Here is a 115343-nt window from a genome sequence, read left to right on the forward strand (position 1 = left end):
TTATATTTGTCTTTCTTATTGTTTGGGTGCACCTTGAAGATAATTATTTTTGAGGACAAACAATGAAAAAACCCCGCCTTTTTTAGACGGGGTTTTTGTTTTTTAGGCTTTTTAGACAGCCTCTTTTCTTATTAATAATGATTTGAATTGCGTTGTGGTTCTTTAGGCTCTGGCCATTGCTGTTGTTCTCCTTTGTCATTGGTAGGTAGAACAATTTTTTCTCTCGAAACCAATTCAGCTTCTTCACTTGCTTTATACGCCATAATTGCTAAAAGAATGGCATTATTTTGTATGTCGTCAAAAACAATTTTATCGGCTGTATCGCGATTGGTATGCCAGGTATAATTCCCATATCCCCAACTCAAAGAACTCATCATAAACCCTGGGATATCTTTACTGACAAAAGATACATGATCTGAACCTCCTCCAGATGGAGAACCTGGGTAATGTGTTTTTAAATCTTTTTTATACGTATCAGGAACTGCAGACAACCATCGTCCAAGAAAGTCATAAGCATGTAAAAATCCTTGACCTGTTATGTTGGCAATTCGCCCCGTTCCGTTATCTTGATTAAACACCACTTGTATTTTTTCTAGCAATTCGGGATGATCAGCAACAAAAGCACGAGATCCATTAAGTCCTTGTTCTTCGCTTCCCCAGTTTCCAATTAAAATCGTTCGTTTGGGATGTGGTAGTACTTGTTTTAATATACGCGCTGCTTCCATCATGGTGATGATTCCCGTTCCATTGTCTGTGGCTCCTGTTCCCCCGTCCCAACTATCCAAATGAGCGGATAAAATAACATATTCATCTGCTTTTTCTGTTCCTTTTAATTCAGCAATGGTGTTATAGGTTTGTGCAATTCCCAAATTTTTCGACTGTACATTGACGTTGATTCTTGGCGCTTTGCCTTTTTCTGCCAAACGATACAACAAACCGTAATCTTCTAAGGCCAAATCGATAGTTGGTACTTGTGTCGTTTGTGCACCAAAAATTCGGTTTGCCCCCATAATTCCCGTCCAAAAAGACATGACCACCCCTGCAGCTCCTGCTTTTTCCAATACTTTAGGCAATTCTTTGGCCGTATATCCTGTATTGGCTATGCGTTGATTCCACGCTTGTTCTATCGCTTCTCTTTCTTTTTTCATTTTCTCGTACGACTCCGCCGTGGCGTACTCTTTCCATTGGTAGTCTGGTCGTCCACTTGGAGGCAGTTGAGAAATCATCACGTATTTACCTTTTACAGTGGGTAGCCAAGCTTCGAAATCGGCTTTGGATTGAGCATCTACTAAGACAATGACTTCTCCTTCAACGCCATTTTTTTTCGTTGCAGGACTCCAAGCTAATTGTGTTCCTTCTAGCGATTTAATTCGAGGAGCGGTCATCGTAATTTGAGACGTTCCTCTTTCCCAAGCTTTCCAGGTTCCATAAGCTTCATTTCTCGCGTCCAATCCCATCTTTTCATAGGTATCTTTGACCCAATTATGTGCTTGCATCATTTGGGGTGTTCCCACCAAACGAGGACCGATTTCGTCTAGCAACTCAAAGGCATAGGTTTTCAATTGAGAATTAGCAGTTCCTTCTTTAACTATCGCTTCTACAATAGGGTCTTGGGTTTGGGCTTGAACCACTGTTAAGCTACTCGATATAAGGGCAATCCCCAATAGACTGTGTTTTACTGTTCGGTTGAACAAAGGGGTAAACTTCATGTTTTTTTAGGTTTCATTTGTTTGTGACAAAATACTCGAATCTCTACATTTAAACAACTCTTTTTCACTTCTCTTTAGAGCAAATAATCTGTAATTACACCCTCAGCGGCTTACTCATAATACACATAAGAATATAAGATTCTCGCAAAAAGTGTACTATTTTCATCATATTCTAATCGCTGTACTACATTTTCCTGGGCATCGACATTGGTAGTAATGAACCGATGGAGTAGGGTATCTCCATATGGTTGCTCAATGTGCTGTTCCATTTTATTTACTTGGCCTATGCTATCGTATTGAAAGATAGACTTCGACTCAAACAAGACTTCATTAACTTCCATATCTCTCAAGATGAAATACATTTCTTCTAGCTTAGCTTTGTTGGAAAAAACGTATTGCATGACTCCTTTTTTTTCTGGTGCATCGTGATACGTATAATGCAGCTGGCAATGTTGTTCATCCTGCCACTGCTGAACAAAATCCGCCGCCTTACTACCATTCGCTTGTAAACTCATTCCCTGGCGCTTTTGTTCTTGGTATTCGAAATTTTGAAGCTCACCAATTTTATTGTACCTGCTGACCTCTTCCTCTCCTCTTTCTTTTATACCAACAAAAATTTCTTTTCGCGTAAGAAAACCTCGTTCATCAAAGTAAAACACTTCTTTTTTATATGTATCGCCCTCTATCACCTGAATGATGCTGGTCATTTGCTTCACTTTGCCTTTCAAGTTTTCTATTTGCCAATCCGTTAAGTGTTGGGCATAGCTAGCACTGCTATACAGAAACAAAAAGAAGCAGCTAAATACAAGTAATTTCATAGGACATTGGGATTAAAAAAGCGACCAAAGACGTAAAAGTACAGCTTTTGTAAAAATAAAAAACAGAAAAAGTCAACGGATTGATTATTCGATTCGGATGATATTCAGAGATAAAGTAAGGAGTTGATTTTTATTCGCTAAAACAACAAGGCTCCTTCACAAGCAAATACCCTTCTTAGTAGCAGGTTGATAATACAAGCTAGCGATTATTGTGCTCTAAGGAGAAACTGTATCTTTGCGCGGAATTTTTATATACTATATTTACAATGAAAAACCTGAAAGGAATTTTGTTCGCTTTGATTTCCTCGGGTACGTTTGGATTGGTTCCGTTGTTTTCGCTACCACTCTTAGTACCGAGCTTGCGACCAGAAGGAGTGGCGGCTATCGGCATACCGACCATTCTATTTTATCGATTTTTGTTTTCCTCAGCAACGATGGGTGCTGTTTGTATCTACAAGAAAACAAGTTTAAAAATTTCGATTCAGGATTTAGCAGTCGTCTTTTTCTTGGCTTTACTATATGCCGCAACAGCCAAGTTCATTGTCGACTCCTATGAATACATCGCCAGTGGATTAGCAACCACCGTACACTTTTTATATCCGCTTTTTGTCAGTATTGTCATGATTTTATTCTTTAAGGAAAAGAAATCAACCGTATTGTTGATTGCCTCAATGCTCTCCCTTATCGGTGTGGGTATGATGTGTTGGCATGGCGAAGCCTCTCCGGCACTATTCAAAGGATTGATTTTAGCTTCCTTGACCATATTCACCTATGGTTTATATATCGTTGGCCTAAATAAATCGAGGATTTCCAATATGAACTTTGATTCGTTGACCTTTTACGTTTTACTTATGGGGTGCTTCATCTTTTTGTTTTATGCTCTTTTAACCACAGGCATTGATGCCATTACTTTACGCGCGGACTGGATAAATTTAATTTTGTTGGGATTCTTTGCCACGTTTATCTCTGATTTGTGTTTAGTTTTAGCTGTAAAACACGCAGGTTCTACAGTAACCTCTATTCTGGGTTCTATGGAACCAGTGGTTGCAGTGCTCGTAGGAACGTTGTTCTTCGGCGAATTTTTTGATTGGATGTCTGCCTTAGGACTATTTTTTGTCCTGCTCTCCGTCACCTTGGTGATTGCATTTAGTAAACAACAGTCCACCTAAAAACATACAAAAAACACGCTACACAGCGTGTTTTTTTTCGTTCTTATTAGCCCCTTATTCTGTTCCTATATCGTCAAACTTCATAAAAAAAACTATAAATCAATAAGTTACAATTTACAAATAAGAAATAGTTATTACCATAAAGATTCAAATTTCGGGAAATTTTGGCTTACATTTTGAAGTTTACCTAAGCGTCTTGCAAGATAAGTCTTTCGTAACCTAAGACGTTCAAAACGTAAGGTTTTTATTAATCTTCAAAAAAAAGAATCCATGAAAAAAATTACCCAAATAATAGTCCCTGTACTATTGATTTTCATTCTTGTTTCTTGTGAGAAACAGAGCGAATTAACAGCAGATCATAGGATACAAAATACGGTTTCTTATGAACAAATCACCCAAGAATACCTTAGCAGTATTCAAAGGGTAGAACAACCTCATACCTACACTACTACTGGTTTTTGGGGTAACCTTTGGAATAAAGTAAAGAAAATTGCTCGAAAAGATGCCAGTGGAGGGCTTAGCGGAGGACTTTCTACAGGTAATATAAATGGAGCTTTATGGGGAGCTGTAGCCGCTTCTGTTATGGAAATCTTTCAACCTTCTAATTATGCTACAGGAGATAATTTCACAACTGGTATTTCGGATCTTACCAGACTAAAGGAAGTAGCCTTTTCTGAAAACACCTTCGATTTAGCTGGATATAATCACTACGTAGTGATTAATAACGTATTAAATAATGGGGTGAATTTTAAGCTAATTACCGATCCAGATAAACAATATAGTATGCTTAAGGATGCTATACTTAAAGAATTATCTGCCCTTTATCCCACACAAACCTTTGATTCTTCACTGGATATTCGAAAACTCAACCAAACACTAGAACTTCTGGAAGGAGAAAGTTATACTGAAGGTGATGCATATTACCGTCGCGTGTTTCCGCTTACGGATAATAAATCAGATTTAAAATTCATTGAAATTTCACAATTATATGAACGAGCGTACGAAGTAACGAAAGAAGAAGATTTAGCGTCATTCATCACCTATTCCACAACTATGGAAACACAACTTATTGACGATGCAGATTTAGCATCTACCATGAGGGAAGCGTTGTTACTCAAAATGGCTACACTACGATACGGTCTAAAATACTACTCTCTTTTACCCTAAATGATAATCCCAAGAGCGAAAATCACATGATCTTCGCTCTTGTATTAAAATTTAACCTGCATGAAAAAACACCTACTACTCTATTTTTTCCTTCTTGGACTACCTTATGTTTATGCTCAAATCCTAGTAAAAGATTGCAAAACCCAACAACCAATCTTCAATGCCATTATTTACAATGCGGTCAATAATCAGGTCATCGGTACCACGGATTCCGACGGAAAAATTGATCTCCCACCTTCCATTCAAGATATCGTTTTAGCACATCCTGCATATGGTATAATTCCTACAATAAATCAAGCTGTCATTTGCATCGATGAACTTCTAAACCCTATTATTATTGAAGTAAAAAAAGATGCTAAAGAAGAGCTTATAGCTATTCTAAAAAACTCCTATCAACAATATAGTATAGATCCTTTTAAAGAACAATACTACTATTACAAAGGAACAATCTATGAAAATGATACTTTAGGAAACCGTTTGTCACAAGAAGAAGGATATGTTAAAAACTTTACGTTTTACAATACTTCTTTCATTCTCTCTAGCCAATTAATGAAGTATACTAAAATAGCTGATCCCATAGCAACAAGTCCTGTAACTAATGAGCGTTTACACTACTTTTTTTTTAGTAATAAAAAACAATTTTATTCATTATTAAAAATTCTAAAAAAACTCAAAGTAAAAAAAATAAATCAAGACTATTATGTCTATAACGATACTTGGGACAATTATTGGCTTTTTGAAATTGATACAACCAAAAATCGAATTCGTAAATTTGTTAGTACCGCAATAGAAGCTAAATTCTTTGATTTTGGAGATGCTCTTTTATTTCAACCGAAAAGAAAATTAACCCATCGTTTAATTGAAGTTAACTATGATATTGAAGGAAAAAAAGTAAAACAACAACTGCAATTATTTGATCTATATACTTTAACTCAAGGAGAAACAAAACTAGCTAAATTATTACGAATAAATACCGTTAAACAGCAAGATATCGTAATTGAAAGAACCTATTCTTTAGAACAATACATTTATTATCTAGTAACTAAAAAAATAGAAATGGAAGATTTAGTTGAAAAACTAGAAAAACAGAAAACGCTAAATTAATTACAGCTAGTTCATTAGGTTAGAACAATAAAAAAGTCTTTAGCACAACACTAAAGACTTTTTTTATCTCAACAAGAAAAATTATATTATTTTTTTACATCTACATTGTGTTGCCCGTGAGCCCCATGTCTGTGTTCGATTACTTGTAAGTTTTCATCTACAAAATAAGCACTTCCAAATCCATTTACATATGATCCTTTGATTGGCTTTAAATTGAACATGATAAAGTCTTCTAAGTTTCCTAAAACCTCGATTACTTTTCCGTGTCTCGCTCTTAAGTCAACCATCGCTTGCTCGTATACTGGATTTTCTTTACCAATTAGTTCTGCTTCGGTTTCAATCGTTAAACGGTGTCTTGCGTACAATTGTTTGGATGTACTTTCATCTTCTACAAACATAAAAGATACTTTTTTGCGATCTCTTAAGTTTTTCGTATGCTTAGCCATAAAGGATACCAAGATTTGGAACTCATTTCCTACTCTTGAATAAGGTGCTGTACTAACCAAAGGAGAACCATCTTCGTTTAATGAAGCAATCATTACTGATTTGCATTCATTAATAAGCTCTTCTACTTTAGGTGCTTTTGGTTTTACTTTATGTTGGTCGAAGTTTGGATTAAGTGTATCTGTACTCATTGTAATTGTATTTATATTCTTGCGCTAAGATACTAAATTATTTAAACTAAATAAAAATAATACGCTAATCTATTTCTTCTAATTCGAACAAATCTTCTACACGAACCTTCAATGTTCTCGTGAGTTTCAGCGCTAAAATTGTAGAGGGTACATATCTTTAAATTAAAAAAGCGTTAAGGGATATTTTTGAGGTATTCTTACTCCTTTCTATTCATAAAATAATACGAATCCTTAAAATACACATTCGTTTGGATATAAGCATAGCCTCCTTTTTTATCGATGATCCAATTGAAACGATGAATGAGGTCTGCCCCCATATAACTGGTGGTTTGATTTTTTATCTCTCCAGTAAAGACCTGAACAGGAGCGGTCTCAAAGCGAATACCGCCTACTGTGATCGCTGGTATTTCGCAGACTAAACTCGTCAACTTTTGACCCGCTGAATTCAACATTGTTTTTTCTTCTAAACGCGGTAGTGTTTTTGCTAAATGGTATTCATCAGCTAGCTCATTATTAAACAAAATAGCCCCTGAAAATCCAGATTGTAACAGGACTTTTGTCTGTATTTCTTTTTCTCCCACCGTACTGACCACCTCAACAAATAATTGCCCATTTTTTTGTTCTAAAGGCAAGGCAATAAAACCTGTTGTATCTGGGAGTGTATCATATAGCTCAAATTGAGACGCATCATAATTGATTTTGAAAATTTGATTGCCAAACAACTGGGTACCAATTTTACCTTCTGCTCCATTTCCTGTGTATTCATTATCCCAAATCCAAATAGGCTCTACTACCGTTTTCCCTACTTGAATGCGGTTTCCCTTACTCAATCCATCTGGGAAATCGGTCGTATCAAATACCACAGATTTCACTGAATGGGTTCGATTAGGCGCTAAAGAAGCTTCTCGCATTGCTATTTGAAACATTAAATCAACGGTATCTTTTTGATTGATGATTCCCTCCACCAAGATATTGTAATGCCCATTCATTTTAAATGGAATTATTTCCTGTGCTTGCCCTATGGTATAAAATAACAAACCAAACAAGGCCACTAAGCATCCTGAACCTCTCATCGTTACAAGGTCAATTGATAAATATAATCATCCATCACATAGCCATTTCCAATATCGAACGTTTTAGACTCAATGCATTGAAATTGGTTGCGTTCATAAAATTCAATCGCTTTGGCATTGTATTTATTCACCGTTAAATATACCGCATCTGCTTTGCTATCTTGGGCAAAGTTGGCAACATGTTGTAGCATAATCTTGCCTAATCCTTTTTGTTGCTGATCGGTATCCAAATAAATCTTAGACAAGAACACGCGATTGTCTTCCATTAGCTTATAATCTAAATAACCTAAAACTTGATTTTCAACCACAAATAACTCCCAAATATATCCGTCTTGGATTTCATTGGTGATGCGCTCATTACTATACATCATGGGTAACATATACTCAATTTGTGCAGGGTCTAATAAAGGTCCATAGGTTTTTTGCCAAATTTTCTCCGCTAAGGGACGAATATGGTGTATGTTTTCTGGGGTAACGGCTTGAAATTCCATTGCTATATTTTCCATGTTTCTTTGTGCTTTGTGCTTTGTGCTTTGTTTTTTGTGAGTTGTTTTTTGTGTTTTGTGAGATTTACTTTTATGTAAGACAATTTACCATCAACCGTCAACTGTCAACTCATCTCCCATCTCTAAATAAAAAAAGCAGTAAACTCAACATTTACTGCTTTTATATCGTCAAATATACAAAACTAGGCTTTATAATTCGCTAAGAAATCAACTAAAGTACGGATTCCACTTCCTGTTCCTCCATTTCCTTTGTAATCTCTTGGTGCATCCATCCAAGCTGGTCCTGCAATATCAATATGAACATAAGGTGCCTTAGCAAAATGCTCTAGGAATTTACCTGCTGTAATAGTTCCGGCAAAACGTCCACCTATATTTTTCATGTCAGCTACGCTTGATTTCAATAAATCTTTATAATCATCCCAGAACGGCAATTGTGCTAAACGCTCGTGTACTTTATATCCAGAAGCGACAATCGCTTGCATTGTTTTTTCGTCATTCCCCATAATACAAGAAGCGATATCGCCAGCAACTACTAGCGCTGCTCCCGTTAAAGTTGCTGCATCAATAATTACTTCTGGTTCGTATTGCGCTGCATATGCAATAGCATCCCCTAAGATCATACGACCTTCAGCATCCGTATTCAATACCTCAACAGTTGTACCATCATACATGGTAATCACATCACCTGGAGCATAAGCATCTCCACCAGGGCGGTTATCTGTTGCAGGGATTAAACCTATTACGTGTACATTCAGTTGATTCAAAGCAGCAGCGTAAATAGTTCCAGCCATACAAGCTGCTCCTCCCATATCGCTCTTCATGGAGTCCATCGATCCTGCGGTTGGTTTTAAGCTCAACCCTCCTGTATCATACACCACACCTTTACCAACTAAAACAATTGGTTTTTTGTTGATTGGATTGGCTGGTTTATATTCCATAATTGTAAAAGTCGGTTGCTCTACAGATCCTTTATTTACTGCTAATAAACCACCCATTCTCAAGGCTTCAATCTCATTTTTACCTAAAACTTGTACTGAAAATTTCGCTTCATTTCCCAACGCTTCAATTTCCTTTGCCAATTGGGATGCTGTCAAAAAGCTTACGGGCTCATTTACCATAGTACGCGCCCAATAAACCGCTTGGATGGTGTGATTTAAATCGCTGATTTGTTTCGCTTCAAAGTTTCCTTTAACCCCAATTGTAGTTAAAGCAAATTTCATTGTTTCCGCTTCTTTGAAATACTTCAAAAACTGGTAGTTTGAAAGCGCAATTCCTTCTGTCAAAGCCAAAGTAGCTTCTCCATTTCCTACAATAACTAGGTTATTTGCTTTTTTATCTAATTGTTTGCGGATGTTGAATCCAGCCAAACGCATCTTTTCTAAATTCGTGTTCTCCTTTACAAAAAAGAAATATTGATTTCCGATTTTTGCAAAATCTTCTTCTTTTTCTCCAGCTTCAAATGCTTGTGCAAAATCATTTAAAAGCGCTGGAACTTCAACAGTATTGTCATTTCCTAAAACGAAAACGATATTTCCGTTGGATTGAACTTCGTTTACAAGTTGTATCATTTTTGTTGTTTTTTATGCTTACAAATATACGATTTTTTTAGACACAGCTAAAAATTGTCTAGTAAAAGATTGTGAAAAAACAGGTTACACACCTTTCTACTTAGCCTTCTAAGAGTACCAAAATCCACCAATAAATAGGGACACTTTCTACCCAAAACAAGCTAAAATACCAACTTCGCTTAGGCGAAGCTAACCCAATAAAGAGCAAAGTTATTCCGACAATAATTGCATTATTCCACGCTTGAATAGGTTGAAAACCAACTTTAAAGAACTCAATAACAAAAAAGGGAATCAACAAAAGTGCTAACACTAGTTTTGTTTTGCGGGTTCCTAACAATTGGGGAATGGTCTTCAAATACTTCTCATCATATTGTAAGTCGACGATTTCAAATATGCCAATTAGAATTAACACTAAGATAAAACGCTGCAAAAATTTGATCCATATATCCAATGATAGTTCGATTCCCGCGTTAAAAACGGGAATAATCAACGTCACGGTAGCCCAGCACAAGCAGACAATATACACCTTCAGACCCGACCAATTGCGCAAATTGGGAATTCGCTTGGAGATAGGAACGGCATATAGCACCGCTAAAATCAATAGAGCCAAGGTAACGAGTTGCGCTTTTGTGGTTAAAAAGAAAAAACTAAGCATCCCGACAAGCAAGGCAATTCCACTAAGTACAAGAATAGCCTTCATCTTGGTAGATAGCTGTTGTCGATGCGCCACTACATAATCAGCATATTTGATAAAGTTATAGGAAAACAAAGTTCCAGAAAAGGCGAGCAAAGACACGGTCCAATCAACGGGCAAACGACAGAAATAGAAGGTCATTTGCACCAAGGCAAAAACGGCAAACGAAACGTGAATACTCGCTTTCAGATAAAAATCAACTACATTACCTAAGACTTTTCTCATGTTTATTTTTTAGACCTAAATCCACTCAAAATTTAGATTAACAAAATTACTAGGAATATACTTAATTTATCTCAGATTAATGGTTATTTTTGTATGCTTATACACAACTTATTATTTTGCCCAAATGAAAACAAATGCATTTGCTTTAAGACACATTGGTCCTCGTGCTGAGGACATGGCACAAATGTTTAAAACTGTGAAAGTTGACAACATTGAACAATTAATCGATGAGACTTTTCCAACTTCAATTCGCTTAAAACAAGATTTAAATCTTGCTCCTGCAATGACCGAATATGAGTATTTATCTTATATTCAAAACTTAGGCAACAAAAACAAAATTTTTCGTTCTTATATTGGATTAGGATATAACGAATCCGTTAGCCCTGCACCTATTATTCGCAACGTATTTGAAAACGCTGGTTGGTACACCGCGTATACACCTTACCAAGCGGAGATTGCACAAGGTCGTTTAGAGGCTTTATTAAATTTCCAAACAACAGTTATTGAACTAGCTGGAATGGAAATTGCCAATGCTTCTCTTTTAGATGAAGGTACTGCTGCAGCTGAAGCGATGATGTTATTATACGATGTTCGTACAAGAGATCAAAAGAAAAACAACGCCTTAAAATTCTTCGTTTCTGAAGAAATTTTACCTCAAACCCTTTCTGTATTACAAACGCGTTCGGTTCCTTTCGAAATCGAATTAGTGGTAGGTGATCACCAAACGTTTGATTTCTCAGAAGATTTCTTTGGAGCAATCTTACAATACCCAGGAAAATACGGTCAAGTATATGATTATGCTGATTTCATTAATACAGCTAAGACAAAAGATATTAAGGTTGCAGTTGCAGCAGATATCTTGTCATTAGTAACTTTAACTTCTCCAGGAGAAATGGGAGCTGACGTAGTAGTTGGAACAACACAACGCTTCGGTATTCCGCTAGGATTTGGAGGACCTCACGCTGGTTTCTTCGCTACAAAAGAGGAGTACAAACGCAGTATGCCAGGCCGTATCATTGGAGTTTCTAAAGATGCAGACGGAAACAGAGCCTTGCGTATGGCCTTACAAACCCGTGAACAACACATCAAACGCGAAAAAGCAACCTCAAATATTTGTACAGCTCAAGTATTATTAGCTGTGATGGCGAGTTTCTACGCGGTTTATCACGGTCCAAACGGACTTCGTTTCATCGCAAACCAAGTACACGCTAAAGCCAATACTGTAGCTGAAAACTTAGAAAAATTAGGTATTGAACAAACCAATACAGCTTACTTCGACACCATCGTTGTAAAAGCTGACGCAGCGAAAGTGAGACCAATTGCGGAAGCAAATCAAGTAAACTTCTACTATATTGATGCTAATACAATTTCTATCTCTTTAAATGAGACAGTAAATGTAAACGACATCAATACAATTATCGCTATTTTCGCTCAAGCAACAGGTAAAGAAGCCTTTACTATTACCGCTTTAAACGAAGAAGCAGTCAATTACCCTGCAAAATTAAAACGTACCTCTAAATTCTTAGAGCATGACGTATTCAATAGCTACCACTCTGAAACAGAGTTAATGCGTTACATCAAGCGTTTAGAACGCAAAGATTTAGCGTTAAATCAATCGATGATTTCTTTAGGATCTTGTACTATGAAATTGAATGCGGCGGCAGAAATGCTACCGTTGAGCAACGGGCAATGGAACAATATTCACCCTTTTGCTCCACTTGATCAAGCACAAGGGTATATTGAAATGTTGAAAGATTTAGAAAATAAATTAAGCGTTATCACAGGATTTGCTGGAACTACACTTCAACCAAACTCTGGTGCACAAGGTGAATATACTGGATTAATGGCTATTCGCGCATACCACCACTCAAGAGGTGATTTCCAACGAACAATCGCTTTGATTCCAGCATCTGCTCACGGGACGAACCCTGCATCAGCGGCTATGGCGGGAATGAAAGTTGTAGTTACGAAAACGACACCAGAAGGAAATATCGATGTGGCTGACTTAAGAGAAAAGGCAGAATTACACAAAGACAACCTATCTTGTTTAATGGTAACTTACCCTTCAACACATGGTGTATACGAATCCGCTATCATGGAAATTACACAAATTATCCACGATAATGGCGGACAAGTATATATGGATGGTGCGAATATGAATGCCCAAGTTGGTTTCACGAATCCTGCTTCTATCGGCGCTGACGTATGTCACTTAAACTTACACAAAACGTTTGCTATTCCTCACGGAGGTGGTGGACCTGGTGTTGGACCAATCTGTGTAGCTGAGCATTTAGTAGAGTTTTTACCTTCTAATCCACTAGTACAAGTAGGCGGTAAAAATGCAATTACCTCTATTTCATCTGCTCCTTATGGTTCTGCTTTAGTGTGTTTAATCTCTTATGGCTACATTTCAATGTTAGGTACAGAGGGATTGAAAAAAGTAACACAAACAGCAATCCTTAATGCAAACTACATGAAAGCCAGATTAGAAGAGCATTATGCAATTCTATATACAGGTGAAAAAGGACGCGCAGCACACGAAATGATTGTTGATGTTCGCGAATTCAAAGAGAAAGGAATTGAAGTAACAGATATCGCTAAACGTTTAATCGATTACGGTTTCCACGCACCAACCGTTTCTTTCCCTGTAGCAGGTACCTTGATGATTGAACCAACAGAAAGTGAAAGCTTAGCTGAAATCAATCGTTTCTGTGATGCGATGATTGCTATTCGTCAAGAAATTGAAAATGCAACAATTGAGAACCCAGTAAATGAGCTAAAAAATGCACCGCATACATTAGCTTTATTAACTGCAGACACTTGGGATTTACCTTATTCAAGACAAAAAGCAGCTTATCCATTAGCCTACGTAGCAGAGAATAAATTCTGGCCTACAGTACGTCGTATTGACGATGCATACGGAGATAGAAACTTAGTTTGTTCTTGTGCTCCAATCGAAGCATACCTTGAAAATTAACATCTTGTATTTTTACTATAAAAACGTCATCGGAATCGATGGCGTTTTTTTATTCCATAATAGCTCATTATTGCAAGCTGCCAGCTGCAATTATTCATTCTATTGATCTCTAAACCGATATTTACGAACGATAAAGTACAAGCCACTTAGCACTAATACGGCATAACATACCCAATCCGCATGACTATAGCTGAAAACATCAAACAAATTTAATATAAGCCCTAAGGTGGTTACAAGCACTAATCCTCTAACTAATTTATCCATTTTTACAAAATTTGAAATTAATTCCCCCTTTAACAGAAATAACTTCTATAACAGAAATCTAAATTGATACCTATCTTTTTCTTATTTTAAAAAATTTAGTTCATCCTCTGCTGAACTACTAACAAAAAACATTCCACTTTTGAAAACCCCGATTAGAAACACATGCTCAAATCATATACTTTTTTAAAATTTATAGCCAATAAAACAAACCAAAGCGTTATAAAAATTACAAAAAAACCATTAAACCCATTATATACCCTAAAAAACACACTAAAAATCTATTTTTTAATTCTATTTACTGAAAAATAGGAACAAAAAATGAATGAAGCTACTAAAAGAAAAAGAAATTTAATTGAAATTCTATGCTGCTCAAGGAAGTGCTAAAAAAATAATACATTGAGTTTAACTCGTCAATTTTTATTTGATTTTTGTAATTTTATTGCCCTATAATTCACTGTGATATGAGTAAAGATTTAGAAACCATAGCCGATTATTACAAAGAGAGATCCTCCTCCTCTCTTTCTCAAAATTATGCGTTTAACATTCATGAATATAAAACGGGGACTTCGCATTTTAATATTAATATGCGCAAGTATTGCAGTTTCACCACGCCCTACAATCGTCGTGACTTTTACAAAGTAGGACTTATTATCGGTCGAGGAGAATTGCATTACGGCAGCCATTCGATTACCATTGACCGACCCGCTTTATTCTTACCTTGTCCAACAACTCCCTACTCCTGGACGTGTATTGAGAAGAAACAAGAAGGGTATTTTTGTTTGTTTAATTATGAATTCTTTACCGAAAATCGAAATTTAGATTCTTTTAAAAAAACGTCTTTATTCAAAGAATGGGGCAAACCTTTGATTTTTCTAAGCCCTGCTCAATTAGAGATTGCGCATACTTATTTTCAGCAAATGTACACCATGGCACAATCGAATTACCCGCTTAAGTACGAGGTAATCCGAAATTTACTCGCCTTATTACTACACCAAGCGCTCGAACTAAAAGTGGAAGATATTGCCATAGAGGAACAAAGTGCATCTATGCGTTTATTTCGCCTGTTTGATCAGCTCGTTAACAAGCAGTTTCCTTTAGATTCTCCTGCGTATCCTTTGGCGTTACGCCGTCCTGTGGACTACGCCAACAAGCTCAACGTTCATGTCAATCACTTGAACTCCTCCATCAAATCGGCAACAGGAAAAACAACTACTCAACACTTGACCGAACGCCTTTTACTGGAAGCCAAAAACTTACTGATCAACACCGATTGGGATATTGCACAAGTTGGGTATACTTTAGGCTTTGATCAACCCTCTCATTTTACTCATTTCTTTAAAAAACACGTCAAACAGACTCCTTTACAATTTAGAAACCAATTTTAAAATTCTTTGATTTATACAAATATACCTTTGTCTTTTTTAAGGTAGCTCGGCAGTTGTTCTTTTACTTTTGTATCCGTAAAACAACGATTCATCTTATGCTTAGAGAAGCTACAAACCGCAGAAAAAAGCTAGCTACCATACTCGCTTTTAGTTCTATTCCTTTATCCGGCTTTGTAACGGATATCTATTTACCTTCTTTTCCTTCCATGGCCAATGATTTAGCCATTACCGAAAAAGAAGTACAACTGACCTTAACTTGTTATTTATTAAGCTATGGTATTTCTCAACTTTTTGTAGGTAGCATCCTCGATAGTATTGGTCGATATAAACCGCGTTTAGTTGCTTTGCTCTTTATCATACTTTCCAGTGTACTCATTGCTTTAACAAACGATATTCTCTTCATTTGTTTACTTCGCATCTTACAAGGAATTGCCATTTCTATTCTAGTCATCGCTACGCGAGCTATTTTTATGGATATTTACGAAGAACAACAACGGATTCACTACCTCAGCTATTTTACTGTCGTGTGGTCGTGTGGTCCTATTTTAGCCCCCTTTCTGGGAGGATACCTTGATGCGTTATTTTCTTGGCAGGCCAATTTTTATTTTCTAGCCCTATACGCTGGTATTCTCTTGATTTTAGACCTATTCATCAGTGGAGAAAGTATTCCAGAAAAGAAGAAATTCAATGTAAATGAAACCTTACAAGTCTATAAAATGATGTTGAATAATACTCACTTCATTACAGGCATCTTAATTTTAGGGATGAGTTACTCGATTGTTATGGTATTCAATATTACAGGTCCGTTTTTAATCGAAAACACCTTCAAGCAAAACTCCATTGTTATTGGCTATTGCACGTTAATCCTAGGTTTTTCGTGGATGTTAGGTGGAATCATTGGGAAGAAGAGAATGCACGTTCCCTTTCAAGCGCGTATTATGCATCCAATTTATACCCAATTAACGCTTATTCTCCTCTTACTTGGCGTTAGTTATTATATCGAAAACTTGTATCTCTTGATGTTTGGGTTATTTTTCATTCACATTTGTTCAGGAACCTTATTCAACAATTTTTTCACGGCAACCATGCTTACTTTTCCTAATAATTCAGGAACAGCAGGTGGATTGATGGGGGGATTAACCTATGTAATCACCTCATTTACAAGTTTTTTAATTTCCTCTTCTGGTGCTATCGACACCCAATTTCAATTAAGTGCTCGATATCTAGTACTTATTATTTGTCTTTTGGGAATTATCTTTTACGTAGTTCACTTGAATAAAAAAACACAATAGGAAAATAAAAAAGAATCCAATTCAGGAGGAAATACGTACCTTTGCCGCCGCTTAGCCGCATTTTGCGGCTTTGCTTTTCTATCATACAACTAATTCGCATTGCCTATTATGGGACTAAATACTAAGTTTCTAGGTTTTTCAGCGGCTATTTTTGCAGCTGCCCTTTGGGGAGTATCAGGAGCATTTGCTCAGTTCTTATTCAACGAAAAAAACTTCAATGCCGAATGGCTAGTTACCGTTCGACTGCTTATCTCTGGAAGTATTATGCTCGCTCTGGGTATTCTAAAAGGCGATAAAGACGTATGGCACATCTGGAAAAATAAAAAATACGCCGCTCAATTGGTTGTATTTAGTTTCTTGGGGATGCTCTTAGTACAATATTCCTATTTCATCACCATTTTTCACTCCAACGCAGCAACAGCTACTGTGCTTCAGTATATTGGCCCTGTATTTATTGCTATTTATTTAGCCTTACGCCTAAGAAAATGGCCAAAACCTATTGAAATATTAGCCATTGGCTTAGCAATGTTGGGAACGTTTTTACTTGTTACCCACGGGGATATTAATAGTTTAACCATCACACCGACGGCCTTAGTCTGGGGAATTATCTCCGCCATTGCACTAGCCGCCTATACTATTTTACCCATTCACCTCCTAAAAGAATACAGCCCAATTGTCATCATTGGATGGAGCATGTTAATTGCTGGAACAGGAATGGCTTTGGTATACCCTCCAACGCATTTCCCAGGTATTTGGGATATGGAAACTTTTTGGGCCGTTGCCTTTATCATCCTATTTGGCACCTTAATTTCTTTCTATATTTTCTTAGATGCCATTAACAATATCGGGCCGCAACGCGCCAGCCTCTTAGCTTGCGCAGAGCCACTATCCGCTACGTTAATCGCCGTTTTCTATTTCGGTGTTCACTTTGAGTTTCTCGATTGGTTGGGCAGTAGCTGCATTATTTTGACCATCCTCCTATTAACCAAAATCAAGAAAAAGGAAATTCCAGAAAACTAAGACCAATAACGTTTTACTAGTGCCAAAAAACGCTGTTGGATTAAAATAACCCAATTGGTTGTAAAGAGTAAAAAACCACTGCAAAGCAAAATAAATCCAACGCGAACAACTAAAGTTAAAAAAAAGCTGTGGTTCAATAAGGGAATATAAAACCCTAAACCCAAGGCTAAAAGCATGCATAAAAACAACTTGCCAAACGCAAAATCAAAAGGCCATAATTTCATCTTGAGGTAAATGTAAATTACCTTTCCGAGGTTAAACAAGGTTAAACTAATTAAAGACGCTAGTCCAACTCCCATAATACCATAGGTTGTTTGGGTTAAAAACCAAAGATTCATCCCGACATTCAACACCATTAAAAACAGAATCGAAACAAGGTTAAAACGGTAGTACTTGGAATAGGAAATAATTTCTGAATTGAATCCCGTAGACATATTGATTACGCCATTTATTCCCAACAAATAAATAATAGGAATAGAAGGCGCTAGTTTTTCATAAGTTGGCAACAAGCGAAATAGAGGATCAATTCCAACAGCTACACAAGAGAACAACAGCATACCGATAAAGAACATGACACGGGCAACTTCTTTGTACTTCTCATTGAGTTTTTTCAACTGCACGTTTTTAATCAAATCCGAGATTACTGGTGCATAAAGCGCAAAAACACCGGTAGCTGGAATGGCTAAGGTAGAAGCTAAAGTAACCCCAATATTATATGTTCCATTGGCTTCATACGAAATGAAGTACGGAATCATTAAGGAATCCACGCGAAATGCAAAAAAAGATCCAAAACTTCCTGCAAAGGCAAACAGACTGTAGGCATAGTAATCCTTTTTCTTGACCTGATCAAAGAGATCTTGGTAATTTCGACTCAGCTTATACGGATATAGTTTATAAATATACGCCCCAATAACCACGGTAATTAAACCATAACTAACAATATACAAGACTAACCCTTGATCAATGGTTGTGGTGGTGTAAAGCGCTAATAAAAAGATACCAGGCAATGCCAATTTAGGAATGATTTTTTCAAAAAAAGTGGGAAAGGATATTTTTTGCAAATTAGTTGCTTGTCTGCGAAATAGCTCAATATACGCCATGGCAATTGCCAATGGAAAAGCAAATACCACGTATTTAAAAGAAGTATCAGCGTAAAATAAGCGAATAATCACCAGAGCGATTCCCACCCAACAAGCTAATTTACCGAGGGAAATTAAGCTATAACTGAATAATTTTTGCTGTAATTTTTCCGCTAATTGAGGATAAAAATTAATCAAAGCATGCGTGCTTCCCAATACAATAATGGGATACATAATTTGCGCACAAGCATCTACAAAGCGAATAATCCCCAGCATTTCTTTATCTTGAGGATAAATCAAGACCGTAGAAACAACGCCAATCACTACGCCTAAATAGTTAATTAGCGTAAATAAAAATGCTTGTTTGGTTGAAATACCATTCCCCATTGTATGTCTTTCCTTGATTCGTTTCTACAAATATACTGGCTATTCGATGCTTAACTACATTTTTTTATATTTTTGTGTGATTGGATACTGAAAGTGGTTGCTTTCAAAAAACATCCCCCTTGTAAATTACCTATTTCATGAAGTATATTGTTATTATTCCTGCTTACAATGAAGCCGCTTACCTCGCGAAAACCTTGGAGAGTTTAGCGCTTCAAACCTTACTTCCTGAATGGGTTTTAGTAGTGAATGATAGTTCTACGGATCAAACAGCCTCTATTGCAGCAGCATTTACTACACAATACCCTTGGTTGCACCTGACGACTAAAACATCAGCGGCTATCCATTTACCAGGGAGTAAAGTTGTTCAAGCTTTTAACCACGGATTAGCCTTATTGCCAGAAACAATTGCATATGATGTAATCGTCAAGTTAGATGCCGATTTAATACTTCCACCCCACTATTTCGAAACTGTAATCCAAGAATTCACCGCCAATCCTACACTGGGTATGGTTGGAGGAGTTGCACTTATAGAAAAAAATGATACTTGGGTAATGGAAAATTTAACCGATACGGATCATATTCGAGGGGCTTTTAAGGCATATCGCAAAGCGTGTTTTCAGCAAATCGGAGGGCTTCAACCCGCTATGGGATGGGATACCGTAGATGAATTACTCTGTCGCTACTACCACTGGAGTATCTTGGTGCGTCCAGATTTACAAATCAAACACCTTAAACCCACCGGTGCACAATATGATAAAAAAGCGCGTTATAAACAAGGTGAAGCCTTTTATCGCCTCCACTATGGCTTGTTGATTACTATCATTGCTAGCGTGAAATTAGCCTCTAAAAAAGGTAAACCGCTTTTGTTTCTCGATTATATTAAAGGCTATTTCAAAGCCAAAGCGAATCGAGAAGCCTATTTGGTTACCGAAGAGCAAGGTAAATTCATTCGCCACTACCGTTGGAGCAAAATAAAGTCGAAGTTGTTTTGATACTTTTTTGAACTTATAAACCTAAAAACTCATTTGTAATTGGTAATTTAGCCGATATTTATTTTTTATGATTAAAACTGGATTAACAAATATTGGTCAGTACTTCATTATGCTGAAAGAAATTTTTAGCAAAATGACGAAGTGGAAAGTAATGAAAGAGCTTATATTCAAAGAAATAGATGATTTAATCATTGGTTCTCTCGGAATTGTTTGCTTCTTATCTTTTTTCGTTGGAGGTGTTGTTGCTATTCAAACGGCCTTAAACTTAACCAATCCCTTAATTCCAAAATATTTGATTGGATTTGCAACGAGACAATCAGTAATCTTAGAGTTTGCCCCTACCTTCATTTCAATCATTATGGCGGGAAAAATGGGTTCTTTTATCACTTCTAGTATTGGAACCATGCGGGTAACAGAGCAAATTGACGCTCTTGAAGTAATGGGAATCAGCTCATTGAACTACCTCGTTTTTCCTAAAATGGTGGCGGTATTGTTGTACCCTTTCGTCATTGGCATCAGTATGTTTTTGGGCATTCTAGGTGGATGGTTTGGTGGTGTAATGGGTAATTTTGTCACCTCAGAGCAATTCATCATTGGATTACAGGATACATTTATTCCGTTTCACATTACCTATGCCTTCATCAAAACAACCCTTTTTGGTTTCTTATTGGCAACCATTCCTTCCTACTTTGGATACTATATGAAAGGTGGAGCTTTAGAAGTGGGAAAAGCCAGTACAACGGCCTTTGTTTGGACTAGTGTGGCCATTATCCTTACCAACTATATATTAACCTCACTCCTTTTAAGTAATTAGCAAGATGATTGAAGTAACAAACATAGAAAAATCTTTTAATGACACGAAGGTTTTAAAGGGAATCACCACAACGTTTGAAACAGGGAAAACCAATTTGATTATTGGTCAAAGTGGATCAGGAAAAACCGTATTCTTGAAAACCTTATTGGGTATTCACGCCCACGATCAAGGACAAATCATCTTTGATGGACGAGACTATGCAGAAATGAATAAACACCAACGCCGTGATTTGCGTACCGAAATGGGTATGGTATTTCAAGGTAGTGCGCTTTTTGACTCCATGACCGTAGAAGAAAACATCGCTTTCCCTATGCGCATGTTTACCAATAAAAGTGACAAAGAAATTATGCATCGCGTCAATGAAGTAATTAATCGCGTAAAACTAATCAATGCCAATAAAAAGAAACCGTCTGAAATATCAGGAGGAATGCAGAAAAGGGTAGCCATTGCTCGCGCTATCGTAAATAACCCTAAGTATTTATTCTGTGATGAGCCTAACTCAGGATTAGACCCTAAAACGGCCATTGTCATTGACAACTTGATTCAGGAAATCACCCACGAATACGATATTACCACCGTTATTAATACACATGATATGAACTCCGTTTTGGAAATTGGAGAACACATTGTCTTCCTAAAGAATGGGGTCTTAGCCTGGTCAGGAAACAATAAAGAAATTATCCAAACAGACAACGAAGATGTTGTGGATTTCGTCTATTCTTCTGAACTGTTTAAAATGGTTCGAGAAGCCATGCGACACCTGGGATCTAGTAAATAGGTAATGCGTGATGCGTGATGGAAAATGAGTGATGAGTGAAAAAAATTTCAATACTAAAAAAGAACTTCTTTTATAAGAGGTTCTTTTTTTTTGCGCGGTTTGTTTTTTGCTTTTTTGTTGTTTGTTCTTTGGCCTATCTCACCAAACCCTCACCAAAATCCTCACCAAATCCTCACCAAATCCTCACCAAATCCTCACCAAATCCTCACCAAATCCTCACCAAATCCTCACCAAATCCTCACCAAATCCTCACCAAATCCTCACCCAAATCCTCACCCAAATCCTCACCCAAATCCTCCCCATCACCCATTACGTACCTCACCTCCTTTCTTATTTTAGATTAAGTGCTCGTTCACTCCTTTCAAACTAACTTTGAGTATAAACTAAAAGGATATGAAAACAAAGAATATTGAACAAATCGCAGCACCGAGACCGGCCCATTTTGTAGGAGATGGTTTCCGAGTACACAATTTTATTCCAGGGATTCCAGGAATGAGTATGCAACGCATGGATCCTTTCATTATGTTTGACTACAACTCCAAGTACCATTTTGGACCGAGTGAAATTCCAAGAGGTGTAGGTGTTCACCCCCACAAAGGATTTGAGACCGTGACCATTGCCTATAAAGGTCGTGTAGAGCACGGGGACAGTAGCGGAGGTGGTGGAATCATCGGTGAAGGGGACGTACAATGGATGACAGCTGCTTCAGGAGTTTTACACAAAGAGTTTCACGAAACAGCCTGGAGTAAAACAGGCGGAGAATTTCAAATGGTACAATTATGGGTCAACCTCCCTGCAGAAGCAAAAAAAGGGAAGCCTAACTATCAAGCCATTGAAAATACGGCCATGCCTCATTACAACTTACCTGACGAGCAAGGGTATATTGAAGTGATTGCAGGAGAATACCAAGGGGTTAAAGGACCAGCTACTACCTTTACTCCAATTCATATGTCTAACCTAAAAGCCAAAGCTGGTGCGCAAGTGACCTATGAATTCCCGACAACCTACACTACCCTACTCTTAGTACTAGAAGGACAAATCAAAGTCAACGGACGAGAGGTATTTCTTGATCATGTAGCTGTTATGGGACACGATGGTGAACAATTTACGGTAGAGGTAACAGAAGACGCGGTGGTATTAGTACTCGCGGGACTCCCAATCAAAGAGCCTATTGCACATTACGGTCCCTTTGTCATGAATACACAAGAAGAACTACTCCAAGCCTTTGACGATTTTAACACGGGTAAATTCGGTACTTGGAATTAATACATACGAAAAAAGGTGTTGCTAAACGACACCTTTTTTTATCTTTTATTTTCTCATTTTGTGAATTCTATTACATTTGCAACTAAAAACCATGCGTAAAAGAATCGCAATCATTGGCTTATCAACAAGTCTATTACTGGGCTTGAGTATTGGATGTACATCTAAAAATACAACAACCGAAAAGCAACCTACAGCTAATAACACAACTACTGAACAAGCAGAGCCCACACAAAAAACACCTCAATCTGCGGATAAAGAGGAGTTAAAACTCAATGGTACAAATCCGGACTTATATGCTCTCTCTGAAGAACAGATGTTGATGATGTTGAATGAGCCTGATCAACAACGCCTGCAAAAAGCCATTCAAATTGTATCCAACAACATCGCGGAAACGGTTGATTTATATACCGAAGAAGATGAAATTAATTTTGACGAATGGCATGCCGTGTACTGTAAAAAAGTGGATGGTTTAACTTTTACGGGCATGATGCAACTAGCCGAACAACTATTAACGGAAACCAAGCAAAATACGCAAACCACATTAAGAGAAGAAATCACAGCATTAAAGGCAAATCCAGAAGAGGGTCAAGAAGAAGCTTTGTTATTTTTACAAGAAGAACTTAAAAAAGCAAAGAATTTGCCTACTACTATTGACACTTATGTGTATAATGAAGAATGTTTTTTGTAAAATATAAAATCATTTAACTGTTTTTTTATAATTTTAAGTCCATTATAAAAAAACACCTTTCAAAATTAATGATTTTTTCTTTTTTTATTTGTTAATAAATTAGTTTTTACCTATATTTGAATTATAAATTTAACCTAAAGGAGGAAATCCTTCGTTAATTTTAGCTGTGCCCTGTGTTTTTAACAAGAGCATACAAGACAAGTAAAAAAATCCCAGGTGGATAAAAGATAAGTTGAAAAAAGAAAAAGTGATGTTGTTAAGTGTAAAAAAAGAGTTCCAAAATTTTGGAACTCTTTTTCGTTTATTATGCTAATAATCCTGCTCTTCTTAATAACGCTTCTGGAGTTGGTTCTTGCCCTCTAAACTTTTTATACAACGTCATCGGATGATCCGTTCCACCTTGAGAAAGTACATGATTTTTAAAGGCTGTCGCTACCTCTTTATTGAAGATGCCCTTTTCTTTGAAATAAGCAAAGGCATCTGCATCGAGTACTTCCGCCCACTTATAGCTGTAATATCCTGAAGAGTAACCTCCTTGAAAAATATGTGAAAATGAAGTACTCATTGCATTTTCTGCCACATCAGGGTATTGTTGTGTCGCTTTAAACTGTTCTAATTCGAATGCTTTTAAGTTCGTAATACCCGTTGGATCCTGTCCGTGCCATCCCATATCCAATAGGCCAAAGCTCAATTGACGTACCGTTGCCATCCCCTCTAAGAAGGAAGCGCTTTCTTTGATTTTTTCAACATATTCCATTGGTATAACTTCTCCCGTTTGATAGTGTTTCGCAAATAAGGCTAAAGTTTCCTTTTCATAACACCAGTTTTCCAAAATCTGACTTGGCAATTCAACGAAATCCCAATATACATTTGTACCTGATAAAGAAGGATAAGTCGTATTGGCTAACATTCCATGCAAAGCATGACCAAATTCGTGAAACAAAGTTGTGACTTCATTAAACGTCAACAACGATGGTTTAGTTGCAGTGGGTTTAGTAAAATTGCATACAATAGAAATATGCGGTCTTACATTCACCCCATCTAATTTGTACTGATTCTTGAACGACGTCATCCAAGCCCCATTTCGCTTTCCTTTACGTGGAAAGAAATCCGTATAAAATACAGCAACAAAATCTCCCGTTGTTGTAGAAACCTCAAATGTACGCACGTCTTCATGATATGTTTCAATATCGAAAACTTCTGTAAAAATTAAATCATAAAGTTTATGTGCTACTTGGAACGCCCCATCCAATACCTTTTCTAGTTGAAAATACGGTTTTAAGATTTCATCATCTAAATTAAAACGCTGCTGTTTTAATTTTTCCGCATAGTAACTTCCATCCCATTTTTCTAAATGATCTAAGCCATCCAATCGCTTAGCAAAAGCCGTTAATTCCTCAAACTCCTTATCTGCTGCGGGTTTCGCTTTCTGTAACAAGTCTTCCAAAAACGCATTCACTTTTGCTGGAGATTGGGCCATACGCTCTTCCAACACAAAGTCAGCATGCGTAGCATACCCCAAAATAGTAGCTCGTTCATGTCTTAATTTCGCTATCGTTAAAACATTGGCCTCGTTGTTAAATTCGTTGGCCTTAAAAGCCTTTGTACCTGCAGCAATCGCCAATTCGCGACGCAAAGCTCTATTCTCAGCATAGGTCATAAACGGAATATAGCTTGGGTAATCTAGGGTGAAAATCCAACCTTCTTTATTTTCTTGTTGGGCTAATGCCTGTGCTTCCTCCTTAGCCCCTTCTGGTAATCCTTTGACATCTTCTTCTCGGGTGATATGCAATTGGTAGTTATGCGTCTCAGCCAGCACATTTTCGCCAAATTTCAAGGAAGTCGTTGCTAATTCCGCATCAATAGCACGGACGCGATTCTTTTGCTCTTCCGACAACAAAGCCCCATTGCGCACAAAGTTTTTATAGCTTTTGGTTAACAACGTCTTTTGTTCTGTCGTCAAGGTTAACTGTTCCAATTGCTCATACACCAATTTTACGCGAAGAAACAAAGCCTCATTTAACAAGATGTCATTTCCCAATTCAGCAAGCAAAGGCGCTACTTCTTGAGCAATCTTTTGCATTTCATCATTGGTTTCTGCCGAATTTAAATTGAAGAAGATACTCGATAACGTATCCAGTTCCATCCCAGAGAAAGCCAAGGCTTCGATAGTATTTTCAAAAGTAGGCGATGCTGGATTAGCCGTTATCGCCTCAATGTCCGCTTTGGCTTTTGCAATTGCTTGATCAAAAGCGGATTTATAATCGGAGATTTTTATTTGTGAAAATGGTGCAGTACCATGTTTTGTAGTAAAAGTAGTATCGAATACAGACATAGAATTCAAATTTAATTTAAGGTATAAAAATACAAATTTATTCAGCGAATGAAAAGAAAGACAACCAACCTTAACAGCGTATTACCATAAAAAAAGGGGCGCTGAATCAGCGCCCCTTTTATATACTGCAAGCTAAAAATTAGGCTTGTTCTTCTTGTGTTGGTTGAATTGGCAAGTCCGCTTTCGTTAAGAATGACGTTACTTCCGCATCCATTTCCGCCATTGTTTTCTTAAACAATTCAAAGGCTTCAAATTTGTAAATCAACAAAGGATCTTTTTGTTCGTGAACGGCTAATTGAACCGATTGTTTCAATTCATCCATTTTTCTAAGGTGTTTTTTCCACGCCTCATCTAAAATAGACAATACCACATTCTTTTCGAAATCGTCAATTAAACTCATCCCTTCTGTGTTGTAGGCTGTTTCTAAATTAGTCACCACATTCATGGTTTTCATTCCATCTGTAAATGGCACCACAATACGCTCAAAGTTATTCTCTTGATTTTCGTATACGTTTTTAATTACTTTGAATGCTTCAGCAGCAGAACGTTGTCCTTTTTCACGGTAAGCCGTAAATGCTTTTTCATACAAGCGATTAGCCAACGTCACTATATCGTCTTTGTTGAATTGATCTTCTGTCACTACATCATTGATTCCGAAGTTGCGGATCATATCTAAATCTAGATTCTTGAAATCATTCGCCATTTTGTTTGTTTCACTAATGCGCTCACATAAGTCGTACATCATATTGGCGATATCCACTTTTAGACGGTCTCCAAACAACGCGTGTTTTCTACGTTTGTAAATAACCTCACGTTGTGCATTCATCACGTCATCATATTCTAATAGACGCTTACGAATACCAAAGTTATTTTCTTCTACTTTTTTCTGTGCTCTTTCGATTGATTTGGTCATCATCGAATGTTGAATAACTTCTCCTTCTTCTAAGCCCATTCGATCCATAATCTTCGCTACACGCTCTGATCCGAACAAACGCATTAAGTTATCCTCTAAAGAGACATAGAATTGAGAGCTTCCTGGATCTCCTTGACGTCCTGCACGACCTCTTAACTGACGGTCCACACGTCTGGAATCATGACGCTCCGTACCGATAATTGCTAACCCTCCTTTGTCTTTTACCTCTTGTGAAAGTTTAATATCCGTACCACGACCTGCCATGTTCGTTGCAATCGTTACGATACCTGGTTTTCCAGCCTCTTCAACAATTTGAGCCTCTTGTTTGTGTAATTTCGCGTTCAATACGTTGTGTTGAATCCCACGCATTTTTAACGATCTACTCAATAATTCAGAAATCTCAACTGAAGTTGTACCAATTAACACTGGACGGCCTGCCTGTGATAATTCTACAACATCATCAATCACCGCTTTGTATTTTTCACGTACTGAACGGTAGATTTTGTCTTCTTTATCTTTACGAGCAATTCCTCTATTTGTTGGAATTTCAACTACGTCTAACTTATAGATTTGCAAGAACTCCCCTGCTTCAGTAATCGCTGTACCCGTCATACCTCCTAGTTTCTTGTACATACGGAAGTAATTCTGTAAGGTAATCGTCGCAAAAGTTTGCGTCGCTGCTTCAATTTTTACGTTTTCTTTTGCTTCAATCGCCTGGTGTAATCCGTCTGAATAACGACGGCCATCCATGATACGACCTGTTTGCTCATCCACGATTAAAATCTTGTTGTCAATCACCACATATTCTGTATCTTTTTCAAATACTGTATACGCTTTCAACAACTGGTTTAACGTGTGGATACGCTCGCTTTTCACTCCAAAATCTTGGAATAAACGCTCTTTAGCAACTGCTTCGTCTTCTCTTGATAAGTTTTGACTTTCGATGCGTGCTACTTCTGTACCAATGTCTGGTAAAACGAAGAAATGCTCATCCGTATCTTGAGATAGGAATTTAATTCCATTATCTGTCAATTGCACTTGATTGTTTTTCTCTTCAATCACGAAGTACAAGGCTTCATCCACTTTATGCATTTCTCTGTTGTTGTCCTGCATATAGTGATTTTCTGTTTTTTGAAGCAATTGTTTCACCCCTTCTTCACTTAAGAATTTGATTAGGGCTTTATTCTTTGGTAAGCTTCGGTAGGCTCTTAACAATAAGAAACCACCTTCTTTTGTATTTCCTTCGCGGATTAATTTTCTAGCCTCTGCCAAGAAGTTGTTGGCTAATTTGCGTTGAATTTCAACTAAGTTTGCCACTTTTGGTTTTAACTCGTTGAATTCGTGACGATCACCTTGCGGAACAGGTCCTGAAATAATTAACGGTGTTCTCGCGTCATCCACTAATACGGAATCGACCTCATCGACAATCGCATAGTTGTGTACACGTTGCACCAATTCTTCTGGTGTATGCGCCATATTATCTCTCAAGTAATCGAAACCAAATTCGTTATTTGTTCCGTAGGTAATATCAGCTGCATAAGCGGCTCTTCTACCTGCTGAGTTTGGTTGGTGATTATCAATACAATCTACAGACATCCCGTGGAACTCAAATAAAGGCGCTTTCCATTGGCTATCCCTTTTAGCAAGGTAGTCATTCACGGTTACTAAATGTACTCCGTTTCCAGTTAAGGCATTTAAGTATAAAGGCAAGGTTGCAACTAAGGTTTTCCCTTCCCCTGTTTGCATCTCTGCAATTTTTCCTTGGTGTAATACAATACCACCGATTAACTGAACGTCATAGTGAATCATATCCCACGTTACTTCTTTTCCAGCAGCAGACCATTTATTGGCCCAACTCGCTTTTCCGTCAGCAATGGTTACATAGGGTTTGCTTTGCGAGAACTCTATATCTTTTTCTGAAGCCGTTACCTCAACGGTATCATTTTCCTTGAAGCGTTTTGCAGTTTCTTTCACCACCGCAAAAGCTTCTGGTAAGATGTCCATCAATACTTTTTCTGTATTGTCGTACGCTTCTTTCTCTAAGCTATCAATGCTCGCATAGATAGCCTCTCTTTTATCGATGTCTTGAGTCTTCTCGATCTCTTCCTTATACGAAGCAATTTTCGCATCTTGATCGGCTCTCGATTGTTGAATTTTCTCTTTGAAATAGATTGTCTTCGCTCTTAATTCATCATTTGATAAAGCAGATAAAGACGATTCATACGTTTTAATTTTTTCAATTAGAGGTTTTATCTCTTTGATATCTCGTTCTGATTTATCACCGACAAAAACCTTTAATATACTATTTATAAGACTCATAGGTTTATATATTTTTACTCTTTTTTACTTGCTAAAATAAACAAAAAAAAGCCTTGAAGCAGGCTTTTTTCTATATTAATATTCATCCTCGTTCCAAAGATAATCTTCGTCCGTAGGATAGTCTGGCCAAATTTCTTCCATAGATTCATAGATTTCTCCCTCATCCTCGATGGATTGTAAGTTTTCTACTACTTCAAGGGGTGCACCTGTTCTAATAGCATAATCTATCAACTCATCTTTAGTAGCAGGCCATGGAGCATCACTTAAATAAGATGCTAATTCTAATGTCCAATACATCTCTTAACCTTTTTTAAATTTTATTGCAAAAATAAATTTTATTATGAAATAAGCAAGCTTTTTTTATAGTATTTCACTAAGTTTAAAGAACGACTTATTTTTATCACATATAAAAGCAGTTCATTTTCTCTTATTTTTCCCTTGCTGGGATCCATTTGATCTCTTCTGCTTGGAAATCAAGAGTCAACTTTCGTGCCAACACAAATAGATAGTCAGAAAGTCGGTTTAAATACATCAAAACTTCTGCCTCTAGGGGGTCAATTTCGTGTAATTGTACTGACAGACGCTCTGCTCTACGGCAAACACAGCGTGCAATATGACAGAATGACACTGTTGTATGCCCTCCTGGAAGAATAAAATGGGTCATCAAGGGTAGGTTCGCATCCAATCGATCGATTTCTCGTTCTAAGGTAGCCACGGTTTCTGCTGTAATCCTGGCAATAGTTAAGCGTTCCTTCCCGTTTTTTAAGCGTTCTTTCTCTGGATCTGTGGCCAGTATGGCACCAACCGTAAAAAGGTCGTGTTGAATCGCGAGCAAAGTTGCTCGATCTTGTTCCTCTACAACCTGATCTCGAATCAAACCAATATGCGCATTGAGTTCATCAACTGTTCCGTAGGACTCTACGCGAATATGGTATTTAGGCACACGTGTACCGCCAAATAAAGCAGTAGTTCCCTGATCGCCTGTTTTGGTATAAATTTTCATATCTAGTTAGCCGTTAAAGCGAAGTGTTTTTTCACTTTCAAGTCGAAAGTACGCTATTTACCTCAAAAAAACGAGCCTATCTTATTTAATTCGCTCGTCGCTTTCGATAATTCCATCGCGTAGTCGAATAATGCGATGTGCATGTTCGGCAATATCCTCTTCGTGTGTTACGAGAATAACCGTATTGCCCTTGCTGTGGATTTCATCAAACAAGGCCATAATTTCAATAGAAGTTTTAGTATCTAAATTTCCTGTAGGTTCATCCGCTAAGATAATGGAAGGGTTATTCACGAGTGCACGTGCCACTGCCACGCGTTGGCGTTGTCCGCCTGACAATTGATTAGGGTGGTGATCCATGCGATCACCCAATCCTACCATATGCAAGACATCCGAAGCCCGTTGGTTGCGCTCCTCTTTGGATCGCCCCGCGTAAATCATCGGTAAGGCTACATTATCCAAAGCGGTGGTACGCGGCATTAAGTTAAACGTTTGAAAAACAAAACCAATATCCTTATTTCGAATTTCCGCCAATTGATCGTCATCCAATCGACTGACATCCTTGTTATTTAAGCTATAGTAACCCGAAGTGGGGGTATCCAAACAACCTAAAATATTCATTAAGGTGGATTTTCCCGATCCTGAAGGTCCCATTAAAGCCACGTAATCTCCCTTTTCAATTTGAAGATTGACACCTTTTAGCACTTTAACGGTTTCTGATCCCATCTTAAAATCGCGCTTAATTTCTTTGATATCGATGATTAACTCTCTTGCCATAGCCTTTGATTTTCTTATCTATAAGTGTATAACCCCTTGATTTTGTTACACGCGAAGCAAGCGAAAAACCCGATCAGGCTGTAAACGCAAGTTAAAATGCTGTTTCCGCTGTTCTTTTCGCTTCAAAGCGACGCCAAAATAATAGAAATCTAAAGTTACAATCATTTCAGGAGAAGCCACGACTTCCTGCCAATATTTTTCAACAGACTCTTCCTTCTCTCTTCGATCGATAATCCAAAGTGAATCGTTATGCATGGTTTGAGCTACCACTGCTACGGAGGGCCAGGTTTGGACTGCTGTTCCTTCAAAGAGGATGCAGTCATACCCAACACTGGAGTCAGCTTGATAGGTGACTAGTGGAATTTCCGTTTTCAATGACTTGGGTGTGTTCCCTTCTAACGTAGCCATTTGTTGGGGTTTAAAATAAGCCACTAATCGATCGATAAATTGCTCTTTTCTCGATCTACCTTTCCAACGGGAATCTGCAGGATACAATCCTTTAGTCAATAAATTAAACACAAAAGGCGAATGCGTGCCGTGTTCGTTATAAGCGGAAAACCAGAATTGAAGGTAATCAAAAATCATAAGGTAACATATTGTTCATTGTCGTAGAAAAATCTTACACGACGATTGCACAACAAAGGTAGTTTTTACTTTGGTTGTGTTATGTAATTATGTAAAACATTTTACATAAACAGGTAGAATTTCATAACAAAAAACTAGACAAAGGTGTAGAAGCTTCTTACTTGTGACCACGGCAGGAGTACCAACTTATCGCATCATAACTTACAAAAAAACATATTATACCTTAAGAACCCCTTATTTGCACGACGATTGCACGACAAAAGTATTTTTTACTTTTTGCTTTCCGTATCGTATAATCGAATATTTTATATCTTTTGACTAAGTTTGGTAAGTACTGTGTCCATAGTGATTCCATTATGCGTCCATAGTGTGTCTATTAAAAATAGGTTTTTCTATAGACACACTATGGACGCATTACAGAAGTAGTATGTAGACAGCTAAAAGAATACTCTTTATTTTTTCAAACCTCTAATTGAAAAATATGCTTTGCTTAAAAATTTAGACAGTGAATTATTATTCTCAATTGATCATCTAAAATTATATAAAGTTACAGCATTTGATAATAATAATTCTAGTACTTTAGAAGAAAATAATATACAGTAAATATATTTCCAAAACCAACTCAACATCAGCTTTTTCACTCAAAACAAAACTAATTTAATCCCACCAATACTTGTATCTCCATTCTCTGACACCATTATGATGCGAACATGTTCCTGAGCCAACTGAATAACTATATGTTCCATCTCTACACACTGCTCCTGTTCTCTTTCTTGAACCGAAAGTAAAAACAGTAAAAAAAATTATAAGTAAGATTGAAATTCTTATTAAGGGTAATTTCTTTGATTCTTTCTCAGTATAGATTGGTGGCTTGTAGTTATCTATAGTAACTACACGGTGTAATTGTACTGTTTCGTTTTTATATAATGGCTGACCATATGAATCATTTTTATTTTTCCTGATAATACGAATAAAATCTAAAAAGTAAAAGACTGTATATATAATAAAAACTAAAGAAATAAAGCAAACAAAAAGTAATGAATTACCTGTTATAATTGAATAAACCAAAAGCCCAATAAACAACCAAAGCACTAGTTTATTTATTTTTTTATTTTTCATTTTAAAAAAAGAGTCTGTAATGAAAATTCACTGAATAAGCTAATATACTTAAATAATGACTAAGTATTATAGAACTAGTTCAATATCAGTCTTTTCAATCAAAACAAGATAATCACCGCCATCAATTACCATTTGATCCGTTTTGTACTTGATCCAAAGTTTCGAATTCTATATTTGACCGAACTACATAAAAAAAACCTACACAAATGTGTAGGTTTTTTCTTTGTTGTGACGATGACAGGATTCAAACCTGTAACCTTCTGAGCCGTAATCAGATGCGCTATTCAGTTGCGCCACATCGCCATTGTATTTTGTGACCACGGCAGGATTCAAACCTGCAACCTTCTGAGCCGTAATCAGATGCGCTATTCAGTTGCGCCACGTGGCCTTGTTGCTTATTGCGAGTGCAAATATAAGACGATATTCTGTAAAACCAAACCAGAACAAGGAAAAAATCAATGTTTTTTTTAAGCTATTTATTAATTGATTAATTGAGAGGTGCTTAGCAAAGTATATATTTTCTATTTTTTTTAATTTAAAAAAAAGTTCCCTCATCCCTGACACTTTTTCTTTGCTTAACCATGAAAAACGCTCGTTGTTTCACAGCGCAAATAAACTTTTTTTGTTATTTTAGTTCTTTCACCTTGAGCAGAACGAATGAAAACAGCACTAAAATACATCGAACTAAAAACGGGTTTTGGCCATACTGGTCCGGCTTGGATTGGGTTGGTCTCCTTTTCTAAAAGCAACAAAACCCTTTATTTTGACGGAAAAGCATTTCAAAGCTTAGAGGGAAATGGCATATATGGTAATTATTACGACATCGAATCTGGGGATGAATATTGGATTTCTGGGGTAAAAAAGAACCAACGCGATCGGCATATTTATGGAGGTGGGATGATTCAGGTGGAGCGCGGCATCGTTGAGCAGTATCTAAAAGAGGTGAATCAACCCTTTTTAAACCCCAAACAGTATCAACTCGTGGATGTAGACCCTATACTCCCCCTAACGCGTATTCACAGCTTAGAAAACGCGCTTTCTTCTCCAGATACTGGTCTAACATGGAGCAATCACTACGATACCCCCTCTGCCATGACGTTAGAAGAATTAGATGATTTAATCGCGTATTTTCAAGAGCTTGCTATACATGGTCCCTTTTTAAAAGGACGCAAATACGCGCGCAATCAAGTGAAGCTTTACCTTCAAGAGAAAGAAAAAAGAACACAAAAAGAAAGGGAATCAGTACTACTGTAACTTGCTGTAGTACACATACACCAAGGTAGTAATCAAAAAGATAATCAGGTAAAAATACAGCGGATTCCCCGTAAACAATCCTACGATTAAGAACAACAACGTGGCAATTGCTCCTGCCAAGAGGAAGTTAAACGTATCTTTATCAATCAAATCGTCAAAATCATCCTCTTCTTCCTTGATTTCTTTTTCGAGCTGTTTGGTTTTTTCTTCGAGTTGGGCTTTTTTTTCTGACCAAGTTTTTTGTAGTGATTTTCCTTTGGTCGTTACGACTTTATGCTGCACAGACAGTTGTGCTCTACCATAGCGATAACCAAGGTAGTCCACCAATAAAACGAGTACTATCAAAATTAATTTTATCATCCTGTGTCGGCTGTTCCATGCAATCAATGGCGCAAAAATAGCAAACAATCTAGTTTTATCTTGATAAAAAACAAAAAAAGAGATAGTTCCAGCTGGCACTATCTCTTTCTGCTTATATTCAAATTCACTAATTATCCTTGAATTTCTGCAAAGAACTCTTCGTTATTTTTGGTATTTTGAATCGAATCAATGATGGAAGTCATCGCCTCAATGGAGTTCATATCATCCATCACTTTGCGAACCGTCCAGGTGCGTTGTAAAGCATCTCGATCTAGTAACTCATCATCGCGACGTGTACTAGACGACGTGATGTCAATCGCAGGGTAAATGCGTTTATTCGCCAATTTACGATCCAATTGAAGTTCCATATTTCCTGTTCCTTTGAACTCTTCGAAAATAACCTCATCCATTTTAGATCCAGTATCCACTAAAGCCGTAGCAATAATACTCAACGACCCACCATTTTCAATGTTACGAGCAGCTCCGAAAAAGCGTTTTGGTTTTTGTAGTGCATTGGCATCTACCCCACCACTCAATACTTTTCCGGAAGCAGGTTGTACCGTATTGTAAGCACGAGCTAAACGCGTGATGGAATCCAATAGGATCACCACATCGTGTCCACATTCTACTAAGCGCTTGGCTTTTTCTAACACGATATTCGCTACTTTCACGTGACGTTCTGCTGGTTCATCAAACGTAGACGCAATAACTTCCGCTCGTACGCTGCGTTGCATATCCGTCACCTCTTCTGGACGTTCATCGATTAATAAAACGATCAAATAAACTTCAGGATGATTGGATGCGATGGCATTCGCTACATCTTTTAACAACATCGTTTTACCCGTTTTGGGTTGAGCCACAATCATCCCACGTTGTCCTTTACCAATAGGAGCAAACATATCCATAATACGCGTTGATGTTGTGCTTCGGTGTCCATCTAATTTAAATTTTTCCGTTGGGAAAATTGGCGTTAAATGTTCAAAAGATACACGATCTCTCACACTTTGTGGATCGTGCCCATTGATTTTCAATACGCGTACCAAAGGAAAAAATTTCTCTCCTTCTTTGGGTGGACGTACCACGCCCTTAACAGTATCTCCTGTTTTCAATCCAAAAAGGCGGATTTGTGATTGAGACAAATAAATATCATCCGGAGAAGACAGGTAATTGTAATCCGCAGAACGCAAGAACCCATAGCCATCTGGCATCATTTCCAATACACCTTCACTTTCAATAATACCATCGAACTCATAATCAGGTTCTCTGAAATTATTTTTTTGTTGGGTGTTATTGTTATTGGATTGGTTTTGGTTTCGCTGTTGATTTTTATTGCCTTGTTGATTGTGGTGTTGTTTCTTATTTTCTTGTTCAACTACAGGCTGTTCGCTTACAACTGAAGACTCAGTTTCGCTTTTGGTTGTATCTGGAGCAACTCCTTGACGTTGGTCATCCCCTTGTTGCTTTCTATTATTTTTAAAGTCGCGTTTTTGAAAGTCGCGTTTGGTATTGTCATTTTTCTTTTTGGAAGCAAACTCTTTTCGATTTTCACGAGAAGGAGCAGTTTGATCTGCATTTGCTTGGGCATCTGTTCGCTCTGGTGCGGAAGGCTCCACCATTGCCGTTGTTGTTTCAATCGCCTGCTCTTGTTTCCCTCTCATTGGTTTTGCTTCAACCCCTGTTGTCTGTTTTGCTAAGCGTGGGCGTTTCGGTTTTTCGACTGTCGTATCTTCTGCAGATACAGTTTGATTCGCTTTTTCTTTGCTTACCTTTTCTGCATTTGCCTTCTCTGGGTTCACTTTTTCTGAATTTGCTTTTTCTGGCTTTGCAACAGCCTTTGGTGCTTTAGCTTCTGTTGGAGTCTGAAGCGCTAAAATTCGCTCAATTAACTCTCCTTTTTTTAAAGTCGACACCTTAGTCAGCTTAGCCTGCTTCGCGATCTCCTGAAGGTCAGAAACCTTCATTTTTTCTAATTGGGAAATGTCAAACATATAAATGTTTATAGATTATAAATAAATGAGTTGTGTCTTAAAAATAAGAATGGAATTTTTGTTAGTAGAAGTGTCGTATTATGAAGTACTTACGACATAACTGTTGCAATAATACGAATTATTTTTAATATTTAATAGGTTTTTATAAAAAAGAAACCTTACTTTTGTGTGAGTTACAGAAAATCAATCATCATGTTACAGCGAATTCAAACCGTATATATGTTACTAGTTCTTATTACACTAGGCGTATTACCCTTTGTTTTTCCTTTATGGTACAATGCACAGCAAGAGGAAGTTTACTTTATGTTTTTCCCTGCGTTTACGTTTCTTTTTGGCGCATCTGCTGCATTAACCGTAGTAAGTATCATGAATTATAAAAATAGACAACGCCAGTTTGTTTGTAACAGACTGACCATGATATTAAACGTTATACTATTAGGATTATTTGTTTATCGAACACTAACTGTATCTGGAGAAGCGTCAGAAATCGTTTCTGAGAAAGGTATTGGGATGTTCCTCCCTATTGTTTCTATCGTTTTGCTTGTATTAGCAAACAAAGCCATCAAGAAGGATGAAGATCTTGTAAAATCTGTGGATCGCTTACGATAAACCTAACATCTTAGTTTATTAGTGCGTAGAAAAAACCGAACAATTAGACTTGTTCGGTTTTTTTGTTTTTAGGCCATTCAATGAGCTCCATATCTTTAATAGTTCCTTGGTCTAACACAAAACGCAACATGGTTCGAACCTGGTGAAACCCACTAATTCCGGCTGCTCCAGGATTTAAATGCAAAACACTATACTGTGGATCATACTGGATTTTTAAAATATGCGAATGCCCACAAATGTATAATCCTGGTTTTTCCTTGAGTAATTGATTTTTTACCTGGGTGCGATATTTTCCAGGATATCCACCGATGTGAATCATATACACCTTCATCCCTTCACAAACGAAGACTTGTTCTTCGGGGAATTCTAATCGTGCCTCCGCGTCGTCTATATTGCCATAGACAGCACGTAGTGGTTTGAGTTTTTTAATTTCGTCCGTCACCTGTAAATTACCAATATCTCCTGCATGCCAAACTTCATCCGCTTGTTTGACGTACTTCAGTATGGATTCATCGATACAGCTATGGGTATCGGACAACAATAGTATCTTTTTCAATGGGTTGAATTTTTGTGGGCTTTACCCCCTTTAATCAATATAAAAACGAATCAAATTTTCGATTGCCTGTTGACATACGCTACAAAACTTATCATGTTGGTTGGTACGCATACGACATTCTAGTTCTCCTTTATAAATACCATTTCCCGGTAAACCTTCATATACGCCAATTGGGTATTTTTTCGCTTGATTCAACGGCGTTGGTATGGGTGTTCCCTTTTTCAATTGTCCTTTCCACTTCGCATCGAAATCCTTTAGGGTCGTTATATTTTGCTCCCAAGGTTCCGTTTGATTGGAAATAAAATCACTAAGCACATCTTGTTCATAAAAATACTCATCCGCCAAACCTGCAAAACTATGTCCAAATTCATGTACCACAACAGGTTTAAAATCCTTGTGTCCTGTAGTGGTCAATGTATAAGAATTATAGATTCCACCTCCCCCATATACATCGGTATTGGCGAGGATAATAATATGTTCATAGGGAATTCCGGCCAGTAAATCATGCACCTTCTTGAGGCGGTTCGTCGTTAAATAACGTTCCGAATAAAACGTGTCAAAGTTGGATTCTACGGCTGTTTTTTTCCATTCTCCCGTTCGAGGCACACTTACACCTGAATCTAGTGACGGACTTTGAACCGCAATAAAATTAAAGTAATCTGCAAATTGACCAAAAGGTTGATGGTGGAGAATCTCCCCTACAGATACCTTGGCTGCAGTCAAAAACTGATCCATTTCAGCTTCTGTAAACCCTTCTGCTACGACTGCTACATTAATTGCTTTGTCCTTATTTTTTGCTTGATGGATGTATTCATGAGGTGTTACTTTCACGATTCCTTTATCGTGAATCAGTATATCTTCAGGTTGAACTATATGTGTTATTGTACTTTTCTCTTTTCCATTTTCATCAAACAACACTACTTCTACTTTGGTCTTTTGCTTGGGAAAAGGCACTAAAAAAACATTTTCAAAACTCTTGGAGGTTGTTGTTGCTTCTGCTGTGGATAACCACTCTTGAAACAAGGTACTAAAACTCGTGGTATAGATTAGTTGATTGGTTGCTTCATCATATAAGCGTACCTGCCCATTTCCTCTCAGTGCGTTTTCACTCAGGTGATGGGTTCTACCAGCCCAAGTTGGATAACGCACAAGTTCGTCCAATACGATGAACTGCTCTTGGGCATTTCCTCCAAAAATATAATCCAAACGCAAAGTCTTATTCTCAAAATACTGATTAAAATCTTGGGCCTGTACACTTGCAAATACTCCACTACAGAGCAGTGCTAATACTATCTTCTTTATTTTTTTCATGGTTCGTATCGTTTTCAAAACGTAAAAATAGGACTATTTCATTACTTTTTTGATTTCGTTCATGGCAATTTGGGTGATTGGGTGAGATTGGGTGAGATTGGTTATCAATGAAAATATTTGTTGTAAACAATTGCTTGAACAAAAAGCAACCGACAAAAGCCAAACAACGAAAACCAAAAGCCAAAAATATTCACGCATCACACATTACGCATCACCCATTTCCTTTTTTCCCTATTTTTAAAGTATATTTGTAGGCTTAAAACGAGACTTATTTTGAGATATTTTATCGAATTTGCGTATAATGGAACGAACTATCACGGCTGGCAATTGCAACCGAATGCTCCTACTGTACAGCAAGCGTTAACTGAGGCTATTTCGACTTTACTGCGTCAACCCATTGAATTAATTGGTGCAGGAAGAACGGATGCTGGCGTACACGCCAAGCAGATGTTTGCGCATTTTGACTATGATTCTCCTTTAGATAAAGCGTCGTTGATTCAAAAAATGAATTCATTTTTACCACCTGATATTGTGGTTTATCAGTTTCACGAGGTAGCCACAGATGCCCATGCTCGGTTTGATGCGACTCACCGAACCTACGAATATCACCTGCATCTATTCAAAGATGCTTTTGTTCATCCCTTGAGTTATTACCATCATCGTCCATTGGATGTAGCATTAATGAATCAAGCGGCTCAAATTCTATTTGAATATGAGGATTTTGAGTGTTTTTCAAAAACCCATACGGATGTTTTCACATTCAACTGTACGATATTTCAGGCAGAGTGGAGGCAACTCAACGACAATCAATTGGTGTTTACCATTCGAGCTAATCGTTTTTTACGCAATATGGTACGCGCGATTGTTGGTACTTTAATCAATGTAGGACTACACAAAATCACTCTCGATGACTTCAGAGCCATCATCGAAAGTAAAGACCGTGGACAAGCTGGTTTTTCAGTTCCCGGAAAAGGCTTATTTTTAACCCAAGTTGGTTATCCATATTTATGAAAAAATTAAACTCCATATCCCTGCGCAAAACCTTAGCATATGCCAAACCCTATCAAAGTAGATTTCGTTGGGTGATATTTTTTGCTATTGCGTTATCCGTCTTTGCTGCGGCACGTCCGTATATGGTCAAAGAAACCGTAAATAGCTATGTACAGCCTCAAGATCAAAATGGATTATTACTCTATGTAGGTCTCATGGCTGTTGTCCTGTTTTGTGAAGTGATGTTTCAATTTCTTTTTACCTATTGGGCGAGTTGGTTAGGGCAAGACATTGTCAAAGATATTCGAGAAAAGCTATTTAAAAAGATTATCTCTTTTCGCATGCGTTATTTTGACAATGAACCCGTAGGAAAACTAGTGACGCGTTCCGTATCCGATATCGAATCCATCGCTAGTATTTTCAGCCAAGGGCTGTTTATGATTGTCAGCGACTTACTCAAAATGGTTGTCGTGTTGGGTATTATGTTTTACATGAATTGGAAATTGAGCTGTATTGTTCTATTGGCCATGCCTATTTTGCTCTATGCCACTCGTGTTTTTCAAATCAAAATGAAAGATGCCTTTCAAGAAGTACGCACCCAAATTGCCAACCTCAACACCTTCGTCCAAGAACGTATTTCGGGTATGAAGATTGTTCAACTGTTTACCCGCGAAGAGATTGAATATGAAAAATTCAAAGAAATTAATGAAAAACACAACCAAGCTTGGTTGAAAAATATTTTATACAACTCCATTTTCTTTCCGATTGCCGATATCGTTTCTTCCTTAACCTTGGGAATGGTGATTTGGTATGGCGGAATGTCAATTGTACAAGGAGATAACCTGACTACCTTTGGTGATTTATTCGCCTATACCATGTTAATCAGTATGCTGTTTAACCCTTTGCGTCAAATTGCAGATAAATTCAACGTCATGCAAATGGGAATTATTGCTGCAGAACGCGTATTTGAAGTATTAGAAATGGATGAAACCATTGAAAACAATGGTACAATTCAAGCTCCTGCCTTTAAAGGTGATATTTCTTTAAGCAACGTTCATTTTAGCTATATCCCTGGTGTGGAAGTACTAAAGGGGATTGATTTGGAAATCAAAGCGGGACAAACCGTGGCTATTGTTGGGGCATCTGGAGCTGGAAAATCAACGATTATCAATTTATTGAATCGCTTTTACGATATCAATTCGGGAACCATAAAAATTGATCATATCGATATTCACGATTTTGAACTGGCATCCTTGCGCAAGCAAATTGCAATTGTGTTACAAGATGTCTTCTTATTTAGCGATAGTATTTTAAATAATATTACCCTACACAATCCGGCGATTACACGTGATTTTGTCATTGAATCAGCAAAGAAAATAGGAATTCACTCATTTATTGAAAACTTACCTGGAGGGTATGATTACGACGTAAAAGAACGCGGGGTGATGTTGTCTTCTGGTCAACGCCAATTGATTGCCTTTTTACGCGCCTATGTCAGCAAACCGAGTATTTTGATTCTTGATGAGGCTACTTCTTCTATTGACTCTCACTCGGAAGAACTCCTTCAAAAAGCAACGGATTACTTAACAGAAAATCAAACTTCTATCATCATTGCCCACCGTTTGGCAACCATTGTCAATGCCGATGTAATTATCGTTATGGACAAAGGAAAAATTGTAGAAAAAGGAACACATCAAGAGTTATTGACTTATGATAACGGATACTATAGAAACTTATATGAATCCCAATTTAAAGTGGTGGAATCCGCTTAATCCCTACTTTATATAACTATACGAAAGAGGCTTGTTTCAATACAAGCCTCTTTTTTTTGCTTCTTTCGCAATGTAACAGTTTCATTATTCAAAAAAAAATTAGTCAAAAGTATAGTTTGGTCTATTTCTTGGTAACTAATTAAGAAATACTATTCGGATGTATAACCAAGGAGATTATGTGTCGTTATAGCTCTCCAAGATAAAGCATACATCCATCTATTGAATTAAAAAAGATTAAATATGGCCTATACACTCGAACCAATCAAACCCATCCCGACGGCTATTGCTGTATCACTCACGATAGTGATTTGGTTTTTTATTCCTGTTCCTGCAGGTGTTGATCCCAATGCCTGGCATTTACTTGCGCTATTTGTAGGTACGATTGCTGCAATTATAGGTAAAGCATTACCCATTGGCGCGGTATCCATCGGTGCTATTGCCTTAGTGGCGGTAACTGGAGTAACCAATCCTGGTAATTCTAAAGCGGCTTTAGTCGATGCGTTGAGTGGTTTTTCCAATGATCTCATTTGGTTAATTGGGATTTCCATCATGATTTCCATTAGCTTGTGTAAAACGGGATTAGGGGCTCGAATCGGATATTTTCTGATTTCTATTTTTGGTAAAAAAACGCTAGGAATTGCCTATGCTTTAGCTTTTGCCGAAACGATATTAGCGCCTGTAACACCAAGTAATACAGCTCGTGGAGGTGGTATCATCTACCCCATTATGCGCTCTATCTCAGAAAGCTTTGGATCAAGTCCTACGAATGAGTTGAGAAAACGCATTGGACGTTATTTATCCTTAGTCAACTACAATACCAATCCGATTACTTCCGCCATGTTTATTACGGCAACAGCACCAAATCCGCTTATTGTCAGCATGATTTACGAAGGAACCGATCCTGCCTTTCACCTCTCCTGGGGCATGTGGGCTGTAGCTGCCTTTGTACCAGCCCTTTTTTCTTTATTAATTATGCCTCTGGTTATTTATAAAATATGTCCACCTGAAATTAAGAAAACCCCCAATGCACCTATTTTTGCCAAAGAACAACTGAGAGAATTAGGTCCTTTTTCTCTTCCTGAAAAGATAACGTTGAGTGTGTTTATTCTATTGCTCTTACTTTGGGCTGGTGTTCCTGCCATGCTCTTTGGAGATGCCTATTTAGTACAACCCACGACGGCTGCTTTTATAGGCTTGTCTATCCTACTCGCTACAGGTGTACTGAATTGGAATGATATTCTAAAAAATACGGGAGCCTGGGACACTATTGTGTGGTTTGCTGCCTTAGTTATGATGGCGAGCTTCTTAGGTAAACTTGGTTTAGTTTCCTGGTTAGCGCAAACCGTAGGAACGGGAATTAATCACTTAGGTGTGAACTGGATTGTGGGTACTCTTATTTTACTACTCGTCTACGTGTATTCCCACTACTTTTTTGCCAGCACAACCGCACATATTACTGCCATGTTTGCCGCCTTTTTTGCCGCGGGAATTGCCTTAGGCACACCTCCTATGCTATTGGCCTTACTCCTCGGTTTTTCTTCTTCTTTAATGATGTCTTTGACCCATTATGGAACGGGAACAGCTCCCATTATTTTTGGCGCAGGATACACGACACTCACAGAATGGTGGAAAGTCGGATTTATTGTTAGTCTTGTAAACTTATTCATTTGGATTACCATCGGTGGCTTGTGGTGGAAACTCCTCGGCTACTGGTAATCTCTAGTACCACTATTGTTTTATTATTTTACGCAAACGCGAGATTTTACAAAGTCTCGCGTTTTTTTGTTTTCGTACAACACCTACCCAAAAAGTCCAACTTGTAGTGCACTTTTTTAATCCTCATCTGAAAGAGCAGCTAATTGCTCGATGTGTTCTACAGCCTCTTTTAATCCAGGAATATCATAATACATATTCTTTTTCAGAGCTTCTTGTACATCAGCATTTTGTCCTACGGTAGTTAAGGCGCAGAAATTTGGCCAATTCTCTCGTGTACTGCTAAAACGCCCCAACCCTTTGTCGTATTTCACAAATCCTTTGTAGGAATAATAGGCCGCATAAGCAAAGATTTTATATAGTTCATCTTGGGTAAATCCCTTTCGCAACTCATCTGAAGAATTGTTATCAAAACTGACAATCTCTGTTGCATAATCATCGAGCATCAGCAATAAATCGTTGTCTTCAGCTGTGGTTACTTCATCGATATATTGCATCAGTTTTTCGCGGATTTCAAGCTCCTCTTGATAGTTTTTAAACGCAAAAACGCCTGTTACTTTTTCGATTGCATGTTGATTCTCTTCTTCTTCTTTGAGGCGTACCTGTTTGCGCTTTTCATTTAACAGCCAGCCATTCAGCAAGTTTTCTTCCTGATAGCTAAAGGATTCAAGTAAACTGCGCAATATTTCTGGATCATAGTGCAAAAGCCATGAAAAACTAGCCCGATCATTGTATAAAATATACTTATTAAGCTCGAGAAGAGATTTATCTATACCCAAATAAAACTCATCCTTTTCTTGGTCGTAGATTTGATCTATTGTCTTCAAATTAGTTTCTTCATCTTTTACAAAAACAAAACAATTTGCTAGTATAGTTATACTCAAAGTAAATCGATTTTGAATATCGAAGTAGTAGTTTAGCTGATTTTGAGACATGACTTGACAAGGGTTTGTCACTACATCATTAAACATCTCTCCAGTAGTTGGAAAAGCAGGTGTTAAGACGATATCATCAAACTTTTTCCATGCTCTTTTTCTATGCTCAAAATCACTGAGATCAACTTGAAAAAATTTCTTCAAAGCTGCTTGAAACTGTACTTCCGTTGGTTGTTTTACACCTGCTGCTTGAAAAGCCTTACCCAGCAATTCGTTTAATGCCTCTACATCCGTTTTACTCAACATAATATAATCTTCATAAGATAAACTATCCTCTGGGTCTGCTAATTCAATAGCTATTGCTTTTTCTATTGCATGAATCATGTGCTCCAATGCGGCTAATGTTGTTTTTACATTTTTTAATGAACGCCCTGAAACGGTCAGGACTATAACTTTATCAGACTCTGTTTTATCCATCTTATTTCCTTCTACCTTGATTGTGTCCTTTTCAACAACTTCTTTCTTACTACGTGGTACTTCTGTTTTTCCTTGACAGCTTAGCAAGGATAAAATTGCTGCTACAACTACTAAAATTTTATTCATCTTTTACTTCGATTATGTGGGATGTATTTATGGGACCACAATGGATGTGTGAACCATGTCCTGCTATTGAACTTATCTTTACTTGTATTGACTTACCATATTCTACTAACTTAGTAAATGCGGCATCCTCATGAGGTTGTCCAACATAAAAAGTAGTACAGCCAAATTTTTTCATGGCCTCCATCAATTTTGTTGTTTCCGTTTTTGGATTAAAATAGTCTACATCCAGGGATTGCCCGTTTACATGTGTTTTACTTGGAAAACCTGTGCCATCTTTTGAAGCAATCCCCGTTCCTTCAGTAATTAAATTCAACTCAAAAAAAGCACCTGCAAATACGGCATATTGATCTAACCCACAGTAGGTCCGAACAGTTTCTTTAAATACATACCTAAAATAGACCGTTGTGTTTTTAACACCTTTTTCCCAGGGTTCTTCTAACTTAACTAATTTTGTTTTTTTCCCATTTGCTCTATACTTTAATATTTTAATGATTTTATCTCCTACTTTTTTAGATTTTGTTATAATTTGTTCTAGATTACTTGAACTATCCCTATAGTAATAGGCTGTATCTCCATCTATTCCTTTATCATTTGGATAAATATAAGTATCAGAATACCCTTCCTCTACGGAAGCGTTCGTCGGGCTTTTTAATTCATCTATTTCTATCCACTCATATACACCTAGCTCATATTTTTGCTTGTTCTTGTCATAATAGAGGTATTTTACTTTCGTTGGATGTTTATCTTCTTTCGGAATCTTCTTGTGAATTTCACCATTGGCATAAATATGATAAGTCACAATATCAAAATACTCCCTTAATTCCTTAAACGTTAAACACATTGATACCTTAAACACTTCAGAAGTAGAAGGAAATTCCACTTCTTTGATGGTTTCTTTTGTGCTAAATACCTTATTTTTAAGCGCGTGATTCGTTGTTTCTATCCCTTGCCTATCTATCATTTTTATATCACGCCCTACGCCACTGAATACTTTTTTTGAGTATAAATGTTTGCTATAAACGGTTAATTTTTTATACCTCGAATAAAACAGCATCGAACTCAAAACAGCGATTTCTACATTACTTCCAACCAAGTCGGGATTATTTACGATATCTATATTGGCATTGATTAACTCCTTTATCCACGTATTAATCTTGGTATAAACATCTTTACCCGTCAATTGAAAATAGCCTCTTCCTCTATACTTCCATCCTTCTCCATTTTCATCAGCTAATAAAGCCATACCCGCATCATCCACAACTCCATTGGTAAAACTCAAGGGAATAACCATATTACACAACTCTTTTGCTTTAGCCTTATTTGCACTTGAAGCATAGACAAAATTGGCCAATCGAACCTGCTCCTCTACACTTAAACTCTTATAATTAGGGTCACTAGCGTCTTTTATAGCTCTCCCTAATTTCTCTTTCATTTTTGGATAATTCTTAAATGCCTGAAATTGATTTAACGTACCGTCTCCTTTGTAATAATTTAAACTCTCTTTTTTGTCTATACTCTTCGTTATTTCATTCTTCCACTTGTGGATGAATCCAGCTTCAACAAGCATCACAGCAAAAAAATACGCCTTATCGTAACAAGTGTTCATTCCTACTTTATCCATATACTTCGTATAATAAGCTGCAATTTCTTCTAATAGGCGCTCATCACTACTTACTTTTATATTCTGGGTTCTAAACAATTGTTTTAAATCTTCAACTGTCACAGGCTTCTTGCAATTAGGGCAATCAGCTGAATCAGTGTCATTTGTTGATTTATCCGGAGTTCTCGCCACCCGCACCGCCCGAGTAATAGCCTTAAACGCATCCTCAAAAGCAAGGGTTTCAACTAGTTTGAGTTGATCAAAATAGCGCTCTGCTTTTCCACTTCGCTTGAGTTGTTCAAGCAAGTCAATATTCTTGTGTAAGGTTGCTTCATCTGCGGTAGGATCGAGGAGTTCTGTCAACATAGCATCATTGTCACCGTGCATTTCATATCGATACGGAAAAATCAAAGCGTCTTTTATTTTCTTTGCCTTGCTTTGATCCCTTCCTTGAAGCCTATGGGTATATTCCACAGTGAAATAAATCAACCGCGGTAGTACTGGATTTCCTATTTCTTCCTTATGTTCCTTTTCTCGATACAGCTGTTTTGTCGTGTCTAACGCTAGGCTTATCGTTTTTTGCTTGCGGTCTGCTTCACTCACTTCGATCAGTTCCACTTGACGATCTACTCGCTTTCCCCATTCCTGCTTGGTATTTTCCAACACCCTTACCTGTAAGGATACAGCCTCTAGCGTTTGGGCATAGTCTTCTCGTCCTCGAATCAAGCGAATGTAAATAGCAACTGCTTCGCCATACTTGATGTGCTTGAGTAGCCGTTGCCCTTGGCTTTTAAAATAAGCCTCATAGGTAAAATGTCTACATATTTTTCCAAACACTTGAGGCATATCAGTGGAGAAAATAGTCGTTATTCTTTGTTTAATGGGGTCTTTCGCTCCTTTGTTGTAGTCTTCTTTTTCCTTTCTACTGGTTTTATGTACACTTGCATTGTAAACACCTACTTTTTGCTCTATCGTAAAGTGAACTAAATTCTCTTGAGCACTCCCTACTTTACTGTGATAATTTTTCCAAAATTCACCATTGCTATACACCGTATGGGTAAAGACGCCTTCTTCATTAAAATCGACATAATCCTTTGCTAATAAAACCCGCTGGTGCGCTTTGGGGCCAAACCAGTAGTAAATTTTGGCACTTTTATTCTCATAGCCTTTTATTTGGGCAGTGGTATGAAAATCCTCGTTATAGCTGAGATACTCGATGTGGTTGTCATCTGAATCAACAAATTCCCATCGCTCAATCCGCCCAGGGACACATGCTACGGTATACTTGATCTGTTTGCCATTCATCATGGCGACAATCTCATACGTTCCTGTCACGTTGAAAGCTAGCGTTATTGCAGGGGTATTCGAGCAAATCATGACCTGATTCGTCAGGGATTTAATCGAGGTTAACCCAATGAAAATAGGGGCTAATTCTTCTCCTGCTGTTGTTTCCGTTGTGTCAGAAGAGGGAGATGCTTCGGGGGTAATCGCTCCATATTGCATCGTCAGTCCCGACTCTTTTTTCTCCCCTTTGCTATAGGTAATGGTCCAAATAATCTCGGGATCAACATTTTTGTCCAGTTGTTCTTGCACAACATAGTCCTTCTTCAACCCTACAAATCGAGCAAAACGATCAAGCATATCCTCCGTCTTATTGATTTGCTTGACATAGCTGTTTTCTTGCTGTGGTTTTTTATAAGGGATCAAGGTAGTAACAGACACTGTAAACGAATCATTGAGGTAAACACCATTGGGTATATCTCCTGCTGGAGGCTTAATTCTTTCTTCTATTCGTATAGACTCCAATTCATTTTTAACTACAGTAACCGTGTGCTTGAAATCTTCACTGGTAAACAAACCCTTGGCATACGAACAAATGATTGTATAGTTCCCCACTTGAGAAAATCGAAAATATTTCGTACCTCCTACTCCTACCTGCTCATAGGTCCCTTGAGGATTCTGTAGCTTCCATCTTACTTGGTTGAGATCTACCTTACTTCCTCTTTTTAATACTGCACTAAATTCGCCTTCGCTGCCTTCTCGCACTTTATCTACCGAAGGAATGAGGCTGATCACCGCATTACTCCTTACCTCAAACTGCGCAGCTCCTAGCTCCGAAAGCGCTTCTCCTTCGTAAACCTCAACCTTATACGCATTGGCATTCGTTGTTTTAAACAGGGCAATCAGTTGATTTCCCTCTTGTTTAAACGCATGATTCCCTTTGCTTTGGTATACTACCGCATCATTATCTACAATTCCATCTACAATAACGCGGATGGTCATACGCTCTAATCGACTGGAATTTATAGGAATATCACTCCGAACTGTGATTGTTAATTCATCGCCAATGACCAAGTGTTTATCCGCATTAGATAACATAATCGCTTGTAAAGTAGCGCGGTCTACCACTTGAATATAGTAGTAAAACCCACCAAAAAAACATTTACTCGGGTCATTTTTCTCTTTACTGGCTGCAGATACCACATAAGTACCTGGGTGAAGTGCAGTCATCCCAAAATAGCGGCTTGTGGTTTGATTCTGCTGATATATTCCATTATCTATTGTTATAACAGTACTAAACGTTGTGCCCTTTTTTCCGTCTTCAAGAACCTTACTATCACCTAAGGCTTCACTAATACTCCAACTGATGTACTTGCCTGTTTCATTAGGCGGAGTTTGAGCGGTAAACTGCAATTCTTCTCCTTTCAATACAATTAACGCTCGATTAGTACTGCCTCCTTGAAAACTAGCACAAAGGGTAGCAAGATTATTGAGCGTTAAGCTGGTCACCTGGCTAACATAGGTATCTTCGTCTATATCATGTAGACGATCAAAACGAAGTAGTGTATTAACATGATCTAAGGTTGCTAGAGCCGTTGTTACTTCTTCTGTTTCTGTTTGGTCTATATGCTGGGTTTGCCCATGCGTAATCAGCGTGATTTCACCTTGTTTTGAGACGCATTGAAGCTTGCCTTTTTCAGTTAACACATCTAAACCATCTACTTTTGGAAAATCGGTAGTATGAGGTACTTTCCACTCTTGAGCACTGTAAGTACATGGTCGTCCATTGTCTACACTACAACTTCCAAAGGGTGCTGCGATAGGATTAAATAAGAGATCCTTTACTGTGGCGACTAATTTGTTGTTGCCCCTGTCATTGACATAGTACTTTCTATGGGTATTGACTTGAAGGGTAGGCATACTACTCCCTTGGTTACAACGGCAAATCGCCCCCTGGCAAGCGATATATTGAGGAGTAAAAGTTTCCTCCTCCTCCTCTTGCTCTGTGTTCTTATTTTCAACTTCTGCTTCAGCAGAGTTCTGAGTCTTTTGTGTTACAGAAACTATATCCCTTTGTGTTTTATTGGAAGAAGTACTTTTAGTGCTTTCTTCCCCTACATGAGGCGTTTCTCCTGGTATAGGGACTTCTTCTGATGCTGTCCTTGCCATATAGTTGTCATTCATCTGATTTTTCTTTTGCTGTATCGGTATGTCATGAAAACACCACCTTATGTTCTCTTCTTTAATTTTCAACGCGCAGAGATATTGTATCCATACGAAAAATATCACCTGCACATTGGTATTCTTCTTCCCACAGTACATACACAAGTTCTCCTTGTTTGTTCAGCTCATACACCATCGATTCACTACAACTCAAATCTTGTTCTTGTGCTATTCCCCACTTAATTTTGAGCTGTTGGAGATGCTGAGAGAGTTTGGTTCCTTTTCCGCTGATTACAAGACCTTGCGAGGGGGGTGTTTCTATTTCATACTCACAGTTTATTTCTAATTGTCCATGCGTATTTGTTCGAAAGTATTTTTTCCTTTTGTCGCACCAGTTGTACTTACCACAGCTCTTTTTGAGCCAAAAGAGAAAGAAAAAATCTTCCTTTATTCGCTGTTGAAAATGTGATTTGTCTTCCATTAATTGTCCTATTCCTTTATTCAACTGATCGATTGGTATACCCGTAAACAGGGTTGAAAGCTGTAGGTGTAAAATTTCTTTCCAAAACTGCTGTATCGTTTTATAATTGATAATATCGTGAATCACTCCTCTATAATCAATTACCAGTTTCAATTCTTTCCACAACATATTGGTCAGGTGAAGAGCCTCCATATAAGGACTATCCACCACAGGTACTACTTTGGTAGGGCTTCGCTTAATGGTATAGTAGTTTGCAAAAAAACGCTTCGTTCGTTTTACACTACAGCTATAGGATACTTGTTGCTGTTTACCTGCCCGAAAAGTCGTATTTTGAAACTGATACACTTTGTCTTCTAGGAGCTGAAAAGCAATCGTATGCGATTTTTTCATCGTTAATATAGATTCACTTTTTTATTGCTTTTCACCTCAACTTCTGCTGCTGATTGTAGTTCTATTTTCTTCACCAATGCATCGATTCGACTTTCCTCACTCGTTACATAGTATTGCTTGGTATTTACAGTTGTTGACGTGATAATTCTTGTACTACTGCTATTCGCAATGAGATTATAGTTTTTTCCTATTTGTTGATACAGATTTTCATAGGCTGTTAGATGGATATTCTTGCCTGCTTGTTGGGTGATTGTCTCACTTGCCTGTAGTTCGATATTTTTTGCGTTTAGCAAAATTGTTTCTGGTGCATGAACTGTGATATTGCTATTCCCGTCAGCATAAATCGTATTACCACTAGGATCTTTTACCGTTATACTTCCCTTGTTTTCATCGTCGTCAATTTGAATGGTACATCCGCTACGCGTAGCTACTATTTTTAGCTTATTATTCACATCGGCACCTCCAGCAGATTCACCGTGAAACATACTTCCCAAAACAAAAGGTCGATCAGGGTCATTCCCCTCAAAACCAATCATCACTTGGTCGCCTTCTTCTGGAATAAACACAAATCCCCTATTGGTATTCACTTCTTTACTGCTTCCTGCATTGGGTGTCATTACGCGGATCCAGGTGGTTTTTTCTCCGCTAAACTGCCAATTAAAGCGCACTTGCACTCTGCCTTTAGATAAAGGGTCCGCATGGCTAATTACCGTAGCTATTTGATTTTCAACTGTAGGATTGGTATAAACGATACGAGGCATATACCCTGTTTCTGCATCTACTGCCTCAAAATAACCTTGGTATTTTCCCAAAGCATCTACCTGGTGATGAACAGTTGTAATCATCAATAAGGTAAAGTAGCTCGAGAGCTTCGTTTCTGGGTTTAGCATATGAAGTTCCACGACACAACCGGGATATAAAAACGGAAGTGTTGTAGTTCCAGTTGTGACAAAAGAACGAATTCCCTCATTGGCAATACGCTCGCGTTGTACGCGCAATACATCTTGATCAACTACTGCTTCAATGGGAGCTTGCTGTAACGAAGGTGCAGTCAAAAATTGAGATGATCGCACATACGCAGCTTTGGCTAATGATCCTTTCATTTCTAACTGGCTACTACCCGTAGCGCTTAACTTCTGATTACTCAAACTATTATATCCATAAAGATTTCGATTGACGTGACAACCGTGAATACCAACCTTCACATTATCTACATCACGTCCATACACTAAAACAAGGGGTTTTTCTTCCTGGGGAATATTGCCTACCTGAAGTATTTCTCCATCATAATAAAACGGCAAACCATAGGCAGCTGTTAGACGGGCTAAAAAGTTGTAGTGTGTTTCATTATACTGACAAGCATAAGAAACATTCCGTTTTGTAAACAAATGTATGGATGCTTTATATTTGGCATTACAGTAATAGGCTTCTTGGAGAATCTCGTCTACAATGACACTTATCGGTATTGGGCTATCCCCTCCAAAACTCTGAATATGAAGAGCGCGATCCAAGAGAATCGTGGGACTATATCCTTTGATAACTAAATAGCCACGGCTTCCGTGGGACTGTTCAAAATTAACCTCCGTTATTACACCCGAAAAAAAACGCTCTGGCTTGTCTAAACCGTTTTTGTAGTGTATCGATACCAATAAACGACTACCCAAAAGCTTCCGGGCTTCTTGCATTTGATAGGTCTCTTCAACTTCTAAACAATCGTGACTAAACGAAACTTCAAATTCGTGATGAGTATCTGCCTGTTGTTTTAACTCAAAGTGTTTGTAATGTTTGAGGATTTTACCCTCGGCAATAAACGTCAATTTTACTAATTGATTAACCCCAGAAATAACGTGATTCGCAAGAGCTGCTGTATTGCTAAGTAGAGCTGATTTTGAAAAAAAATCTTCTTCTAATTCAGCATGATCTGAATTACTATTTTTCATAGCCTTTTTTTACTAAATGATAATGGTTGGTCGTTTTAATATTCCTTTGCTGCGATAAGTCTTATCAGACTACTGCTGGAAAAAATCTTAGGAAAAGACAGGAAAAACAAAGCGTAAAAGCAAAGATTTGTGCTGTTTTTGAGGTGTTTCTATTTTCTGTCCCTTTATTGCTCAGAAACAAAAACTGTACCCTTTATCTCATCCAATGACTTTTAGAGGAAAAATTTTCATTTCTAGGTTTTAGGGCAAATCAACTTTTCAAACCGAAAGTTTTAAGTACGGAAATAAATGATTATTTTCGTAGCGTAAAATATAGAAATACATACATATGAAATTCGATATTATTGTTTTAGGAAGTGGCCCTGGAGGTTACGTTACTGCAATCAGAGCATCTCAATTAGGCTTTAAAGTCGCAGTAGTTGAAAGAGAAAATTTAGGAGGTATTTGTTTAAACTGGGGATGTATCCCAACCAAAGCCCTTTTAAAATCAGCACAAGTATTTGAATACTTGAAACATGCCTCTGACTATGGTTTAACAATTAATGGAGAAGTTGATAAAGATTTCGACGCTGTAGTTGCACGTTCACGTGGAGTTGCTGCAGGAATGAGCAAAGGAGTTCAATTCTTAATGAAGAAGAACAAAATTGAGGTTATCGATGGATTTGGAAAAGTAAAGCCAGGAAAGAAAGTTGACGTAACAGATAAAGATGGAAAAGTAACAGAATACAGTGCAGACCATATTATCATCGCAACAGGAGCTCGTTCTAGAGAATTACCAAACTTACCACAAGATGGTACAAAAGTAATCGGATACCGTCAAGCGTTGACCTTGCCAAAACAACCAAAGAAAATGATTGTGGTTGGTTCAGGAGCAATTGGGGTTGAGTTTGCTTATTTCTATAATGCAATGGGTACAGATGTAACTGTAGTTGAATTCATGCCAAACATCGTACCAGTAGAAGACGAAGATATTTCAAAACAATTCGAGCGTTCATTGAAAAAAGCGGGAATCAAAGTGATGACGAATGCTTCTGTTGAAAAAGTAGATACAACGGGTGAAGGAGTTAAAGCAACCGTAAAAACAGCAAAAGGAGAAGAGATCATCGAAGCTGATATCGTTTTATCTGCAGTTGGAATTAAAACAAATATTGAAAATATTGGTTTAGAAGAAGTAGGAATTGCTACAGATCGCGATAAAATCTTAGTAAACGATTTCTACCAAACCAATATCCCTGGATACTATGCCATTGGAGATGTTGTTCCTGGACAAGCCTTAGCACACGTTGCTTCTGCTGAGGGAATCTTATGTGTAGAGAAAATCGCAGGTCATCATGTAGAGCCATTAGACTACGGAAATATCCCTGGATGTACGTATGCAACGCCAGAAATTGCTTCTGTTGGGTTAACAGAGAAAAAAGCAATCGAAGCTGGATACGAAATCAAAGTGGGTAAATTCCCATTCTCTGCTTCTGGAAAAGCACAAGCAGGTGGAACACCTGACGGATTCGTAAAAGTTATCTTTGATGCAAAATACGGCGAGTGGTTAGGTTGTCATATGATTGGAGCTGGTGTTACAGATATGATTGCAGAAGCTGTTGTAGCGCGTAAATTAGAAACGACAGGATATGAAATCTTAAAAGCAGTTCACCCTCACCCAACCATGAGTGAAGCCGTGATGGAAGCTGTTGCTGATGCTTACGGTGAAGTAATCCACTTATAATATAAAACGAATTCTCGTTTTAAACATAAAAAAGTCTGTCGAACATCGGCAGACTTTTTCTTTTTACACCACTCTTCTTTTTTTATTTCTTTCCCTTTCTTTTTGAAAACACGACATAATTCGCTATATTTAAACTTGTTAACCTAAAATAGTTTGATTATGAAACGCTTTTCAACCTCCTTCTCTCGAAGTATCTTCTTTTTATTCTTGGTCGTCGGTATGATACTACTCGTGCAAAATATCGATCGATTTCTCTATAAAGAAACCCTCAATCTGGCATCACTTTCATTCGCCTTCGGTTGCATCACGATTAGTATGCTAGGCCAACGAAAACGCAAAAAGAAATTGGTGTACAGTTAACGGTGTACAGTTGATAGTTGACGCTATACATTTTTCTTTGTAGATCAATCATCTATTCGGAAAAAACCACCCTTTTCCCTTTTCCTATCTCCCATTTCCAATTATTCAATCAAAATCTGGTATTTTCTTCCTACAGGAATGTCAATATTCGATTGTAGTGTAACTTTGCCTAACTCTTTTTTTACTATTTGCTTTCGATTTACAATAAAAGAGCGATGAACCTGAATAAAATGGTCTGGCAATTCTGTTTTGATGCTAATTAAAGAACCATACACAAAATAGCTTTTACTGCGATGTTCTACAAATATTTTGATGTAATTCCCCGCACTTTCAATAAAGAGTACATCATCCACATCAATTAAAACCTCCATTCCATCTTCTTTTATTCGCAATACATTTTCTCTTATTTCTTCTGTGGAGTCTTTTCTATTTTTACAAAATATTTTTGCTTTCTCAATCGCTTTTAAAAACTTGCCAAAGGAAATGGGTTTTAACAGATAATCTACCGCATCCTTTTCATAGGACTCTAATGCAAAATCCGAATAAGCTGTCGTAATAATGGTAATGGGCTTTACGGCTAACATATCCAAAAACTCCAATCCAGAAATTAAGGGCATATTGATATCCAACAGGAGAATATCCACTTCATTTCGCTGTAAAAAAGCCAACGCTTCTTTACCTGAAAAAGCATTTCCCACACACTCTAAATCTTCACATTGTTTAATGTGACTCATCAAAACTTGATGTGCTGGTTTTTCATCGTCTACTATTAGACAGTTGTATTTAATCCCCATAATGTCAGTTTTGCTTTATAACTATTCTTTTGTCCTTCTACACTAAATCGAGCGTTAATTCCTGATACTTCTAATCGTCTTTTGAGGTTATTCAATCCCAATCCTGTTCCTTTTTTCTGTTTATCAATCGGCAGACAGCTATTGGTAATTTCAAAGTAAATCTTTTCTTCTTCTTCTTTCCATTGAATTGCAATTGCTGGTTGTTCCGTTTGTAAACTAAACTTCACTGCATTTTCAACCAAGCTAAAAAACAACAACGGTGGCACACTATAGGACTCTAAATTTCCTTGATAATCAATATGAACCACTAGGGTATCACTAGAAAACTTATAGTAATCTAAATATTCATTGACAAAATCAATTTCTAACTCCAATCGCACCTCTTCTTTTTTACTTGCTTCAATTTGATAGCGAAACAAATGAGAGAGTTGCAATATTCGATTGGGTGTATCATTGGGATTGGTCAAGGCTTCGCCATATAAATTATTCATGGCATTCAACAAAAAGTGCGGGTTCAACTGCATTTTTAAAAAGTCTAATTCCGCTACCGTATTGGCTAACTTTCGCTCGCGCAACGTTATATTTTGAAAGGCCCATTGGTGAATAAAATAGGTTCCTGTACCCAATATAGTAAAAAATAACGTATTGGTAATTTCGAGAATCAAGGACTTAAATTCGCCTGTATACAACGAATATTGACTCAAGCAAAACACGCTAAATACTACATACACCACAAACCAAATTAAAAATGATTCATACTTTTTATTCAGCAAAAAACGCTTGATAATGAATACATTATTAATATAGATTAGGAAATAAATCAGCGTAATAGCAGGAACCATTTCCAACACAATCTCACGAATGGTTTTATCGCCTATACTCGTATATTGAATAAAACCAAAAATGAGACATAGGGTCAATAGTCCAAAAATATTGCGATACCATATATTAGAATACCATCTCCACATGTCAAATTGTTTATGGACTAAAGATACTCCATCCAACACATTGACTGCAAAAAACTTATACAAAAACCATTAAGATAATAATTCTGTCTTTGATACGTTATTTACCCAAATACAAGTAAAACTTATTTACTTTCGTACTCGAATTAATGATTAAACTATGATGTTATCTTGTCAACTTAGAACAGCCTTCTTTTGTTGTGCTTTGTTCTTTATCACAATGGGAGTAAAAGGACAATCGACTTACCTTTTACAAGGAACCATAAAAGACAATCAAGAACCTTTAATCGGAGCCACAATTTACATTAATGAAATTAATAATGGAGCCATTACCAACGAAAAAGGACAGTATTCCATCTCCTTAAAAGAAGGAACCTATTCCTTAAAAATATCCTACATGGGTTATATCGACACATTCAAGAACGTAAACTTGACGAAAAATCAAACCCTAGATGTGGTATTGGCTAAAGACAATGCTGAACTTTCAGAAGTGGTTATTGTACAAAATAGAAACAAAGCAGATATCCGTACACCTGAGATGAGTGTCAACAAATTAACGACAGAAGAAATCAAGAAGATGCCTGTCGTACTAGGAGAAACGGACATTTTAAAATCGATTCTTCAACTTCCAGGTGTTACCAATGCAGGAGAAGGGGCTGCTGGATTTAATGTCCGTGGCGGAAGTGCAGGACAAAACCTCGTTTTATTGGACAATGCTACCGTATATAGTTCATCTCACTTATTTGGTTTCTTTTCCGTATTCAACTCGGATGCTATACGCGATCTAAAACTCTATAAAGGAGGGATTCCTGCTCGTTTTGGAGGAAGAGGTTCTTCGGTTTTGGATGTGGTTCAAAAAGAGGGAAATAAAGAAGATTATACCTTTGAAGGAGGAATTGGCGTAATTTCAAGTCGCTTACTCGCACAGGGTCCCATTCAAAAAGGAAAATCCTCCTTTTTAATTGCTGGACGTGGTTCGTATGCGCATTTGTTCATGAAATTATCCGACAACAAAAACTCGGCTTACTTCTATGATATCAATACCAAGTTAAGCTTTGATCTCAATGAAAAGAACAAAATCAACTTTTCTGGCTATTACGGTATGGATGTATTTAGCTTTACGGATCTAATGAAAAACAGCTTTGGTAATCTTGCAGCTACGTTAGAGTGGCAAACCTTATACAACGATAACCTCGCAGGAACGCTGTCATTATCTACGAGCCAATACACCTATGACTTAGATCTAGACTTAGTAGGCTTTAATTGGACCAATGGAATTAAAAGTGCTCAATTAAAATACGATTTCTTACACGATATCAATCCTGCGTTACAATTGCGCTATGGGGTTGGACACACCGAATATATTTTCTACCCAGGAACCATCAAACCAACGAAGAGTGATTCATCAATCAACTACAAAAAAATAGACAACAAATATGCGGCTGAAAGCAGTGTATACGCGGAAGCGGAACAAAGTTTTGGGCAACATTTTAGTATAAACTATGGCTTGCGCTTCTCTCACTTTAATGCGAAAGGCAAGGGAATTGAACATACGTATGCCAATAATCAACCCGTTGCTTACGACCAACAATTGGGCGTATACAGGATGGCAGATATCTTAGAAACCACCTATTACAAAAGGAATAAATCAATTGAGCAATTCAATAATCTTGAGCCTCGTTTAGGCGTTGCCTATATCATCAACGACAATCAATCGATTAAAGCGAGTTACAACCGCATGACACAATACATTCATTTAATGTCTAATACGGCTGCCCCCACCCCTTTGGATATTTGGACACCTAGTGGTAAATATACTGACCCCGAGCTAGTAGATCAAGTTGCTTTAGGGTACTTCCAAAACTTTACGGATGGCATGTATAGCTTGGAAACCGAAGTGTTTTACAAAAAAGTAAAAAACAGTATTGACTATATTGATGGTGCACAGTTAGTAGGAAACGAAGCGATTGAACGCGTCATCTTAAACGGGGAAGCTAGAGCTTATGGCTTGGAAGTACTCTTCAAAAAGAACTTAGGTAAACTAACGGGATGGGTGGCCTATACCCTATCCAGAGCTGAACAACGCACACCCGGAAGAACGGTTTTTGAACCAGGAATCAACAACGGGGAATGGTATAGAGCTTCTTATGATAAATTACACGATTTATCCATTACAGCCCTATACGAATTAAATCCGAAATGGACCTTTGGTGCGAGTTTCACCCTACAATCTGGTCGTCCCATCACCTATCCAGAAGGACAATATGAATATTTAGGCCTACGCGTTCCTAAATTCGGTGATCGCTATGCCAATACGATGCCAGCCTATCACCATTTGGATGTATCCGCAACCTATACTCCAAAACCAGACGCAACGAAACGCTGGAAAGGCGAATGGGTATTTGGTATCTACAACTTATATAGCCGATACAATGCCGCTTCAATTTCCTTCCGAGAAAATGAAGATATCCGCGGAAAAAATGAGGCGGAAAAAATGTCTATTTTTGGTTTTGTACCAAGTGTAACGTACAATTTTAAATTCTAAGTAAAATGAAAGCATTCTATTATATCACTCTTGTATTCGCGCTATCTCTTACTTCTTGTACCGAAATAATTGATATTGATTTACCTACTGCTGAACCGCGTTTAGTGGTAGAAGGAAACTTAGATTTTAACAAAGTAGGAATCACCGATACCGTATTTGTCAAACTAAGCTTGACTACTGATTACTTCAATTTGGAAATCCCTCCTGTAAACAACGCTCGCGTTCACCTAATTGACAAGGAAGGGAATCAATACCTCTTCCAAGAATTAGAACAAACAGGACGTTATTATTCAACAGAAATTGCCAAACCAAATGACGGAGATAGCTTCAAATTAAAAATTGAATATGACAACGACTTGTATGAAGCTACGGAAGCCTATCGATCAAGTCCTGAAATTTTAGAAGTAAAACAAACAAGAGAAACATTTTTTAATGATGATTACTATGTGCTACGTATTTATTATCAAGATGTACCTCGAGCAAATGAAAACTTAAATTACTATTATCTCTTGTTTAACGAACCTAGAAAACGTCCTCATCCTGTAGTTCTATCCAATGAATACTCCAAGGAAAATAGAATGGAATCCATGTTCATTGCTGATAAAGACATCGAAATTGGAGAACAGATTGATTTCGAATTGGGGCAAATTTCTAGAAATTATTACGATTTCACCATGCGTTTATCTGATGCGATAAATAATGGCGGTGGACCTTTTCAGGTTCCTAGTGGGCAAATTACTGGAAACGTAAAGAATCTAACTACCCCCAAAAAAGAAGCCTTGGGTTACTTTAGAGTCATTGAAAAACAACAAGCAACCCATACGATTTTTGAACAACCGAAGTCTTAATAAAAAAAGCGACAAGAAGATAAATCTTCTTGTCGCTTTTTTTATGTTTACGGTTAACCGTTAACTATTCAACAACTCCTTCGCATGTTGCAAAGCAGAGGCTGTAATATCTTTTCCAGACAACATTTGAGCAATTTCATCCACGCGTTGTTCTGGGGTTAGCTGAACCAATTTAGACGTTGTAGAATCGCCCTCTGAGGCTTTATATACTTTATAATGTTGATGTCCTTTGGCAGCAATTTGTGGCAAATGCGTAATGGCAAATACCTGCATCAACGTACTCATATCTTTCATGATTACTCCCATTTTATCCGCCACTTCACCAGACACTCCGGTATCAATCTCATCAAAAATAATGGTTGGCAAATTAGAATAACGTGCTAAAATGGCTTTAATCGCCAACATTATACGCGATAATTCTCCACCAGACGCCACTTTTTTTAGCAAGCCATAATCCATCCCTTTATTAGCTGAAAATTGCAATTGCATCTGATCTTTTCCGTTGTTTAAATACTGATCAACTTGTTTAAAGTCAAATTGAAACGTAGCATGAGGCATTCCCACTAAGGTCAGGATTTCAACCAATTGTTCACGTAACGCAGGAATCGCCTGCTGTCTTGCTTGAGACAACTGTTCTGCCAATTCATCTAACTTCGCAAGAAAAGTAGCGATTTGTTTTTCTATTGTGGCAATTCTTTCTTGTACATCCCCTACTTTAAATACTTTGTCATTTAACGCAGTTTCAATAGCGAGCAATTCTTCAACAGAATTTACTTGATGTTTCTTTTGTAATGCATACAACACTTGTAAACGCTCATGTAAAACTGTTAACCGTTCAGGATCTAGCACGACATGGTCTACTTCGCGCTCAATCTCATTAGCTAAATCAGCCAATTCAATTTCTGCACTTACCACACGGTTGTACAGCTCTTCATAGTCTTTCGAAACAGCAGCTATTTTCTGTAGCGTTTGGCGCAACTCTTTTAATCCTTGAATGACTCCCATTTGATCTGTCGTTAAAATTTGCGTAGCATAGGCGAAGCTTTCACGTACATGCTCCACATTATTTAACTTTTCAAACTCACTTTCTAGTTCTGCTTGATCAATCGTTGCCAACTGAAGAGCCTCTAACTCTTCCAACAGAAAAGCATTATAGTCCTGTTCTTTGAGTAGCTCAATTTCCTCCTCTTTTAGTTGCTTAAGCTCCTGAATTGCAGCCTTATAAACTTTCAATTGTTTCTGATAGGCTTCTAAGATTTCTTCGTTCTTCGCAATAGCATCAATTACTTTGATTTGATAGGTTTCTTCGCTTAATTCGCTTGTTTGATGTTGGGAGTGAATATCCAACAAGACAGCACTTAGCTCTTGTAAATCCGTTAAGTTTACAGGTGAATCATTCACAAAAGCCCTAGATTTCCCAGAAGGTAAAATTTCTCTTCGGATGATGGTTATGGGTTCATAATCCATATCCAAGAAAGAGTACAATTCTTCTAATTTATAGGGTTCTACACTGAAGTGTCCTTCAATCACACATTTGTCTTCTTTATTCTTAAGAGAACCTAAGTCTGCACGTTTTCCTTGTAAAAGACCTAATGCCCCCAATACAATTGATTTTCCAGCACCAGTTTCACCAGTGATAATAGAGAAGCCCTTAAAAAAATCAATTTCTAAATGATCGATTAAAGCGAAATTTTTTATACTCAATGAAGTAAGCATAAGCCGAGAAGATTAAATTTTACAGCTGAAAGATACTTATAAATTATTCCATTTAGAAGCATTTAGGGGAGATATTGCCTGTAATATTTCAACTACGCGCTTCTTGTTTCTGTCGGCAACTCCTGTGTATAAGTTGGATAATTCTTCTGTTTTTGCATCAAAGAATACGCGCACTAAAAGTGAATTAGAGCGAACAGTGTTATACTGTCTCAATCCTTCTAATCCTTTAAACACACCATCTCGTCCTGTTTCTAAGCTCTCACTCATCACATCCAATCCTTGGCGGTGATAAGTATACAAAGCCTCGCGAAAAGGTCTGCTTGCTCCCGAAGTCAAGTCATTAATTAACGTATAACGCGTCGTAGTACCATCCCCTTGTTTCCATCCTTTGACTCCCGATTGCTGAGCCATAGAAGCAATAACAGAAGCCTCTTGATAATAGGCGCTTCCCCCCTCTTTTGCAAACGTATCCGCGTCCATCCCTAAGATAACGTGAACATAAAAAGAGACTAGCGAAATTAAGTTGGATTCATACGTCCCAGCACTATAGCGCAACGGTTCAAACTCCGTATAGCTAAAAGCCATGTCCTTGTCATTAAAATTTAGTACGGGACTTGTATAAGTGGTATTGAAAATAGGCCGACCATACTGTACTTGTAAGGTACCTGAAATATTAGCATTATTATCAAACGAGTTCACGGTCAACAAAAAAGTACAATCAATTTTTTCGTTGGAATTGATTCGTTGAGTGGTCCACGTCGTTTGATTCAACAATTCTTTTAAAGACTTTTCTAAGGTGCGAAAATAGTTTTGATGTGTATTTCCTACTTGTGCAAAATTCACACTAACATTAGCATTTAATTCTTGTGCATGACTTGTGCCAATCCAAAGAAAAAAACAAGCAAAAAGTCCAAAAAGTTTATTCATAGTGTTGCATGATTTTATTGACAATATCTTGAGCGACCGCCTCTTTTGATTTTAACTCCATGGGTTCAATATGAAAAGCGCGATCAATAAAGGTAACCTTATTGGTTGGTTTTCCAAAACCTGCACCTGTATCATTAAGCGAGTTTAACACAATCAAGTCGAGATTTTTCTTGACAATCTTTTCCTTGGCGTGCTCCACTTCGTTTTCTGTTTCCAAAGCAAAACCTATCAGGTATTGTTGTTTTTTAATCGCACCTAAAGAAGCTAGTATATCTGGATTCTTATCCATTGTTATACTAAACTCATCAGCCTTCTTTTTTATTTTTTGTGTTGCTACATCTTTAGGACGATAATCTGCCACAGCAGCTGCAGCTACAACAACATCTACTTCGTCAAAATACTGATGACAGACCTCATACATATCCTGAGCTGATATCACAGGAATCACATGTACGCGAGAGTCTTCTATCTTTTGGTTGGTTGGACCACTTACTAAGAGTACTGTTGCTCCTCTCTTGACTGCTTCTTTGGCGATATCATAGCCCATTTTTCCAGAGGAATGATTCCCAATAAAACGCACGGGATCAATCGGTTCGTATGTCGGACCTGCCGTAATTAGTATTTTTTTATTTTGAAGAGGTAAATCTTTACTTAAAGATGCTTCGAGCACTGCAACAATCGTCTCAGGTTCAGACATTCTCCCTTTTCCAATTAATCCACTAGCTAATTCTCCTTCTTCTGCAGGAATTATCACGTGATTATAGGAAGTTAAGGTTGCTAAATTTTGTGCTGTTGACGGGTGTATATACATATCTAAGTCCATAGCAGGCGCTATATAGACCGGACATTTGGCAGACATATAAACCGCTAAAAGTAGATTGCCACATAATCCATGTGCCATTTTAGCTAAAGTATTCGCTGTTGCTGGGGCAACAAGCATCAAATCCGCCCAAAGCGCTAAGTCAACATGATTGTTCCATGTTCCACTTTCTTTTGAATTAAAAAACTCGGTATACACCGGTTTTTTGGATAAAGTAGATAAAGTAAACGGGGTAATAAATTGATGCGAAGCAGGTGTCATAATCACTTGGACTTCGGCACCTGCTTTACTAAGTAATCGCACTAAACTTGCCGTTTTATAAGCGGCAATCCCACCAGTTACACCTAGTACTATTTTTTTTCCGCTTAACACTGACATGTTTTACTATATGCTATTGGTTAACTTCTTTGTATGAAACTTTTCCTTCCAACCATTCTTCTACCGCTAAGGCTTGAGCTTTAGGAAGTTTTTCATAGAACTTTGATACTTCAATTTGCTCTTTATTTTCAAAAACCTCATCTAAGCTGTCATTGTTAGTAGCGAACTCTTCTAACTTATCAATCAATTCGTTTTTAATTTCAACGTTGATTTGACTGGCTCTTTTTGCGATAATAGTAATAGCTTCATAGATATTACCAGTTGGCTCTTCAATTTTACTTTTGTTATAAGTAATTGTGTTTACTGGAGCAGTTGTTTTCTTTAAATCCATTTTACGCTTCGGTTATTTTGAAATTTTTTGTAATTCTGTGTTTATTTCTGCAAGCATCTTATCTGCTTTCTCTTTGTATTTGGTTTCGCTGTTAAAGCGAATCAATGCATCGTACATTCCTTTTGCATTGTTTAATCGCTCTTCCAATCGACTATAAACACTATTCATTGCCAATTTATAGGCTGAATCGAATTTATAATATAAGGCTTCTTCTTTGTATTCTGTTCCAGGAAAATCGTAGATAAAATTATCCAAAGCAACAATAGCAGAACCGTAATTCCTTGTATAAGCACCAATCGTATTCAATTGTTTTGCATTTTCAAAAGCTTTTTTCTCCAGCTTTTTATTCATTGCACTCATAATTGAATTGGCTTCAAAAACAAAATTGGACTCTGGATATTGGTCAATGAACTTTTGTAATTTACCTATAGTCGCATCCGTAATCGTTTGGTCTAACGAATAAACAGGTGATAATTCCACACCACATTTAATTTCTTTTAGCAAAGCTTCTTCACGTCGCTCTGCTCTTGGATACGTTGCCGCAAATAATTTGAATCGCTCTGCTGCTAACATATAATCTTTCGTCAAATACGATGCCTCAGCAAAGTTAAAGTACATATCCTCATACCCTGGTCGACCTCGAAAAGAAGTCTCTACTTGTTCATATAATCGAATCGCTTTTCTATACTTTTGTTGATCAAAATATTGATTTGCAACCTCTTTTTTAAATTCTAAATCTTCTGATTTCATGGCTTTTTGCAAAGGAGAACATCCTACAAAAGCCAAAGCCAAAAGAGATAATCCGACGTATTTTTTCATTTCGTTTATTCGGTATTAAACAATCACCTGTTTGAGTTATTGTACTTCAAAAGCAACTGCAAATTTAGTTATATAATTGCATTATACAAAAACCTTTCTTTACTAAAAAGAAAAAAAGGTCTTTTTTGTTTTATTTTAACAAGTTATTTTAGTAAGCAATCCATCTTATTGGCTACAAATTCATGCGCTGGTTCAAACAAACACCTACTTACAGACACAAAAAAGATGCCATATGGGCATCTTTTTTTAGCTCTTATTTTTTAGGTGGAGTTTAAACTGTAGCTGCAGTCGCACCTGCATCTCCTCTAAAGCTCTTCATATCATTGTCGAATAAATAAAGTCCTCCTTTATCATCTCCAATAAGATTGATTTTATCTAAAATCGTACGCGCTGTTGCTTCTTCTTCGATTTGCTCTGAAACATACCATTGCAAGAAATTATGTGTAGCATAATCGCGTTCTTCCAAAGCAATGTGCACCAATTCATTAATACTCTTAGACACGAATACTTCGTGTGCAAAAAGTTGCGTGAAAAGCGTTTTAAATGAAGCATAATCCAATTCAGGCTTAGCTACCGCTGGAATGGTTGCTTCTCCTCCTCTTTGGTTGATGTACTTCACCAATTTGAGCATATGTGTACGCTCTTCATTCGACTGATCATACATAAAAGAAGCGATTCCTTCAAACCCTTGAACTTCCGCCCAAGTTGCCATCGCTAAATAAATTTGAGATGAATCACCTTCTATTTTGATCTGTCCATTTAAAGCATCTTGCAATTTTTTCGATAACATAGTTCTTAATTTTTGAGTTTTACTAATTCTTTTTCTATTCGTTGCGCTAATTCTTGATCCACCGGAACCAAAGGCAGTCGCAATTCATTTGCAATCACACCCGCTTGCCTCAATACCGCTTTAATTCCCGCTGGATTTCCTTGTTCGAAAATTAGATCTATAATCGGCATCATTTGGTATTGCAAATCAAAAGCAGCTTTTAGCTTTCCTTCTAGTCCCAGGCGAATCATCGTTGAAAACGGCTGTGGAATTCCCTGTCCAATAACAGAAATTACTCCTGCTCCTCCTGCTAACACTAACGGTAAAGCAATCGCATCATCTCCAGAAATAACCAAGAAATCCTCACGGGTCGATTGTCTAATCAACTCCATCCCTTGCACAATATCTCCTGCGGCTTCTTTAATTCCGACGATATTCGAAAATTCATTTGCCAAGCGGATTACTGTTTTCGGGCTCATATTACTTCCTGTACGCCCAGGTACATTATACAATAAAATAGGCAAGCTACTTTGTTGTGCAATCGCTTTGAAGTGCTGGTATATCCCTTCTTGTGTCGGTTTATTATAGTAAGGTGACACCGATAAAATAGCGTCAAACCCCTCCAAATTCGCAGGATTTAATTCTTCCAACACCTGAGCGGTATTGTTTCCTCCAACCCCTAAAACCAAAGGTAATTTACCCGCATTCGCCTTAACCACCGTCTGTTTTACCACTTCTTTTTCCTTCTGGGTTAACGTAGCGGCTTCTCCTGTCGTACCTAAAACAACAAGGTATTCTACTCCTCCCTGTGTAACGTAGTGCACTAAGTTTTGCAGCGCCTCTACATCCACTGATTTGTCTTTCTTAAATGGAGTAACCAATGCCACCCCGGTACCTTTTAGCGCTTGCATATTCGTTTATTTCGTTTTAAAAATAGTTATATAATTCATCAAATGTTTAGCATATTGCGACGCTTGTAGCTCTTGAATATCTAAACTAAAGTGGTTAATCTTGGGGGTTACTGTTGCAACTCCAACCTTAAATTTCGCCTTCGATTTCGCACTTACCCATAGTAAAGGTACAATATCTTTTGCATAAAAATTAATCAACCAATCAAAAGGTTGAGCAATAAAATCACTGACTGCCTGACTCTTAACTTCTCCTGTCAGCGTAAAATCACTCAAACTGAACGATGGATCCAACAATTGTTTAGCCTTTGTCAATCCAGTATAGACCAAAACGTGAATCCGTTCTGCTGATACCCCATGCTCACGCAGTGTTTGAATTAATTCATCCACTTTCGCTACTTCACTCTTCTCAATTACTATACCAATCGTTTTGGGTTTTCCGTCAAAATCCGACAATATACCCGGTAACGCAGTATGCTTAATTGCTTTTTTTAATGTTTTCTTTTTGAAAGTACTAAACATAATTCTTTGATAAGAAGTAAAGTTAGAAAAAGCCTAATAATATTTGCAGTACTTTAACAACAAATTATTTAATCATCGCTAGAAATGCATCCTCCGTCAAGATTGTTATACCGAGTTGATTGGCTTTTTCCAATTTAGACGGTCCCATTTTATCCCCTGCTACCACATAATCTGTTTTGGAACTAATAGAACTTCCATTTTTCCCTCCGTGATCTTCAATCATTTGTTTGAGTTCATCCCGACTAACCTGCGTAAAGACTCCTGACACTACAATTGTTTTTCCTTTCAATACATCCGAAACGACGGTCGATTCTTTCTCTTCTAAGACCATTTGCACGCCATAGGCTTTTAATCGCTCAATCGCTCGTTTGTTGATGTCGTTACTAAAAAAGTCAATCACACTTTGTGCAATGCGCTCGCCAATTTCATCCACCATCATCATCTCCAACATGGGAGCCACAGCTAATGCATCAATGGATTTATAGTGTTGAGCTAGTTTCTTCGCTACGGTTTCTCCCACAAAACGAATCCCTAATCCATACAAAACGCGTTCAAAAGGAATAGCCTTAGAAGCTTCAATTCCCTTGATTAGGTTATCTGCTGACTTCTCCGCCATGCGCTCTAACGGCAAAACATCCTCTTTTTTCAATTCGTATAAATCCGCGTAATCCTTAATCAATCCGCTTTTGTATAGCAAGACCACCGTTTCTTCTCCAAGTCCTTCAATATCCATGGCTTTACGCGAAATAAAGTGCTGAATACGTCCTGCAATTTGCGGTGGACATCCATATACATTCGGACAATAGTGTTGGGCTTCTCCTTTGTTGCGTTTTAATGGCGTGTCACATTCTGGACAAGTGGTAATATAAATCGTTGGTTGAGAATCTGCTGATCGTACTGCGGTATTCACTCCCACAATTTTAGGGATAATCTCTCCTCCTTTTTCCACATAAACATAATCGCCAACGCGAATATCTAATTTGGCAATTTGATCTGCATTGTGTAGAGAAGCACGGCGAACCGTTGTTCCTGCTAATTGAACGGGTGCTAAATTGGCTACAGGTGTAATCGCTCCGGTACGTCCTACTTGATACACAATGGATTCCAATAAAGTCTCTCCCTGTTCAGCCTTGAATTTATAGGCAATCGCCCAACGGGGAGATTTAGCCGTAAAGCCCAATTCTTCCTGATTGTGTAAAGAATTTACTTTCACCACTACCCCATCTGTTTCATAAGGTAATTCATGTCGATGTACATCCCAATAAGCTATAAACGCCAAAACCTCGTCCATACTTGTGGCTAACTTGGAAACAGCAGGTACTTTAAAGCCCCATTGACGAGCTTTCTCCAAGCCTTCATATTGGGTTTCAAATCCCAAATCTGTTCCCGTTATATTGTACAACAAACACTCCAACGGACGCTTGGCCACCAACGCACTGTCTTGTAATTTCAAACTTCCTGAAGCTGTATTTCTCGGATTAGCATAAGGCGTTTCTCCAATTTCAATTAGCTCTTGGTTCATGCGTTCAAATCCTGCAAAAGGCAGAATAATCTCTCCGCGAATATCGAAACTCTTTGGATAATCCGTTCCTTTTAAGCGTATAGGCACCGACTTGATGGTTTTAATATTATTCGTCACATCATCTCCTTGCACCCCATCCCCACGGGTAACCGCGCGAACCAATACGCCATCTTCATAAGTAATACTGATAGACGCACCGTCGTATTTTAACTCACAGGTGTATTCCATAGGCACATCACCTAACGCCTTTTGGATGCGTTTCTCCCAATCCAACAAGTCCTCTTGAGAATAGGAGTTATCCAACGAATACATGCGATTGCGGTGTACAATGGTTTCAAAATTCTTAGTAATCATTCCACCTACGCGTTGCGTTGGCGAATCTGCATCAAAAAACTCCGGATGTTGCTGTTCTAATGCTTCTAATTCCTTTAGTTTTTGATCGAATTCAAAATCGGAAATCGTCGCGTTATCTAGTACATAATAGTTGTAATTATGTTCATTTAATTCTTTTCTAAGGGCTTGTATTTTATCTTTCACTTCCATTTTATCCTTCCCTTACAGATTCAACATGGTTTTAAATTGGGTATATAGAACCCCATCACTCAAAATTGCCCCTTGGCGAATGATATCAAAGAGTTCGGCATTGCGATCTGCACCAAAGTTCTTTCCTCCATGTTTCACTTCCACTTCGGCTGTAAATACTGCTTCTGACAACCATTGCAAGCCTTCTTGGGTCAAGAAATCAATATCTTGTTGTAAAGTTTTAATTACAATAGTATTGATGTACTGCTCATCAAATCCAAATAAGAAAATATGATTTTTCGAATAGTGTTCTAAATATTGCGCTTTGGCTAAAACACCTTCCCAAATTAAATCAGAAAACACATCTAATTCTTGTTCAGCCACTTCTGGCTTTTCTTCTTTTAACTTATCCCATTCATTTTTATCGATTTGCTGTGCAGCTAAAAATTTCACAAATTCCGGATGTAACTCCTCAAATTGCTCTTTTGTCAGACGAGAATACTTCATATTAATTACTTTGAAACACAAAAATACTAATTATAAAATGGATTTTTACGTTTGAGATTGCAAGTGCTGAAAAATAATCTTCCCATCCTACCTACTGACAAACTGTTGTCAATCCACTCATTTACCTTTGTGGTATAACAAAGAAAAATATACCACAAATGAGACCAGAAATTATCACCAAAGAACAACTACAAAAGTATTGGCAAGGACAACGCGCTTTAACAAAACGCGTTATCGAGGCATTTCCAGAAGAGGATTTATTCAACTTTACCCTTGGTGGAATGCGTCCGTTCTCCGCTATGTGTGCAGAGTTAAGTGCAATCGCTGTTCCTTCTCTTCTCTCCATTACCACAAATACACCCATTGAGTTCAACGAGAAACCAAGCTTCACCACTAAAGAAGAATTACTAAATCAATGGGATGCGGATACAGTAAAAATTGACGAATTATTTCCTCAACTCTCAGAGGCACAATTCCAACAGAACTTTGTGTTATTTGGATCCTACGATTTAAAAATCCAACAACACATCTTCTATTTCATTGACAATGAAATTCACCACCGCGGACAAGCGTACGTTTACTTGCGTGCCTTAGGCATTGAGCCTCCTTATTTCTGGGAGACCTTCTAAAAAATAAGTCCTTTCGCTTGGGGGTGAAAGGACTTATTTTTTGTGCTTTTGCAAGCTCTCTTCCAAGAGTTTAATCACTTTTTCCTGTAATATAGCGGGTTCTAAAATCTCGGCATGATCTGCAAACATCAAGAACCAACGAGCAAACCCATTGTCTAAATCCTTCATTTTAAAATGCATTTCCACCTGCTCTTCTCCCACAATCTCTTCCGTAAATCCATAGTATTTACGTTCCCATGCTAAATAGGGTGCCATTTTTTTACTCACGCCAATGCGAACCGTCAAATTGCGTTCTACTGTTCGATTGGGCAAATACAGTTCTAAATTTCCGTGTTCTTTTGTAAAACTTTCTTCTAATAATACAATCGATTGAATGCGATCCGATCGAAACTGACGATAGGATTGACGCAAATGACAATACGCCATAAAATACCAATAGCTATTCTCGTGAAATACACCAATAGGCTCTACAATACGTAGCGTTGCTTCGCTTTCTGCTCCATTGATATACGCCATACTCAACTGTTTCTTCAACGATATACTCTTAAACAACGTAGACAAAGCCGAGGGTACTTTTTTATTGAAGACCGTTTTATCGGTACGCATCACAACGGCAGGGGTAATTTCGGAAACTTCTACTTTTTGAGCGGTACGCAATACCGCTTTCATCTTAAATAGAGCGGAAGTAAAATGTTCACTAAGCTCTGGATCTACATAGACCTGCATGATTTTTTCAGCTGCCACAAAACTCAATGCTTCTTCTCTGGTAAATAAGGTTGGCGGAATCTTATAACCATCTACTACAGCATATCCAACCCCAGCTTCGCTATAAAGCGGAACTCCTGCTTGCTCTAAGGAGCGAATATCACGGTAAATGGTACGCAGACTCACATCAAATCGATCTGCTAATTCCTGAGCCGTTACAATGGGCTTAGATTGCAGATGAATGAAGATACTGAGAATACGATCGAATCGTTTTTTGATATCCATAGGAGATGGTTTACGGTTGACGGTTAACAGTTTACGGTTGACGGTTCACCTACTATTAACCGTCAACCGTAAACTGTAAACTAAAAAAGCCTTCCGAGGGAAGGCTTTTTTATTATTTCATTCAAATGAATTACTCTTGTTCAGCGATTACTTCGTAATCAACCTCAACAATTACGTCACGGTGTAAACGTACTGTTGCAGTATATTTACCTAAACGTTTGATAACTCCAGAAGCGATGAATTTTCTATCGATCTCTTGTCCGTTTTTAGCAAATACTTCAGCTAAATCTTGATTCGTTACTGAACCGAACAATTTCTCTCCACCAGCTTTAACAGCGATTTTGATTTCAATTGCTTTTATTGCTTCAGCAACAACTTTAGCATCAGCGATTAATTTAGCTTCTTTGTGCGCTCTTTGCTTTAAGTTTTCAGCTAAAACTTTCTTTGCAGAAGGAGTAGCTAAAACTGCAAGTCCTTGAGGAATTAAGTAGTTGCGTCCGTATCCTGGTTTTACAGTTACTACGTCATCTTTAAATCCTAATTTTTGAACGTCTTGTTTTAAGATAATTTCCATGTTGATGTCCTTTGAATAAGAAGTTAGGTTTCTAAGTTGAAAACCAACAACTTGTTTTTGTTATATTATTTTAATAAATCCGCTACGTATGGCATTAACGCTAAGTGACGCGCTCTTTTTACCGCTACAGAAACTTTTCTTTGGTATTTCAAAGAAGTTCCAGTTAAACGACGAGGTAAAATTTTACCTTGCTCGTTAACGAATTTTAATAAGAAATCAGCATCTTTATAATCGATGTATTTGATTCCTGATTTTTTGAAACGACAATACTTTTTAGTTTTGTTTGTTTCTATGTTTAAAGGCGTTAGATATCTGATATCTCCGTCTTTTTTTCCTTTTGCAGATTGCTCAATAGTTGACATAATAATTAAGCTTTTTTAGATTTTAATTTTTCTCTTCTTCTCTCAGCCCAAGATATAGCGTGTTTATCTAAAGCAACAGTTAAGAAACGCATAACTCTTTCGTCACGTCTGAATTCTGTTTCAAGGTTGATGATTACATCTCCAGCAACTTTGTACTCAAACAAGTGATAAAAACCACTTTTCTTGTGTTGGATTTCGTAAGCTAATTTTTTTAAGCCCCAATCCTCTTTAGCTACCATTTCAGCTCCTCTTGATGTAAGAAATTCCTCGAATTTCTGTACTGTTTCCTTTACCTGAGTTTCAGATAAAACGGGATTCAAGATGAAAACAGTTTCGTATTGATTCATAAAATAAAAATTTATTTTGTTATAAAATTGAGTGCAAAAATAGTGTTTTATATAACATCTACCAAAGTTTTTTTATTGTTTTTATTTCTTTGCTTTTTTGCTGCTTTGCTTTTTCGCTTTTATTGCTATAAAAAACAATTATTCTTCCTTTTCTACTCGCGTTCTACTTTTTTACCCAACAATTGCTCTGCATAGTCATACATCTCCTCAATGGATAACACCAAAAGATTAGGATGTTGCTTCAACCAATTGGCATTTAAGTCAATTAAATCTTCTTCGATTTGAAAGAAAGCATCGTCATTTAAAAGATCACGGGTTGGGTTGGTTCCAAAATAATCACTTTCAATAAAAGCTTCTAACACCACCTCATCCATATTTTCTAAGACGTCCAATCTCTTCTTCAAAAGGGCTAAGTGTTCTACCGATCCCATTTTTTCTAATCCTTCAATAATCCAATCGATGAGCTCTAAATCAGCGCCCGTGTTGTACACAAACTGAGAGAAGTTTCCGTTTTCATATTGGGATAGATAGTAATCCACATAGTAGCTTAAGAAAGCATCATGCGGAATTAGTTCATCTACGCGGTCTTCTTCTGGATCTTCTGTTTCCGCTTCTTCGCGAATGAGGTTGATAAATGAAATATTGGAATAAATGATATCGTAATTATCTTCACTTTGTCTTGCATCCTGTGACACAACAATTTTAGGCTGGCTCATGTTCTGTATTTTTTAGTTCATTTTACACCCACAAAAGTACGATTTAGTGCTCGAATTATCCCCTTTGTTTTTTTATTTTTCTTCTTATTGTTGTACTTTACCTTGATTTTACTTTCTTTTACCAACTCATACTAAAACACTTATGAAAAACAATCTTTTTTTTCATATTTTCTTCTTAGGCTTCTTTTTATTGAGCTGCCTGTCTAGTGTAGCACAACGTCCTTTCATTACGTTGTGGGACACCAATGAATTGAACCTTCAATTAAAAGGAACCTACACCTATACTTGGGAAAGTGTATCAGAACCAACCCTCAAGGGACAAGGGTCAGGCACAGACAACCTGACTTTACACCTTCCTCGATGGGGGTATTATCGCTTGAGTTTAACCCCGACAGGTACATCTCCGCTGCATCGCATCATCAGTCCTTTTGATCCCTGGTCCTTAGATCACATCAAAAATAAACAAACTTCATTTGAGCAATCTTTCTCTGTTGTACAACAGGGAGATGTTCCATGGAGTTATCTAGAAGACGAACAAACTTCATTTGAGCGACTATCTTCTATTGTACAATGGGGAGATGTTCCCTGGAGTAGCCTAGAAAACGCTTTTGCTGGAGCTAAAAACATGATTCTCGCTGCTCAAGATGCCCCCGACTTACGTAATGTAACCGATATGTCAGGTCTATTTTCCTACACCAATTCCTTCAATCAACCGCTAAATCATTGGGATGTCAGTCAGGTAAAAAACATGAGTAGACTGTTCTCACATGCCACAAAATTCAATCACCCCTTAGACCAATGGGACGTGAGTCAGGTAACAACAATGAGCAATATGTTCAACGGCGCACTCGCTTTTAATCAACCGTTAAAACGATGGGATGTCCATCAGGTAGAAAATATGAGTCAAATGTTTGAAGGGGCTACCTCCTTTAATCAACCGTTAAACGCATGGGATGTTCGCAACGTACTATTTATGAGTAGTATGTTTAAAGGAGCCATCGCTTTTAATCAACCCCTTAATCGTTGGAAAATAGAGCAGACCGTATTCATGAGTGCTATGTTTCAAGGAGCAACAGCCTTCAACCAACCGTTGCGTCAATGGGATGTTCGCAACGTAAAGTATATGAATAGCATGTTTCAAGGAGCAACAGCCTTCAACCAACCCTTACATCAATGGAATATCAACCCCTCTCTTCAATTGGGCCATTTATTTGATCATACCCGTTTACGTTTCGATCAAATGCAGCAAACGATAGCCCTTTGGGAGAAAAAAAACAAGCAAACAGCCCCCGTTAAAAGACCGTTTATTACCCTGTGGAAGGTAAGTAAACCTGATCAAGACCAGGCAGAAGAAAATTTCAAACTAAAACTAAAAGGGCAGTATTACTATGAATGGACCAACACAGCCAATTCCGCTGAAACAGGCCAGGGCATTGGAGGTGATGATTTTGCCTTATTTCTACCTACTGCAGGTATTTACCGCCTAACCTTAACCCCTCTTCAACTTTCACCTCTACAAGCCATACGCTATAATGATAGCTATAAAAATGCTGAAACCAGAACAAACGTTTTAATGGAAATACAACAATGGGGGGATATTGAATGGAATAGCATGGAGTACGCTTTTGCTGGAGCAGAAGAGATGATCATAACAGCTTCTGATTGTCCTAATCTGCAACAGGTAAAAAACATGCGTTATATGTTCGCTCAGGCAAAAAAAATAAATCAACCCCTCAATCATTGGGACGTAAGTCATGTTACGGACTTTTCCTATATGTTTTACGAGGCTGAAACATTCAATCAACCCCTAGATCACTGGGACATGAGCCAAGCAACAAATCTATCAAGCATGTTTGCTAATTCCTCTTTCAATCAGCCTTTACTTAACTGGGACGTTAGCCAAGTCACGGATATGAGCGCTATGTTTGCCTATACTCCCTTCAATCAACCTTTATCTACTTGGGATGTTAGTCATGTTACGGACTTTTCCTATATGTTTTACGAGGCTGAAACATTCAATCAACCCCTAGATCAATGGGACATGAGCCAAGCAACAAATCTATCAAGCATGTTTGCTAATTCCTCTTTCAATCAGCCTTTACTTAACTGGGACGTTAGCCAAGTCACGGATATGAGCGCTATGTTTGCCTATACTCCCTTCAATCAGCCTTTATCTCCTTGGGATGTTAGTCAAGTTACTGCCATGTGGAGGATGTTTGCAGGCACTTCACAATTTAATCAACCATTAAACCGATGGGACGTGAGTCAAGTCATCGATATGGATCAAATGTTTGAAGGATCACAAGCCTTTAATCAACCGCTAAATCAATGGGACGTGAGTCGAGTTACCAGTATGAGTCAAATGTTTGCAGGGGCACAAGCCTTCAACCAACCTATAGACCAATGGAATGTCAGTCAAGTAACTAAGATGAGCAGTATGTTTCGAGACACACCACAATTTAATCAACCGTTAAACCGATGGGATGTGAGCCAAGTCACCAATATGAATCAAATGTTTGCAGGATCACAAGCCTTTAACCAACCTTTAGATCAATGGGACGTGAGTCAAGTTCTTTCCATGGTAGAAATGTTTGCAAAAACCCAAGCCTTTAATCAACCTATTAATCATTGGGCTATTACTTCTAAAACAAGAATTACGAAAATTATCGATCAAGCCCAATCCTTTAAACAGCCCTTAAATTCCGAAAAGTGGAAGGGAATGCACGATATATATATCGAACCGGGTCCTATTAAATTTGACCTATGATACCATCAATAAAAATCCACATTCGCCACTACATGAACCGAACGATAAGCACCAATTGATTCAAAGCTTTTGAGGATTCGCCTTACTTGTCCTTTGGTTTGATTGAGCATCACTTGCTGTGGAATTTTAATTAAAATCACGCGGATATACTGGTTTCGGATGCGGTTAATCGCGGGTTCTTCCGGTCCTAAAACAGGAATACCCAACTGCCCTTTCAAGTTGTTGTACAACCAAAAAGATGCTTCTTTCAGTTTTTCGAACTCCCGATGCTTTAAAGTCAATCGAATTAAACGGTAAAAAGGCGGATACTGAAAGTTATGACGTTCATACATCTGTTCTTTGTACATAGCCTTATACTCGTAATGGGTGACCTGTTGGATGATGTTGTGATACGGATTAAACGTCTGAATCACGACTTTCCCTTTTTTATCAAATCGCCCCGAACGTCCCGCAATCTGGGTCATCATTTGAAAAGCGCGTTCATGCGCTCGAAAATCGGGATGATACAGACTATTATCTGCATTCATAATCCCAACGAGGTTTACATTGTCAAAATCAAATCCCTTCGCTAACATCTGCGTTCCTACCAAAACATCAATTTGTCGATTCTCAAAGGATTCAATTAACTTCTCATAGGCATATTTTCCCCTTGTTGTATCTTGGTCCATACGCGCAATGCGCTTATTGGGAAATAATTCATGTAATTCTTCCTCCACCTGTTCCGTTCCAAAACCTTTGGTATTGAGATCTACGCTGTGGCAACGGAAACACTGTTTAGGCATGGGCAAGGTATACCCACAATAATGGCAACGCAGTTCATTTCTGTACTTGTGATAGGTCAAACTCACATCACAATGTGGACACTCGGGTACAGCCCCACAAGTCATACACTCCACTACAGGAGAGAATCCCCTTCTGTTCTGAAAGAGAATCACTTGCTCCTCTAAGGACAAGGCGTGATTGATTTCTTCGATTAACTGATCCGAGAAATGCCCCGCCATCTGTTTGCGTTTGTATTTTTCTTTGATGTCAACCAATACAATATCAGGCAATACTACATTGGTATAGCGCCTTGTCAATTCAACTAATCCATATTTTTTTTGCTCTGCATTGTAATAGCTCTCTAAACTAGGTGTTGCCGAGCCCATCAATACCTTGGCTTTGTGTTGCATCGCCAAGACTACCGCTGCATCTCGTCCGTGGTAACGTGGAGCGGGATCGTGTTGCTTGTAATTGGCATCGTGCTCCTCGTCAATCACCACCAAACGCAAATCCTGGAACGGCAAAAAAACCGACAATCGCGTACCCAAGATGACCTTGGCTTTTTCTGATTGCTGGTAGACGTGATTCCACGTTTCCAATCGTTCATTATGGGAATAACGCGAGTGATACACCGCCACTTGATTGCCGAAATACGCCGTTAATCGCTGCACCAATTGGGTGCTGATACCCACTTCAGGTAATAAGAACAAGATTTGTCCTTCTTCAGCAAGATAACTCTCAATGAGTTTAATATAAATTTCTGTCTTTCCTGAGGCTGTAACCCCATGGAGTAAGACCACTTCTTTTTCTTTGAATTGCTGTTCGATTTCCCATAAGGCCTTACTTTGGTCGTCGGTCAATTGAATTCCATCCGCCGTTGCTTCCTGAAAGATTACGCGATCGTGATTCAAATAGTAGGCTTCGAAGACTTCTTTTTCGATTAGGGCATTGACAATCGCTTGACTGGTTTCCGCCTCGTCGATCAATTGTTTAACGCTAATGGGTTTCTTTTGGGTGGCTTGAAGTTGAAAGTACTTCAGGACCAACTCTCGTTGTTTTGCTGCTCGACTCACAACCTCCATCAGCTTAGTTAAGCCATCCTCTTGGGTATAAGCCTCAGCCAATCGCACATAGCGAATCTGTTTGGGCTTGTATTTTTCCACCATTTCTTCCTGCAACAAAATAGCTCCTTTGGTCAACAAACTGTTGATGACAGGAAACACTTTTTTGCGATTTAGAATAGCGATGACCTCATCTAATTTGAGGATAGCCTGAATTTGCATGGCTTCATACAACAAGTATTCCGCATCATCCAGCTCCTCAACGGAAATTGTAGCTTTGTCGTTCCATTGAATAATGGTTTCGCTTTCTAGAAGTAAGCGCGAAGGCATGGCGGCTTTATACACGTCCCCTAAGGTACACATATAGTATTCCGCTAGCCACGTCCAAAACTTAATTTGCGCTATTGTAACAACAGGCTCAAGATCAATGATTTCATGAATGTCTTTTGCCTCATACACAGCAGGTTGACGATGGTGTTTTTCCACCACCAAAGCGGTATATACTTTGTTTCGACCGAAAGGGACAGCAACGCGCATACCCACTTGAATAAAGTCAAACTCAACCGCATTGATTCGATAGGTAAACGTAGGATCTAGAGCTAAAGGTACAATGACCTCAACAAAGTACTGCATGGTAGGATTCATTAATCATTTCAACGCTAAGCTAGCGAATAAAGCCAGGAGATGTTTTCTAATTGTGGGTTTTATCAGACACAATATTCCCTTTGGTATCGATATAGAACCAAGACGGACTATCCCAATAATGGTACTCTCCACGCGATCCTGCTACTTCTCGACTTATTCCTTCAAACGTTGCTTTGGCTACGCCATTTTTAAACGGAAATACAAAAGCGAATTGTGGTTTAATCACTACTTGTCCTTTGACATTGGCAAATCCCATTTTCCCCTCTTCATCGATAATGCGATACATTCCCTCTACCACAAAATCAGGTCCATTGTCATACATATACGGTTGATGCGTTGATTTTGACGTCATGCAACTCGTTCCTATTAGCAGTAAAAAACACACCAATACTCTATTCATTTGATTTAAAATTTATAAGTAGCTAGCAAGTAGCCTTTGATTTTCTGAATTCCAAAAATACGGGTTTTAGCCCGAATCTTCATCATGATTCTTTAATTTGCCTTTTCCTTGTGGGTTTGCAGATCTATCTACTCCATCCTCTTCCAAGATAATAGTCTAATTTTCAATACCATTTACTCCTCAAATGTAAAAGAAGTTTAGTAAACAGGGTCTAAATCAAACAGTAAAATTACGTTAAAAGATGAAGAAGCCCTTAAAATTACTCTTTCCTCCAGGTTTGTTTTTTTCCTAGTAACAGAATGCTTTCCACCCCTGTTACCTCTAGTGTACTATACCCAACTAGCTTAAACGAGCATTGATATTCTTTACCTGTTTCTGGGTCTAAAATTGTTCCACCACTATAGTTGTTTCGCTCTTTTTTGGTCATATTCTTGACAATAGTCAAGCCTTCATATTTTTTTGTAGCATCTAAACCTGGGCATTTCTCACATTTCTCCTCTTTTTTCTCCGAATCTAAAACCCGATAAATAGTTCCTGTATAGGTTCCTCTATTCTCTTTGATTTCTATGATTGCTTTGCCTTTTCCATCTGCATCAACCGTTCTCCATTTCCCTACAATAGCATATTCTGTTTGTGCTTGACTAGACAATATACCGCCTAGTACAAACAACAGGGTTAAAACTAGTTTGCTCATCTTATTTGATTTTCTTACTAAACATAACCTAAGAAAGTTACGAACACTTTTTCGATTTATAGAACCAATTAACAAAACAAAAACAACTAGCCTTGATAAGATAGTTACGCATCGTTTATTCCTAGTTTATTTGTAGTGTGTCCATAGTGTGTCCATGATGTGTCCATAGTTAGTCCAGTAAAAGCCTCATTTTACTAGACTAACTATGGACACACCCTGCAAGTAATACGCTAATACAATAATGATAAGTGGTTGATTTCTGGAACAACCTAAATAAACAAGAGGATGACCTTTTGGCACACCCTCTTGTTCTTTTATTTCTTTTACATTTTGGTCCAGGTTTGCGTTCGTCCTATTAACGAAATCCCTACATATCCTCTGACTTCTAATTTAGTTTTTCCATTGGTTTTGATGGAACATTTGTATTCTTTTCCTGATTGGGGATCAATAATGCTTCCCCCTGTATATTCTTCTCCTTTTTTGGTCAAGTTTTTGATAATCGTTAAGCCTTCGATGGGTTTCCCTTTATCCTCTCCTGGGCATTTTTCACACTTCGAATCTTTTTTCGCCGGATTTAAAATCTCAATAACTTTGCCTTGATATTTCCCTCCTTTTTCGGAGATCTCGACGATAGACTTAGCGTCCCCCGTTTGATCGTCAAACGTTTTCCATTTCCCTACGATGGATTGTGCTTGTGTGGTACACCATCCGCCTAACACGAACAAGAGTATAAGTATTGCGTTTTTCATATCTTTTTTTGGTTATTAAATTAGACATACACTCAAATATACTTATTTTTTCAATTTAATCTTACGAATCGCTAAATTTAATTCAAAACCCAATAATAGGATCATACAGTTGATCCACAAGTAGAACATTACCACTAACAACGTTCCGATAGAGCCATATAATTCGTTGTATCGCGCAAATCGAAGCACGTAAATTCCGAATCCATAAGACGTTAAAACATAGAGAATAGTGGTAAAAACCGAACCGATGGAAATAAAGGAAACTCCTTTGGTTTCTTTGGCGCCAAATTTATACAAAATGGAGGTTGTCATTAACACCACCACTAATAAATACAGGTTTCTCACCCACACCAACCAATTGACACCGATACCAAAACGGTAGATTAACACTTCTAAAATCACGTAGAAAGCTACAGAGAAAATCAACAAGAAAGACAGGATTAGCGATAAGGCTAAAGCCACGAGATACTGTCGAATAATGTTGCGCGAAATGGTAATGTGATAGGAAGATTCAAATCCACCAATGATGGCAAACACCCCATTGGTCATCAAGAAAATAGAAAGCAAAAACCCAGAAGATAAGAGGGATTTGTAGCTATTATTCATAATATCGAGGATGATGGATTGAATAGCCTCATAAGTATTTGGGGGAACTGAATTCTCTATAAACTGGAGAAAGTCCGCCTGAAAATTATCAATAGGGATATAGGGAATGAGGTTTAGGATAAAAAGCGCGAAGGGAAACAGCGCCATAAAGAAGCTAAAGGCAATAGAGCCAGCGCGATAGGAAAAAGCACCTTTGATGATTCCAAGCAAATACAATTCGATCAAATCATACAACGAATACCCTTCAAGAAAAGAAAACTTTACTCGTTTTAACGCACTGACAATTTTATTCAGCACCGGGATTCGGTCTAATTTATCCTCAACTTCTCTAGACATATAGGTTCCTTATCGACTATAAAACGGCTTTTAAACTTAAATCCATATTGTAAACCGAATGCGTCAATGCTCCTGAAGACACGAAGTCAACCCCACAAAGCGCATATTCGCGTACCGTTTGTTCATTTATATTACCCGAAGATTCTGTTTGACATTGCTTGCCAATTAAAGCTACGGCTTTTTTCGTTGTTTCAAAATCAAAGTTATCCAACAAAATACGATACACATTGTCACAAGCTAAGATTTGTTGAACCTCATTTAAATCACGTGCTTCCACGATAATTTTCAATGCTTTACTATTGGTTTTGAGGTAGGTATTGGTTTTTTCAATCGCCTCTTTGATTCCCCCTGCAAAATCAATGTGATTGTCTTTCAACATAATCATATCATACAAGGCAAAGCGGTGATTTTCTCCCCCTGCAATTTTCACGGCCCATTTTTCAATGGCGCGAATACCTGGAGTAGTTTTGCGTGTATCTAAAATTTTCGTTCCTGTTCCTTCTAACAAATCGACAAAAACGCGTGTTTTCGTAGCAATTGCACTCATGCGTTGCATGGCATTCAGCATAAAGCGTTCAGCTTTTAGAATAGATTGAGAAGATCCAGTCACTGTTAGAACAATATCCCCTATTTTTACGGGTGTTCCATCCGAAATGAAAACCTCTACGTCCAAAGTAGGGTCAACATAGCGCAAGATCATTTGAGCGAATTCCACCCCTGCAATAATTCCTTCTTCTTTCACTAAAACCTGGGCTTTTCCCTTTGCATCTGCAGGAATACAAGCCAACGAGCTATGATCGCCATCTCCTATATCTTCGCGTAGCGCATTAACGATAATCTGATGTAATTCGGCTTGGAATTGTTGTTCTGAAATCATAAATAAAAAATTTGCGAGGCTAAAATAAGAAATGTTTTACAAGTGTTCTCGTTTTAGCCGCGCAAACTAGCATATAAGGAGTTATCATTTATCCAATTTTCACCCCTAAAAGTTTATAAAACTCACTCAAAATAGCGGGATGTCCCGGCCATGCTGGAGAGGTTGTGAGGTTGCCATCCGTAATGGCTTTATCGGCGTCAATTTCTTTGTATACACCTCCTGCTACAACGATATCAGGGCCTACCGCAGGATAAGCGGTTAAGGTTCTTCCTTTTAACACCCCTGCAGGTGTTAGTACTTGAATCCCGTGGCAAATGGCTGCAATCGGTAAGTTTTTCTCAAAGAAGTATTGCACCATGGTAATTACCCTTTGATTCAAACGGATATATTCAGGCGCTCTTCCTCCACATACATACAAACCAGCATAATCCTCTAGTTTCACCTCATCAAAGGTTTTGTTGATGACAAAATTATGTCCTCTACTTTCTGCATAGGTTTGGAATCCCACGAAATCGTGAATTGCCGTGGCGATGATATCGTTTTTTTTCTTTCCTGGACAAACGACATCCACAGCTACTCCTACGGATAATAACGCTTGATAGGGAACCATTACTTCATAATCCTCAACGAAATCACCTGCTAACATCAATACTTTCTTTGCCATATTTATTTGTTTTTGATTAATTCCTTCTAATGTACAACAATCTAGCGAAACTCGTTTGCTTGTTGTATAATTTAACGGGAATGCGGTTTGCTGCTTTCAGTTTAATTCAACCGTGAACCGTAAACTGTTAACTAAAACAAACCCCTTTGATCCGTTTTGGAAGGTTGGGGTGGGTTTTATTTATCATCCACAAAAGGAAAATCCTCTTTCATTTTAATACTGCTTTCTCTATGCGTTTCAATATAATCTAAAAGTAGCTGAAAATTACTGAGTTTACCAACAAACACATTATCAACAGCGTAGTTTCCAAAGTCATCAATACAAATAACCGTATCTTCAAATTCAATTCGATACCTGACATCCAAATCACTATTCGATTTCACAATATCACCTGTCTGCCAATCCATTAACAACGAATTTATAAACTCTTTATCTTCTATTTTAAAATAAGAAATCAAAAAATCTAAATTATTCAAATAATTATTACAACTAAGAGGGATAGGAGTATCTACAGTACCTCTAACAAAATAGACAGTTCCATACTCTTTTTTATCTAGTAAGAGCCTATCTTTTGTTGTTGTCTTTCCACAACCTACAAAAGCAAGTATCATACCTCCAAATAATAGCATTTGTATTCTTTTTTTCAACATAATCGAATTGTTTGCCTTTAACGCCGATAGCGCACGTATCCTCACCTCTAAGATACTTACTTATTGATTAGCATTTGTAGTGACAAAGTCAAAAAAAATCCTCCTCTTCACCCTCCGCTCACTAATTTGCCTTAACTTTAGCTCTAGTTTATTTTAAAATTGTATTCAAATGAAAAAGCTTCTCTTTATTCTTTGTGTAACCCTAGGCTTAGCCAGTTGCAATCAAAAAGTAGCACCTCCTCAAACCGTAACGGTCGATGATCAGTTTACCATGGAAATGCCTGCAACCCTAGCGGTGATGCCTGATCTTTACCCTGGTGCAGTAATTCAGTACGGAAATACCTTCAAGCAAGTGTACATCATTGCTAAAGAAACACCGAAAACCGAAGGGGAAGATTTCAATGCCTTTACGCAAAAAGCATTAGCTGCTTATGCCAACCGACCAGATTATGAAATCATCAAGGCCGATGACGTGCACATTAATGGACTACCTGGAAAAATTTACAAATTATCCATGTCACAAGAAGGAAACTTCATGTATATGATTCAAACGATGATTGAAGGTAAGAAAGGAAATTACGAAATTATTGGTTGGACAATCGGCCAAAACAAAGACTATCAAGGCGATGAACTAATGAATATCATCTCAACATTCAAGGAATTATAAAAAGCTATAAAAGAAAACGAGGCTACCAAAAAAGGCAGCCTCGTTTTCTTTTTGGTGAGATTTGGTGAGAATTGCACGGTTTGTTTTTTGTAAGAAAATTAATCTTTGTAAAAGACAATCTCATCAAAAGCCAAAAGCCAAAGAACAAAAAAGCCTTTTAGGTGAGAATTGCACGGTTTGTTTTTGTAAGAAAATTAATCTTTGTAAAAGATAGTCTCATCAAAAGCCAAAGAACAAACAACAAAAAAACAATTTTTTATCCCAAAAGACATCTATTTAGAAATATATCCAAGGAAATAAGCGTCATTAATTCACAAAAAAAACATATTTACAACTTTTTAACATTCAATAGCGTATTAATCTCTTGTAATTTCATTTTTGTATTGTACATTTGAACAAACAAAATAGCGAATTAAGATGAAAAAAATTTTATTATCAGTAGCAGTAGTAGCTGCTCTTTCATTAGCATCATGTGGAAATAAGAATGCTGATAAAGCAACAACTACAACAGAGCAAGAAGTTGCAGTAGAACAAGGAGACAAATACAACGTAAACTTAACGGAGAGTAATGTAACTTGGAAAGTAGGACACAAAGGAGGATTAAATCCACGTTTTGGTACCTTAACTTTAGCTGCTGGAGATATCGCAATTGATGCAACTGGATTGAATGCTGGATCTTATACAGTAGATATGAATTCAATTCAACCAGACCGCGCTTCTGTAGATGCTGATGAGGATGTAGCAAAATTAGGTGGACACTTAAAAAGTGCTGATTTCTTCGACGTAGAAAAAAACCCTACCGTAGATTTCAAAATCACGAAAGTAGAAGATTTCGACGCTGCTAAACACACAAGTACAATTGAAGGAGCAAATAAAATGGTAAGTGGAAACTTAACTATTTTAGGTAAAACTGTAAACATTACGTTCCCTGCTAAAGTAACGGTAGAAAATGGTAAAGCTGTTATGGATGCTGCATTCGTAGCTGACCGTACAGAATGGGGATTAGTATTCGGAACAACTGATAAAGATTCTGGTGCTGCGCTTAACCCAGCAGATTGGGCAATTAGCAAAGACATGGAAATTGGAATCCACTTAGTTGCTGACAAAGTAAACGAATAAGCTACTTATATCGATTTCAAAAAAGGATGTCCCACAAAGGCATCCTTTTTTTTGTTCTATGGATTAAAGAGCACTTCCTATTCCTGTCTTTCTTCCGTTTTTCTTTCCTTCAACCAAAAATAATTCAATAAATTTGTAGATACAAAGATTAACAGCCCTCTTGGGGTTTATTTACAAGCAGATGAAACAGTTGGATGTATTGATTATCGGTGGTGGTCCTATAGGGATTGCCTGTGGAATTGAGGCTAAAAAGGCAGGATTGTCCTACCTTATTATTGAAAAAGGATGTTTGGTCAATTCGCTCTATCACTATCCCCTCAATATGCAGTTCTTTTCAACGTCTGAATTATTGGAACTCGATCAGATCCCCTTTATCAGTGCAGAAAATAAACCCAGACGCAAAGAGGCGTTAGAATACTACAGAAGGGTAACACAGCTGCACGAGTTATCCATCCATTTATTTGAAACGGTACTAGAAGTAAATAAACAAAAAGAAGGGCATTTTACTATAACAACATCAAAAGACAGCTATCAGGCTACACATATTATTGTAGCCACAGGTTTTTACGATTTCCCAAATCTCTTGCAGATCCCAGGAGAAGACCTTCCTAAAGTATCACATTACTATCATGATCCTCACTACTATGCTAACATGAATGTAGTGGTAGTTGGAGCGAGTAACTCCTCTGTAGATGCGGCTTTGGAATGCTATCGAAAAGGAGCAAAAGTCACCATGGTTGTTCGCGATAACGCCATTAGTTCTCATGTAAAATATTGGGTGAAGCCCGACATAGAAAATCGAATTGCCGAAGGGGCTATTCAGGTGCACTTCAACAGTCGCCTAACTGCCATTACACCTACTAGTGTGACCGTAGAAAAAGACGGAGAATCCTTTGCTATCTTAAACGATTTTGTCTTAGCCTTAACAGGGTATCGCCCCGACTTTGATTTTTTGCGTAAACTGGGCATTACCACCCAAGATGATGTAGAATTACTCCCTACCTTTCGAGCAGAGACTATGGAAACGAATGTTCCTAATTTATACTTAGCAGGTGTGGTTTGTGGGGGATTGAATACGCATACGTGGTTTATTGAAAACTCTAGGATTCACGCCACGCTCATTGTGCAAGATATTTGCTTCAAACAAGGCCGTATTTAAGCTTTACACTGTTCACAGATGCCTTGAGCAACCACTTCAATTTCGCTCAATTCAAAACCAGCAGGAATTTCAATGGTTGGAATGGCTACTTGCGTCAGACAAATCGTCTTTTTACATTGCTTACAGATAAAGTGCAAATGAGTATCGCGGTGATTATCCGCTGAACAATTCGGTGAACACAAGGCGTATCGGGTTACGTTATTGGCTGTTATACTGTGTAACAATCCTTTGCTTTCAAAAGTCTTGACTGTGCGATAAATAGTCACCCGATCCGATTGATCAAAACTATTTTCAATATCTGCCAGTGATACTGCTCCTTCTTGTCCTTTCAGAAACTTAAGCACTAAAATTCGCATAGCGGTTGGTTTAATGTCTTTGGCACGTAATTCTTCTTCAATATGCTTCATCGCTCTTCCCTTTTGATTCACTCAAAGATAAACATTGTTCGTTAATTTCTTCTATGCTAAAAAAAGGAATGAATTGTTTTTTTCGCGTATTTCCTTCCTAAAAAATGAGTTTTCATTCTGATACTCAATACATTTAAAACTATTTTTTTACCGCATCCTTTCGTTCCCATCACAGAAAAAACAACAAATCACTTCATTTCTACCTTCACTCCTCAATTTTTCTAATTTTTAGCGCAAAAACTATAAATAAAACATATATTTATTTTTTCTAGCTTCTTTTTTAAGAAATGGAAAAAAAACATTCATAAGGGTATGATTCTTGTGTAATTATTACCCTTATCATCAGACAGAAAAGAAGAAGAACAAAATTTTAAAAAACAATAAATTTATACAAATGCAAAAATTAATCGGAAGTATTCTTATTGTAGCAGGAACTACAATAGGCGCAGGAATGTTAGCAATGCCCATCATATCGGCTAATGTCGGTTTTTTATTTATGGCGTTCATCTTATTCTGTATCTGGTTTGCTATGTTTTATACTTCCGTTTTGCTAGTAAATGTCTATCGATACAACGAAACCTCAGCGGGTTTTAACACCTTAACCTTAAAGTATTTAGGAAAGCCTGGCGCTTATATTACGGGCTTGAGTATGCTTACGCTAATGTATGCCCTAGTTAGTGCCTATATTGCGGGTGGTGGAGATATTGTACGAACCAACCTCGAACAGTGGTTGGCTTTTGAGGTTTCTCCTCAACTCAGTGCGATTATCTTTACACTTGTTTTTGGAGGAATTATCGCCTTTGGAACTAGAGCAATAGATTATAGTACCAAAATTGTATTCTCCGTTAAAATGATTTGTCTTTGCTTGGTGTTGGGGCTTCTACTGCCACACATCGAAATGGCTTATCTACGTTATTTACCGCAAAGTCCTCTCCCTGTATTGGCTACCATTCCCATTATTTTTACTTCATTCGGGTTTAGTGTGGTTATTCCCAGTTTAGTTAAATATTTAGACGGGAACCTACGTCAACTCAAATGGGTGTTTTTTATTGGGAGTATTATCCCTTTACTCCTCTATTTAATTTGGGAACTCACTATTTTAGGAAATATTGAAAGTAGTGTTTTCAGTGCCATCTTACAAGAAAATGCAGGATTAGAAGGTCTCCTTTTCGCTATTAAAGAAATCAATAGTTCGCCTTTTATTAAGATAGCCTTCACTATTTTTGCCGCCGCCGCTATCCTTACTTCGTTTTGGGGTGTGGCAATGGCCTTAAATGATTATATCAAAGATTTGGCAAAAGATCGTCCACGCGTGAAACACAACGTTAGTGCGTTTATCTTGACCTTTCTTCCTCCTATTTTATTTGCCTTGTTTTATCCCGATGGATTTGTCATCGCCCTGGGATACGCTTCGATTTCACTTGTTATCCTAGCCTTGATTATTCCTATGTTGATGCTGCAAAAAGCAAAGAAAATAGCCGGTGAAAAAACAACGGTGCTCCAATATTGCATCTATGCTTTTCTGTGGATTTTATCCGTAGCTATTGTGGTGCTTCAATTATTATTGGCTTTTGAAGTACTTTAAGATGAAGAATTGGTGAGGGTTTGTTGAGGATTAGGTGAGGGATTTGGTGAGGGTTTGTTGAGGATTTGGTGAGGATTAGGTGAGGATTAGGTGTGGGTTTGGTGAGGATTTGGTGAGGGTTTGTTGAGGATTTGGTGTGGGTTTGGTGAGGATTAGGTGAGGATTAGGTGAGGGTTTAGGTGAGGTTTGCAAGTTTTATCTCACCTAGTTTATATTGGTTTTGGTATTCGATGAATCTACACTATGTTCCGATTTTCACTACGTTCCGATTTGTTTAACCACTTCTTCTATAAGGTAATTATCCTTATAAATGATTACCCGAACAAAAAAGCAACCAACAAAAATCAAAGAGCAAAACAAAAAAAGCAACCTTACAGCTGCTTTTTTGTTTATTTTTTCAATAAATAACGGACTACATTTTCAGCGGCATGCAAGCCAAATAAGGCAGGCATCCAGCTATTCGTTCCAAAGAACGACTTTTTAAAATTGGAGCCATCGGTCATTTTCAAGCTACTTTCATCTGGTTTTTCGGTAGAGAAAATCGCTTTGACTCCAGATGAAATACCTTCTTTTTTCAAGCGCTTGCGAATTTGTTTTGCCAATGGGCATACATCTGTTTTACTGATGTCTTTTACAACAATTTTAGAGGCAATCATTTTTCCTCCTGCTCCCATGGCACTAATCACTTTTACGCGTTTTCGTTTTGCGGCTAAAATCAAATTAATCTTTGGAGTGATACTGTCAATGCAATCCAGTACATAATCAAAATCCTCCGTTACTACTTCATGGGTGCGTTCGGGAGATAAAAACTCTTCGATACGCGTGAGGTTTAATTCTGGATTAATATCCATAAGACGATCCCCAACCACATGTACTTTGGGTTTATCAACCGTTGAATGCAACGCTGGTAGTTGTCTGTTGATATTGGTGATATCTACAGTATCCCCATCAACGATAGTCATATTCCCCACACCTGCACGTGCTAAAAACTCTGCTGCGAATGATCCTACTCCTCCTAATCCAACAACTAAAACGTTGGCGTTTTTTAATTTTTCTAATCCTTCTTCCTTAAAAAGTAAGGCTGCTCTTTCTTGCCAAATAGCCATCTATCTCTTTGTATTAATTACCTTAACGGTTCTATTAGTATTCGTTCTTCCATATCCGTTTAAAATTCGCCTCTATAATTTGGGCGATATCCGGACGTACTATTGCTGCTTTTGCGTATACAGCGTCAATCGTCGTTGTGGCATCATCATCGGTTTCTAAAAACAAAAATTCCTCAGGAACCGAAGCAAAAGTTTCTTGTAGTCGAGGGCTTTGCAATAAAGCACGTCCAAAAGAAAGGTAAAATCCATTTTTCCACAAACTTGCAGCCACTTGTTGGTGTTTATTAAAACCATGCACAATAAGAGGTACTTGTAGATTCAACCGTTTTTTGAGCGCTATTATTTCTTGATAAGCGGAAACGACGTGCAAAATTACAGCTTTTTTATTTTTTTCTGCAAGAAGTAATTGACGAACCAACACTTCTTCTTGTAATTCTAAAGGAATAGCAATCTTTTTATCCAACCCACATTCGCCCAAAGCCAAGCAATTAGGATGATGCAAGTGATTTTCTATCAGTTGCATTTGCTCTTCAATCAAAGATTCTTCGATATACCACGGATGGATACCCAAGGAGAAATGAGGAATATGCCAATCCACCGCTGTCAACACTTGATTGACAATAGCTAAGGTATTGGCTTCTGTTGTTTGATGATGGGTATGGATGTTGTATTTCATACAAACGAAGATAAAAAAAAAGGTCTTTCGTTCAGTTGAACGAAAGACCTTTGTTATAATCATTGCTCGATACTATTTCAAACTAGCTAAACTATGTTCGATAGTTGCTATTTTTGCTAACGCATCAGCCTCTTTTTTCTTTTCATTGGCTACCACTTGTTCTGGTGCACCACTAACAAATTTCTCATTCGATAGTTTTCCTTGAACAGATCGCAAGAAACCTTTTAAATACTTCAATTCTTCTTCCAATTTCGCGATTTCTTCCGCTACATTGACAGTACCTTCTATCGGAATAAAATATTCATTCGAATTAACGCGGTAAGACAATGCTCCACTTATTTGATCTGTCACATATTCAATGCTTTCCACATTCCCTAATTTAGAAATAATGCTATCGAAATACGTCGATACTTGTTCGTTGTTGATGATTTTTAAATCAATCGTATCCTTGAACGAAATATTTTTATCTTTTCGAATAGTACGAATACCCGCAATCACGTCCATGGTAAACTCAAACTCTTTGATCAATTGCTCATCAAATGCTTTTGTTGCTGGCCAAGACGAAATAACCAGAGCCTGTTCTGGCGTACGCTCGTTGATATGTTGCCAGATTTCTTCCGTTAAGAACGGCATAAATGGATGTAACAATTTCAAGTTCTCTTCCAGCAGCTCAATCACTTTTCGGTACGTTACCGCATCGATAGGTTGTTGGTATCCAGGCTTAATCATTTCTAAGAACCACGAACAGAAATCATCCCATACCAATTTATAGATTGCCATTAAAGCATCTGAAATTCTGTATTTAGAAAAGTGATCTTCAATTTCCACTAGTGTTTTTTGCAACTTCGCTTCATACCAAGCCAAAGAAACTTTTGCCGTTTCAGGCTGTGGTAACGTTTCAGAAACTTCCCATCCTTTGATTAAACGGAAAGCATTCCATACTTTGTTTGTAAACGCTTTTCCTTGTGCACATAGTTCCTCATCAAATAAGATATCATTTCCTGCAGAAGCAGACAATAATAAACCTACGCGTACTCCATCTGCTCCAAATTTGTCAATTAAGCCTAACGCATCTGGTGAGTTTCCTAGTGATTTTGACATCTTACGACGTTGTTTATCACGTACAATTCCCGTGAAATACACATTCGTAAAAGGCTGTTTTCCGGTATATTCATACCCCGCCATGATCATACGAGCGACCCAGAAGAAGATAATATCCGGTCCTGTTACTAAATCATTGGTTGGGTAATAATATTTAAATTCTTCATTTTCAGGATCAATTAATCCGTTGAATACAGACATTGGCCACAACCAAGAAGAGAACCAGGTATCTAAAGCGTCCTCGTCTTGTCTTAAATCAGCAACAGTTAAATCTGCTTTTCCTGTTTTTGTTTTTACTAATTCAAGCGCTGCTTCTTTGGTTTCTGCTACGACAAAATCTTCTTTCCCATCGCCATAATAGAAAGCGGGAATCTGGTGTCCCCACCACAATTGACGAGAGATATTCCAATCGCGAATATTTTCTAACCAACTTCTGTAGGTACTGTTGTAACGACTTGGATATAGTTTTACCTCCTCTGTTGTCATCACAGCATCCAACGCTGGTTTGGCCAATTCTTCCATCTTCAAGAACCATTGATCTGATAATCGAGGTTCAATAACTGCTTTGGTACGCTCAGAAGTTCCTACATTATTCATATAGTTTTCTACTTTTTCCAACGCACCAATAGCCGCTAACTCTGTTTCAATCTCTTTGCGAACTACAAAGCGATCTTTTCCTTTATAATGTAAACCTAGGTCGTTTAATGTTGCATCAGCATTGAAAATATCAATAATTTCCAAGTTGTGACGTTCACCTAATTCCTTGTCATTCACATCGTGAGCCGGTGTTACTTTCAAACATCCTGTCCCGAATTCCATGTCTACATACTCATCAAAAATGATTGGTACCACGCGATTGCAAATCGGCACAATAGCCTTTTTACCTTTCAAATGTTGGTAGCGCTCATCGTTGGGATGAATACAGATAGCGGAATCCCCCAAGATAGTTTCTGGACGTGTCGTTGCCACCGTTAAATACTCTGAAGTACCTTCGATTTGGTATTTCAAGTGATATAATTTTCCCTGGCGTTCTTCGTAAATCACCTCTTCATCAGACAGTGTCGTTTTCGCTTCAGGATCCCAGTTTACCATACGGTATCCGCGGTAAATTAATCCTTTGTTATACAAATCAACAAACAACTTAATAACTTGTTGTGACATTTCGGGATCCATCGTAAACTTAGTACGATCCCAATCACAAGAAGCTCCTAGTTTTTTCAACTGGTCTAAGATTACACCTCCATATTCCTCTTTCCACTCCCAAGCATGTTGTAAAAACTCTTCTCTAGTTAAGTCGTTTTTATTGATTCCCTGCTCTCTCAATTTAGCGACGACTTTGGCTTCAGTTGCAATCGATGCGTGATCCGTTCCCGGAACCCAACATGCGTTTAGACCTCTTAAACGGGCACGACGTATTAATACATCTTGAATTGTAACATTCAACATATGCCCCATGTGTAATACTCCCGTTACGTTGGGTGGAGGTATTACAATCGTGTACGGCTGTCTTTGATCTGGTACAGATCGGAAAAAATTATTTTCCATCCAATACTGATACCATTTTTGCTCTACTTGCTTTGCGTCAAATTGTGCAGGAATTACCATTATTCTATAATTTAATTATTAAAAAAAAGAAAAAACATCAGGCCATACTGTAGAAAAATATTTTTTTCCCTGTTTATCCCCTTTGTTTTATTTATCTTTGTGTTGTACAAAAGTAATTATTACTCGTCAATTATAAAAGTATATATAAAACGGAATATGCGAAAAAAATTTGCGAGTTTTCGAAAAGTTTCTAATTTTACAGAACAACAAAAATTATAGTAATGAAAAAATTAATAGCAGTATTCGCATTAGTATTATCTAGTGCCTTATCATTCGCTCAAAGTGGTCCTAAAATTCAGTTTGACGCTGAAAACAACACCATCGATTACGGAACGGTAATCAGAGGAAATGACGATGGATTACGTACGTTCGACTTTACAAACACAGGAGATCAACCGTTAATCATCACAAACGTACGTTCTACTTGTGGATGTACAGTTCCTTCCAAACCAACTGAGCCAATCATGCCAGGTAAAAAAGGAAAAATTGATGTGAAATACAACATGAGCATCGGAAGAATTAGCCGTACAATTACAGTAGAATCTAATGCTGTAAACTACGAAAACGGTACAGTACCGTTGAGAATTAAAGGTGAAGTTGTAGAAAAATAATAAACCACCACATAAAAAAAGCCACTCAAACGAGTGGCTTTTTTTATGAATTAAAATTCTAAAATCTCTATTTTACTCGATTAGAATCTGGAGCTTTATCTTCAATTCCCTCGTGAAATTGACGAAGAATAGCATCCAACTGTTCCAAATCCATCTGTTCATATTCTGCCCTAAATGCTTTACTATTTCGATTGACATTAGAATCAGGTGTCCATCCATACTTATCAAACACCTTAGTAGCCTCCTTAATTTTTAAATCCAACAAGGCTTCTTTTGTTGTTTGATCTTCCTTTTCCTTCATATTATTAGTACTACATCCTGTGAAAAAAACAGCACTTACTAAAACTAAAAATACCCGTTCGCTCATCATCCTTATTTTTAATTAATACTCGGACTAAAGTAAATCTTATTCTGAAAATAAAAAATAGAATATTCAATCAATATTAAAAAATACATCTACAAATCAAATAGTTATAAAAAAAATAGATTATCCATCCATATAAAAAAAGCCACTCAGACGAGTGGCTTTTTTTATTTATATTCTAAATTCTTGATTATTTGCAATCGCTTGTGAAAAAAACTCAATGGCTTTGACTTCTACTTTAGCCTCAAATCCTTTGATGTGTTTTTCGTGGTGAATATCTGATCCAACAAAGTCAATCAACCCCTGTTGCAATAAATAGTTGGCAGCTTCTAAGACATGTTTTCCATAATAACCTGTAACGGATAGCAAGTTGAGTTGAAAAAGGCAACCTGCTTTTTTCAATTTCTTATACATGGCTGTATTTTGATGGTAAAAATTATAACGCTCTGGATGTGCTAAAACAATATCATAGCCATTGGATTTCAATTGAAATAAAATATCCATCAATTGAATCGGAGGATTCATATAGGACATTTCCACCAAAACGTAATCGTTCTTTAGTGTTAAAAGTTCTTTATTCTCAATGCGCGGTAAGAAGCTCTCATCCATCAAATATTCTGAAGCTACTCGTAATTGGAGAGATTCAGACTCAACCGGAAGTTGTTCTTGTACGCTGTTGTATTGATTCAAAATACCTTCTCGTGTATTTTCCCACACCAAAGGTGTAGTATGTGGAGTGGCAATTGCCTGTTCAAAACCGAGGTTTTTCATCGAAGAAATGATATGTTTTGTATCTTCAATGGTCTTTGCACCATCGTCAATTCCGTAAATTAGATGGGAATGAATATCTACGTAATTATCAGGAATTAAGTCTTTTAAAATCGGTTTAGATTTAAAAAATGAAAACATAGCTTCTTATTTTTTCTCTATTCGTTCTACTCTAGTCTTGCGAAACTCTACATACAAGGTAGCAAGAGTTAAGCCATACAAAGGTAAGGTTATAATTAGCTTTTCTGAAAATAAATTCAAAACAGCATAAAGAATTAACAACAATACAACAATCAATCCTAATATTTTTTTAATTTTCCCTTTATTATTAACAAATGGAAGTAAAAGTAAGATTGGATTGCATAAGAAAACTACATTATTTGCTAATACTTCACTATGCAGTGAGTAAAAGCCAACTAAAAGAAAAAATAGTCCCAAAATCCCCATAACGACAAAGTAAATGGAACGCACGATGCGATTGAATGACACCCCAAGTAGAACAGCACATACTAATGAAGCAAACCAATAGGTATTCCACCAGACATAGGTATTAACGGGTTGAGGTTGAAAAATATTGAACTCTTCTTTGACTAAGGGTTGATCGCCATTCATGGAATGCGCTAGTCCAGCTTGGAATTTATCAGGCAAAAACAACAAGGCAGACGGATGATCTACTTTATTGCCAAAAATCAGGTTAATCCCCAATTTTTCGAAGTAACGCTCTTTTAAATAGGTATTCAAAATCGTACGATAATCGGCTGTATTGCCTTCGATGTCCACTTTCACAGGTGTTGGCAACACCTCATTTAGGATATCTACCACCTTGGTGGTGCAGTTCTGATCAATGAATTTATACGTATAAAAGCGATTTTCTTCTTTTAATGATTCATTTAGCAGGCTCCAAACGCGTTGTTTTTGTACTTGAGATAGATTGAGCTCTTGTTCTACTACGGAGCGGTTGTCATAGGCGTAATTCGTTACAAAACTCTCATAGCCTTCATAGTCTACAAAATAAAGTAAATCCCCTTTGACAAACTTAGCGTAGAAGTTTGGGATTCTAAAATCAAACAGTCCGTAGTTGTAGACGCGATCAATTCCTTCTGCAGGATCGTATACACGAATAGCCGTATGCCCAAAAAGCGCGTATAGCTGACTTCCTGTTCCACAAGTTAGTACACTTACTTTTGCTTTATCTGATAATTGTCTATCTGCTGTTTTTGCTTCACTTCCTTGTATGATAAACAAAGCGAAGAACAGCGCGATTAATGTTTTCATTTTTTACTTTCTAAAAATTCCTAAATCTAATTTCAACGAAAATACGTTGGAGTAAATGGCTGCACTTTGATCGCCAATATCTGTCAAAGCGTAATCCACCTGAATCCCTTTATAGTGGAAACCAACCCCTATATTGGGTTGAAATTCCATCTTTTGGGAGTTGTCCATTTGTCTGTTGTTTTGGAAATTTCCCACTCCACCACGAACAAATACGAGATTCGCATAACCGAATTCCACTCCTAAGGAAGGTGTCATACTCATGGATCCACTTGAAATAACCGCATTGGTTTCGGCGAATTCCACGTGCAAGGCAAAAGCTGCTAACACGTTCAAATCACGAGAAAGCTTGACATTTTTGGATACTCCCATTTGCAATTTAGGCAAGGTGATTTCTGTTGTTTCAGGTAGTTCTTGATTCATACCTTCCACTGCGCCTTGCACTTTGCTGTATTCTTTTTTATTAATATTCCACATGTTGTAAGTCGTCGTAATATCTCGTGCCATTACCCCAAACATCCAATCGGAATTGGTTTTGTACTGCACTCCCGCATCGAATCCAAATCCCCAAGAATTGGCAAATTTACCAATCACACGGCGAACGACTTTGGCATTGACTCCATAGGTTAATCCCGGAATTGGTGTATTACGCGCATAAGATAAAACAAAAGCATAATCTGCAGCCGAGAATAAACTAATTCGATTGTAATCAATCGTTCCATTTTGATCGATTAATTCGGTTGTATTCATGATATCGTCCACTCCAAATCGAATAATCGAAATCCCCAAGGCACTTCGCTCATCTAAGGGCATGGCAAATGCGGCATAATCGTATTGGGCGATATTTGCAAAATAACTAGCATGCATCAGCGCCACTTGTTGCTCTTCCAATTGCATTAATCCAGCTGGATTCCAATAAACGGAATTCACATCAGCACTGGAAGAAACCACACTATTTGCCATTCCCATTGCAACAGCATCAACCCCAATATTTAAAAACTCATTGGAGTATTTCCTCGCTTTCTGTGCATGAGCTGTAATCCCAAGGCAAAGTAATAACGTACATACTGTTAGCTTTTTCACAAACCTTTATTTATTATTCATACTAAGTTGTAAAAATAGTAAAAAACTAAAAGGAGAGGAAGATATTATTATTACTAAGTTTATGATACCTTTGTCTAGGAAATAAAGTTCATTTATTTATACTAAACGAAGACTAAAATAAAATATACATGAAAAAACACCTTCCAAATTTCATCACTTTATTAAACCTAAGTTCAGGATTAATTGCTTGTATCTATGCTTTTGACGACAATATCCACATGGCCTTTTTATGGGTGTGTATTGGTATTTTCTTCGATTATTGGGATGGATTTGTTGCTCGAATCCTCAACGTTAAAAGCGAATTAGGCCTTCAATTAGACTCCTTAGCGGATATGGTGACTAGTGGTGTAGTACCTGGATTAATCATTTACAAACAGTTGGCGAATATTCAGGAAACACAAGGTCTCTATAATCTTACTCCTGAAACGTACTATATGGCTGTTGTTCCGTATTTAGGTTTCCTAATTACTTTAGGAGCTGCTTATCGCTTAGCAAAATTTAATATTGATACCAGACAAACCGATTCTTTTATTGGCTTGCCTACACCAGGAAATGCGCTTTTCATTTTAAGCTTACCTTTGATTGTAAGTACAACGAACTCGGAAGCTGTAATTTCATTTCTAAGTAATCCATACGTATTGGTGATCATCAGTGTTTTAAGTGCCTATATCATGAATGCAGAATTGCCTTTGTTTTCGTTAAAAATTAATCCAAAAAACTTAGGGGCTTATAAATTACAACTGGGCTTTGTAGTGGTTTCCATTATTCTATTGGCCGTTTTGCATTATTTAGCCATTCCAATGATCATCTTGCTTTATATTTTGCTTTCTGTCATTAAAAATATGACTACAAAAAAAGAAATAGTTTAATAAATACAAAATAAAAGTGGGCAGAAAAATAAAAATTTTTGCCCACTTTTATTTTGTATTTATTGCTCTTATTTGTCACCACATCCTCCATGCCTCCGTAATATCTTCTCCTTTTTTTGTGTATTCTTTTGCTTCACTTACTTCTAAAATAATATCCAAAATCACTTCTCTTCCGTCAGTAGATATCAAGTCCCATTCCTCATTTAATACATTAAGTTGTTCAACGGTAGCCTTAATAATTTCTACTCCTTCTGTTTTTGATGTTGAATGCTCTATATTTTCAAAGTAATCGTTTAAGATTTCTTCTACCTGATTCACAACTGATTCAGGATAAGGATTATTAGCCCACCTCCTATATTCTATCATTTGCCCTTTTAACTGCTCTATTTCTTTTCGATAAAAGACTGCTAAATCATGTTGTGGTTTCATTTCCTTATTCATTACTACACTTGGTTCTTTCTTTTGTTGACAACCAAGTGTGACCGATGAAAATACAACAACCAGAAGTAAGTAATACCCTTTCATTCTCTATATCTTTAATATTAAATCAAGGATAGTTCCTACAAGTAATAGCCCAACTTGAAAAGACACCATACCAAGGATATAACTGAGAAAACCCTTAAAATAATTACCTTTAGTACCGCCGTAAAATTGGCCAATTGCCCAACTTACATAAAAAAAGAGCACTACTCCTGTTGCGAATTCATTCAACAAAATAAACGAAGGAAAACAGTAATTCAAGACCACTTGTAGCGTATACAACAACATCCCTTCCACCATGATGAAACTCGTCATCACAAAAGTTTCGTACTTGTTGTACTTAAAATCACCAAATATTAATTTCGTCCAAAAAGTAATAGGGGCTAACATCAATAAATTGGCATACCCATAATTATTTTGCACCCAAGCAGATAATTTATTTAATTCGCTTTCGTTCATGGTCTTTTGGGGTTATTGTTGTCATCCTTCAAAAAACGTTTGTACGCTTATTTGTCTCTTTAAAACCAAAGGCCTAAAATTAGTATTCGAAGCAATACATTCCGTTTTTCTTTCCGATTTTCAAAGCTAAAAAAAACAAGGATACCATTTACATCACGCAATAAAAAAAAGAAACACCTGTTTGATTGCTACAAACAGGTGTTTCTTTTTTTTATTTCACAATGTATTATTTCTTCTTCACTAAAGGATGGTTTAATCCTTTGACGTTATTATTAATCACTTCGTATGTCTTTAAATGTTTAAACATTTCAGTCAGGTTTCGAAACCCATAATCTCGCGAGTCAAAACTAGGATCTAATTTACGAAGATTATTCCCCACGGTAGAGATATAGGCTTCTACTTCTTCATCGACTGACATATCAAAAGCCCGATCAATTAGACGCATTTCTTTTTTAGTAATCGTACGTGTATCATCTTCCTCTTCCACCACTTGTTTTCTTTCCTGATTGGTATTCTTTTCTGCTTTAGCGGGTTTAGGCGTTAACGTTTCACAATAGGTGAAAATCTCACAAGACTGTACAAACGCAGTCGGTGTTTTCTTTTCTCCTATTCCCATGACAAAAATTCCTTCCTCTCGAATTCGCTTTGCTAACCCAGTATAGTCACTATCACTCGACACAATGCAGAATCCATCAACCATCTTAGCGTGTAAAATATCCATTGCATCAATAATCAATGAACTGTCCGTTGAATTCTTTCCAGAAGTATAATTGAATTTTTGAATGGGCGAGAATGACAAATCATTTAGCAAATCCTTCCAACTATTCATTTGTGGGGTAGTCCAATCACCATAAATACGGCGAATAGTTACTTTTCCATATTTTGAAACTTCGGCTAATATATTCTCCAATAGTTTCGCTTGTGCGTTATCTCCATCAACGAGAATCGCTATATTATTATTGTTTTTTTCCATTTTTAACTAGTATTCAAACTCAAGTACGTAAAATACGAAAAAAATAGGCATAAACTGTGTTTTTAATCTTTTTTTAGCATGCTATCTTTTTTCTTTTCGCGCCACTCATTTCTCTGCTTTTGCCCCGCCATACCCTACGCCAATTTTATGTTGAGTAAAGCACAGGCTTGTTGAACATACACCTCTTTATTTCCTGTGCTTGAACCACAAAAAAAAGTATATCTCATACATTTATATTTTTTCTAAATAACAAATAACAAACTTAAAATCAAGCAATTGCATTCAAATTATTTGATTGTTTACTATTTAACACTTTTTATTTTGTAACAAAAGTACAGTTTATCAGTCTATTTAGATAGACAAAAATATAATTCAACTAATCCAATGCATTCAAAACTATCTTTATTATTTTTTCTACTTTCCTTCTGCGGTATATATGCTCAAGGATTGGTAAAACTAACAGGCCGCGTAGTAGATAAAAACCTCAATGAGGCGATTCCATACGCAACGATTACCTTAAAAAAAGGAGATACCGTCATCACAGGAGGTATGACTGCTGATAATGGTACGTTCTCTATTACTGCCACATCAGATACCTATAACTTAGACATCCAGTTTATTGGTTATACGCCCTATCACAAAGAAATTAGTCTAACAAATGCCACTGATTTAGGCACTATTCACCTAGAGGCAGAATCAACAACTTTAGCGGATGTCAATATCATAGCAGAACGCTCCACCATCGAACAAAAGATTGATCGAAAAGTTATTACGGTTGGAAAAGATTTAACCACTGTAGGGGCCACAGCTTCTGATATTATGAATAATATTCCATCCGTTAACGTGGATAAGGACGGGAAGATTTCCTTAAGAGGAAATGAAAACGTGCGTATCTTACTCGACGGAAGACCCACTAATATGTCAGCCGAACAATTGTTGAAACAAATTCCATCAACTTCTATTAAAAGCATTGAGTTAATTACAAACCCTAGTGCAAAATACAATCCTGAGGGAATGTCGGGGATTATCAATATCATCTTACACAAAAATACAGCTGATGGATTCAATGGGTCCCTGGATAGTGGGGTGACGATTGCTAAAAACATTCAATCAACAACTTCCTTAAACCTCAACTACAGACAAGGAAAACTAAATTTCTTTGGAAATGCAAGTTATTCGGATGGAAAATCAACAAATGACGGAGATATGTTTCGCCATGATATTGCTTCTCCAACGGACATCAATATGTTGAATAAAAACAAAAACATCTTGTACAAAGTTGGGGTTGATTACTATATCAATGACAACAATACCCTATCGTTTTACACCAATCAAAGTACAAATACGGCTACAGTTAATTTAAAAACGACAACCCTATATCCCGACCATTCCTTTGAAGATATTTTTCAAAAAACGAAATACGACAACAAAAATACGTTTAGCACCTATAACCTAGCGTATAAACATTTATTTGAGAAAAAAGGACATACACTAGATGTGGAAGTGAACCACAACATCAACAAAGCAGATATGGATGGGGATTACCTCACAAAATTAGGCATCGCTAGTGATTTGTTATACCAAGATGGAAACAACGATGAGAATACCTTATCTACAATAAACATTGATTATGTTAATCCATTAAATGACCATACCAAGTTAGAATTAGGCGCTGAGGCTCGCATTTCAAGAGCAGACAATAACTTCAGTTCAAACAACCCTTTAATTCCTTCCACACAAGCGGCAATAGCGAATAAATACGACCAAGATATTTTCTCAGCTTATGCTACCTTCGGTCAAACCTTGGGTAAATTCAACTATCAGTTGGGAACAAGAGTAGAGAGTTACAAAGTAGATTCTAAATTAGACGGGGCTTCGACATTTAAAGATGATTATGTGACGTTATACCCTTCGGTTTACTTGGGCTATAACCTAACAGAAAGCGATATGTTCAATCTGAGCTATAGCCGTCGTGTAGATCGTCCTGGCATCAGACAAACCAATCCGGTCCGTCAGTTTTCAACTCCTTTAATGACCATGGTTGGGAATCCAGAATTGAAACCGCAGTTTACAAATTCAGTAGAATTGAACTATACGCGTTTGTTTGATAAAAGAAGCAGTATTACGGCTGGAGTTTACTACAGACGCATCAACCATGAGATTAATCACGTGATTTACGACGATCCAGACAATGATAATCCAAATGCTTTATTGATGACGTTTGACAACTACAAATCAAACGATGCCTATGGTTTTGAAGTATCTGCCAATATTATTGTTACCCCGTGGTGGGACATGCAACCCGCAATTGATTTCTCTAGTATCAAACAAACAGGGTTTGTTTCTCAACTGGATGCAACAGGAACTATGCAAACGGTACTCCGCGATATTACGGCTAATGCGTTCAATGCGCGTTTAAACAGTAACTTCAAAGCAACGAAAAACCTTCGTTTTAACTTATTCGGATTCTATAGAGGAGCCGTAGACGGAATTACCTCTGATGGACAAGAGATGTACAAAATAGACGCGGGTGCTCGCTATGCTCTACTCAACAATAAATTGGGGATCAGCGTGAGATTTAACGATATCTTCAATACCATGTCCTACAAATTCAAAACGAAATATCCTTATCCTTCCACAGGTGAGTTCACTTGGGAAAGTCAATCCGTTTACATTGGTGTAAACTATACGTTTGGCGGCGGAAAAGGTCGTTCGTTACAACGAAAATATAGAGATACAAACACCAAACAAAGTGGTGGATCAGGTGGACTGTTCTAAGTCTCTATCCTAAATTTCAATTATTACGCAAAAGAGGATTCCTGAAAGGGAGTCCTTTTTTTGTTGGTTGTTGGTTGGCTTTCGGCTTTTGTCCTTTAGGGTTTGTTCCAATCGGTTTTGCAATTTATTTATGAACTAGGTGAAATAAAACTTGCAACCCTCAACTACCCCCCCCCACCAAAACCTCAACTAACCCTCAACTAACCCTCACCAAACTCCCAACTAACCCTCACCCAATCACAACAGCGGAGACAACAAACGCAAAATGCTATTTTTCAAGCGATGCCATTTCGAACGTTTATTCCAGCGTTCTAATTCTAATTTAATCGAATTTTTACAATCCTCCTTAAACATATCACGCATTTGATTGGCAAAATCCATATCATACAAGACCACATTTACTTCAAAATTTAGATCAAAGCTACGATGATCGAGATTACAAGTTCCTACGGAGCTAATCCCAGAATCAGTTACCCAAGTTTTTGCGTGTATAAACCCTTTCTTGTACAAATAGATTTCGACACCTGATTCCAATAGTTCTTGAAAATAGGACTCAGAAGCCAATTTAACAGTCAATGAATCCGTAATTCCTGGCAGCAAGAGTTTGACCTTTTTTCCGCTGAGTACAGCAATTTTAATGGCTACCTGAAGGGATTCATCAGGAATATAATACGGCGTTGTAATGCAAATCTCATGATCTGTGGCTTGAATGGCTTGTAAAACGCTAAACAAAATAGACGGGACATCCGAATCTGGTCCTGATGCAATAACTTGAAGAGGTAGAGTTTCTTGTTTCCCCATGTGAATCTTAGGGAAATAATCAGCAGAGAAGTTAATATTCTCTTTGCTACAAAAGTTCCAATCCGTCAAAAAGACATGCTGTAATCCATAAGCTCCACTTCCTTCAATACGAATATGGGTATCTCTCCAGAAGAAGTCATTTTCTGCTTTTCTTCTATTATCATAGCGATCGGATATATTAATTCCACCAGTATAGGCAATTTGCCCATCTATGACCACAATTTTGCGGTGATTGCGGTAATTTAAACGATTAGCCAATGCAAGTAAAATAATTTTATTGAATGCAAAGGCTTGCACCCCATTCGCCCGTAAATCTTTAACGATATTTTTTCGGATACTCCGACTGCCAAAATCATCATAGATAAAGCGTACCTCAATTCCCTCCTGCGCTTTAGCTTTTAGGATATCCGCTATGTCTCTACCTATTTCAGTATTTTCATAAATATAGTATTCGATGTGGATATGGTGCTTAGCTGCACGTAAATCCTCCAGCAAACGCGGAAAGAAAGTTTCGCCATTTTGCAAAAGCTCCACATTATTATCAACCAATAATGGTCCTTCTCCTACGATGGCATTAGATAGTAGATTGACTAAGGATCGATGTTGATCGACAATAGGATGTCCTTGTTGTTGTAAATCCAGGTGCACTTCCCGCATTCTACTGTAAAATCGTTCCGCATAATTGTCATTAGCTATCAATTTTTTGGAGTACATTTTACGTCTTCGGTAGTTAATACCAAAGGAGAAATAAAAGATAATTCCAAATACAGGAACAAAGAACACGAGCAAAAGGTAAGCAAGTGTTTTAGAAATCGAATCAGTATCATAGATGATTCGAACCGCCACGAGTGTTGCGATAAGAAAGTAGGCTACTTCAATATAAATAACCCATTCTGATTCGAAAAACAAAGATATCATAGGTTGAATTCTTTACGATCAAGTAAAAATAGTTGCTTTAAAGCAAACCTAAATTTAAGCATTCTTTTTCTAAAACCCCCTATATCTTAGTTCAAAACACTCGATCCTTTCTGACAGTAATTCTCATACCTGTTAGAGGCACTTATGCTAATTCGAGCGAAAGGCTCAATTATTTACATGAAACCGCAAATTACAAAAGAGAACTTTCTTCTCACAACCACTTAGGCCTTTTAAACCAGTAGGACTGGTCTGTTATATCGCAAAAACTGGAACAAATCGGACTGGCACTTTATTTCATTAAATTTTAGACCAATCGCTCAACTAAGATAATAACGCTTTTTTCAATATTGTATCCATCAAATACATGACAAGTAACTCTATACACTTCCCCTATACTTTCAATTGTTATAATACTCACTTGAGATTGGATAAATTTAGCATTCATAACAGGATTCGTCTTATTACCAGGGTCTTTATGTACATACTTCCATGAGCCACTACTAATACTGCTATAATCAATAATATTACGAAATTCTTTCTTGTCGTTACTACGAGTTAAACTACTCCAATTTGTATTAGAAGTTATATAATCCGCTCGAAATGAATTTTTCCTAATTTGCAAATACATATCTCCACTACTTGGCAGATTAGGCTGTACAATTCGAAAACTAAAATTTCCTAAATGGACAACTGAATTTTCTGCTATTGAATTATCTATTTTCACTTTTTTCCTCACATACGTATCATAATCATACACTACCCAATCGTTGTCTTTATTTGCAACAACAGACAAATGTTGTCCTGGATAAAGAGTATATGAAGATAAATTAAGAAGTTCTTTACCGCCAAATTTAAATGTTTGATTTCCTCGCGTTTTAATTTGTAAGGATTGATCAGTAGTTAAATTTTTAATGTTGTAGATTCTTCCAAAAGCATCCTCGCCATTTTGATTACTAGGTAGATACAATACGCCATCTAAATAGCCCAGATTACCATTATAACTAATATTACTATCATCCTTTTGAATGTAATATTCTCTATTTGTTATTTCGCGATAATTGGTAGAAATAGATCCTTGTACCGTTAATGTACTGGTAATATCGGTGGTATTTATCCCAATCTGTGCATAGCCTAAGCTACAAGCACTCATAAAAATAATTATGAATTGTTTTTTCATGCAGTATTAAATTAAAACGCAAATAAATTAATACGATAAAAAAAAATCACACCAAAACATCAAAAATAAAAAACAATTTTACTTGTATCTTTTTTCAACTGGTCAATTACGCTTACCAAAAAAAACTGTCGCAGCTATTATATCGATACGGCCTTACCTCCATACACTCTAGCCCTCTAGAGTCTCTATTTTTTACAATTCATTTCAACAGTCGTAGAGATTCCCCCCCAGCTAAGCAGAGTAGAAATCGGTAAAAAGATAAATTTCCCCTTTTTTAGGCGAAGCTATACTATCTGTTTAACTTCCAAAAGCAACTATCTTAGGAGATAGACAAAAAAAGTATAGTAGGTCAATCTAAATAAAGGTTTGTACTTGATTCGTTAGTTATTCAAAGCTGTTGCAGAAAAAAAAAGAGGGTGTCTTTTAGGACACCCTCTTTGAGCCGATGGAGGGACTCGAACCCACGACCTGCTGATTACAAATCAGCTGCTCTAGCCAACTGAGCTACACCGGCAGTTTACCTTGCCTAGCAATAGTATGTTTTCAAAATTTGAGCCGATGGAGGGACTCGAACCCACGACCTGCTGATTACAAATCAGCTGCTCTAGCCAACTGAGCTACACCGGCAATCAAATTGCCTTGCAATAGTTAATTTTCAAAATTGAGCCGATGGAGGGACTCGAACCCACGACCTGCTGATTACAAATCAGCTGCTCTAGCCAACTGAGCTACACCGGCAATCAAATTGCCTTGCAATAGTTAATTTTCAAAATTGAGCCGATGGAGGGACTCGAACCCACGACCTGCTGATTACAAATCAGCTGCTCTAGCCAACTGAGCTACACCGGCGACTCAAAATCGTCTTGTACTATTTAATCTTCAAAAAAATTGAGCCGATGGAGGGACTCGAACCCACGACCTGCTGATTACAAATCAGCTGCTCTAGCCAACTGAGCTACACCGGCGACTCATTTTTCGAGTGCAAATATAACACGCTTTTTCAATCTTCCAACCGATTTTACGTGTTTTTTTAGCTTTATTTTAATTACAAGTTGTTGATTTTTTCAACTAATTGACCTGCAATGTTTTCCAATTTTACAAAAACACCTTTAAAATGAGCTTTTTTATTTTCTACCCCTTTTGCATTGATATCAACAATCAATTCATCGAATCCTGTTAATGCTTCTTCGATCAATGCTGATGTTTCTGCTGTAGCTCCTCCTACTGTCAATTCATGAATATAAATTGCTTCAATGATGTCTCCTAATACTTGGTGTACATCTTTCTTTAATCCTCTTACACTTGCCATAATAATTGATTTTAAATTTTAAACAAAAGTACAATTAACTTTACTATATCGGTGGTCTAATCGATATATATTTCTAATAAGGTTGCTCGACCAGTTGCAACTAGATTTTTTACTGATGCGGGAATCAACACCGTTTGGCCTTGTTTAATTCCGCAGGATAAGGCGTCCATTTGAAGCTCACAAGCCCCTTCCGTACACACATATAGGTAGAAGCGATCTAAGGGCTTCTCTATCTTATATTGTTCCGCTAAAGGGATTAGATTCACAGTGAAAAACGGACAAGACACTACAGGATTAGCCTGATTAGCTTCTTTAGTATAGGAAAGCTCCACCTGTTTTTTCTCGTAGTTAATCGCATCTAAGGCTAAATCTACATGTAATTCTCGGGTTTTACCTTCACTATCCACTCGATCCCAATCATATACGCGATACGTAATATCAGAGGTTTGTTGAATTTCTGCTAATAAAACACCGCCGCCAATAGCATGTACCGTGCCTGTTTGAATAAAAAAAGCATCCCCTTTCTTGACAGGGATCTCATTTAAAATAGCAGGAAGTGTTTTGGTATGTAAATGTTGTAAGTAGTCGGCTTGGGTAACCCCTTCTTTAAAATCCACTACAACTCGAGCTCCAGGATCCGCTTGCATAACATACCACATTTCGGTTTTCCCTAGGGAGTCATGTCGTTCTCGAGCCAATGCGTCATTGGGGTGTAATTGAATAGACAAATCCTCCTTAGCGTCCAAAAATTTGAACAACAGCGGAAATTGATAACCAAACGTTGTTACAATAAATGAACCTAAAATATCTTCTGGATAGGTTTTAATTAGTTCTTCTAAGCTTTGTCCTTTATAACCGCCATTGGAAACAAGACTAACGTTGTCTGGGACATTCGAAATTTCCCAGCTTTCTCCAATGGAATCAGAAATCTGCTGTTTACCTAAAACAGTATGTAATTTCTCCCCCCCCCAAATTCGATCTTTCAGGATGGGTTCAAACATCATTGGATATGGTATAAAACTCATAGGCTTAACTTCTTCCTCATTTTGCAACTATTCATCAACGAAACACTGCATAAAACAAGACGCAAATGTACAACTTTTAATGAATACTCCACATGTTAAATCCCCTCCCCTTTAAAAGTTACAAAGTTTCTCGAAGTTTCATATAAAACCACCTCTAAATCTTTATCTTTCTCAATAAAAGGCCTCAATTTCTGCCAAATTACCACGGCAATATACTCGGCTGTAGGGATAAGATTTTTGAATTCTATAACATCTAAGTTTAGATTTTTGTGATCAAAAGCCTCTTCAATCTCTGCTTTTATCAAGTCTGACAAGATTTTCAAATCCATAACAAAGCCTGTTTCTGGATCAACTTCTCCCGTTACATGAACAATTAATTCGTAATTATGTCCGTGAAAATTAGGGTTATTACACTTGCCAAATACAGCCTGATTCTTCTCTTCAGACCAATCCGGGCGATGTAAACGATGTGCGGCATTAAAATGCGCTTTACGGCTAACAGTTAGTCTCATCTATTTAGATTTTATGTGCTTCAATATGCGGATAAAACTTAGCAAAAATAATCTTAAACCAAGCGGTATACACATGAGGGTTCACCTCCATATCTTCTTTAACCTCTTCAATCCCCATCCATTTCCACGCTTCTACTTCTTCAGGGTTAATCACAGGATTATCGTTGTAATATCCAACCATTACATGGTCAAATTCATGTTCAGTCAAACCATTATCAAAAGGAGCTTTATAAATAAAGTTAAAAACATCTGTAAGCTCCACTTGGAATCCCATTTCTTCTTTCAACCGACGTTTACCTGCTTCGATATTGGTTTCTCCTACTCTTTGATGACTGCAACAAGTGTTTGCCCATAATAAAGGTGAATGATACTTTTGTGCGGCACGTTGTTGTAACATTATTTCATTCTTATCATTAAAAATAAAAACAGAAAATGCACGGTGCAACAAAGCTTTTTCATGAGCTTCCTGTTTGCCCATGGTACCTACTTGTTCATCTTGCTCATTAACTAAAATCACTTGCTCTTCAATCATACCTAGTTGTAAATTTATTTTACTTCCAAAAGTACAAAAAACAAAAGAGGTAACCAACGGCATCTAAGAGTTTAAAAACCGTCCAACTGTACTTCACTTTTTATCTTACTTCTCGATTATTCCTTTTCCTCAACCAATCCCAAGCATTTTGGTTATCTTTGGATTTTTAAAGCAATCATGGAACGATTAATCAAACTAATATGGGATTTTCGCGGTCCCGATGCAGAGAAAATAGCGGATCACCACGTGATTCACTTACGCGAATTTGTCGCAATAGAGAAATTACCCTTAACCCTCATGGACAAACAAGTTATCAACGACGTTCACAGTATTGCCTATCTCGTGGTAAATGATGAACAAATGATTGCAGTACGCGATGCCTTAAAACCACATCGAGGAGAGCTTTATGAAGGGTAATGCGTGAGGCATAAAAATAAAAAATCCCTGCAATTCGCATTGCAAGGATTTTTTTATCACTTTTTAATTAGCTTCTTTTGTAATAAACTGAATGCGCATCAATCGCAATTCTTCTGTATCGTATTCACCATCAAATTCAGCCATTGCAGTTTTGATATTGTCCGATTCAGAATCCATAAAGTAATCGTAGATTTCTTCTTGTTGATCTTCATCTAGCACTTCATCTAACCAATAATCGATATTTAGCTTGGTTCCAGAATAAACAATCTGTTCCATTTCTTTCAACAAAGCATCCATATCTAATCCTTTTGCCTTAGCAATATCATCCAAAGACAATTTGCGATCGACACTTTGAATAATATACAATTTCAAAGCAGAATTCGCTCCTGTTGATTTTACCACTAAATCGTCTGGTCGAATGATGTCGTTTTCTTCTACATAGTTTCGAATCACATCCACGAAATCTTTTCCAAATTTCTTAGCCTTTCCATCACTTACACCGATGATGTTTGCCATCTCTTCGAGTGTAATCGGATACTTCAAACCCATTTCTTCTAACGAAGGATCTTGAAAAACCACAAATGGAGGGACACCTGCTTTTTTTGCTACTTTTTTGCGCAGATCTTTCAAGAGATTAATCAGCACTTGATCAATCACAGCTTCCGTTCTTGGAGCATCACTTTCAACCACCATATCACCTTCTGCATATTCATGGTCTTCGGTCATCATAAAAGAAACGGGATGCTCAATGAATTGTTCACCTAACGCTGTCACTTTCAACACACCATAGGATTCAATATCCTTTTTCAAGTAGCCTGCTACATTCGCTTGTCGAATCAAGGCCAACCAAAAGCGTTCATCCTGATTTTTACCTGATCCAAAGAAAGGTTGTGCATCTGTTTTATTTACTTTTAACAAAGCATTTAGTTTTCCTAAAAGCACAAATACAATTTCTTTGGTTTTGTATACCTGTTTTGTTTCAACAATTATTTTTAAGACTTTTTGAAGTTCGTCTTTGGCTTCGCTTTTCTTTTTTGGGTTGCGAACATTATCATCCATATCAGCCCCTTCCCCGTGTAACTCGTCAAATTCTTCTCCGAAATAGTGTAGTAAGAATTTACGTCTTGACATGGAAGTTTCCGCATAAGCCACCACTTCTTGCAGTAAGGCAATTCCAATTTCTTGTTCTGCGATGGGTTTCCCCGCCATAAACTTCTCTAGTTTTTCAATATCTTTATAAGAATAATACGCCAAGCAATATCCTTCCCCACCATCTCTTCCTGCACGACCTGTTTCTTGATAATAACTTTCAAGCGATTTAGGAATATCATGGTGAATCACATAGCGTACATCGGGTTTATCGATTCCCATACCGAAAGCGATAGTTGCCACTACAACATCAACATCTTCCATCAGGAACATATCTTGGTGTTTGGCTCTGGTTTTTGCATCCAATCCCGCATGGTACGGAACAGCGCTAATTCCATTTACTTGTAATACATTGGCAATCTCTTCTACTTTTTTTCGACTTAAACAGTAAATCACCCCCGACTTTCCTTTGCGCTGTTTAATAAAGCGAATGATATCACTTTCTACGTTTTTTGTTTTGGGTTTTACTTCATAGTATAGGTTGGGTCTATTAAATGAAGCTTTAAAAACGTTAGCATTGGGTATTTCAAGGTTTTTCAGGATATCCTCTTGCACCTTAGGTGTAGCGGTTGCTGTTAAACCGATAATAGGAATATCTCCTAGTTGTCGAATAATATTGCGTAAATTTCTGTATTCAGGTCTAAAGTCGTGTCCCCATTCCGAGATACAGTGTGCTTCGTCAATGGCAACGAAGGACAGTTTCACCTCTTGTAAAAAGTTGACATATTCTTCTTTGGTTAAAGATTCTGGGGCTACATATAACAATTTTGTTACTCCTTGTTTAATGTCCTGTTTAACCTGATTCACTTCCGTTTTGGTGAGAGATGAATTTAAAACATGGGCAATTCCATGCTCTGTAGACAAGCTGCGAATAGCGTCAACTTGATTTTTCATCAGAGCGATCAACGGAGACACCACAATGGCTGTTCCGTCTAAAACCAACGCAGGTAATTGATAGCAAAGTGATTTACCACCACCTGTAGGCATAATCACAAATGTATTGTGCCCGGAGATAATACTTTTCACCACGTCCTCTTGGAGACCTTTAAACTGGGAAAAGCCAAAAAATCTCTTTAACTCTTTGTGCAAGTCAATTTCAATTGATTTCATTATTTTTGTATGGTATTTTACATAAATTTGCAGTACCTAAAGATAAACATTTTCTTTGGTGCAATCCTAATATTTAACATTCTCGTCATTTTGAATACAGCTATAACTATACTAGAACGGGCAAAAAAAACTTTACTCTCTGAAAGTGAAAGTATTAAAAAGCTCATTGATTACCTAACTGAAGATTTCGCGCAGGCCGTACAAGCAATTTTAACCTGCAAAGGTCGTGTAGTGGTTACGGGGATTGGGAAAAGTGCGTTAATTGGAAGCAAAATTGTCGCCACCTTCAACTCCACAGGAACTCCATCCCTCTTCATGCATGCTGCTGAAGCGGTACACGGAGATTTAGGCTTACTCCAGCCTAATGATTGTGTGATTTGTATCTCCAATAGTGGAAATAGTCCCGAAATTAAAGTTCTCACTCCACTGCTCAAGCGCTTCGGGAATACCTTGATTGCCATCACCGCAAATGAAACTTCTTTTTTAGGTAAACATGCCGATTATGTTCTACTGTCTAAAGTAGATCGAGAAGCAGATCCAAACAATTTAGCACCAATGGATAGCACAACAGCTCAGCTAGTCTTAGGTGATGCGCTCGCTGCTTGCTTGATTGAATCCAGAAACTTCACGGCGAATGACTTTGCTCTTTACCATCCTGGCGGTGCTTTGGGCAAAAAACTACTTTTACTAGTCAAAGATATTTTAAACAGTCAAAACAAACCACAAGTTTCACCGACTTCTTCAATTAAAGACGTCATTGTAGAAATTTCACAAAAACGTTTGGGTGTAACCGCTGTAATTGATAATAATACGTTAATTGGCATTATAACAGACGGAGATTTGCGTAGAATGTTACAAAATAACACTAGTTTTGAAACCATTCAAGCCAAAGATATCATGAGCGCTCATCCAAAAACAATCGAATCCGATCAATTGGTTTCTCGTGCACTCTCGCTCTTGGAAGACAATTCAATTACGCAATTAATCGTCACACAAGAAGGAGAATATCAAGGCATTATCCATTTACACGATATTTTAAAAGAAGGAATAGTATAAAAAATGGCAAAACAAAAAAACACTCAAAAGGCCATGTCCTTTTTAGATCATTTAGAAGAATTAAGATGGTTGTTAATCCGTATTTCTGTGTTCGTTTTAGGAGGTGGAATTGTCGCTTTCTTTTTTAGAGACTTCATATTTAACCAAGTGATTTTCGGACCAAAGAACAGTGATTTCGTCACCTATCAATTCTTCTGTAAAATTGCACAGTATTTTAACTTTGACGACAGTTTTTGCCAGCAAGAACTCCCTTTTGAAATTCAAAACAGAACCATGGATGGACAATTTTCTGTCATGATGTGGACGTGTATTACTGCCGGTTTTATTATTGCCGTTCCTTTTATTCTGTGGGAAATCTGGAAATTTATCAGCCCTGCCTTATACACCAAAGAAAAAAAATATGCCAAACTCTTTATTGTTGTTTCGTCTTTCTTATTCTTTTTAGGGGTTCTATTTGGTTACTATGTGATTACGCCACTTTCCATTAACTTCTTGGTAAATTTACAAGTCAGTGATGTAGTGAAGAATGACATCGACATCAATTCGTATATTGGTTTAGTTAAAACCACCTCATTAGCTTGTGGATTAATTTTCGAACTGCCGATCATCATGTATTTCTTATCTGTATTGGGATTAGTAACCCCTCAATTTTTGAGAGAATACCGAAAATATGCCATTGTATTAATTCTAATTTTAGCTGCAATTATCACGCCTCCGGATGTGATTAGCCAAATTATCGTATCGATTCCTTTATTGATACTCTATGAAATTAGTATTTATATCTCTAAATTTGTTCAAAAGAAACCTAAAACAGAAGTTTTAGCACCAAACCACAAGGACTAATAAGTATGAAATTAAGAGCAGATAATATTGTCAAGATGTACAAAAAGAGAAAGGTTGTAAAAGGCGTTTCTGTAGAAGTAAATCAAGGAGAAATTGTAGGATTATTAGGTCCAAATGGAGCGGGAAAAACGACTTCTTTTTACATGATTGTAGGATTGGTAAAACCAAATTTTGGTCATATCTATCTAGACGACATGGATATTACAAATTTCCCAATGTATAAAAGAGGGCAACATGGGATAGGTTATTTAGCCCAAGAGCCTTCGGTATTTCGAAAGTTAAGTATTGAAGATAATATTTTAAGTGTACTACAATTAACCAAGCTTTCTAAACAAGAACAAGTAGCAAAGATGGAATCGTTAATTGCGGAATTTAACCTTGAGCACATTCGCACCAACCGCGGTGACTTATTATCTGGTGGAGAACGCAGAAGAACAGAAATTGCTCGAGCACTTGCGACAGACCCCAAATTCATTTTACTAGATGAACCCTTTGCGGGAGTTGACCCTGTGGCTGTAGAAGACATTCAACGTATTGTTGCCAAACTAAAAAACAAAAATATTGGCATCCTAATTACGGATCACAACGTACAAGAAACACTTGCCATTACAGACAAAACTTATTTGATGTTTGAAGGAGGAATCCTAAAAGCCGGAATACCTGAAGAACTAGCTGAGGATGAAATGGTTAGAAAAGTATATTTAGGTCAAAATTTCGAATTGCGTAAAAAGAAATTGGACTTTGACTAAGTTCCAATGGTAGGGGATACTTTTAGTCCCTATTTACAGTGATTTGTAAAATATTGCTACTTTTACTTTTATTCAATTTAACAAAGTTCTACTTTTGCAAAAAAATTAACAATGAAATTAAGAAACTTATTTGCTGTATTCCTTCTCTTAACGGCAGTGCTTTTTACGTCTTGTGCGTCTAGAAAAAAAGTATTGTACTACCAAAATGTAGAAGAGGTATTGGCGCAGAATAATACGGTTACACATTTTGAAACTCGTTTGCAACCCGATGATTTACTTATGATTATTGTATCCGCTCAAGATCGAGAAGCGGCTGTTCCCTTTAACCTAGTCAATACAATGACTACGAATCCCAACAATGCTGCAGGTACAGGACAAATGCAACAGCAATTGTACTTAGTAGATAATAAGGGAAATATTGAATTTCCTGTTCTTGGAACAATTAAAATTAGTGGGCTATCTAAAAAAGAAGCCATCGATTATATTACGACAGAAGTTAGCAAGTATATTATCAATCCTATTGTCAACATGCGTATCATGAACTTCAAAGTGACGGTACAAGGGGAGGTAAACCGACCAGGTATTCACACCGTAGTCAGTGAGCGTTTAACCCTTACCGATGCTATTGCACTTTCAGGAGATATGACAGTTTATGGAAAAAGAGACAATGTCTTAGTGATTCGCGAAGTAGAAGGAAAACGCATTCCCTACCGTGTGGATATGACGAAAGCTGACTTTATCACCTCTCCTTACTATTATTTAAACCAAAACGATGTCGTATATGTCGAACCGAACAAAACAAGAGTAAACTCTTCAGCTGTTGGTCCAAACCTTAGCTTAGGTATTTCGGCAATATCTTTAATTGTAACTATCATTGCACTGGCAACTAAATAAAAGAAATGGAAGGAAAATTCGACAATAGTGAAAATACAAATATTAATATTCGAGAAGAATTAGAGAAATATATTGTACACTGGAGGTGGTTCGTTGTAAGTGTTTTTATCACGCTCATTTTAGCTTTTGTTTACCTTCGTTATACGGAGAAAACCTATAAAGTGAACACCACAATTATCGTAAAAGACGAAAAAAGAGGAGGTGGTATTTCCACTGAGCTTTCTGCTTTTGCCGACTTAGGCATGCTGTCTGGTGGAAAGAGTAACTTAGAGAATGAAACTCAAATTTTATCTTCGCGTACCTTAGCGGAACGAACAGTCCGCCGTTTGCAATTGAATATTTCATATATCAATGAAGGTCGTGTGATCAACAGTGAACTATACGGTAATAGTCCCATTGATT

At 37.5% G+C, this 115343-nt stretch carries 101 protein-coding genes, 7 tRNA genes and 1 pseudogene (1 of these 109 running past the window's edge); 36 read left to right on the forward strand and 73 right to left on the reverse strand.

What is annotated here, in order from left to right; genetic code table 11:
- Positions 1–131 precede the first annotated feature (131 nt).
- Together ACLJX0_RS10530 and ACLJX0_RS10535 are read right to left on the reverse strand one after the other, a co-directional pair.
- On the reverse strand, positions 132–1709 hold the full coding sequence (locus tag ACLJX0_RS10530; protein WP_410880293.1) for a M20/M25/M40 family metallo-hydrolase: 1578 nt from the start codon (positions 1707–1709) through the stop codon (positions 132–134).
- A gap of 110 nt (positions 1710–1819) precedes the next feature.
- Entirely contained in the window at positions 1820–2527 is a 708-nt protein-coding gene (locus ACLJX0_RS10535; RefSeq protein ID WP_410880295.1) for a hypothetical protein, read from the reverse strand.
- 266 nt (positions 2528–2793) lie between these two features.
- On the opposite strand from ACLJX0_RS10535, the gene ACLJX0_RS10540 reads away from it, so the two are divergent.
- From ACLJX0_RS10540 to ACLJX0_RS10550, 3 genes are all read left to right on the forward strand, one after another.
- Entirely contained in the window at positions 2794–3696 is a 903-nt protein-coding gene (locus ACLJX0_RS10540) for a DMT family transporter (protein WP_410880297.1), read from the forward strand.
- Positions 3697–3966: 270 nt separating this feature from the next.
- Positions 3967–4863 carry a hypothetical protein gene (locus ACLJX0_RS10545; RefSeq protein ID WP_410880299.1) on the forward strand — a complete coding sequence of 299 codons (897 nt, stop codon included), beginning with the start codon at positions 3967–3969 and terminating at the stop codon, positions 4861–4863.
- Between the two features lie 60 nt (positions 4864–4923).
- Positions 4924–5967 (forward strand): hypothetical protein, encoded by a 1044-nt coding sequence (locus ACLJX0_RS10550; RefSeq protein ID WP_410880301.1) that lies wholly within the window; start codon positions 4924–4926, stop codon positions 5965–5967.
- 86 nt (positions 5968–6053) lie between these two features.
- On the opposite strand, the gene ACLJX0_RS10555 is transcribed toward ACLJX0_RS10550, so the two are convergent.
- The 5 genes from ACLJX0_RS10555 to ACLJX0_RS10575 form a co-directional block, all read right to left on the reverse strand.
- Positions 6054–6602 (reverse strand): HugZ family protein, encoded by a 549-nt coding sequence (locus ACLJX0_RS10555; protein WP_410880303.1) that lies wholly within the window; start codon positions 6600–6602, stop codon positions 6054–6056.
- 197 nt (positions 6603–6799) lie between these two features.
- Positions 6800–7675 (reverse strand): hypothetical protein, encoded by an 876-nt coding sequence (locus ACLJX0_RS10560; RefSeq protein WP_410880304.1) that lies wholly within the window; start codon positions 7673–7675, stop codon positions 6800–6802.
- A 2-nt stretch (positions 7676–7677) separates the two neighbouring features.
- Positions 7678–8181, reverse strand: coding sequence for a GNAT family N-acetyltransferase (locus ACLJX0_RS10565; protein ID WP_410880306.1), 504 nt, complete (start codon positions 8179–8181; stop codon positions 7678–7680).
- Positions 8182–8363: 182 nt separating this feature from the next.
- The gene (locus ACLJX0_RS10570) at positions 8364–9749 is read right to left on the reverse strand and encodes a leucyl aminopeptidase family protein (RefSeq protein WP_410880308.1); all 1386 of its coding nucleotides are present in this window, start codon (positions 9747–9749) and stop codon (positions 8364–8366) included.
- A gap of 100 nt (positions 9750–9849) precedes the next feature.
- Positions 9850–10668 (reverse strand): hypothetical protein, encoded by an 819-nt coding sequence (locus ACLJX0_RS10575; RefSeq protein WP_410880310.1) that lies wholly within the window; start codon positions 10666–10668, stop codon positions 9850–9852.
- Between the two features lie 124 nt (positions 10669–10792).
- Here ACLJX0_RS10575 and gcvP point away from each other — a divergent pair, with 124 nt between their 5' ends.
- The 4 genes from gcvP to ACLJX0_RS10595 all read left to right on the forward strand — a co-directional run bounded on the left by gcvP (position 10793) and on the right by ACLJX0_RS10595 (position 17606).
- Positions 10793–13645, forward strand: a complete 2853-nt coding sequence (gcvP, locus tag ACLJX0_RS10580; RefSeq protein WP_410880312.1) for an aminomethyl-transferring glycine dehydrogenase — start codon at positions 10793–10795, stop codon at positions 13643–13645.
- Between the two features lie 725 nt (positions 13646–14370).
- Positions 14371–15294 (forward strand): helix-turn-helix domain-containing protein, encoded by a 924-nt coding sequence (locus ACLJX0_RS10585; RefSeq protein ID WP_410880314.1) that lies wholly within the window; start codon positions 14371–14373, stop codon positions 15292–15294.
- A 95-nt stretch (positions 15295–15389) separates the two neighbouring features.
- Positions 15390–16586: an MFS transporter gene (locus ACLJX0_RS10590; RefSeq protein WP_410880315.1), complete on the forward strand. Its 1197-nt coding sequence runs from the start codon at positions 15390–15392 to the stop codon at positions 16584–16586.
- Between the two features lie 108 nt (positions 16587–16694).
- Positions 16695–17606: a DMT family transporter gene (locus ACLJX0_RS10595; protein WP_410880317.1), complete on the forward strand. Its 912-nt coding sequence runs from the start codon at positions 16695–16697 to the stop codon at positions 17604–17606.
- On the opposite strand, the gene ACLJX0_RS10600 is transcribed toward ACLJX0_RS10595, so the two are convergent.
- Entirely contained in the window at positions 17603–19072 is a 1470-nt protein-coding gene (locus ACLJX0_RS10600; protein WP_410880319.1) for a lipopolysaccharide biosynthesis protein, read from the reverse strand. The two genes, ACLJX0_RS10595 and ACLJX0_RS10600, sit on opposite strands and share 4 nt — an antisense overlap.
- Positions 19073–19209: 137 nt before the next feature.
- Between ACLJX0_RS10600 and ACLJX0_RS10605 the strand changes: the two genes are divergently transcribed.
- The 5 genes from ACLJX0_RS10605 (at position 19210) to ACLJX0_RS10625 (ending at position 23610) form a co-directional block, all read left to right on the forward strand.
- Positions 19210–20064: a glycosyltransferase family 2 protein gene (locus tag ACLJX0_RS10605; RefSeq protein WP_410880321.1), complete on the forward strand. Its 855-nt coding sequence runs from the start codon at positions 19210–19212 to the stop codon at positions 20062–20064.
- A gap of 67 nt (positions 20065–20131) precedes the next feature.
- A complete protein-coding gene (locus ACLJX0_RS10610; protein ID WP_410880323.1) occupies positions 20132–20878 on the forward strand; it encodes an MlaE family ABC transporter permease in 747 nt (248 codons plus the stop codon).
- A gap of 4 nt (positions 20879–20882) precedes the next feature.
- Positions 20883–21656: an ABC transporter ATP-binding protein gene (locus ACLJX0_RS10615; protein WP_410880324.1), complete on the forward strand. Its 774-nt coding sequence runs from the start codon at positions 20883–20885 to the stop codon at positions 21654–21656.
- 393 nt (positions 21657–22049) lie between these two features.
- Positions 22050–22922 (forward strand): pirin family protein, encoded by an 873-nt coding sequence (locus ACLJX0_RS10620; protein ID WP_410880326.1) that lies wholly within the window; start codon positions 22050–22052, stop codon positions 22920–22922.
- A 91-nt stretch (positions 22923–23013) separates the two neighbouring features.
- Positions 23014–23610, forward strand: coding sequence for a hypothetical protein (locus ACLJX0_RS10625; RefSeq protein WP_410880328.1), 597 nt, complete (start codon positions 23014–23016; stop codon positions 23608–23610).
- Positions 23611–23914: 304 nt separating this feature from the next.
- On the opposite strand, the gene ACLJX0_RS10630 is transcribed toward ACLJX0_RS10625, so the two are convergent.
- The 9 genes and pseudogenes from ACLJX0_RS10630 to ACLJX0_RS10670 all read right to left on the reverse strand — a co-directional run bounded on the left by ACLJX0_RS10630 (position 23915) and on the right by ACLJX0_RS10670 (position 33046).
- Positions 23915–25945 carry a M3 family metallopeptidase gene (locus ACLJX0_RS10630; RefSeq protein WP_410880330.1) on the reverse strand — a complete coding sequence of 677 codons (2031 nt, stop codon included), beginning with the start codon at positions 25943–25945 and terminating at the stop codon, positions 23915–23917.
- A 163-nt stretch (positions 25946–26108) separates the two neighbouring features.
- Positions 26109–29177, reverse strand: a pseudogene (secA, locus tag ACLJX0_RS10635) (preprotein translocase subunit SecA); the annotation flags it as partial.
- Positions 29178–29252: 75 nt separating this feature from the next.
- Positions 29253–29474, reverse strand: coding sequence for a DUF2795 domain-containing protein (locus tag ACLJX0_RS10640; protein WP_002986941.1), 222 nt, complete (start codon positions 29472–29474; stop codon positions 29253–29255).
- A gap of 130 nt (positions 29475–29604) precedes the next feature.
- Positions 29605–30180, reverse strand: coding sequence for a cob(I)yrinic acid a,c-diamide adenosyltransferase (locus ACLJX0_RS10645; RefSeq protein WP_410880332.1), 576 nt, complete (start codon positions 30178–30180; stop codon positions 29605–29607).
- An 81-nt stretch (positions 30181–30261) separates the two neighbouring features.
- Complete coding sequence (locus tag ACLJX0_RS10650) at positions 30262–30954, reverse strand: ABC transporter ATP-binding protein (RefSeq protein ID WP_410880333.1); 693 nt, start codon at positions 30952–30954, stop codon at positions 30262–30264.
- Positions 30955–30999: 45 nt separating this feature from the next.
- Complete coding sequence (locus ACLJX0_RS10655) at positions 31000–31539, reverse strand: hypothetical protein (protein ID WP_410880335.1); 540 nt, start codon at positions 31537–31539, stop codon at positions 31000–31002.
- A gap of 657 nt (positions 31540–32196) precedes the next feature.
- Positions 32197–32658, reverse strand: a complete 462-nt coding sequence (locus ACLJX0_RS10660; protein ID WP_410880338.1) for a DUF3761 domain-containing protein — start codon at positions 32656–32658, stop codon at positions 32197–32199.
- Positions 32659–32887: 229 nt separating this feature from the next.
- Positions 32888–32961: transfer RNA gene (locus tag ACLJX0_RS10665), tRNA-Arg, on the reverse strand.
- 11 nt (positions 32962–32972) lie between these two features.
- Positions 32973–33046, reverse strand: a tRNA-Arg gene (locus ACLJX0_RS10670).
- A 269-nt stretch (positions 33047–33315) separates the two neighbouring features.
- On the opposite strand from ACLJX0_RS10670, the gene ACLJX0_RS10675 reads away from it, so the two are divergent.
- Positions 33316–33912 carry a hypothetical protein gene (locus ACLJX0_RS10675; RefSeq protein WP_410880340.1) on the forward strand — a complete coding sequence of 199 codons (597 nt, stop codon included), beginning with the start codon at positions 33316–33318 and terminating at the stop codon, positions 33910–33912.
- Here the strand turns inward: ACLJX0_RS10675 and ACLJX0_RS10680 are convergent.
- On the reverse strand, positions 33904–34272 hold the full coding sequence (locus ACLJX0_RS10680; protein ID WP_410880342.1) for a hypothetical protein: 369 nt from the start codon (positions 34270–34272) through the stop codon (positions 33904–33906). The two genes, ACLJX0_RS10675 and ACLJX0_RS10680, sit on opposite strands and share 9 nt — an antisense overlap.
- 131 nt (positions 34273–34403) lie before the next feature.
- Positions 34404–36260, reverse strand: a complete 1857-nt coding sequence (gene rho, locus ACLJX0_RS10685; RefSeq protein ID WP_410880344.1) for a transcription termination factor Rho — start codon at positions 36258–36260, stop codon at positions 34404–34406.
- A gap of 192 nt (positions 36261–36452) precedes the next feature.
- Between rho and ACLJX0_RS10690 the strand changes: the two genes are divergently transcribed.
- The gene (locus tag ACLJX0_RS10690) at positions 36453–36869 is read left to right on the forward strand and encodes a DUF4293 domain-containing protein (RefSeq protein WP_410880480.1); all 417 of its coding nucleotides are present in this window, start codon (positions 36453–36455) and stop codon (positions 36867–36869) included.
- A gap of 43 nt (positions 36870–36912) precedes the next feature.
- Here ACLJX0_RS10690 and ACLJX0_RS10695 read toward each other — a convergent pair whose 3' ends face one another.
- Together ACLJX0_RS10695 and ACLJX0_RS10700 are read right to left on the reverse strand one after the other, a co-directional pair.
- Positions 36913–37425 (reverse strand): metallophosphoesterase family protein, encoded by a 513-nt coding sequence (locus ACLJX0_RS10695; RefSeq protein WP_410880346.1) that lies wholly within the window; start codon positions 37423–37425, stop codon positions 36913–36915.
- Between the two features lie 30 nt (positions 37426–37455).
- Entirely contained in the window at positions 37456–38736 is a 1281-nt protein-coding gene (locus ACLJX0_RS10700; RefSeq protein ID WP_410880348.1) for a M64 family metallopeptidase, read from the reverse strand.
- 273 nt (positions 38737–39009) lie between these two features.
- On the opposite strand from ACLJX0_RS10700, the gene truA reads away from it, so the two are divergent.
- The 3 genes from truA to ACLJX0_RS10715 all read left to right on the forward strand — a co-directional run bounded on the left by truA (position 39010) and on the right by ACLJX0_RS10715 (position 43214).
- Positions 39010–39747: a tRNA pseudouridine(38-40) synthase TruA gene (gene truA, locus ACLJX0_RS10705; RefSeq protein WP_410880350.1), complete on the forward strand. Its 738-nt coding sequence runs from the start codon at positions 39010–39012 to the stop codon at positions 39745–39747.
- The gene (locus ACLJX0_RS10710) at positions 39744–41498 is read left to right on the forward strand and encodes an ABC transporter ATP-binding protein (RefSeq protein ID WP_410880352.1); all 1755 of its coding nucleotides are present in this window, start codon (positions 39744–39746) and stop codon (positions 41496–41498) included. Before truA ends, ACLJX0_RS10710 begins: the two co-directional genes overlap by 4 nt.
- A 240-nt stretch (positions 41499–41738) precedes the next feature.
- On the forward strand, positions 41739–43214 hold the full coding sequence (locus ACLJX0_RS10715; RefSeq protein WP_410880354.1) for a DASS family sodium-coupled anion symporter: 1476 nt from the start codon (positions 41739–41741) through the stop codon (positions 43212–43214).
- 116 nt (positions 43215–43330) lie between these two features.
- On the opposite strand, the gene ACLJX0_RS10720 is transcribed toward ACLJX0_RS10715, so the two are convergent.
- The 4 genes from ACLJX0_RS10720 to ACLJX0_RS10735 are packed head-to-tail and all read right to left on the reverse strand — an operon-like array spanning position 43331 to position 52544.
- The gene (locus ACLJX0_RS10720; protein ID WP_410880357.1) at positions 43331–44689 is read right to left on the reverse strand and encodes a hypothetical protein; all 1359 of its coding nucleotides are present in this window, start codon (positions 44687–44689) and stop codon (positions 43331–43333) included.
- Positions 44682–49754, reverse strand: a complete 5073-nt coding sequence (locus ACLJX0_RS10725; RefSeq protein WP_410880359.1) for a PAAR-like protein — start codon at positions 49752–49754, stop codon at positions 44682–44684. The genes ACLJX0_RS10720 and ACLJX0_RS10725 overlap by 8 nt, the downstream gene beginning before the upstream one ends.
- A gap of 58 nt (positions 49755–49812) precedes the next feature.
- Positions 49813–50604: a hypothetical protein gene (locus ACLJX0_RS10730; RefSeq protein ID WP_410880361.1), complete on the reverse strand. Its 792-nt coding sequence runs from the start codon at positions 50602–50604 to the stop codon at positions 49813–49815.
- A 2-nt stretch (positions 50605–50606) separates the two neighbouring features.
- Entirely contained in the window at positions 50607–52544 is a 1938-nt protein-coding gene (locus tag ACLJX0_RS10735) for a type VI secretion system Vgr family protein (RefSeq protein ID WP_410880363.1), read from the reverse strand.
- 328 nt (positions 52545–52872) lie between these two features.
- On the opposite strand from ACLJX0_RS10735, the gene lpdA reads away from it, so the two are divergent.
- Both lpdA and ACLJX0_RS10745 read left to right on the forward strand, forming a co-directional pair.
- A complete protein-coding gene (gene lpdA / locus ACLJX0_RS10740) occupies positions 52873–54264 on the forward strand; it encodes a dihydrolipoyl dehydrogenase (RefSeq protein ID WP_286444073.1) in 1392 nt (463 codons plus the stop codon).
- Between the two features lie 159 nt (positions 54265–54423).
- On the forward strand, positions 54424–54624 hold the full coding sequence (locus tag ACLJX0_RS10745) for a hypothetical protein (protein ID WP_410880365.1): 201 nt from the start codon (positions 54424–54426) through the stop codon (positions 54622–54624).
- Positions 54625–54725: 101 nt separating this feature from the next.
- On the opposite strand, the gene ACLJX0_RS10750 is transcribed toward ACLJX0_RS10745, so the two are convergent.
- A complete protein-coding gene (locus ACLJX0_RS10750) occupies positions 54726–55418 on the reverse strand; it encodes a LytR/AlgR family response regulator transcription factor (protein WP_410880367.1) in 693 nt (230 codons plus the stop codon).
- Positions 55394–56386, reverse strand: coding sequence for a sensor histidine kinase (locus ACLJX0_RS10755; RefSeq protein ID WP_410880369.1), 993 nt, complete (start codon positions 56384–56386; stop codon positions 55394–55396). Before ACLJX0_RS10755 ends, ACLJX0_RS10750 begins: the two co-directional genes overlap by 25 nt.
- A gap of 160 nt (positions 56387–56546) precedes the next feature.
- Between ACLJX0_RS10755 and ACLJX0_RS10760 the strand changes: the two genes are divergently transcribed.
- Positions 56547–58928, forward strand: a complete 2382-nt coding sequence (locus tag ACLJX0_RS10760; RefSeq protein WP_410880482.1) for a TonB-dependent receptor — start codon at positions 56547–56549, stop codon at positions 58926–58928.
- Between the two features lie 5 nt (positions 58929–58933).
- Positions 58934–59776, forward strand: a complete 843-nt coding sequence (locus tag ACLJX0_RS10765; protein WP_410880371.1) for a DUF4249 domain-containing protein — start codon at positions 58934–58936, stop codon at positions 59774–59776.
- A 60-nt stretch (positions 59777–59836) separates the two neighbouring features.
- On the opposite strand, the gene recN is transcribed toward ACLJX0_RS10765, so the two are convergent.
- The 10 genes from recN to ACLJX0_RS10815 form a co-directional block, all read right to left on the reverse strand.
- Positions 59837–61492 carry a DNA repair protein RecN gene (gene recN, locus ACLJX0_RS10770; protein WP_410880373.1) on the reverse strand — a complete coding sequence of 552 codons (1656 nt, stop codon included), beginning with the start codon at positions 61490–61492 and terminating at the stop codon, positions 59837–59839.
- A 36-nt stretch (positions 61493–61528) separates the two neighbouring features.
- Positions 61529–62419 carry a DUF4835 family protein gene (locus ACLJX0_RS10775; RefSeq protein WP_410880375.1) on the reverse strand — a complete coding sequence of 297 codons (891 nt, stop codon included), beginning with the start codon at positions 62417–62419 and terminating at the stop codon, positions 61529–61531.
- A complete protein-coding gene (gene coaBC / locus ACLJX0_RS10780) occupies positions 62412–63617 on the reverse strand; it encodes a bifunctional phosphopantothenoylcysteine decarboxylase/phosphopantothenate--cysteine ligase CoaBC (RefSeq protein ID WP_410880377.1) in 1206 nt (401 codons plus the stop codon). Before coaBC ends, ACLJX0_RS10775 begins: the two co-directional genes overlap by 8 nt.
- Before the next feature lie 13 nt (positions 63618–63630).
- Positions 63631–63948, reverse strand: a complete 318-nt coding sequence (locus ACLJX0_RS10785) for a DNA-directed RNA polymerase subunit omega (protein ID WP_410880379.1) — start codon at positions 63946–63948, stop codon at positions 63631–63633.
- Between the two features lie 12 nt (positions 63949–63960).
- Complete coding sequence (locus tag ACLJX0_RS10790) at positions 63961–64767, reverse strand: outer membrane protein assembly factor BamD (RefSeq protein ID WP_410880381.1); 807 nt, start codon at positions 64765–64767, stop codon at positions 63961–63963.
- 271 nt (positions 64768–65038) lie between these two features.
- Positions 65039–65557, reverse strand: coding sequence for a ferritin (locus ACLJX0_RS10795; protein WP_410880383.1), 519 nt, complete (start codon positions 65555–65557; stop codon positions 65039–65041).
- A 5-nt stretch (positions 65558–65562) separates the two neighbouring features.
- A complete protein-coding gene (gene dapA, locus ACLJX0_RS10800; protein ID WP_410880385.1) occupies positions 65563–66447 on the reverse strand; it encodes a 4-hydroxy-tetrahydrodipicolinate synthase in 885 nt (294 codons plus the stop codon).
- Between the two features lie 6 nt (positions 66448–66453).
- Entirely contained in the window at positions 66454–66966 is a 513-nt protein-coding gene (locus tag ACLJX0_RS10805) for a DUF6913 domain-containing protein (RefSeq protein WP_410880387.1), read from the reverse strand.
- Between the two features lie 64 nt (positions 66967–67030).
- Positions 67031–69031: an NAD-dependent DNA ligase LigA gene (ligA, locus tag ACLJX0_RS10810; protein WP_410880388.1), complete on the reverse strand. Its 2001-nt coding sequence runs from the start codon at positions 69029–69031 to the stop codon at positions 67031–67033.
- Positions 69032–69043: 12 nt separating this feature from the next.
- Positions 69044–69517, reverse strand: coding sequence for a DUF6495 family protein (locus ACLJX0_RS10815; RefSeq protein ID WP_410880390.1), 474 nt, complete (start codon positions 69515–69517; stop codon positions 69044–69046).
- Between the two features lie 158 nt (positions 69518–69675).
- On the opposite strand from ACLJX0_RS10815, the gene ACLJX0_RS10820 reads away from it, so the two are divergent.
- Positions 69676–70146 (forward strand): DinB family protein, encoded by a 471-nt coding sequence (locus ACLJX0_RS10820; protein WP_410880392.1) that lies wholly within the window; start codon positions 69676–69678, stop codon positions 70144–70146.
- Between the two features lie 33 nt (positions 70147–70179).
- On the opposite strand, the gene ACLJX0_RS10825 is transcribed toward ACLJX0_RS10820, so the two are convergent.
- From ACLJX0_RS10825 to ACLJX0_RS10845, 5 genes are all read right to left on the reverse strand, one after another.
- The gene (locus ACLJX0_RS10825; protein WP_410880394.1) at positions 70180–71136 is read right to left on the reverse strand and encodes a helix-turn-helix transcriptional regulator; all 957 of its coding nucleotides are present in this window, start codon (positions 71134–71136) and stop codon (positions 70180–70182) included.
- Positions 71137–71266: 130 nt separating this feature from the next.
- Positions 71267–71710: a 50S ribosomal protein L9 gene (gene rplI, locus ACLJX0_RS10830; protein WP_410880396.1), complete on the reverse strand. Its 444-nt coding sequence runs from the start codon at positions 71708–71710 to the stop codon at positions 71267–71269.
- A gap of 65 nt (positions 71711–71775) precedes the next feature.
- A complete protein-coding gene (gene rpsR, locus ACLJX0_RS10835) occupies positions 71776–72072 on the reverse strand; it encodes a 30S ribosomal protein S18 (RefSeq protein ID WP_002987043.1) in 297 nt (98 codons plus the stop codon).
- Positions 72073–72077: 5 nt separating this feature from the next.
- Complete coding sequence (rpsF, locus tag ACLJX0_RS10840) at positions 72078–72419, reverse strand: 30S ribosomal protein S6 (protein ID WP_002987044.1); 342 nt, start codon at positions 72417–72419, stop codon at positions 72078–72080.
- A 152-nt stretch (positions 72420–72571) separates the two neighbouring features.
- Positions 72572–73135, reverse strand: coding sequence for a DUF4375 domain-containing protein (locus tag ACLJX0_RS10845; protein ID WP_410880398.1), 564 nt, complete (start codon positions 73133–73135; stop codon positions 72572–72574).
- 142 nt (positions 73136–73277) lie between these two features.
- On the opposite strand from ACLJX0_RS10845, the gene ACLJX0_RS10850 reads away from it, so the two are divergent.
- Positions 73278–75902 (forward strand): BspA family leucine-rich repeat surface protein, encoded by a 2625-nt coding sequence (locus ACLJX0_RS10850; protein ID WP_410880400.1) that lies wholly within the window; start codon positions 73278–73280, stop codon positions 75900–75902.
- A 5-nt stretch (positions 75903–75907) separates the two neighbouring features.
- Here ACLJX0_RS10850 and priA read toward each other — a convergent pair whose 3' ends face one another.
- The 8 genes from priA to ACLJX0_RS10890 all read right to left on the reverse strand — a co-directional run bounded on the left by priA (position 75908) and on the right by ACLJX0_RS10890 (position 83346).
- Positions 75908–78358, reverse strand: a complete 2451-nt coding sequence (gene priA, locus ACLJX0_RS10855) for a primosomal protein N' (RefSeq protein WP_410880402.1) — start codon at positions 78356–78358, stop codon at positions 75908–75910.
- Positions 78359–78416: 58 nt separating this feature from the next.
- A complete protein-coding gene (locus tag ACLJX0_RS10860; RefSeq protein ID WP_410880404.1) occupies positions 78417–78770 on the reverse strand; it encodes a WG repeat-containing protein in 354 nt (117 codons plus the stop codon).
- A 259-nt stretch (positions 78771–79029) separates the two neighbouring features.
- The gene (locus tag ACLJX0_RS10865; protein WP_410880406.1) at positions 79030–79464 is read right to left on the reverse strand and encodes a DUF2147 domain-containing protein; all 435 of its coding nucleotides are present in this window, start codon (positions 79462–79464) and stop codon (positions 79030–79032) included.
- A 323-nt stretch (positions 79465–79787) separates the two neighbouring features.
- Entirely contained in the window at positions 79788–80213 is a 426-nt protein-coding gene (locus tag ACLJX0_RS10870) for a DUF2147 domain-containing protein (protein ID WP_410880408.1), read from the reverse strand.
- Positions 80214–80255: 42 nt separating this feature from the next.
- Entirely contained in the window at positions 80256–81155 is a 900-nt protein-coding gene (locus tag ACLJX0_RS10875; RefSeq protein ID WP_410880410.1) for a YihY/virulence factor BrkB family protein, read from the reverse strand.
- Between the two features lie 16 nt (positions 81156–81171).
- Entirely contained in the window at positions 81172–82032 is an 861-nt protein-coding gene (nadC, locus tag ACLJX0_RS10880; RefSeq protein WP_410880412.1) for a carboxylating nicotinate-nucleotide diphosphorylase, read from the reverse strand.
- Between the two features lie 88 nt (positions 82033–82120).
- Positions 82121–82696 carry a DJ-1/PfpI family protein gene (locus tag ACLJX0_RS10885; RefSeq protein ID WP_410880414.1) on the reverse strand — a complete coding sequence of 192 codons (576 nt, stop codon included), beginning with the start codon at positions 82694–82696 and terminating at the stop codon, positions 82121–82123.
- A 176-nt stretch (positions 82697–82872) separates the two neighbouring features.
- A complete protein-coding gene (locus ACLJX0_RS10890) occupies positions 82873–83346 on the reverse strand; it encodes a hypothetical protein (protein WP_410880416.1) in 474 nt (157 codons plus the stop codon).
- 169 nt (positions 83347–83515) lie between these two features.
- Between ACLJX0_RS10890 and ACLJX0_RS10895 the strand changes: the two genes are divergently transcribed.
- From ACLJX0_RS10895 to ACLJX0_RS10905, 3 genes are all read left to right on the forward strand, one after another.
- Positions 83516–84013, forward strand: a complete 498-nt coding sequence (locus ACLJX0_RS10895; protein ID WP_410880418.1) for a hypothetical protein — start codon at positions 83516–83518, stop codon at positions 84011–84013.
- A gap of 417 nt (positions 84014–84430) precedes the next feature.
- Positions 84431–85132 carry a YceI family protein gene (locus ACLJX0_RS10900; protein ID WP_410880420.1) on the forward strand — a complete coding sequence of 234 codons (702 nt, stop codon included), beginning with the start codon at positions 84431–84433 and terminating at the stop codon, positions 85130–85132.
- A 181-nt stretch (positions 85133–85313) separates the two neighbouring features.
- Positions 85314–86291 (forward strand): YpdA family putative bacillithiol disulfide reductase, encoded by a 978-nt coding sequence (locus tag ACLJX0_RS10905; RefSeq protein ID WP_410880422.1) that lies wholly within the window; start codon positions 85314–85316, stop codon positions 86289–86291.
- Here the strand turns inward: ACLJX0_RS10905 and ACLJX0_RS10910 are convergent.
- On the reverse strand, positions 86288–86698 hold the full coding sequence (locus ACLJX0_RS10910) for a Fur family transcriptional regulator (protein WP_410880424.1): 411 nt from the start codon (positions 86696–86698) through the stop codon (positions 86288–86290). The genes ACLJX0_RS10905 and ACLJX0_RS10910 overlap by 4 nt on opposite strands.
- A 394-nt stretch (positions 86699–87092) precedes the next feature.
- Here ACLJX0_RS10910 and ACLJX0_RS10915 point away from each other — a divergent pair, with 394 nt between their 5' ends.
- Positions 87093–88283, forward strand: coding sequence for an aromatic amino acid transport family protein (locus tag ACLJX0_RS10915; protein WP_410880426.1), 1191 nt, complete (start codon positions 87093–87095; stop codon positions 88281–88283).
- 389 nt (positions 88284–88672) lie between these two features.
- On the opposite strand, the gene ACLJX0_RS10920 is transcribed toward ACLJX0_RS10915, so the two are convergent.
- The 3 genes from ACLJX0_RS10920 to ACLJX0_RS10930 all read right to left on the reverse strand — a co-directional run bounded on the left by ACLJX0_RS10920 (position 88673) and on the right by ACLJX0_RS10930 (position 92771).
- Entirely contained in the window at positions 88673–89389 is a 717-nt protein-coding gene (locus ACLJX0_RS10920; RefSeq protein ID WP_410880428.1) for a ThiF family adenylyltransferase, read from the reverse strand.
- A 34-nt stretch (positions 89390–89423) separates the two neighbouring features.
- Entirely contained in the window at positions 89424–90065 is a 642-nt protein-coding gene (locus ACLJX0_RS10925) for a TatD family hydrolase (RefSeq protein WP_410880429.1), read from the reverse strand.
- A 72-nt stretch (positions 90066–90137) separates the two neighbouring features.
- Positions 90138–92771 (reverse strand): valine--tRNA ligase, encoded by a 2634-nt coding sequence (locus ACLJX0_RS10930; RefSeq protein WP_410880431.1) that lies wholly within the window; start codon positions 92769–92771, stop codon positions 90138–90140.
- Positions 92772–92992: 221 nt separating this feature from the next.
- On the opposite strand from ACLJX0_RS10930, the gene ACLJX0_RS10935 reads away from it, so the two are divergent.
- On the forward strand, positions 92993–93382 hold the full coding sequence (locus ACLJX0_RS10935) for a DUF1573 domain-containing protein (protein WP_410880433.1): 390 nt from the start codon (positions 92993–92995) through the stop codon (positions 93380–93382).
- A gap of 67 nt (positions 93383–93449) precedes the next feature.
- Here ACLJX0_RS10935 and ACLJX0_RS10940 read toward each other — a convergent pair whose 3' ends face one another.
- From ACLJX0_RS10940 to ACLJX0_RS10955, 4 genes are all read right to left on the reverse strand, one after another.
- On the reverse strand, positions 93450–93683 hold the full coding sequence (locus ACLJX0_RS10940) for a hypothetical protein (RefSeq protein ID WP_410880435.1): 234 nt from the start codon (positions 93681–93683) through the stop codon (positions 93450–93452).
- A gap of 234 nt (positions 93684–93917) precedes the next feature.
- Positions 93918–94655 carry a tyrosine-protein phosphatase gene (locus ACLJX0_RS10945; protein WP_410880437.1) on the reverse strand — a complete coding sequence of 246 codons (738 nt, stop codon included), beginning with the start codon at positions 94653–94655 and terminating at the stop codon, positions 93918–93920.
- Between the two features lie 6 nt (positions 94656–94661).
- Complete coding sequence (locus ACLJX0_RS10950) at positions 94662–95789, reverse strand: DUF4105 domain-containing protein (protein WP_410880438.1); 1128 nt, start codon at positions 95787–95789, stop codon at positions 94662–94664.
- Between the two features lie 3 nt (positions 95790–95792).
- Positions 95793–96869 (reverse strand): PorV/PorQ family protein, encoded by a 1077-nt coding sequence (locus tag ACLJX0_RS10955; RefSeq protein WP_410880440.1) that lies wholly within the window; start codon positions 96867–96869, stop codon positions 95793–95795.
- 149 nt (positions 96870–97018) lie between these two features.
- Here ACLJX0_RS10955 and ACLJX0_RS10960 point away from each other — a divergent pair, with 149 nt between their 5' ends.
- A complete protein-coding gene (locus ACLJX0_RS10960; protein WP_410880442.1) occupies positions 97019–97759 on the forward strand; it encodes a CDP-alcohol phosphatidyltransferase family protein in 741 nt (246 codons plus the stop codon).
- 75 nt (positions 97760–97834) lie between these two features.
- On the opposite strand, the gene ACLJX0_RS10965 is transcribed toward ACLJX0_RS10960, so the two are convergent.
- From ACLJX0_RS10965 to ACLJX0_RS10975, 3 genes are all read right to left on the reverse strand, one after another.
- Positions 97835–98284 (reverse strand): hypothetical protein, encoded by a 450-nt coding sequence (locus ACLJX0_RS10965; RefSeq protein ID WP_410880444.1) that lies wholly within the window; start codon positions 98282–98284, stop codon positions 97835–97837.
- Positions 98285–98287: 3 nt separating this feature from the next.
- Positions 98288–98698, reverse strand: a complete 411-nt coding sequence (locus ACLJX0_RS10970; protein WP_410880446.1) for a hypothetical protein — start codon at positions 98696–98698, stop codon at positions 98288–98290.
- Positions 98699–98924: 226 nt separating this feature from the next.
- A complete protein-coding gene (locus ACLJX0_RS10975; RefSeq protein WP_410880448.1) occupies positions 98925–99671 on the reverse strand; it encodes an NYN domain-containing protein in 747 nt (248 codons plus the stop codon).
- 384 nt (positions 99672–100055) lie between these two features.
- Here ACLJX0_RS10975 and ACLJX0_RS10980 point away from each other — a divergent pair, with 384 nt between their 5' ends.
- On the forward strand, positions 100056–102449 hold the full coding sequence (locus tag ACLJX0_RS10980) for a TonB-dependent receptor domain-containing protein (RefSeq protein ID WP_410880450.1): 2394 nt from the start codon (positions 100056–100058) through the stop codon (positions 102447–102449).
- A gap of 237 nt (positions 102450–102686) precedes the next feature.
- On the opposite strand, the gene cls is transcribed toward ACLJX0_RS10980, so the two are convergent.
- The 11 genes from cls to idi form a co-directional block, all read right to left on the reverse strand.
- Entirely contained in the window at positions 102687–104168 is a 1482-nt protein-coding gene (cls, locus tag ACLJX0_RS10985; RefSeq protein WP_410880452.1) for a cardiolipin synthase, read from the reverse strand.
- Positions 104169–104472: 304 nt separating this feature from the next.
- Positions 104473–105345: a hypothetical protein gene (locus ACLJX0_RS10990; protein WP_410880454.1), complete on the reverse strand. Its 873-nt coding sequence runs from the start codon at positions 105343–105345 to the stop codon at positions 104473–104475.
- Positions 105346–105785: 440 nt separating this feature from the next.
- Positions 105786–105859, reverse strand: a tRNA-Thr gene (locus tag ACLJX0_RS10995).
- A gap of 39 nt (positions 105860–105898) precedes the next feature.
- Positions 105899–105972: transfer RNA gene (locus ACLJX0_RS11000), tRNA-Thr, on the reverse strand.
- A gap of 37 nt (positions 105973–106009) precedes the next feature.
- A tRNA-Thr gene (locus ACLJX0_RS11005) sits at positions 106010–106083 on the reverse strand.
- Between the two features lie 37 nt (positions 106084–106120).
- A tRNA-Thr gene (locus ACLJX0_RS11010) sits at positions 106121–106194 on the reverse strand.
- A 42-nt stretch (positions 106195–106236) separates the two neighbouring features.
- Positions 106237–106310, reverse strand: a tRNA-Thr gene (locus ACLJX0_RS11015).
- 80 nt (positions 106311–106390) lie between these two features.
- The gene (locus ACLJX0_RS11020; RefSeq protein ID WP_410880456.1) at positions 106391–106654 is read right to left on the reverse strand and encodes a hypothetical protein; all 264 of its coding nucleotides are present in this window, start codon (positions 106652–106654) and stop codon (positions 106391–106393) included.
- A 56-nt stretch (positions 106655–106710) separates the two neighbouring features.
- Positions 106711–107679: a type I phosphomannose isomerase catalytic subunit gene (locus ACLJX0_RS11025; protein ID WP_410880458.1), complete on the reverse strand. Its 969-nt coding sequence runs from the start codon at positions 107677–107679 to the stop codon at positions 106711–106713.
- A gap of 95 nt (positions 107680–107774) precedes the next feature.
- Positions 107775–108191, reverse strand: a complete 417-nt coding sequence (locus ACLJX0_RS11030) for a 6-pyruvoyl trahydropterin synthase family protein (RefSeq protein ID WP_410880460.1) — start codon at positions 108189–108191, stop codon at positions 107775–107777.
- A 4-nt stretch (positions 108192–108195) separates the two neighbouring features.
- On the reverse strand, positions 108196–108723 hold the full coding sequence (gene idi, locus ACLJX0_RS11035) for an isopentenyl-diphosphate Delta-isomerase (protein WP_410880484.1): 528 nt from the start codon (positions 108721–108723) through the stop codon (positions 108196–108198).
- A gap of 177 nt (positions 108724–108900) precedes the next feature.
- Here idi and ACLJX0_RS11040 point away from each other — a divergent pair, with 177 nt between their 5' ends.
- Positions 108901–109140, forward strand: coding sequence for a hypothetical protein (locus tag ACLJX0_RS11040; RefSeq protein WP_410880462.1), 240 nt, complete (start codon positions 108901–108903; stop codon positions 109138–109140).
- A 63-nt stretch (positions 109141–109203) separates the two neighbouring features.
- Here the strand turns inward: ACLJX0_RS11040 and ACLJX0_RS11045 are convergent, their stop codons facing one another.
- Entirely contained in the window at positions 109204–111399 is a 2196-nt protein-coding gene (locus ACLJX0_RS11045; RefSeq protein ID WP_410880464.1) for a RecQ family ATP-dependent DNA helicase, read from the reverse strand.
- A gap of 90 nt (positions 111400–111489) precedes the next feature.
- On the opposite strand from ACLJX0_RS11045, the gene ACLJX0_RS11050 reads away from it, so the two are divergent.
- From ACLJX0_RS11050 to ACLJX0_RS11070, 5 genes are all read left to right on the forward strand, one after another.
- Positions 111490–112455: an SIS domain-containing protein gene (locus ACLJX0_RS11050; RefSeq protein ID WP_410880466.1), complete on the forward strand. Its 966-nt coding sequence runs from the start codon at positions 111490–111492 to the stop codon at positions 112453–112455.
- Between the two features lie 3 nt (positions 112456–112458).
- Positions 112459–113298: a twin-arginine translocase subunit TatC gene (gene tatC, locus ACLJX0_RS11055; protein ID WP_410880468.1), complete on the forward strand. Its 840-nt coding sequence runs from the start codon at positions 112459–112461 to the stop codon at positions 113296–113298.
- A 5-nt stretch (positions 113299–113303) separates the two neighbouring features.
- Positions 113304–114047, forward strand: a complete 744-nt coding sequence (gene lptB, locus ACLJX0_RS11060) for an LPS export ABC transporter ATP-binding protein (RefSeq protein ID WP_410880470.1) — start codon at positions 113304–113306, stop codon at positions 114045–114047.
- A 111-nt stretch (positions 114048–114158) separates the two neighbouring features.
- A complete protein-coding gene (locus tag ACLJX0_RS11065) occupies positions 114159–114941 on the forward strand; it encodes a polysaccharide biosynthesis/export family protein (RefSeq protein WP_410880472.1) in 783 nt (260 codons plus the stop codon).
- Between the two features lie 5 nt (positions 114942–114946).
- A protein-coding gene (locus tag ACLJX0_RS11070) for a GumC family protein (RefSeq protein WP_410880474.1) crosses the window boundary here: on the forward strand, positions 114947–115343 show its 5' end (the start). The gene runs 2027 nt beyond the window's last position; only the first 397 of its 2424 coding nucleotides appear in the window; its start codon is at positions 114947–114949; its stop codon lies beyond the right edge, outside the window.

The organism is Myroides sp. DW712 (assembly GCF_046557355.1).
Lineage (GTDB): Bacteria > Bacteroidota > Bacteroidia > Flavobacteriales > Flavobacteriaceae > Flavobacterium.

Excerpts from the sequence above, each read along its gene's own strand:
- ACLJX0_RS10865 (WP_410880406.1), bottom strand. The coding sequence starts at position 79,464 with ATGAGCAAACTAGTTTTAACCCTGTTGTTTGTACTAGGCGGTATATTG.
- ACLJX0_RS10545 (WP_410880299.1), top strand. The coding sequence starts at position 3,967 with ATGAAAAAAATTACCCAAATAATAGTCCCTGTACTATTGATTTTCATT.
- ACLJX0_RS10790 (WP_410880381.1), bottom strand. The coding sequence starts at position 64,767 with ATGAAAAAATACGTCGGATTATCTCTTTTGGCTTTGGCTTTTGTAGGA.
- ACLJX0_RS10640 (WP_002986941.1), bottom strand. The coding sequence starts at position 29,474 with ATGTATTGGACATTAGAATTAGCATCTTATTTAAGTGATGCTCCATGG.
- ACLJX0_RS10815 (WP_410880390.1), bottom strand. The coding sequence starts at position 69,517 with ATGAAGTATTCTCGTCTGACAAAAGAGCAATTTGAGGAGTTACATCCG.
- ACLJX0_RS10530 (WP_410880293.1), bottom strand. The coding sequence starts at position 1,709 with ATGAAGTTTACCCCTTTGTTCAACCGAACAGTAAAACACAGTCTATTG.
- ACLJX0_RS10645 (WP_410880332.1), bottom strand. The coding sequence starts at position 30,180 with ATGAAAATTTATACCAAAACAGGCGATCAGGGAACTACTGCTTTATTT.
- ACLJX0_RS10760 (WP_410880482.1), top strand. The coding sequence starts at position 56,547 with ATGTTATCTTGTCAACTTAGAACAGCCTTCTTTTGTTGTGCTTTGTTC.
- ACLJX0_RS10540 (WP_410880297.1), top strand. The coding sequence starts at position 2,794 with ATGAAAAACCTGAAAGGAATTTTGTTCGCTTTGATTTCCTCGGGTACG.
- ACLJX0_RS10980 (WP_410880450.1), top strand. The coding sequence starts at position 100,056 with ATGCATTCAAAACTATCTTTATTATTTTTTCTACTTTCCTTCTGCGGT.
- ACLJX0_RS11020 (WP_410880456.1), bottom strand. The coding sequence starts at position 106,654 with ATGGCAAGTGTAAGAGGATTAAAGAAAGATGTACACCAAGTATTAGGA.
- ACLJX0_RS10630 (WP_410880330.1), bottom strand. The coding sequence starts at position 25,945 with ATGTCTGTATTCGATACTACTTTTACTACAAAACATGGTACTGCACCA.
- ACLJX0_RS10735 (WP_410880363.1), bottom strand. The coding sequence starts at position 52,544 with ATGAAAAATAGTAATTCAGATCATGCTGAATTAGAAGAAGATTTTTTT.
- ACLJX0_RS10570 (WP_410880308.1), bottom strand. The coding sequence starts at position 9,749 with ATGATACAACTTGTAAACGAAGTTCAATCCAACGGAAATATCGTTTTC.
- ACLJX0_RS11045 (WP_410880464.1), bottom strand. The coding sequence starts at position 111,399 with ATGAAATCAATTGAAATTGACTTGCACAAAGAGTTAAAGAGATTTTTT.
- ACLJX0_RS10945 (WP_410880437.1), bottom strand. The coding sequence starts at position 94,655 with ATGTTTTCATTTTTTAAATCTAAACCGATTTTAAAAGACTTAATTCCT.
- ACLJX0_RS10750 (WP_410880367.1), bottom strand. The coding sequence starts at position 55,418 with ATGGGGATTAAATACAACTGTCTAATAGTAGACGATGAAAAACCAGCA.
- ACLJX0_RS10940 (WP_410880435.1), bottom strand. The coding sequence starts at position 93,683 with ATGAAGGAAAAGGAAGATCAAACAACAAAAGAAGCCTTGTTGGATTTA.
- ACLJX0_RS10675 (WP_410880340.1), top strand. The coding sequence starts at position 33,316 with ATGAAAACAGCACTAAAATACATCGAACTAAAAACGGGTTTTGGCCAT.
- ACLJX0_RS10560 (WP_410880304.1), bottom strand. The coding sequence starts at position 7,675 with ATGAGAGGTTCAGGATGCTTAGTGGCCTTGTTTGGTTTGTTATTTTAT.
- ACLJX0_RS10860 (WP_410880404.1), bottom strand. The coding sequence starts at position 78,770 with ATGAATAGAGTATTGGTGTGTTTTTTACTGCTAATAGGAACGAGTTGC.
- ACLJX0_RS10975 (WP_410880448.1), bottom strand. The coding sequence starts at position 99,671 with ATGGAAAAAAACAATAATAATATAGCGATTCTCGTTGATGGAGATAAC.
- rplI (WP_410880396.1), bottom strand. The coding sequence starts at position 71,710 with ATGGAAATTATCTTAAAACAAGACGTTCAAAAATTAGGATTTAAAGAT.
- ACLJX0_RS10655 (WP_410880335.1), bottom strand. The coding sequence starts at position 31,539 with ATGATTTTTGATTACCTTCAATTCTGGTTTTCCGCTTATAACGAACAC.
- ACLJX0_RS10795 (WP_410880383.1), bottom strand. The coding sequence starts at position 65,557 with ATGTTATCGAAAAAATTGCAAGATGCTTTAAATGGACAGATCAAAATA.
- ACLJX0_RS10625 (WP_410880328.1), top strand. The coding sequence starts at position 23,014 with ATGCGTAAAAGAATCGCAATCATTGGCTTATCAACAAGTCTATTACTG.
- ACLJX0_RS10600 (WP_410880319.1), bottom strand. The coding sequence starts at position 19,072 with ATGGGGAATGGTATTTCAACCAAACAAGCATTTTTATTTACGCTAATT.
- ACLJX0_RS10555 (WP_410880303.1), bottom strand. The coding sequence starts at position 6,602 with ATGAGTACAGATACACTTAATCCAAACTTCGACCAACATAAAGTAAAA.
- ACLJX0_RS10535 (WP_410880295.1), bottom strand. The coding sequence starts at position 2,527 with ATGAAATTACTTGTATTTAGCTGCTTCTTTTTGTTTCTGTATAGCAGT.
- rpsR (WP_002987043.1), bottom strand. The coding sequence starts at position 72,072 with ATGTCAACTATTGAGCAATCTGCAAAAGGAAAAAAAGACGGAGATATC.
- ACLJX0_RS10605 (WP_410880321.1), top strand. The coding sequence starts at position 19,210 with ATGAAGTATATTGTTATTATTCCTGCTTACAATGAAGCCGCTTACCTC.
- ACLJX0_RS10725 (WP_410880359.1), bottom strand. The coding sequence starts at position 49,754 with ATGAATGACAACTATATGGCAAGGACAGCATCAGAAGAAGTCCCTATA.
- priA (WP_410880402.1), bottom strand. The coding sequence starts at position 78,358 with ATGCAGTACTTTGTTGAGGTCATTGTACCTTTAGCTCTAGATCCTACG.
- ACLJX0_RS10575 (WP_410880310.1), bottom strand. The coding sequence starts at position 10,668 with ATGAGAAAAGTCTTAGGTAATGTAGTTGATTTTTATCTGAAAGCGAGT.
- ACLJX0_RS11030 (WP_410880460.1), bottom strand. The coding sequence starts at position 108,191 with ATGAGACTAACTGTTAGCCGTAAAGCGCATTTTAATGCCGCACATCGT.
- ACLJX0_RS10745 (WP_410880365.1), top strand. The coding sequence starts at position 54,424 with ATGAAACGCTTTTCAACCTCCTTCTCTCGAAGTATCTTCTTTTTATTC.
- ACLJX0_RS10950 (WP_410880438.1), bottom strand. The coding sequence starts at position 95,789 with ATGAAAACATTAATCGCGCTGTTCTTCGCTTTGTTTATCATACAAGGA.
- coaBC (WP_410880377.1), bottom strand. The coding sequence starts at position 63,617 with ATGTCAGTGTTAAGCGGAAAAAAAATAGTACTAGGTGTAACTGGTGGG.
- cls (WP_410880452.1), bottom strand. The coding sequence starts at position 104,168 with ATGATATCTTTGTTTTTCGAATCAGAATGGGTTATTTATATTGAAGTA.
- ACLJX0_RS10620 (WP_410880326.1), top strand. The coding sequence starts at position 22,050 with ATGAAAACAAAGAATATTGAACAAATCGCAGCACCGAGACCGGCCCAT.
- ACLJX0_RS10925 (WP_410880429.1), bottom strand. The coding sequence starts at position 90,065 with ATGAAATACAACATCCATACCCATCATCAAACAACAGAAGCCAATACC.
- ACLJX0_RS10615 (WP_410880324.1), top strand. The coding sequence starts at position 20,883 with ATGATTGAAGTAACAAACATAGAAAAATCTTTTAATGACACGAAGGTT.
- ACLJX0_RS11065 (WP_410880472.1), top strand. The coding sequence starts at position 114,159 with ATGAAATTAAGAAACTTATTTGCTGTATTCCTTCTCTTAACGGCAGTG.
- ACLJX0_RS10845 (WP_410880398.1), bottom strand. The coding sequence starts at position 73,135 with ATGAGCCAGCCTAAAATTGTTGTGTCACAGGATGCAAGACAAAGTGAA.
- ACLJX0_RS10915 (WP_410880426.1), top strand. The coding sequence starts at position 87,093 with ATGCAAAAATTAATCGGAAGTATTCTTATTGTAGCAGGAACTACAATA.
- ACLJX0_RS10595 (WP_410880317.1), top strand. The coding sequence starts at position 16,695 with ATGGGACTAAATACTAAGTTTCTAGGTTTTTCAGCGGCTATTTTTGCA.
- ACLJX0_RS10550 (WP_410880301.1), top strand. The coding sequence starts at position 4,924 with ATGAAAAAACACCTACTACTCTATTTTTTCCTTCTTGGACTACCTTAT.
- ACLJX0_RS10875 (WP_410880410.1), bottom strand. The coding sequence starts at position 81,155 with ATGTCTAGAGAAGTTGAGGATAAATTAGACCGAATCCCGGTGCTGAAT.
- ACLJX0_RS10870 (WP_410880408.1), bottom strand. The coding sequence starts at position 80,213 with ATGAAAAACGCAATACTTATACTCTTGTTCGTGTTAGGCGGATGGTGT.
- ACLJX0_RS10850 (WP_410880400.1), top strand. The coding sequence starts at position 73,278 with ATGAAAAACAATCTTTTTTTTCATATTTTCTTCTTAGGCTTCTTTTTA.
- ACLJX0_RS10900 (WP_410880420.1), top strand. The coding sequence starts at position 84,431 with ATGAAAAAAATTTTATTATCAGTAGCAGTAGTAGCTGCTCTTTCATTA.
- lptB (WP_410880470.1), top strand. The coding sequence starts at position 113,304 with ATGAAATTAAGAGCAGATAATATTGTCAAGATGTACAAAAAGAGAAAG.
- ACLJX0_RS10755 (WP_410880369.1), bottom strand. The coding sequence starts at position 56,386 with ATGTGGAGATGGTATTCTAATATATGGTATCGCAATATTTTTGGACTA.
- nadC (WP_410880412.1), bottom strand. The coding sequence starts at position 82,032 with ATGATTTCAGAACAACAATTCCAAGCCGAATTACATCAGATTATCGTT.
- lpdA (WP_286444073.1), top strand. The coding sequence starts at position 52,873 with ATGAAATTCGATATTATTGTTTTAGGAAGTGGCCCTGGAGGTTACGTT.
- ACLJX0_RS10825 (WP_410880394.1), bottom strand. The coding sequence starts at position 71,136 with ATGGATATCAAAAAACGATTCGATCGTATTCTCAGTATCTTCATTCAT.
- idi (WP_410880484.1), bottom strand. The coding sequence starts at position 108,723 with ATGATTGAAGAGCAAGTGATTTTAGTTAATGAGCAAGATGAACAAGTA.
- ACLJX0_RS10905 (WP_410880422.1), top strand. The coding sequence starts at position 85,314 with ATGAAACAGTTGGATGTATTGATTATCGGTGGTGGTCCTATAGGGATT.
- ACLJX0_RS10680 (WP_410880342.1), bottom strand. The coding sequence starts at position 34,272 with ATGATAAAATTAATTTTGATAGTACTCGTTTTATTGGTGGACTACCTT.
- ACLJX0_RS10935 (WP_410880433.1), top strand. The coding sequence starts at position 92,993 with ATGAAAAAATTAATAGCAGTATTCGCATTAGTATTATCTAGTGCCTTA.
- ligA (WP_410880388.1), bottom strand. The coding sequence starts at position 69,031 with ATGGAAGTGAAAGATAAAATACAAGCCCTTAGAAAAGAATTAAATGAA.
- ACLJX0_RS10895 (WP_410880418.1), top strand. The coding sequence starts at position 83,516 with ATGAAAAAGCTTCTCTTTATTCTTTGTGTAACCCTAGGCTTAGCCAGT.
- ACLJX0_RS10820 (WP_410880392.1), top strand. The coding sequence starts at position 69,676 with ATGAGACCAGAAATTATCACCAAAGAACAACTACAAAAGTATTGGCAA.
- tatC (WP_410880468.1), top strand. The coding sequence starts at position 112,459 with ATGGCAAAACAAAAAAACACTCAAAAGGCCATGTCCTTTTTAGATCAT.
- ACLJX0_RS10960 (WP_410880442.1), top strand. The coding sequence starts at position 97,019 with ATGAAAAAACACCTTCCAAATTTCATCACTTTATTAAACCTAAGTTCA.
- ACLJX0_RS11025 (WP_410880458.1), bottom strand. The coding sequence starts at position 107,679 with ATGAGTTTTATACCATATCCAATGATGTTTGAACCCATCCTGAAAGAT.
- dapA (WP_410880385.1), bottom strand. The coding sequence starts at position 66,447 with ATGCAAGCGCTAAAAGGTACCGGGGTGGCATTGGTTACTCCATTTAAG.
- ACLJX0_RS10590 (WP_410880315.1), top strand. The coding sequence starts at position 15,390 with ATGCTTAGAGAAGCTACAAACCGCAGAAAAAAGCTAGCTACCATACTC.
- ACLJX0_RS10650 (WP_410880333.1), bottom strand. The coding sequence starts at position 30,954 with ATGGCAAGAGAGTTAATCATCGATATCAAAGAAATTAAGCGCGATTTT.
- ACLJX0_RS10660 (WP_410880338.1), bottom strand. The coding sequence starts at position 32,658 with ATGAAAAATAAAAAAATAAATAAACTAGTGCTTTGGTTGTTTATTGGG.
- ACLJX0_RS10775 (WP_410880375.1), bottom strand. The coding sequence starts at position 62,419 with ATGAATAAACTTTTTGGACTTTTTGCTTGTTTTTTTCTTTGGATTGGC.
- ACLJX0_RS11040 (WP_410880462.1), top strand. The coding sequence starts at position 108,901 with ATGGAACGATTAATCAAACTAATATGGGATTTTCGCGGTCCCGATGCA.
- ACLJX0_RS10885 (WP_410880414.1), bottom strand. The coding sequence starts at position 82,696 with ATGGCAAAGAAAGTATTGATGTTAGCAGGTGATTTCGTTGAGGATTAT.
- ACLJX0_RS10730 (WP_410880361.1), bottom strand. The coding sequence starts at position 50,604 with ATGAAAAAATCGCATACGATTGCTTTTCAGCTCCTAGAAGACAAAGTG.
- rho (WP_410880344.1), bottom strand. The coding sequence starts at position 36,260 with ATGTTTGACATTTCCCAATTAGAAAAAATGAAGGTTTCTGACCTTCAG.
- gcvP (WP_410880312.1), top strand. The coding sequence starts at position 10,793 with ATGAAAACAAATGCATTTGCTTTAAGACACATTGGTCCTCGTGCTGAG.
- ACLJX0_RS10965 (WP_410880444.1), bottom strand. The coding sequence starts at position 98,284 with ATGAAAGGGTATTACTTACTTCTGGTTGTTGTATTTTCATCGGTCACA.
- ACLJX0_RS10700 (WP_410880348.1), bottom strand. The coding sequence starts at position 38,736 with ATGAAAAAAATAAAGAAGATAGTATTAGCACTGCTCTGTAGTGGAGTA.
- ACLJX0_RS10585 (WP_410880314.1), top strand. The coding sequence starts at position 14,371 with ATGAGTAAAGATTTAGAAACCATAGCCGATTATTACAAAGAGAGATCC.
- ACLJX0_RS10785 (WP_410880379.1), bottom strand. The coding sequence starts at position 63,948 with ATGGATTTAAAGAAAACAACTGCTCCAGTAAACACAATTACTTATAAC.
- ACLJX0_RS10910 (WP_410880424.1), bottom strand. The coding sequence starts at position 86,698 with ATGAAGCATATTGAAGAAGAATTACGTGCCAAAGACATTAAACCAACC.
- recN (WP_410880373.1), bottom strand. The coding sequence starts at position 61,492 with ATGCTTACTTCATTGAGTATAAAAAATTTCGCTTTAATCGATCATTTA.
- ACLJX0_RS10970 (WP_410880446.1), bottom strand. The coding sequence starts at position 98,698 with ATGAACGAAAGCGAATTAAATAAATTATCTGCTTGGGTGCAAAATAAT.
- ACLJX0_RS10610 (WP_410880323.1), top strand. The coding sequence starts at position 20,132 with ATGATTAAAACTGGATTAACAAATATTGGTCAGTACTTCATTATGCTG.
- ACLJX0_RS10565 (WP_410880306.1), bottom strand. The coding sequence starts at position 8,181 with ATGGAAAATATAGCAATGGAATTTCAAGCCGTTACCCCAGAAAACATA.
- ACLJX0_RS10920 (WP_410880428.1), bottom strand. The coding sequence starts at position 89,389 with ATGGCTATTTGGCAAGAAAGAGCAGCCTTACTTTTTAAGGAAGAAGGA.
- ACLJX0_RS10890 (WP_410880416.1), bottom strand. The coding sequence starts at position 83,346 with ATGTTGAAAAAAAGAATACAAATGCTATTATTTGGAGGTATGATACTT.
- ACLJX0_RS10930 (WP_410880431.1), bottom strand. The coding sequence starts at position 92,771 with ATGGTAATTCCTGCACAATTTGACGCAAAGCAAGTAGAGCAAAAATGG.
- ACLJX0_RS10720 (WP_410880357.1), bottom strand. The coding sequence starts at position 44,689 with ATGAATAAAATTTTAGTAGTTGTAGCAGCAATTTTATCCTTGCTAAGC.
- ACLJX0_RS10710 (WP_410880352.1), top strand. The coding sequence starts at position 39,744 with ATGAAAAAATTAAACTCCATATCCCTGCGCAAAACCTTAGCATATGCC.
- ACLJX0_RS10715 (WP_410880354.1), top strand. The coding sequence starts at position 41,739 with ATGGCCTATACACTCGAACCAATCAAACCCATCCCGACGGCTATTGCT.
- ACLJX0_RS10805 (WP_410880387.1), bottom strand. The coding sequence starts at position 66,966 with ATGTTTAGTACTTTCAAAAAGAAAACATTAAAAAAAGCAATTAAGCAT.
- rpsF (WP_002987044.1), bottom strand. The coding sequence starts at position 72,419 with ATGAATCAATACGAAACTGTTTTCATCTTGAATCCCGTTTTATCTGAA.
- ACLJX0_RS10765 (WP_410880371.1), top strand. The coding sequence starts at position 58,934 with ATGAAAGCATTCTATTATATCACTCTTGTATTCGCGCTATCTCTTACT.
- ACLJX0_RS10690 (WP_410880480.1), top strand. The coding sequence starts at position 36,453 with ATGTTACAGCGAATTCAAACCGTATATATGTTACTAGTTCTTATTACA.
- ACLJX0_RS10990 (WP_410880454.1), bottom strand. The coding sequence starts at position 105,345 with ATGAAAAAACAATTCATAATTATTTTTATGAGTGCTTGTAGCTTAGGC.